Here is a 115,343-nt window from a genome sequence, read left to right as displayed (position 1 = left end):
GAAAACCGGCTGGTCCTGCACCTCTGGCATGGAAGTTGCGATACAGCTCATGACCAATCTTGATCATCGTACACGCCCGTGTGCGTTTAACCATTCACATTGTGTAAGAGAAATAATAATGAAAAAACTGACAAACCTGCTGTTGTTGATGGCCCTCGCAGCCCCTGTTGCCTTTGCGGCCAGCCATGACCATGCTGGAAAAGCCGAAGCGCCGGCCGCTCATGCTTACAAGTACAAAACCCCAAAACTGAGTCGTGCGCAGATAGACGCCCTGCTGTCGAAGCCGGATCAGCTGTTGATCATAGACGTGCGCCGTCCAGACGAGATAAGCAAAATAGGCAGTTTTCCAGTGTATCTAAATATTCAAGCCAAAGAACTGGAAAGTGCGCTGCCTTTTATTCCAAAGGATAGAAACATTGTTACCGTCTCCAATCATGCCGGCCGCGCCGGCGCTTCAGCCGATCTTTTGGCTGAGAAAGGCTTCACGGTCGTCGGTGCGATAGGCTCGCAAAACTATGAAGAGGAAGGGGGCAAGATAACCAAAATCACGCCGCCGGCTCCGAAAAAATAACTGGCGCGAGTAAGTCGGAGACAGAAGAAAAACGTTAATCCTGGTAAGGCCACAGTTTTGTGGCCGTTTAGGGCAATAGGACCCGCAAGGTTTTAAGTCCTTTTATTTTTGGAGTAGGTCAATGAAAAAGAAAATATATCCTGCCGTTTTATGGAGTCTTGCGGTAGCGATGGCGGGCAATGCCCTGGCGGCGGACGAGAAGCCCGCGGGCGCCAAGGCTGACGCGCCGCAAGCTACGCAGTCCAAATCAAAACTGTGGTCTTACCAGCCGGTGAAAGCGCCGGTTATTCCCACCGTCAAGCAGCAAGACTGGGTGCGGACGCCGATCGACGCGTTCATCCTGCAGAAACTGGAAGAAAAAGACATCAAGCCGTCTGAGGATGCGAACCGCGAGGCCTTTATCCGGCGCGCCACGCTGGATGTCTGGGGCGTCATTCCCACGCCGGAAGAGGTCGATGCCTTCGTCAACGACTCATCCGACAACGCTTACGAGAAACTGGTCGACCGCCTGCTGGCATCGCCCAAATACGGCGAGCGCCAGGGCCGCAAATGGCTGGATTTGGCCAGATACGCCGACAGCACGGGCTTTCAGAACGACAACGACCGGCTGAACATGTGGCGTTACCGCGATTACGTCATTCATGCGTTCAACCAGGACAAGCCTTACAGCCGCTTCATCCAGGAACAGCTGGCCGGCGACGAGCTGTGGCCGGGCGACGAGCAGGCGCTGATCGCCACGGGCTTCATGGCGCAGTTCCCGGACAACAGCAACTCGCGCGACCTGGTCCAGCGCAAGTACCAGATCACCACCGACATCACCGATACGGTAGGCAAGGTCGTCCTGGGACAATCGCTGGAGTGCGCGAGATGCCACAACCACAAGTTCGACAAGATCAGCCAGAAGGACTATTACTCGCTGCAATCGTTCTTTGCCAACATCAACGCCGTCGACAATATTCCGGCCAAAAAAGGCGAGATCGAACGCAACTACGAGCAGCAATGGGCGAAATGGGAAGCCGCCACCAAAGACATCCGCGCCAAACGGAAAGCGATCATCGACACACACAGGGATGAGGCGCTCAAGTATCACAAGGAACGTTATCTGACCGACAGCCGGGAAGCCATTTTCAAGCCTAAAGACCAATGGACGCCGCTGGATCGCTGGGTTAATCACCGCCTTGCGAATGTCACGGACGAGCAAAGCCTGACGGCTTATTTCAGGGAGAAAGGCGAAAGCACGGACTCTGCCACGTACAGCAAGGAACTTGCAGACAAATGGGCCGAGCTGGACAAGCTGAACAAGCAGCTCAGGAAATTCAATGACCTCAAGCCCGCTACCACTTCCAATACGATCTCTGCCATGACCGAGCTGGGCTATTCCGACGCGCCGCCCACCTACGTGCTGGCCGGCGGCGATCACGAGAAGCCTCTGGAAGAAGTGCAGCCGGCGTTCCCTGCCGCCATTACCGACGAGAAGCCCGACATCAAGCCGTTGTCTTTCTCATCGGGACGCCGCAGCGCCCTGGTCAAATGGCTGACTAGCCCGACCAATCCATTGACGGCGCGGGTCTATGTCAACCGGGTCTGGGATCAGTATTTCGGGCACGGTATCGTGACGACGGTCAGCGATTTCGGCAAGGCCGGACAAAAACCGACGCATCCCGAATTGCTGGATTATCTGGCCGACAAATTCGTCAAGGACGGCTGGAGCGTGAAAAAGCTGCATCGCGAAATCTTGTTGTCGAGCGTCTACCGGCAGTCGTCGGATCACCGCGAAGAGGCGCATAAAGCCGATCCGGACAACAAATTGCTGGCCGTTTTCCCGCGCCAGCGTCTGGAAGCCGAACAAGTGCGGGATTCGTTGCTGGCCGCGTCCGGAAAACTGGAAGAGAAGGTGGGCGGGCCAAGCGTTTATCCGCCGCTGCCTAAAGTGATCAAGACGGGCGAGGCCAACTTCAATGGCGATCCGGCCTGGAAAACATCCAAGGATGAACACGACCATAACCGCCGCAGCCTGTATGTCTTTACCCGGCGCAGCCTGCCTTACCCGATCCTGGATTCGTTCAACATGGCTTCTCCGCAGGATGCGCACAGCAAACGTGAAGTGACGACCACACCGTTGCAGGCACTGACGCTGTTCAATAGTGAAGTGGTGTTCGACTGGTCCAAATCGCTGGCGGGCCGAGTCATCAATGAGGCGGGCGACGATGAGTCGGATCAGCTGGACAGGCTTTATGAAATCTTGTTCGCCCGTGAGCCTGAAAGCAGCGAAAAGGACGCTCTGCAAGCCTTTCTGGACGATCAGGAAAAGGTCATCCGGGAAAAAGCATCGAAGGGCAAGTTTGAGGTCAACGTGCCAATCGGCGTGCAAGACAAACAACTGACGGATCCTGTCAGAACGGCAGCATTTGTTGACCTGGTGCATTCGGTCGTGAATTCGAACGAGTTCATCTACCGGTTTTAAAGACAACACATTATCTACGAGAGGTTTGCATTATGAAGAACAAGTCACGTCGAGACTTTCTATATAAAACCGGTTACGGCCTGGGCGGATTGGCGCTGAGCGGCTTGATGCCCGGCGGCGGAGTCATCTCCAGCGCGTTCGCGGAAGAAGCTGTAAGCGCATTGGCAGGCGGTAGCCCTCTGGCACCCAAAGGGCCGCACTTCCCGGCCAAGGCCAAAACGGTCATCTGGCTGCACATGGCCGGCGCACCCAGCACGCTGGATCTTTATGACTACAAGCCGGAGCTGATAAAACTGGCCGGCCAGGGCGTGCCCGCTTCATTCCTGAAAGGCATCAAGACCAGTACCCAAGGCGGTATTACCAAATTGATCGCTACAAACCGCACCTGGAAACAGCACGGTGAAAGCGGCGCCTGGTTTTCCGATTTATTGCCCAACCTGGCTCAGCACGCCGATGATATCGCGTTTATCAAATCCAGCGTCACGATCGGCGCGACGCACGATATTTCAATATTGAAGCTGAATTCGGGCGGCCTGAATCCGGGACGGCCTACCTTGGGCGCATGGGTGCAATATGCGCTGGGCTCCGCCAACCCGAACCTGCCGGCTTATGTGGTGCTTTACAACGACAAGCGCGAGCCCAGAGGCGGCGTAACCAACTGGAGTTCGGGCTTTCTGCCGGCGGTCTATCAAGGCACGCCGTTCCGCCCCGGCAACTCGCCGATTCTGCATCTGAACAATCCCGAATATCTGGCGGTAGCCGAAAAACGTCATTCTCTGGATTTGCTGAAGAAACTGAATGAGCAACACGGCTCCCGTTATCCTGAAGATTCAGAGCTTCAGGCGCGCACCGAATCCTATGAACTGGCCTATCGCATGCAGGAAACCGCGCCGGAAGCGGTCGACTACAGCAAGGAATCCGATGCGGTCAAGGAACTGTACGGGCTTAATGATGAAGTCACGAAACCTTACGGCGAACTGTTGCTGCGTGCCCGGCGCCTGACCGAGCGCGGCGTGCGCTTCATCCAGGTCGTATCCGGGCCGACGGATATCAAGGGCGACAGCCGGGACTGGGACGCCCATTCCAACATCGAGGAAAATCACAGCACGCATGCCCGCATCGTCGACAAACCGATCGCCGGCCTGCTCAAGGATCTGAAAGCCAATGGCCTGTTGGATTCCACACTGGTGGTCTGGACCTCGGAGTTTGGCAGAACCTCATGGAGCGAGTCCGGCGACGGGCGCGACCACAATCCCTGGGGCTACACGCAATGGATGGCGGGCGGCGGCGTCAAGGCCGGCACGACTTACGGCTCGACCGATGAAATCGGCCTGCAGGCTGAAAAAGGCAAGGAAGTCGATACCTATGATTTGCATGCGACGGTCCTGAACCAGCTGGGCCTGGATCACCTGAAAGTCATCTACAAAAATCTGGGCCGGTCCGAGCGTCCGACCGTGGTTTACGGAAAAGTCATCAAGGAACTTATCGCCTAGGAAGGCTCGCCCGGTCCCGGAAGATTAGGTTTTCGGGACCGGAGCGATTCAAGCAGTTATTACAAAGAGTACACGATGGGGCGACCGCTGCCGTCGGCAAGGATCAAATATGCACAAAATGATTAACCTTTTCGGAATCGTTCTCGTGTTGGCCAGCAGTATAGCCACTGCCGAAAGCGAATTCGATTTCGAAGAATTGATGGAAGCAGTAGACAACAATACCCATAACCTGCAGGACAGCATTACCAACAAGGACCGTGACTCGGCCATTGCTCTGGCCAAAGAGCTTCAGAATGCGTTCAAACTGGTCGAAGGCTTCTTCGATAAGCGCGGCAATGCCGCCGATGCCGTGGCTGACTCCAAGATCTATCAGGACAATGCGGCCGCCATCGTGAAATTCGTCGAAGCCAACGATTACGACTCGGCATCCAACAAGGCCATTGAGATTTCCAAGTCCTGCGATCAGGCCTGCCACGATACCTACAAACCCCTTTGAATGAGCACTTACATGAAACGTTTTCTATTAGCCTGTCTATTGTCGAACGCCATCACGCTGCCGGCCGTTGCCGCCCTGAAAGAAGGTGATACGGCGCCGGATTTTGAAGCGCAGGCTTCACTGGCCGGCAAACCTTTTGCCTTTTCCCTGAAAGAATCACTGAAAAAAGGCCCTGTCGTGGTCTATTTCTATCCGTCAGCCTATACGGGCGGCTGCAATCTGCAAGCGCACACGTTCGCCGTCAACCATGACAAATTCACGGCCGCCGGCGCGACGGTTATCGGCGTGTCGCTGGACAGCATCGAGCGGCTCAACGTCTTTTCGGCCGATCCTGAGTACTGCGCGGGCAAAGTGGCCGTCGCCTCCGATGCCGACGGCAAAATCAGCAAAGCCTTCGACCTGGCCGTGAGAGAGGCGGCGCCGGGCAAGAAGGATACGCGCGGCGAGGAAATCAAGCACGGCTTTGCCGAACGCACGACCTTTATTGTCACGCCCGACGGCAGGATAGCCGCAACGCTGGACGGGCTTAAACCGGTTCAGAATGTTGAAAAGGCGCTAGCAGTCGTGCAGCAGCTGGCGGTCAGCCAGGCAGCGAAATAGCGTGCGGTTTCTGGCTTTCGGCATGCTCGCGCTTTTAGTATCGGGTAAATCCGTGGCGGTTGATGAGGACGCCAGCACAATCCCGCAGCGTATCGGCAGCGGCGATCCGGTGGCGGGCAGGGAAACGTCGGAATCCGAGCGCTGCCAGGAGTGCCACGGCCAGGACGGCAACAGCGATGATGGCAGGATTCCCAGCCATGCCGGCCAATATGCCGGCTATCTGATCAAGCAGCTCCGCGATTTCCAGAGCGGTGCGCGCAAGCATCCGGTCATGAGCGTGATCGCCGAGGACTTGAGCGAAGCCGACATGGCCGATATCGCCGCCTACTTCGCCAGCCAGAAACGCAGGCAGGACAATTCGGCAGGCGGGAATGCCGCCGGGGGAAACCTGTTCAGCAACGGCGACCAGGCCCGAGCCATCGAGGCTTGCGCCAATTGTCACGGCGAAGGCGGCAAGGGAAGGATCGCCGATAACGTGACCTATCCGGCCATCGGCGGCCAGCACAAGGCTTACCTGAGCGGACAGCTTGTCAACTGGAAGCTGGGCGAACGTTCCAACAGCCCGGGCGGCGTCATGAACAAGATTGCCAAAGCGCTGGCCGATGATGAGATCGAAGCGCTGTCGACTTACCTTTCCGGACTGTAGTGGCGAATTCACTTGTGCCCCAGAGAGGGTATTCGCCCTATTTTTACTTGCTTATCGTTGAGAATAAAACAAATGAAAACCTTGAAACGTCTGTTATTTGAAGTCCATCGCTGGCTAGGCATCGTCCTGGCCTTGTTCATGTTTTTCTGGTTCGTGACAGGGCTGGTCATTATGTATACCACGCCGGCCGCGCAAAGCCGTAGTCAGCGGCTGGCCCATGCTGAGACGCTGGCGCCTGAAGCCGGCTGGCTGAGTCTTGGCGAGGCCTGGGACCGTAGCACTGAACAGCGCAAGGCGGTCGCGGCTCGCCGAGCCAAGATCGCAGACAATGCCGGCGCTCAAAAGCCGCCGGCAGGCGAGGTCGGCATTGCCGATGCCAGGCTCGTGCGCAGCGGCGGCGAACCGCTGTGGCTGATCGAGGACGATCGCGGCCGCTATTTCGCACTATCCGCGATCGATGGCTCGCTGCATGACATTTCCGTGGAACAGGCCCTGAAAATCGCGCAAAACTGGTCGGGCGGCGATAATCAGGTCATGCATCTGGAAACGGTCGACAAGACGATCAAGGTACGCAACCAGGATGCCTTGAGCCCGTTCCATCACATTGCCATCGACAACGACGCGGGTGAAGAACTGTTCATTTCCGCACGCACCGGCGAGGTGCTGCATGCGTCCACACGCGTGGACCGCGCTTTTTACTGGGCCGGCAACTGGCTGCATCTGTTCAAGCCGCTGGACGCCGTCGGCCTGGGCCACATCCGCGAAGACGTGCAATTCTGGCTGGGCCTGTCGGCGACGATCGCCACATTGACGGGACTGATCATAGGCTGGCTGCGCTGGCGGCCCGGCTTCGGCGGCAAGCCGACCTATTCCCAAGGACGAACCCAGCCCTACCGCGAATTCTGGTTCAAATGGCACTTCTGGAGCGGCCTGATCGGCGGCACGGTGGCGCTGTCCTGGGCCATCAGCGGCTTTATCGATACCAATCCCTGGAAACTGTTCTCGCCGGCAAACCCCAGCCGCGAGGAACTGGTGCGCTACTCGGGCGGCAAGCTGCCCGCCGTGATGCGCGACTGGCAGCCGGCTCCGCTTGAGAGCGGTTCCGATATCGTCGAGCTGGGCTGGCGCAGCCTGGGCGATGAAGCCGTGCTGCTGGCCTATACCCGCGACGGACAGCGGCAGCCGCAATCGGTGACCAATACCGTGCCGCAATTCAGCCGGAATTCGCTGGCGGCCGGTGCGCAACGCCTGGCCGGCGATACCAAGATAGAAACGCAGACGCTGTTGACTGAGTACGACAACTACTACTACCCCAGACACCATCAGGGACTGGTGGAAAAACCGCTGCCGGTGCTGCGGGTGACGCTGGCCGACGAAGCCGGCACGCGGCTTTATCTGGACCCGCAGGACGGCCGCTTGCTGGCCAGGCTGGACCGGAGCCGGCAGGTGTTCCGCTGGCTGTACTCAGGCCTGCACCACTGGGATTTCGGCTGGCTGTACTATCGTCCGGTCTGGGATGTCTGGATGCTGATGTGGGTGGCATTCGGGCTGGTCCTCGGCGCCAGCGCGCTGGTGGTCGGCTGGCGGCGCCTGCGCCAGACTTTCCGCATCAAAAAGAGCGTCGGCCGCAAGGCGCAGCTAGCTCCGGAGCCGGCGGGCTGATACGACGGCATCGGCCCGATCTGTTGAATTGGAAACACTTTCTGCTGCCGGGTTGTTTCATGAGCAGCAGAACCTCAACTGTTGGCATGGATGGCGGAACAGCCACGGGTTGGGCAACGGGTATGCGAAAAAAGATTAGCGGCTTTGTAATCAATTGACTAAGTCAATCAAGTGCCGCGTGCGCGCTGTACATAAATGTTGGCACTATTCCTGCTCATAGAAGTAGGGTACGCATTGCGTACCATTTTTCAAAGTTCGCAAATCTTGAAAATGGTACGCAATGCGTACCTTACGAAATTTTTAACGGCGGTAGGCTGGGTTGATAAACCCAGCATTTTGGAGTTGCCTAAGCTGGGTTTCCGCTAAAGCTCCAACCCAGCCTACAACTGCCTCGGGTCGAATGAATTCGACCCTATACACAAGAAAAACCTGATCATAGTATGAAGAACAATCCAGTTATTTTATTGGCGCCATTTTTGAACGCACCGCTGGCGCTCGCAGCGGATTTAACCCGCCCTTCAGGCCCGGCTCCGGCCGCCTTGACGGCTGTTTTACAGCTTTGCGATCAACTAGCGGTCACGCGTTGGCAATAACGATAGAGCGGCATCCCAGGCAGTTCAAATCAAATCATGTTCCGCGCCTGCGTTCGGCCGGACGAGGCCCCGCAGTAGATCGGCATGTTCGTCGATGCGCCAGTTTCCCTATTGTTTGCACAATTGCTACGAATTGCTTGCGCATTTCATCGCTACAATTCAAAGCCCGCAAGCCCTGAATGCCTGGACTTCGGCCTTTTCAACCCGCTCAGCGCCGGCAGGTTACCAATCAAAAAAACATGAACCCGGACTACTTATGAAGTTGGAAGAAAACAAAGCATCGCGCCCGATAAAACCGAAGCGGAGATTTCATTGGCTGGCATGGCCGGCGCTGATCTTGTTGATATCGGCGGCGGTTTATTTCATCAAGCCGTTTATCGGCAATCCCGCGCAGGCGGCGCCCGAGAAGAAGCGGAGCGGCCAGTACGGCGGCACGATGGTCGCGGCGGTCGTGGCCGAGCCGGTCAAGGAGGGTGATGTGCCCGTTTACCTGAACGGCCTGGGCACGGTTACGGGCCTGAGCACCGTGACCGTGAAATCGCGCGTTGACGGCGAGCTGATTCATGTCGCTTTCAAGGAAGGCGGGCTGGTGCGTGAAGGCGACCCGCTCGCCGAAATCGACCCCCGGCCTTTTCAGGTTCAGCTCATGCAGGTGGAGGGGCAGCTTCTGCGCGATGAAGCGCTGCTGAAGAACGCGCAGTTGGATCTGGAACGCTACAAGACTCTGCAGGAGCAGGACTCCATCGCCGCCCAGCAGGTCGCCACGCAGGAAGCCACAGTCAAGCAATACCAGGGCATCGTGGCAGCGGACCAGGCCCAGGTCGCGAATGCCAAACTCCAGCTGAATTATGCCAAGATCACCGCGCCCATCACCGGGCGGCTGGGCCTGCGCATGGTCGATCAGGGCAACATTGTCAAAGCGTCCGATACCGGCGGCATCGCCGTGATCACGCAGACGCAGCCGATAGCCGTGGTCTTCACCGTGCCTGAAGATCAGGTGTCGGCGGTCTTAAAGCAGCTCCATGCGGGCAAAGCCCTGCCGGTTGAAGCCTACGACCGCAGCGGCAAGAACAAGCTGGCGCAAGGCAGGTTGCTGGCAGTCGACAACCGGATTGATCCGAGCACCGGCACCGTCAAGTTGAAAAGCGAGTTCGACAATGAAGACGAGTCCCTGTTCGCGAACCAGTTCGTCAATATCCGCATGAAGATCGACACCCTGCGCGGCGTGGTCATCGCGCCCAGCGCCGCGATCCAGAACGGCAATGCGGGCAGCTTCGTGTACGTGGTCAAAGACGGCCAGACCGTCAGCACGCGGCCCGTCAAGCTGGGGCCCGTGGACGGCGAGCAGGTGGCCGTGCTGGAAGGCCTGCAAGCCGATGAACAGGTCGTGGTCGATGGCGCCGACAAGCTGCGCGAAGGAGCAAGGGTCAAAGTGATCGACCGCAGCGGAGCCGTTGCCGGCGGCGCCTTGCTGTCCGCTAATGACGGCCATCAGGATCAGCCCAAGCAGAGCAATGCCAAGTAATTTTTTCCCGCCACACGGACAGTACGCCTGACCTATGAATCCCTCCCGCCTGTTTATTTTACGCCCGGTCGCCACCTCGTTGATGATGCTGGCCTTGCTGCTGATCGGCATCGTCGCCTACCGGGAACTGCCGGTTTCGGCCCTGCCGCAAGTTGAATACCCGACCATCCAGGTCGTCACGCTGTATCCGGGCGCCAGCCAGGATGTTATGTCGTCGCTGATCACGGCGCCGCTGGAGCGCCAGCTAGGGCAATTGCCGGGCCTGAGCCAGATGTCGTCATCCAGCTCGTCCGGCGCCTCGGTCATCGTCCTGCAATTCAACCTGAATCTGAACATCGACGTGGCCGAACAGCAGGTGCAGGCCGCGATCAACGCCGCCGCCAACTTCCTGCCCAATGACCTGCCCATGCCGCCGATCTACAGCAAGGTCAATCCCGCGGATGCGCCGATCATGACGCTGGCGGTCAGTTCCGATACGCTGCCGTTGACGCGCGTGGAAGATCTGGTCGACACGCGCCTGGCTCAGAAACTGTCGCAGTTGTCCGGCGTCGGCCTGGTCAGCATCAGCGGCGGTCAGCGGCCGGCGATGCGCATTCAGGTCAATCCGGCCGCCTTGTCGGCTTACGGCCTGAGCCTGGAGGATGTGCGCCAGGCCATCGCCAGCGCCAATGTCAACCAGCCCAAAGGCCTATTCGACGGCCTGACGCGCTCGACCACGATCGACGTCAACGACCAGCTGAAATCGGTTGCCGAGTATGAAGCGCTGGTCATCGCTTTCCGCGACGGCAATCCGGTGCTGCTGGCCGACGTCGCCGAGATCAGGGAGCAGGCCGAAAATGTGCGCCTGGCAGCCTGGGCCAACAAGACGGCGGCCGTGATCGTCAATATCCAGCGCCAGCCGGGCAGCAACGTCATCGAAGTCGTCGACCGCATCAAGGCCCTGCTGCCGCAGTTGCAGGAATCGCTGCCCAGCGGCCTTGACGTGGCCGTGCTGACCGACCGCACGACCACGATACGCGCGTCGGTGGAGGATGTAGAAGCAGAGCTGATGCTGGCGCTGGGGCTGGTGATCCTGGTGATCTTCCTGTTCCTGCGCAATCTGTCCGCGACGGCCATTCCCGGCGTGGTCGTGCCGCTGTCGCTGGTCGGCACGTTCGCTTTCATGTACCTGGCCGGCTTCAGCATCAACAACCTGACGCTGATGGCGCTGACCATCGCGGCCGGTTTCGTGGTCGATGACGCGATCGTGGTCATCGAGAACATCGCGCGCTACCTCGAAGAAGGCGAGAGCCCCCTGCAGGCGGCGCTGAAAGGCTCCGAGCAGATCGGCTTCACGATCATCTCGCTGACGATCTCGCTGGTGGCCGTGCTGATCCCGCTCCTGTTCATGGGCGATATCGTCGGCCGGCTGTTCCAGGAGTTCGCCGTCACGCTGGCCGTGGCGATTCTGATTTCGGCCGTGATCTCGCTGACCCTGACGCCGATGATGTGCGCGAAAATGCTGCGCCATGTCGACGAGGCGCACGCGGGCTGGTTCTACCGGGGCAGCGGCCGGTTTCTCGACAGCCTGAACGACGGCTACGGCCGGCTGTTGCGTGTTGTCCTGCGGCATCAGGGCATGACGCTGCTGGTCGCCGTCGCGACGCTGGCCCTGACCGTGCTGTTGTACATCGTTATCCCCAAGGGCTTTTTCCCGATCCAGGATACCGGCGTCATTCAGGGCATTTCCGAAGCGCCGCAGAGCATCTCGTTCCAGGCCATGGCCGAGCGGCAACAGACCCTGGCCGACGTGGTGCTGCAGGATCCGGACGTCGACAGCGTGGCTTCGCTGATCGGCGTCGACGGCAGCAATCCGACGCTCAACACCGGCCGCCTGCTGATCAACCTGAAGCCGCTGGATGAGCGAAAGACCAACGCGGTCGAAGTGATCCGGAGGCTGCAACCGAGACTCGACCAAGTGCAGGGCATCAAGCTGTACCTGCAGCCGGTGCAGGACCTGACCATCGAGAACCGCATCAGCCGCACGCAGTACCAGTTCACGCTGGATGCGGTGGACCAGGCCGAACTGAGCCGCTGGACCGGCCTGCTCGTGGACCGGCTCGCGCAGTCGCCCGTGTTCGCCGACGTCTCCAGCGACCTGCAGGACCAGGGGCTGCAGGCCTTCGTGTCGGTGGACCGCAGCAGCGCCAGCCGCTTAGGCGTTTCCATCGCGGCGATCGACAACGCGCTGTACAACGCCTTCGGCCAGCGCCAGATCTCGACGCTGTTCACGCAGTCGAACCAGTACCGCGTCGTGCTGGAAGTGAAGCCTGAGTTCCGCAGCAGCATCGCGGCGCTTAAAGATGTCAGGGTCCAGTCCTCGAGCGGCACGCAGGTGCCATTGTCGACGATCGCCACGGTGTCGGAGCGGTTCGCGCCGCTGGTCGTCAATCACCTGGAGCAGTTCCCGGCGACGACGATTTCCTTCAATCTGGCGCCGGGCGCGTTTCTCAGCGATGCCATTGACGCGATAGAGCAGGCCAAGCAGGACATCGAGCTGCCGTTGAGCGTGCGTGCCAGTTACCAGGGCGCCACGCAGGCGTTCAGCGCCTCGCTGACCGACACCGTGTGGCTGATCATCGCCGCGCTCGTGACCGTCTATATCGTGCTGGGCGTGCTCTATGAGAGCTACATCCATCCGGTCACGATTCTGTCGACACTGCCTTCGGCCGGCGTCGGCGCCCTGCTGGCCCTGATGCTGTCGGACACCGATCTGGGCATCATCGGCATTATCGGCATCATTTTATTGATCGGCATCGTCAAGAAGAACGCGATCATGATGATCGACTTTGCTTTGGAGGCCGAACGCAAGGAAGGCAAGCCGGCGCACGAGGCCATCTATCAGGCCTGCCTGCTGCGCTTTCGGCCGATCATGATGACGACGATGGCGGCACTGCTCAGCGCCTTGCCGATGATGCTGGGGTCCGGCGTCGGTTCCGAACTGCGCCATCCGCTCGGCATCACCATGGTCGGCGGGCTGATTTTCAGCCAGATGCTGACGCTGTTCACGACGCCGGTCATCTATCTGGCCTTCGATCGTCTGGGCCGGCGTCTCAGGAGCAATCCGGAACCTTTGGCATTGCCGGTCGGCAAGGAGTAGCCATGTCTCTGTCCGCCCATTTCATCGCCCGCCCGGTCGCGACCTCGCTGCTGACGATCGGCATCGCGCTGGCCGGTGCGCTGGCTTATTTCCAGTTGCCGGTGGCGGCGCTGCCGCAGGTGGATTTTCCGTCCATCTCGGTTCAGGCTTCCCTGCCCGGAGCCAGTCCCGAGACGATGGCCGCGAATGTGGCGACGCCGCTGGAGCGTGCGCTGGGCCATATCGCCGGCATCACGGAGATGACTTCGTCCAGCGGTCGCGGCTCCACCGGCATCAACATGCAATTCGACCTCGACCGCGATTTCGACGGCGCATCGCGCGACGTGCAGGCCGCGATCAATGCCGCCAGCAGCCTGCTGCCGGCCAACATGCCGTCGCGCCCCAGCTACCGCCGCAACAATCCCAGCGACACTCCGCTCATGATGCTGGCGCTGACTTCGGATGTCATGACGCGCTCGCAGTTGTTCGATGTGGCCTCGACCATCATCGCCCAGAAGGTCTCGCAGGTCGAGGGCATGGGCAATGTCTCCATCCGGGGCAGTTCGCTGCCGGCCGTGCGCGTGGAGCTGAACCCAGCCGCGCTGGCCAAGTACGGCGTCAGTTTCGCCGACGTGCGCGCGGCCATCACGGCCACGAACGTGAACCGGCCGAAGGGCGCCATCGAGGACGACAGCCGCCACTGGCAGATTTTCGTCAACGACCAGGCCAAAACCGCCAGCGATTATCTGCCGCTCATCATCGCCTATCGCAACGGCGCGCCCGTGGCTCTTTCCGACCTCGGCACCGTCGTCGATTCGGCGGAAAGCCTGGGCAGCACGGGCTACCTGAACGACAAGACCGCCGTGATGCTGGCCCTGTACAAGCAGGACAACGCCAACGTGATCGCGACGGTGGACAAGGTCAAGGCCTTGCTGCCGCAGTTGCAGGCGTCCATTCCCAGCACCGTCAAGCTGACCATCGCGATGGACCGCTCCACCTTCATCCGCGCGTCCCTGAAAGAGGTGCAGCTCAGCCTGATCATCGCCGTGGCGCTGGTCATCCTGGTCGTGTTCCTGTTCCTGCGCAATCTGCGCTCGGCGATGATTCCGGTTGTTACCGTGCCCGTATCGCTGATCGGCACCTTCGGCGTCATGTATTTATTCGATTTCAGCCTGGACATCCTGTCGCTGATGGCGCTGACCGTCGCGACCGGTTTCGTGGTCGATGACGCCATTGTCGTGCTGGAGAACACGACCCGGCATTTGGAGCAGGGCGCATCGCCCGGACAGGCCGCGCTGCTGGGTGCGAAAGAAGTCGGTTTTACCCTGCTGACCATGAGCCTGTCGCTGATCGCCGTGTTCATTCCGATCCTGCTGATGGGCGGCATCGTCGGCCGCCTGTTCCGCGAGTTCGGCCTGACCTTGTCGGCTGCGGTCGTCGTCTCGCTGCTGCTGTCCTTTACCACGACGCCGATGCTGTGTTCGCTGTGGCTGAAACGCGGCGCCAGCGACCGGCACGGCCGCTTCTATAATACTAGTGAACGCTGGTTCAACCATCTGGCAGCAGGTTACGACAAAACGCTGTCCTGGACGCTGAACCATGGCAAATTCGTGCTTCTGCTGCTGGCGATCATCGTAGGGCTGAACGGTTACCTGTATTCGATCGTACCCAAAGGCTTTTTTCCGGCCCAGGATACCGGCAGACTGTTGGGCGGTCTGATGGGCGATCAGACCATTTCATCGAGCGCCATGCAGGAGAAGCTGGCGGCATTCATCAACATCATCCGGCAGGACCCGGACGTCGAGGCGGTGCTGGGCAACACGGAAGGCGACCGCACCAACAACGGACGCTTGTATTTGATGCTCAAGCCGCTGGAAGAGCGTCATCTGCGCGCCGACCAGCTCATGAACAAATTCCGCCGTCAGTTCGCCGACGTGCCCGGCGCGAGCCTGTTCCTGTTTCCGGCGCAGGAACTGCGCATCGGCAGCCGGCCGTCGTCGGGCACGTTTGAATATGCGCTGGAAGCGGATCAGCTCTCGGATCTTCGCACTTGGACGCCGCAGATCGTCAGGGCCTTGCAGCAGTTGCCGGAGCTGACCGATGTCAATACCGACCAGCAGGACAAGGGCCAGCAGATCTCGCTGCAAATCGACCGGAGCGCCGCATCGCGGTTGGGCGTCACGCAGGCGCTGATCGATTCGACCCTGAACGATGCCTTCGGCCAGCGCCAGGTTTCAGTCATTTATGCGCCGTTGAACCAGTATCATGTGGTCATGGAGGTGGCGCCCGAATACGCGCAGAACGCCGAGGCCCTGAAAAGCATTTATGTCAGCGTGCCGCCCAGCGTCCAGTATCCGGACGGGGCCCAGGTGCCGCTGTCGGCGTTCGCCAGCTACGAGTACACCAACACGGCGTTGTCGGTCAATCACCAGGGTCTGTTCCCGACCGCGACCGTTTCGTTCAATCTGGCCTCGGGCGTACCGCTGTCCGCGGCCCGCCAAGCCATCAATGAAGCCTTGAACACTCTGGGCGTGCCGGCCTCGATTCACGGCAGCTTCCAGGGCTCGGCCAAGGAGTTCGAAAAATCGCTGGCAAACCAGCCCTGGTTGATTTTGTCGGCGCTGATCGCAATCTACATCGTGCTGGGCATGCTGTACGAAAGCTACATCCATCCGCTGACCATCCTGTCGACGCTGCCGTCGGCAGGCGTCGGCGCGATTGTCGCCCTGATGGCGTTCAAAACGGAGTTCAGCATCATCGCCCTGATCGGCGTGATTCTGCTGATCGGCATCGTCAAGAAGAACGCGATCATGATGGTCGATTTCGCCATCGACGCCGAACGCAACGGCGGATTGAGCAGCGAGGACGCGATTCGCAAGGCCTGCCGCATGCGCTTTCGGCCCATTCTGATGACCACCTTCGGGGCCTTGCTGGCCGCCGTGCCGCTGGCTTTCGGCACGGGTTACGGGTCGGAGCTGCTCCGGCCTTTGGGCATCGCCATCATCGGCGGGCTGCTGTTCAGTCAGGTCCTGACCTTGTACACTACCCCCGTCATTTACCTTTATCTGGACCGCTTTGAAGCCAAAGTCCGCCGCGTTTTTCGCCGCAAGGCCAAGCATTCGGTATCCGCGCCTGTGGATACCTTGGGAGACTATCAATCATGAGGAACAGGCTGGAATTACAGCTGTTGACTGTTACCGTTTTCTTATCGCTCGCAGCCTGTGCGGTCGGGCCTGACTATAAACGGCCTGCCATGCCGGTGCCGGCCGAGTTCAAGGAAATGCAGGGCTGGAAGCTGGCGCAGCCGCGCGACCATGAGCTTGCCGGCAACTGGTGGGAGATCTTCGACGATCCGTATCTGAATGCCCTGGAACAGCAAGTCGACATTTCCAACCAGTCCATCGCCCAAGCCGAAGCCCAATATCGACAGGCGCAAGCGCTGGTCCAGGGCTCCAGGTCCGCCTATTTCCCGATCGTGACAGGCAGCGTATCAGCCAGCCGCTTTCGCGCGGCCAGCGGCCAGAGCGTGGCCGTGTCCGGGGTCAGGACGCTGTTCAACGGTGTGTTCAGCGTCGCCTGGGAGCCCGATATCTGGGGCAAGGTGCGCCGGCAGGTGGAATCCGATCAAGCCAGCGCCCAGGCCAGCGCCGCCAGTTTGCAGGCCGTGCGGCTGCTGACTCAGGCTACGCTCGCGCAGAACTATTTTCAGCTGCGCGCATTCGATGCGCAGATCAAGCTGCTGAATGACACCGTCGAGGCCTTTGCCAAAACGTTGAAGATTACTCAGAACCGCTATGCCGTCGGCGTCGCCGGCAAGTCGGATGTGGTGCAGGCCGAAACCCAGCTGGAATCGGCCCGAGCGCAGGCCATCGACTTCGGCGTGCAGCGGGTGCAGCTGGAGCATGCGATTGCAATGTTGATGGGCAAAACCCCGGCGGAGCTGACTATCCCGGTGGCGGCTTTCAATGCCAAAATCCCGCCCATCCCGGTCAGCCTGCCATCGCAGCTGCTGGAGCGTCGGCCCGATATCGCCGAGGCCGAGCGGCTGGCCGCGGCCGCCAATGCCCAGATCGGCGTGGCCAAGGCGGCTTATTACCCCAGCCTCAACCTGTCCGGCACCAACGGCTACCAAGCCAGCACGTTTTCGAACCTGCTCACCAACGCGGCCCGCTATTGGGCGCTGGGTCCTGCGGCGCTGGCCTTGCCGCTGTTCGACGGCGGCGCCCGCGGCGCGAGTCTGAGCGAGACCATCCACAGCTATGACGCGAGCGTGGCCGCCTATCGCCAGACCGTGCTGGTCGGCTTTCAGGAAGTCGAGGACCATCTGGCCGCGTTGCGCATCCTGGAACAGGAAATCCAGGTGCAGAACAAAGCCGTCGCGGCCGCGCGCAAGGCCGTCGAGCTGACGACCAACCAGTACCGGGCCGGCACGCTCAGCTACCTGAACGTCAATACCGCCCAGGCCGACGCCCTCAACAACGAAATCACGGCCGTCGATCTTCTGAGCCAGCGCCTGGTTGTCGCCGTGCTGCTGGTCAAGGCCTTGGGTGGCGGCTGGAGTACCGCGCAATTGCCGACTTCGGATGAAGCCGGCGGCGAGACGGAATGGTCGCAGTTCTTGCCGGTGCCGGTGAAGTGATCGGTGCTGGAAACGGGATAAGTCCGTAGGGTACGCATCGCGTACCTTTTGAGGTCTGGTTCATCGGAAAACTTTGTAAATGGTACGCGATGCGTACCCTACAAGGCTTTTTGGTGCTCAAGTGTCGAATTAAATAGCTGATTAAGTGAATCTGCCCCCTTTTGATTTAACCTGTAATCTGAAAAGTCAGCGAGCTACTTTCCTATTCTATCTTTTGATGCATCTGGGGAGGAACTTAAGTGCCCATATCCACTCAGAAACTACTCCAGGGGGGTATTCTACGTTGTGTAACGCATGTACGGAGGAACTGAAAGATGAAAAAGATCTATATGAAAGTCTTTTTGATAGTCGTTTTGTTCTTGCCACTCCTTGATACTCTGGCGACAGAGCAGCCCAATCAGAATAGCTTCAATACGACCTTAAGCGGGTTTCAAGAGGTTCCTGCCATTTCCACTACCGGAACAGGCGAGTTTCGTGCGCAACTCGATGAAGCCGGAACGGCGCTGACATATGAGCTCGAGTATTCGGGGCTTGAAGGCACAGCTACAGTTGCCCACGTTCATTTCGGCCAGAGGGGTGTGAATGGTGGAATAAGCTTCTTCCTGTGCGGTGGAGGTAATAAACCGCCGTGCCCTGCTCAGGGTACAGTGACCGGCACCGTGACCGCTGCTGATGTCGTCGGACCAGCAGAGCAAGGTATCAGTCCCGGCGACGGTGCCGAGATTATTGCCGCCATGAGGAATGGCGTCACCTATGCTAATGTCCACACAGATGAACACCCTAATGGTGAAATCCGTGGTCAAATCAGTGGCCCAAGCACAAGCAGCGAATGAGGCATGGTATCTTTATGTTAAGTGAACTGCACATGTGATGCAGGCTGAGGCGTTTTTCGGTCTAGCCGAAAAATGGTCTGACGCAACTAAATAACCCATTGCATAAGGCCGACAGCCAGTCGCTTTGCGGTTGCCTTGCCCCGTCCAAAACGTTTAGCGGTAGAGCTATAATACGCTGAACGTAGTGAAGCGCATCAATCGCGAACGATGCGCCTCGTGCCTCGGCACATCCTACTCCTACGGAACTGCCGGCTCTTAGAACAGCCAGTGTTTGCGCCGGAACCGGCTTGCCAGGCTCCGGCGCGGCAAGGGTTTTTAACGCGTCCTGGTTGTCAGGATCAAATGTGCGACTCGCGCGGGCTCATCCATCTGCACGTAGTGGCGGGCAGTCGGCAGCAGGAACAGGTCTGATGCGGGAAAGATGTTATGGAAGTCTTTCGCGAGTCCGGCATTCAGGTAGGGATCGCTCGCCCCGAAGATGATACGCACAGGGCCATCGAATAGAAGAAGCTCAGGGATTCTTTTCGTGTTGGCCTGTATCGAATTTCCCAGGTCACGGTTGAGCGCGACAAACGCTGGAATGGCGCTCGGTTTTTGGGCGAACTGCGCATAGAGCTGGGGTAGAAATTCTTCACGAGGCCCATCGTCGCGAAAAAAAGAGCCTACCTGCCAGAAATATAATCCTCGAAACAGTTGCGGATCACTGGCTATCGCCTGGCTCAGGCGCTTGAAACTCCAGGGGTTGGTTGGCGGCACGACGGATGCCGTCCGCAATTCGAGCAGATCGGCGAATATCGCGATCGCTTCAGGTGCCGAGAGGGAAGGCGTCAGGTGGTAGAAAGTATTGAGCAGAACCAGCCCGCCGGTCTCCTGGCTGTGGTCGAGCGCCCAGTTGATTGCGGCCGGCCCAGAGGCATCGTGGCTCACCAGGAGCGGTTGTTGCAACCCAAGCTGCTGAATAACGGCATCGAGCTGCGCTTTTTGATCGTCGAACGTATAACTGTAACCTTCCGGTTTGTCCGACTGCCCCCAGCCAAGAAAGTCAAACAGGACGACATGTCTGCCGCACAGATAGGGCACTGTGCGATCGTAGAGATGAAGGTTGTCGGGGAAACCGTGCATCAGCACAACCGGCGGCTCAGTGCCAGCGTACTCGCGGACATACAAGCCGTTTGCTCCATGCTGAATCCGATGTTCAGTGAAATCCTGGTAACAGGTATTAGGTGGGTCCTGCCTCGGTGCTCCAGCCGGCACAGTTTCGGCATGAGCGATGGATTTTATGGCTAGCAAACACAGAAAAACCAGGATCGTAGCAAGGCCCCGAATGCGCATGAGCGTATCTCCTGTTGAGGTAACTTTGGACTTTATCGTGCCATATATCTTCCATATTCAATCCTTTAATAGCCATAAAACGGTGATTAAAAATCAATTTATTAATGGTATTTCATACGGGCCGGCACGTTTTGCCGCTCCGAGAATCATGACCATGCGGACTAATGCCCTAACGCCTGAAAGCTCTACAATGAGCACCAAAAAAGGCTGGTATGAGCAAAAAAAGGGGCAGGCAGAGCATTAGTCTGCTCCACAGATACTGCAATTGATTAGCCTGACCGGATTCATGTCGTCGTGCTCCTTCTGCTTTTTCATAATCTTTTCCTCTAACTGTTCTGCTTCCGCTTGGAGGTGGGAATGGATTATTTTTTCCAGTGACGCTTTGGCTTTATTTATGGCTTCATTTTCGTCCGCGCCCTCGTCACACGCTTCGGTCTGAAAACGGGCCGGGTTCCAAGTCCGGTTTTTTTCTGCAATGAATTGGTTGGTGATTTTCTCGTGTTCTTCTTCATGGTTCAGCGCAGCCTTGGTCCAGGCGATATTTTCCTGTAAGCAGGCCGGCGAAACTTGAGCTTCCGGATCCCATCGAAGAATGTCCTTCGTGGTTGATGAGTAGAAGCTGGCCTTGAGGTCGACGGGTTTGACACAAACCCTATAACCGCTGCCGGCTGGCTCGGGTTTGGCGGTTTGATATTTCCACTCCGATTTATAGTTGACATAAAAGGTCGCATAGCCGGCCCAACCGGCCCATTCAGCATGGTATACCCCTTGGGAGTCAGCAGGCCCATTCTGCAGAATATGCGCATAGAACCCCACGCAGGGCCCGCTGAATGTGTTTTTGGGATGATTGACGGTTCCAGCTTGTGCCTGTCCTGGACAAGCGGCGACGGCCGAAAGACATAGGGCCGAAAAAATACTGGCGTGACGGATTCCCATATTGCCTGTAATCATATATGTTTACCTCATCCTGAATAGCAAAGGCATATGTCCGGATAACAACTGAAGACGGACACTCAACGTTAAACCCGCTGAGTTATTTGATGGCGATCAGGCAGGCAAAGTTAAGCCAGCGGAAATAAGTGTCGATGCGCTTAAAGCCGGCCCGCTCCAGTAAAAGGTAATTTTCTTCAAGCCGGTAAGGAATCAGCACATTTTCCAGCGCTTCACGCTTGCGCTGGTTTTCCTCGTTGGTATAGCCGCTTTGCGACTTTTTAAATTCCAGATAATGATCAATATAAAGACGATTCAAGGCGGCATCGCCGCTTAAAATCTTTTCCGACAAAAACAGCACGCCGCCCGGTTTAAGCGCGGTATAGATATTTTTAAGCAGGTGCTCCCGGCCAATCGGTCTCACGAACTGCAAAGTCCAGTTGAGAATCACCACATCACAAGCGGGCAATGCCGGCAAATCGCTTAAATCGGCAGCCTGCAGAGATACGCTTTGTTCTGCAACGGCAGTCGACAATTTGGCGCGCGCCTTATCCAGCATGGGCTCGGAATTGTCAAAGCCGACAAATCGGGCTGTTTTGGGGCATTTGGGGTGATTGATGATGTGCTCGATGGTCGTTCCCGTTGAACAGCCTAGATCACAAACTACGCCGTCGTCCTGCGTCGATAAAAATTCCACGATCAGATCTGACTGCAGGCGCTGAATTTCGCTGTAAAAAGGCACGCTCCTGGAGACCATGTTGTCAAACACGGTCGCAACGCGTTCATCAAAGGTAAAATCTTCCACACGATTGATTTGTTGAAAGATCCGGTCTTCCTGTGTCATTGATTTGCTCTTTGTCATGATATGTTGTTAATTGATCTGCTTATCTCATTGATCTGAGACGTTCGGTTTTCTTCAGAAAACGCACAATGGCATATGCCGAAACGATCAGTATGGCCGCTGTCATGATGGGCATTCTGTTTTGAGCCAGACTGTCGGCAAGCTTAAGTTTCCAGCTGACTAATCCCAGCGAAATCATCAGCGACGTAAACAGGGTGCCGTATTCTTTAACGGCAACCGCAGGCCAGTCAAATTCATAATGGCTGATTGTTTCGCGCAAGCCTTTAAACCGGGGCAGCCAGCGCGGCACGTCGGTGCAAAAGTCGAGATAGGCCTGGCCGAACTTTTCCGTTAAAAACCGTTCTTCACTGAAGACGATAAGCCGGTAAATCGCCATAAAGCCTAACGAGCCGAGAATGATGCCCGCCGTGTTGCCGGAGATGAACATAAAACCGATGACAATCAAAATATTGCCCACATAAAGCGGGTTTCTACAATGCGCAAAGACGCCATCCGTCACGAGATTTTCAGCATAAATCCGCCTGTTCCTGCCGCCGCGGACAATATAGGCCAGACCGATAGTCAATATCCGCAAAGCCTGGCCAGCCGTTACCAGCAACAGGCCAAACGCCAGAAAATAATCGCCGGGCGCCGTGCCAATCGCCACAGGCGGAAAAAAGAACAGCAGCGTGGCGATAAGAACAGGAAACAGCACATTTCGGGTGTGAAAGAGGGCGTTTCCCCATTGATTGAATAAGTCCTTCATTGTTTATTATCCGCAGTGATATCGGTGATTATATTGATTAAGAAACAGATATTCAGGAATGCCGGTGCTCCATCCGGAGCCTGCGGGATTATAAACTTTATCCATGAAAAATGTATTAACTTGAATCCAAATGACAGTATTTTAAAAAACGGAAAAAATCTGATCAGGTTTTTGAACTGATGAAAGTCATCAACTAAGTCTTAGTCATTCCATGCTTTTATGTCCGGCGCCAATTTTTTCCGGGCAAAAAAAAAGGCGGGTTGAAAAACCCGCCCGAGAGCATCCATGAAATGAGAGTCAATATACGCAGTCCTTTAGAAGAAACCATTTGTAGCTGTTCTGCTGTTGGAAACTATCTTAGTGAAATCTTTATGTTGAATAAAACGATATTATTAGATGATCCTATCTTATATTCTGATAAATAAGATTGAGTTTGCAGGGCATGGCAATGGACTCAGCCAAATGCCATGTTCGGCAATGCACTCGCTTTGCGGTTTTTTATGGTATTTCTTTGTAAATTGCCTAACAGCAATCAATGCCGGACATAGCTAAAAATGGATAATCTACGCTGCGCTACGAAGCGTTTGGATTACAGCCGCTTCGAGAGCATGATCTGACAATATCGAACAACAAACAAGAGAGGGCACACTATGCACTGGTTAGACGATGTCCATAACGCGGTGGCTTGGGCGAACAGCCTTAAAACTCACTTGTCCAAATTCTGGCATCTGAGTTATCTGGTGTTGCTGGCGGTCATGGTTACTTTGATGGGCGGATTAATGCTGTTTCTGGTCGATCCGAATGTCAAATCGCTTCAGGACGGAGTCTGGTCGGCTTAGGTGACGCTGACCCATGTCGGGTTCGGCGATGTGGTCCCGGTTTCCTTTTTAGGCCGCCTGTTGATGGCCGGTTTGATTTTTTTGGGCGTGGTGTTTTTTTCGCTGTTTATGGCTCTGTTTCGATAGCTTTGATCGGCAGAAACATGGATGCCTTGGACCAGAAGACAGTAGTCAGTCACGATGAAAAAGACCGGATTCTTGACGAATTGGCGCGGCTGCATCAACGGATGGACGCGCTGGAGAAATTGTTGTCTTCGGGGGACGAGGGAAAATAGATAGGTTAAGGATTTTTTGCCGAAGACAAAGCCTAAAGTATTGCTTCATGAAATTATTCAGCTAAACCATACCATCATGATGTCTTTTTTAAAGTTCAATACGAATGCCCAGTTCGATGACCAGCTCGACGGGAATTTTAAAGAATTCTATCGCGCTGGATGCGTTATGGAATAAAAAGCTGAACAGAGGCCGGCGCCATCGGGGCATCGGGCTTTTACGCCGGAAAGAAACCCGCTCGCGGCCGATGAAAAACGAAACCTTTTCGGGATCAATATCTAAACCTTGCTGCCTGCATAATTCCAGAGCACGGCGCACATCAGGGGTTTGCTGAAAACCGAAATAAAGCTTTATGCGATGGTAATTCTGATTCTGCCCAAAAGTCCGGATCTTGACGCGATGCGCTTCGTCCACATAAGGCTCTTCCTTGGTCACGACCGTCAGCACCATGACTTGCCCGTGCAGGACATGATTGTGCTCAAGGTTGTGCACCATTACCTGCGGCACGCCATGCAGATTTTTGGCTAAATAGATGGCCGAGCCTGGCGCCGTCACCAGGGACTGATCCAGTACTTTTTCTTCCAGTTCTTCGAACAATACCCGTTTTTCATCCAGATAGGCCGCCAACAGTTCGCGGCCTTTGATCCAGGTGGTGATCATCAGAAACAGTGCGGCACCAACGACTAGCGGCAACCAGCCACCGGTCGGAATTTTCAGGCTGTTAGACGAGAGGAACAAAAAATCGATGGTGAGGAAAACCGACAAAAAAGCAATGCTGGTGCTTCTTTTCCATTGCCACAATTCCGAAATCACGATGAATGCCAGGATCGTTGTCGTAATCATGGTGCCCGTAACGGCAATACCGTAGGCCGAAGCCAGAGCCGACGAGGACTGAAAGCTCAGCACCAGCACAAATACTGAAACCATCAGCAGCCAGTTGACGACAGAGATATAGACCTGCCCCATCTCCTCGCCAGAAGTGTGCTGAATCTGCATACGCGGACAGTAACCCAATTGAATGGCCTGCCGTGTTATCGAAAAGGCGCCGGAAATGACCGCTTGCGAGGCGATGACGGTGGCCAGTGTGGCGAGCAGCAACAGTGGATACAACGCCCAATTCGGTGCAAGCAAATAAAATGGATTTTCTATGGCCTCGGGATGCCCAAGCAACAGTGCGCCCTGGCCAAAATAATTGAGCAGCAGGGCCGGAAATACAAAGCTGAACCAGGCATAGCGTATCGGTTTCAGGCCGAAGTGCCCCATATCGGCATACAGTGCTTCAGCGCCAGTAATGGCTAATACCACTGATCCCATGACTAAAAAGCCTTTCCAGCCCAATTCACCCAGCAGATTGACTGCATAATAGGGATTAACAGCCATTAATACCTCCGGCTGTTGGAAAATATTGATTATTCCCATGACCCCCAGCACAACAAACCAGATACACATGACCGGTGCGAACAGTTTGCCGACTTCACCGGTGCCTCTGGCCTGTATAACGAACAATCCACCCAGCACGGCAACGGTAATCGGCACCACATACTGCGCTAGCGGCGGAGCAACAACGCTCAGGCCTTCGACCGCGCTGAGCACGGAAATGGCCGGCGTAATCATGCCGTCACCATAAAACAGAACCGCTCCAATCAAACCGATGGCGACAATGAAGCGCATTTTGCCCGGCTTATCCCGGGAACCGTGCAAGGCCAACGCCATCAGCGCCATGATGCCGCCTTCGCCCTTGTTGTCGGCGCGCATGATGAAAATCGCATATTTGGTCGTGACCACCAGCGACAACGACCAGAAAATCAGCGAGAGAGCGCCAAGGACATGACTAGTATCTGTAGTTAATCCGGCATGAAAAACTTCCTTAACAGCATATAAGGGGCTCGTGCCAATATCGCCGAACACGACGCCTATTGCCCCCAAAGTCAATCCGGTTAATTGTTGGTTTTTGTTATCAGCTGCCATTACAAATACGTTTGAGAAATCAGGACAAGACCAATCCGACGCTTTCCAATTTGGATTGATGTCATAGTTTGCGGATAGGGTTGGAGCAAACCCAAGTCGAAAAGGCATGAGGGCGGGACTATACGCAACTTCGTATAAAAATATTGTAAAAATTTGCCCTTCCAACAGAACAGTTTTTCACTTAAGTGATCGATACTATGCGCTCTCTTAAACTGTAACCGGCCCTGACTTTCCAGAGTTCAAATTCAAGATAGCAACGGTAGTTGAGCACCTACTCAGAAGTCAATAAGAGCCAATTGAATTTAAACAAACCTTGGAAATTCTTCAGGAGATAGTTTTATGGCATTTAACAGACTCTTCTTGATCTTCTTTGGCATTCTGGCCTATACAAATCCGGCAGCCGAACTGCTGGCGGGCGGTACACCATCAAGCAACTATAAGCTTCCCAGCGACAAAGAGATGCTTGAGTCGTGCAGGCAGGCAGCTCTCAAAGCTGTTCCCGGAAAGGTCTCATCATTCCAGATTCACAATACTCCCGAAGGGTTTCATTATCGGTTCGAGATTGAAGCTCAAGACCAGATTATCTGGGACGTGGTGTGCGATGTGGCTAGTCAGAAAATTATCCGGACTCAACGACAACGGGAGTTGAGATAGCGATTACCTTGTTTGCGTCACTTTCAGTTCAATAGTGTATTTCTGCTGATTTTTATAGGCTCTTTATATCCTTGTCGAATTTCTTTACGACTTTTTTACTGGTAGTTCCTGTACATTGCCTAACAGACGATCAAGGTCGGGCGCAGCGTGGTAACGGACGCCTTAATCATATAAACCAAGAGGTGTTACAGATGGACATAGGCTATTTGATATTGACGGCAGTTTTCTTTGCGGGGACTGGACTTCTGATTGTTGGCTGCGAGTCGTTAAGGAGGCAATCATGAGCTGGATTTATTGGTTGAGCGGCGGTTTGGCGCTCGCCGTGTTTGTTTATTTGATCGTGGCTTTGTTTTATCCGGAGAAATTCTGATGACGACACAAAGTCTTCTGCAAGTTGTCATCTATATTGCCGTACTGCTGGCCCTGGTTAAGCCGCTAGGCGCTTATATGGCGCGTATTTATCAGGATCGGCCGGCAGGACTGAATCGCTGGCTGGCCGGGCTTGAAAGCCGGCTTTACCGGCTTTGTGGCATCGATGCCCAGCAGGATATGCGTTGGACGCAGTACGCCATTGCCTTGCTGGTGTTTAACCTGCTCGGTTTGCTGGCGGTTTATGCCTTGCAACGTTGGCAGGACGTGTTGCCTTTAAACCCTCAAGCCTTGCCGGCGGTCAGTCCTGATTCGGCATTCAATACTGCCGTCAGTTTCACTTCCAACACCAACTGGCAAGGCTATGGCGGCGAAACCACGATGAGCTATCTGACGCAGATGCTGGGCATGACGGTGCAAAACTTTTTATCGGTGGCCAGCGGCATGGCGGTGCTGGTAGCGTTGATTCGCGGCTTTAGCCGCCGCAATAGTGAGAGCATCGGCAATTTCTGGGTCGATATGACCCGCAGCGTCCTGTATATCCTGCTACCGTTGTCTCTGCTATTGGCCGTGGCGCTGGCTGGTCAGGGCGTGGTGCAGACGCTTAAACCATACCAGGCGGTTTTCTTGACGGAAGCGATGAGTTATCAAGCATCCAAGCTGGATGCAGACGGCAAAGCCGTGATCGATGCGGCTGGCAAGCCAGTTACCGAAACCGACAAGAGTCAACAGCAAACCCTGGCTCTAGGCCCTGCGGCTTCGCAAATTGCCATCAAGGAGTTGGGCACCAACGGCGGCGGCTTCTTCAACGTCAATTCCGCCCATCCTTTCGAAAATCCGACGCCGCTGTCCAACTTTTTAGAAATGCTGGCGATCCTGCTGATACCGGCGGCGTTGTGCTACACGTTTGGTGTTATGGTGGGCGATACCCGTCAGGGCTGGGCGATCCTCACGGCTATGACCCTGGTGTTCATAGCAATGATCTTTGTCACCGTGCCGGCCGAGCAAACCGGCAACCCGGCACTGACTTCATTAGGGGTCGATCAAACCGCGTCAAGTCAACAAGCCGGCGGCAATATGGAAGGCAAGGAAACCCGCTTCGGCATCGTCAACTCGGCCTTGTGGGCGGTGGCGACTACGGCGGCTTCGAACGGCTCGGTCAACTCCATGCACGATTCCTATACCCCGATTGGCGGCATGGTGCCGATGTGGCTGATGCAGCTCGGCGAGGTGATTTTCGGTGGTGTCGGCTCCGGCCTGTACGGCATGATCGTGTTCGCCATCGTCGCAGTGTTCATCGCTGGCCTGATGATAGGCCGTACGCCGGAATACCTGGGCAAGAAAATCGAGGCGTTCGAGATGAAAATGGCTGCAGTGATTATCCTGATTCCACCTTTAATGGTGCTGGGCGGCACAGCAATTTCAGTGATGCTGGATGCCGGTAAAGCTTCGATCTTCAACCTCGGTGCGCATGGCTTCAGCGAGGTGCTGTATGCCTTTTCGTCGGCCGGCAATAACAACGGCAGCGCCTTTGCCGGCTTGTCGACCAACGTGCCGTTCTACAATCTTATGTTGGGGCTGGCGATGCTGTTTGCTCGCTATTGGCTAATAATTCCGGTGCTGGCGATTGCAGGTTCCCTGGCTGCCAAAAAGACTGTGCCGGTAGGGCCGGGCACTTTGCCGACCCATACGCCGCTATTTGCCTTGTTATTAATTGTCACCGTATTAATGGTGGGCGCGCTGACTTTCGTACCGGCGTTGGCGTTAGGGCCTATTGTTGAACAGTTACAAATGATCGGCCACTCATAATTTCGAGGCAGATAATATTATGACCAAGAAATCCGTCTCTACTTCCTTAATGGAACCGCAAATCCTGCGGCAAGCGCTGATTGATGCTTTTGCCAAACTCACCCCGCAGCAGCAATGGAAAAACCCAGTGATGTTCGTGGTCTACCTCGGTAGTCTGTTGACCACGGTACTGTGGCTGCAAGCGCTGAGCGGCGAAAGCCAGGAGCCGGCCGGTTTTATCCTGGCCATCACGCTGTGGCTGTGGTTCACCGTACTGTTCGCCAACTTCGCCGAAGCGGTGGCGGAAGGCCGCAGCAAGGCGCAGGCGGCGTTTCTGCGTAGCGCCAAGCGCGACATCGCCGCCAAAAAGCTCGATGAGCCACGCTACGGCAGTAACTATTCCAAAGTCGCCGGCTCGACGCTGCGCAAGGGCGATGTGGTGCTGATCGAAGCCGGCGACTTCGTGCCCGGCGATGGCGATGTGATCGAAGGCGTGGCCTCGGTCGATGAAAGCGCCATTACCGGCGAAAGCGCGCCGGTGATCCGCGAATCCGGCGGCGATTTCAGTTCGGTGACCGGCGGCACTCGGGTGCTGTCCGACTGGCTGGTCGTGCGCATTTCGGTCAATCCCGGCGAGACCTTTCTGGATCGGATGATTTCAATGGTGGAAGGCGCCAAACGCCAGAAAACGCCCAACGAAATTGCGCTGACCATTCTGCTGGTGGCCTTGACCTTGGTGTTTCTGATGGCGACCGTGACGCTGCTGCCATTCTCGCTGTACAGCGTCGAAACGGCCGGCACCGGCCAGCCGATCAGTATTACCGTGCTGGTGGCGCTGCTGGTATGCCTGATTCCCACCACGATCGGCGGTCTGCTGTCGGCTATCGGTGTGGCCGGCATCGGTCGCATGATGCAGAAAAACGTCGTCGCCACGTCCGGCCGGGCCGTGGAGGCGGCCGGCGACGTCGATGTGCTGCTGCTGGACAAAACCGGCACCATCACGTTGGGTAACCGGCAGGCATCGGCGTTCATACCGGTCAACGGCGTCAGCGAAAGACAGGTCGCCGACGCCGCACAACTGGCATCGCTGGCTGATGAAACACCGGAAGGCCGCAGTATCGTCGTGCTGGCCAAACAGAAATTCGGTATCCGCGAGCGCGATGTGCATTCCCTGGGCGCCACCTTCGTGCATTTCAGCGCCCAGACCCGGATGAGCGGCGTCAATCTGGAAGGACGGCAGATCCGCAAGGGTGCCGAGGACGCGATTCGCGGCTATGTCATCGAACAGGACGGCCAATTTCCGGAAGAAATTCAGAGAATGGTGGTCGATGTCGCCCGCCGCGGCAGCACACCGCTGTTAGTGGCGGAAGGGCCGCTGGTATTGGGCGTGATCGAACTGAAAGACATCATCAAAGGCGGCATCAAGGAGCGCTTTATCGAACTGCGGCAGATGGGCATCAAAACCGTCATGATTACCGGCGACAACCGCCTGACCGCCGCCGCGATTGCCGCTGAGGCCGGCGTCGATGATTTTCTGGCCGAAGCCACGCCGGAAGCCAAGCTGAGTCTTATCCGCCAGCATCAGGCCGACGGCCGCCTGGTGGCCATGACCGGTGACGGCACCAATGATGCGCCGGCACTGGCGCAGGCTGATGTGGCGGTAGCGATGAACAGCGGCACCCAGGCCGCCAAGGAAGCCGGCAACATGGTGGATCTGGATTCCAACCCCACCAAGCTGATCGAGATCGTCGAGACCGGCAAGCAGATGCTGATGACGCGCGGTGCGCTGACCACCTTCAGCATTGCCAACGATGTCGCCAAGTATTTCGCCATCATTCCGGCCGCTTTCGCCACGACCTATCCGGCCTTGAACGTGCTGAACGTCATGGGGCTGGCCACGCCGGACAGCGCGATTCTGTCGGCGGTGATTTTTAACGCCCTGATCATCATCGCCCTGATTCCTTTGGCCTTGAAGGGCATCCGTTACCGGCCGGTCGGCGCTGAGAAGCTGTTGCAGAACAATTTGCTGGTTTACGGGGTTGGCGGACTGATCGTGCCGTTTATCGGCATCAAGGCGATCGATTGGCTGCTGGTTTCGCTGAAGCTGGTGTAAAGAAGATTGAATATGATGAATTACTTAAAACCTGCCGTAATGTTGCTGTTGTTGCTGACCTTGGTCACCGGTGTGATTTATCCCGCTCTGGTTATGGAACTGGCTCAGTTGTTCTTTACCGAGCAGGCTAATGGCAGTCTGATCAAGGATGAACAAGGGCAGCCTATAGGCTCGGCCTTGATCGGCCAATCGTTCAGCGATCCCAAGTATTTCTGGGGACGGCCATCGGCGACTGCACCGTATGCCTATAATGCGTCCGCGTCGTCCGGTTCCAATCTGGGGCCGACCAATCCGGCGCTGGCCGATGCGGTTGCCGCCAGAATTCAAGCCTTGAGAAATGTTGATCCTGGTAATAAAGCGCCAGTGCCGGTGGATCTGGTGACGGCGTCCGGTAGCGGGCTCGATCCGCATATCAGCTTGGCTGCTGCGGACTATCAGATCAAACGCATCGCCAAGGTTCGAAAAATGGACGAAGCCAGACTGCGCGAGCTGGTCAATGCCCATCTGGAACGCCGGCAGTGGTCCGTGTTCGGCGAGCCCAGAGTGAACGTATTAAAGCTGAATCTGGCATTGGATCAAGCCGGCCTCTAGCTGATGAAGGGCACTCACGATACGCGAGATCATCACTATGAATAGTGGACGTCCAGACCCCGACCAACTCCTGGCCCGCGTCGAGCGCGAAAAGGCCCGGGCCCAGCGCGGACGCCTGAAGGTCTTTTTTGGCGCGGCGGCCGGGGTCGGCAAAACCTACGCGATGTTATTGGCGGCCCGGGAGCGGCGCGCCGAAAATCTCGATGTGGTGGTCGGCCTGGTCGAAACCCACGGCCGCCTAGAAACCCAGGCTTTGCTGGAAGGACTGGAAGTGCTGCCTGCCCGGCAAATTAGTTATAAAGGCACTACGCTTCGTGAGTTCGACATCGATGCCGCGCTGAAGCGAAGGCCGGCCATCATTCTGGTCGACGAACTGGCACACACCAACGCCCCTGGTTCCCGGCATCCCAAATGCTGGCAAGATGTGCGCGAACTGCTGGAAGCCGGCATCGACGTCTATACCACATTAAATGTCCAGCATGTGGAAAGCCTCAACGATGAAGTCGGCCAAATTTCCGGGATACGGGTCTGGGAAACCGTGCCGGACACCGTGTTTGAAAGTGCCGACGAAGTCGAACTGGTGGATTTGCCGCCTGATGAGCTGTTGATTCGTCTCAGGGAAGGCAAGGTTTACCTGCCGCAACAGGCCCAGCAGGCTATCCAGAATTTTTTCCGCAAAGGCAACCTGATTGCCTTGCGGGAGCTGGCCCTGCGGCAAACCGCCAGCCGCGTCGATGCACAGATGCTGGATTACCGCGAGGACCATGCCATTCGCGATATCTGGCAGGTCAGTGACCGCATTCTGGTCTGCATTGGTCCCAATGCCCTGGCCGAGCGCTTGGTGCGGGCTGGCAAGCGGCTAGCGGCCAGTTTGCGCGCCGAATGGATCGTCGCTTATGTGGAAACGCCCCAGCTGCAACGGTTGCCGGCCGAAAAGCGCGATGCGGTGCTGCGCGTATTGCGCTCAGCGGAACAACTTGGCGCCGAGACGGTGACCCTCAGTGCGCCCGACATGAGCGAAGCGATCATCGATTTCTCCCGGGAGCGGAATGTCACCAAGATTGTGATGGGCAAACCGACCCGCAGGAACTGGAGGCGTTGGCTGTTGGGATCGGTGGTCGACAGGGTTATCAGCGAGGCCCATAACATCAATGTCTATCTGTTGGGGAGCCCTCGTGGCGAGGAAAAAGAGCGGGAAGTGTCACAATTCAACCGGGCGCCGCTGCCTGGCCTCATAAACCGATGGGGGAAAAAACGCAAAGACCGTTATCGGGGTTATATTTGGGCAACAGGGGTCATCGCATGTTGCACGTTGCTGGCCAAGTTCATGTTCGGCCGGTTTGAACTGGCCAATCTGGTGATGGTTTACCTCCTGGGCGTCATCTTTGTGGCAACCCACTTCGGAAGAGGGCCTTCGATCATGGCCTCTGTTCTTGGAGTTGCGGCGCTGGACTTTTTCTTCGTCACGCCCTATTTCACCTTTTCGGTGTCCGATGCCCAATATCTCATTACCCTAGGGGCAATGCTGGCGGTGGCGATGGTGACCAGCAATCTCATGGCGAATGTTCGCTCCCAGGCGAAAGTCGCCGCGCATCGCGAACGGCGGGCGTCGGTGCTGTACGCGATGAGCAAGGAATTGGCCACCAGCCAGACCGAAGAAGAAATCGTCCGCACGGCCGTGCGGCATCTGCATGCGGAATTCGGCAGCCGCAATGTCATCCTGTTTCCGGATCATAATGGCCGCATGATTTATCCCAAGCAAAAGGCCATTGCCGCATCATTGCGTGGCGTCGATTTGAGCGTCGCGCAATGGGTTTTCGAGCATAACGAAATGGCGGGGCAAGGTACCAATACTTTGCCGGGGGCTGAAGCTATTTATTTTCCTATCCATGACGGAGAGAAAGTCCTCGGGGTATTGGCTCTGCTGCCGGTCAACCTGCGGCGTGTGTTTCTGCCGGAACAACAGAAATTGCTGGAGACCTTTCTGCGCCAGATCGGCCAGGCAGTAGCACGCCTCCGATTCACTGAACAGGCCAGAACCACGCATTTGCAGATCGAGGCGGAACGTCTGCGCAATTCGTTGCTCAGCGCCATCTCCCACGATTTGCGCACGCCGCTGGCTACTATCATCGGCTCGGCCAGTACCTTGGTCGAGGGCGAACATCATTTGCAGCCACAGGACAAAGCCGAGCTGAGTCGTGCCATTATCGATGAAGCCGAACGCATGTCGAATCTGGTCAACAACATTCTGGACATGGCCCGGCTCGATGCTGGCGCGGTCGAGTTGAACAAACAGTGGCATCCTGTCGAAGAAATTATCGGTACGGTATTGACGCGTTTGCAAAAACATCTGTCAGGCAGGCCAGTCAAGGTCAAAATGCCGCCGGGCATGCCGATGATCTTTGCCGACGCAGTGCTGATTGAGCAGGTATTGATTAATCTGCTGGAAAATGCAGTACGCTATACGCCGGCGGGCAGCGATCTGGAGATCAGTGTCGAAACCAGACCTGATGCGGTGGAAATTGCCGTTGCCGACCGCGGGCCAGGTATCCCAAAAGGCCGGGAAGATCGCCTGTTCGAGAAGTTTTACCAAACCCGCCACGAAGCCGCGCAAAGCGGAGTCGGATTAGGATTGGCAATTTGCCGGGCTATTGTCGAAGCTCACGGCGGCTGCATTCGCGCTCAAAACAGGCCGGGCGGCGGTGCGGTGTTTACGTTTGTGTTGCCAATCGATCAGCCGCCGCCGGTCGCGGAGCCGGAAGAATAATGCAAACTTATAGTACAGCGAGTTATGGCTAAAACCGATCCCGTGATTATCGTTATCGAAGACGATCCGTCCATCCGTCGCTTTCTGCGCACAGGGTTGAACACGCAAAGTTTTTCGGTATTTGAAGCCGATACCGGCAAGCAGGGCATTGTCGAAGCCGGCATTCGCAAACCGGACTTGGTCATACTGGATCTGGGGCTGCCCGATATGGACGGCGTTGAGGTGATCAAGGCCATTCGCGCCTGGTCAACCCTGCCGATTATCATTCTCTCGGCGCGCAGCAACGAGCAGCATAAGATTGATGCGCTGGATGCCGGCGCTGACGACTATTTGACCAAGCCGTTCGGTTTCGGCGAGCTGCTGGCGCGGATACGGGTGGCTCTGCGGCATGCGTTCAGGTCACAGGAACAGTCGCAAGACGGCGTGTTTGCCAGCGCCAACCTGAAAGTGGATTTAAACAATCGGGTAGTCAGCGTCGACGGCCGGGAAATCCATCTGACCCCGATTCAATACCGACTGCTGGCGGTACTGGTCAAACATGCCGGCATGGTTCTGACGCATCAACAGATCCTCAAGGAAGTCTGGGGGCCGTCTTATCAGGAAAACGCCCATTATCTGCGCATCTATATGAGCCAGCTGCGCCAGAAACTGGAAGCCGATCCTACCCAGCCGAAATTTTTGTTGACCGAGTCGGGTGTGGGTTATCGGTTAAAAGTTTGAGGCTAGCGCCAAGAATCAAAAAAATGGAATTAGCCATTGCCGCTGGAAATGGCGGGTTTTGATTAAGCTCCAGTTTCAGCAATACACTCGCCATAATGAAACAGCCGGTAATGGCGCGGGGACAGCGCGTGCCATTGTTCGTCGCTGGTCAAAGGCAATGTCGCGATTACGCTTACGATGTCATGTGGCGTGGTTTCCTGGTGAAAGTCGATCACGACATCTTCGTCGATGAGCTTCGCTTTGCCGAATGGCGCACGCCGCGTGATCCAGTGTAGGCTTGTGCTGCAATAGGCCAGAAGATAACGCCCATCCGACAGCAGCATGTTGAAGATGCCGAAATCGTTTAATCGCCCGCAGAGCTCGCCGGCATACAGAAACAGGGTTTTCATGTCGGCCGGCTTGCGCGGGTATTTGCGATCCAGTTCATTGAGCAGCCAGCAGAAGGCGGTTTCGCTGTCCGTATCGCCGACCGGCCGGTGCTTGCCCGGTTTCAGCAGTTTTTCATAGCCCGACAACTGGCCGTTGTGGGCGAAAGTCCAGAACCGTCCCCATTGCTCGCGCGTGAACGGATGCGTGTTCTCGAGGGCCACATGGCCGCGGTTGGCCTGCCGGATATGCCCGATAACGGCGCGGCTTTTGATCGGGTAGTCCTGCACCAGCCTGGCGATCGGCGATTCGTAGCAAGGCATGGGGTCTTTAAAGGTGCGGAAACCCTTGTCTTCATAAAACGTGATGCCCCAACCGTCGCGATGCAGGCCGGTGCGCCCGCCGCGATGCATGAGGCCTCTGAAACTGAAGCAAATGTCGGTCGGGACATTCGCGCTCATTCCCAATAATTCGCACATGTCAACTTCTTAAACTGTTATGACTCCTGATGTTATTAGACGGCGGCTTATGAGGATAAATTCAATAAAGACCGCCATATGTCAGAGTCCTTTGGGTTGGGCTCGTGATGGACAGTTGCCCGTTCTGAGCCACCTCGTAAAAATCGCCCTGGACCAGATCGAATCCGGCCTGAGCGGCCAGCGCAGCCTGTTCCTTCCGCTCGATTTGCTGCAGAATGGCTTGTCCTGCGACCGAGTCGGCCAACGCTTTCAGGTTTTTCAGGGCCTGGAGTACGGCGATGCCGTCTGCGGCGTCCTGGTCCGGTTTGGGCGCGTTGATGCGCAGGTAATCCGGCGCCAGTTTGGTGATCAGATCGCGCACATTGTGGGCGGCATAGAGCGAGACGAGGTTGAGCGCTATGCGGTAACCGCGATTGCGATAATTATTCAGGCCTTCAAGCAACCGGGCAGGGTGCAGTGAGTAGAAGTTGTTGACGGTCATTGAAATCACGACATTGTGCGTGGCCAGCCCGCACTTGACGATGACTTCTTCGAAATACGCGCCATGATCGCGTTTGACGCCGAAGATATGCCGGGGGTCGACTTCCAGCACCAGCACGCCGTCGAAATGCGTGAGAGGCAGATAGTTCAGCATGTGCACCGTGCGGCATAGGCGGTCGAGATTGATGATGGATTCGAAGTCGACGGGCTGTTTTACCGCGTCGGTCAGCAGATTTTCAATCTCAAACGTTTGTTGTTGGTGGCTTTCATAGGTCGAAACGGAAATCTGCGCCGCATGGCCGGCAATTTCTTCAGGACGGTCTGCATGATGTATCGGCAGGAAAATGCTGCCGATACGGATCGGCCCGAACAGGCCGTTGATCTTGCCGTCGTCCAGAATAAAAGTCCGGACACGAGAGTGATGCTCATGTTCGAACCTGTCATTGAAGTATTCCACTAACTGTTGTAAAGGCATAAACTGGTCTCTTCGCTAAATCGGTCCAATCTAAAAAAAAGGCGGGCTAAAGCCCGCCCGGAAACATCCATGGCAAGAGGAGGAGCGACCCGTACGTTCCTGTGTATCGAATCTTAAGCACTGTTGAATGACACTGGCAGGCATCAAATGGATAAGCGAACCATTTTGTCTGCTGTTGGAACCTATCTTAATTCGCCATTTATTTTTAATAAAACGATATGATTAGATGTATTTATCTAAAAATTTGATAAAATAGCTATTCAACATCGTTCTCACGAATCAAAAAAGCAATGAATTTAAGTCAGATTGAATTGCTGCAAATCCTGCAGGAAACCAATTTAAACCTGTCCAAAGCGGCCGAGAAAATGCATGTTGTGCAATCGGCCGTCAGCCGGCAGCTGCAACTTTTTGAAAGCGAGCTGGGCTCGCCCTTGTTTGAACGCCGGGGCAAAAAGCTGATCGGTTTGACCCCGCTCGGCCGCCGGGTCATGGAGGAAGTCACGACGATCCACCAGTCAAAGCAGAATATCCGCGCGCTCGCGGCCGATTTTCTGGATAGCAACAGCGGTACGCTGCATATAGCGACCACGCATACGCAGGCAAAATACTTTCTGCCCAATCCGATCCGGCGCTTCCGGGAAAAATATCCCGGCGTCAGGATCTACATGATCCAGGCCTCGCCCGAACAGCTGATCGACCAACTGCATGCGCACAAAGCCGATATCGCCATCTGCACCGAAAAAGTCGATGAAGACGCCGGACTGGTGCTCAATAAATGCTACGAGTGGCATCATGCCGTCGTCCTGCCGCAGAATCATCCGCTGAGTACGGGCGAGATCACGCTGGAGCGGCTGGCGTCCTTCCCGATCCTGACTTATAGCTTCGGCTTTACGGGGCGCTCGAACATTGAGCAGGCCTTCAGAAGCGAAGGGCTGGAGCTTGACATCATCCTGGCCGCGGCCGACACGGATGTGATCAAGACCTATGTGCGTCAGGGTCTGGGGATCGGCATTATTGCAGGCATGGCCTATGACAGGTCGATGGACAAGGATTTGGTGGCGCGCGATCTGTCGCATCTGATTCCGAAGTCGACGACCAAGATCGCTTATCTGAAGCAGAATTACCTGCCGATCTATACGCAACATTTTATTGCCGAGTTGTTGCAGGCGGCGAGGGAAATAAAGCGTTAATGATGTAAGGTCGAATTCATTCGACCCGGGACAGCAAGAAACATCAGGGTTAATACATAGTGCGAATAAATTCGCACCTACCGTGCCAGTTATCTGAGCGGATATAACTCCAACGGAATATTATGGGCCAGCATGTGTTCCTGTCTAAAGGAACTGCGCTCGTCGCACAGGGCAGCGATCAGCGCCGCCAGTTCGGCAGATAGGCCGGTTTTATCGGTGCTCAAGAGATATGCCATGGCTTCCCCTTGTACATCAAAGCCGTTGCGGCTGGCATATTTGCTTTTTAAACATGACGTCCACATCGTCCTGTCAGGCCCCAGCCAGTGTGAGGCAGCAGGCATCGTCAATGCAATTTCAAGCCCTTTAGGGTCCATATCGCTGAATACGATGACTGTTTTGCCGGCCGCACGGCGGCGCAATAAATCATGACAGGCATCGACTCGGGCGCCGGTTACCGAATCGCCCCGGTAGATCCATAGCGCCTCATGCAACGGGGCCGGCATGATGAATTCGGCGCAGCGCGACATGATTTCCAGGTTCTCGACCACGACAAGGCTCGCATGGCCTATCTCCGTGATGCCTGATGCGAGCGCCGTCAGTCCGGCCGAGGCTATGAACGGTGCCTGTAAATCGAAATGTCGGCCGTTCAGCTGTAGCTTGCCGGCAGGACAGTTGAGCAGCACATGGTCATGGCTGGCCGGTTTTCGGGCCAGTTTTTCGTTGGGGTGGAGCCGGGCGGTATCGGTGCGGCGATCGGGCAAATCATTGACGTAGAAAGGATCTATACCCAGCTCGGCTTTTACGAGACTGCGCAGGGCGGCTTTGTCCTGGGCGGTAAAGACCAGCTTGCCGTTCCGGCTATGCCCGCATCGGTATTTTTCCAGCGCTTTGCGGCCGAGGATGCTGTCGGATCGTATCGTCGTTTCAGCGGGATTATCGTACACCAGATCGCGTATCCAGCGGTATAGGGACCGGTTCATATCAACGCACCCGCCGCAGCCGGATTTCCGAGATCAGCTGATTGCCAGTAAAGCCTGGCAGCGCATCGCCCTGCATCTCCAAGGCAATGGCCGCGCGTATGCGCTGGGGCAGGCTGCAGTAGTGCGCGAACACGATGTTCAGCCACAAGTCCGGCGCGATAGCCAGGTCGTGCTGCTGCCAGTAATGCAAGGCCGATACCTGACGCCCCTGCTCCTGCAAGGCCGACGCAAACAGTGTTTCGGTGTGCTCTTCATAGAGATCGCGCTCGTAATCTTTATGCCCAGTCTCAGCTTGGCTGACCGGCGCCGAGGCGCGGTTCATGTCGACCAGCAGCGTGGGTCTGGTCTGCCGTTTCAATTCGTGGATGATGTCGACGAATTCGGCCTGCAGGGCGGCGCGGGTCGTATCGAGGCCGGCTTTCAATCCCAAATCGGGGCTGCGGTTCAGTATGGCCGGCACGGCTGGTTCATCGGCCCAGTCCAGCGGGCTCCATTCGGGGTGCTGCTTCAGGAAGCGCGCCATGGCGCGGGTCCGGTTCGCGGTCTGCTCCTGCTGCCTTAAGGTGAACAGCAGCGTTTTCATGCGGCCGACAATGCTGGCCAGGCGCTCGACGATGCTTTTGTACTGGTCGACGAAACGGATGATTTTGCGCGACAGCTCGCTTGGGGCTGCCCAGTTCAGCCATTCGTAGCAGGCTTCCAGATTGATATGGCTGAGCTCCTCGACCAACTGCTGCGCATAGGTCAGCGCCCGCTCGTTTTCGCGGATCTTGCTGGTTAGCGAACTGACGAAGCCGAACTGGCTGGTGATGGCCGAGAACATGACGCTGATGCTGTTTTCGAGCAGTTCCAGCGATTCGTAGAGCGTGTCGTCGATCTGTTCCAGATGATATCGGGCCTCGTCTTGCTCGTTGTTGTCCAGCGCAGCGCGGTAGGCGGCGATGTCCTCCTCAATGCTGCGGATCATGCGCGCGATGTCGGTGTTCTGCCGGTAGCGCGCATTGCGCAGCAGCAGCCGGTCGATCAGGCGCTTGACGTCGGTCGTGAGCCGGTATTCGTCGGCCTGCTCGGACAGGCGCAGGATGCCGGATTTTTTCAGGCTTTCGATGGCGCCGGCGTTCTCGTCATCGATGAACACGGCACCCTGGATATAAGCCTCGGCCAGCAGCTCATCGGCGCTGCCGAGCTTTCTGATCAGCGCCGCGACCTGTTCATGATCGAAACTCATTCAAACAGCTCCGCCTGTTCGCCGCTGTCCTCATCGGCCTGATCCAGTTCCAGTTCTTCGGCATCGTTCAGAAACGCGATGACCTGATGCAGATAATCCATCTTGCCGGTAACGAGATAGGTCGAGCTTTGCGGATTGGGCTTGACCAGATAGCCGCTTTGCTCCAGCTTTTGCAGCACCCACAGCAGCTGTTCGGCGACGTTGGTTTTGGCTGTACGGAAGAGCGGCATCTGGGTCAGACGCGCCATTTGCTCGCACAGCGACGGCTCGGGCTCGATAGCCCTGAGCATCTGATGCAGGCGGATCTCGTCGCGGGCGCGGACCGGCCGGTCAGAACCCTGGGCCGTCATGACCAGGTCCATCCATTCGACGACCGGCCGCAGCTGCGAGCGGATTTCCGAGAAGGCTTCGCGGATCTGGCTGCGATTGGTTTCGTCGATGACGGCGTAGCCGGCATAGAACGCTTCGCCGCCGTCCAGCGTGCACAACGCCCGGTCCAGCGGCGCGAGATAATCCGACACTTTCTGAAAATTTTCCTGATGGCGCAGGTAGCCGTATTCGTCGGCATACGCGGTCGGGCAGATAAATTCGCCGCGCAACAGCGCTTCAACGACGCGTTTAAACATGGCTGGTCTCCCGGTGGGTCATGGGCGCCAGCAGCGCATCGAGCTTGCTGGCCGGTATCGCGACTTCGTGCAGTTTCTGCCTGTCGATCAGGTAGCGCCGGTCGAACAGGCTCAGCACGTTGCGGTCAGATGTCGGGCTGGCCGAGATGATGCGGATGTTCTGGTGGCTCAGCATGGTCATCATGGCCTCGATATTCTCGGGCGCCAGGTCGCCCAGCTCGTCGATCGGCCAGCAAACCACGGTCTGGCTCTGCTTGCGCAGCATGGCCGTCACGCCGGTGAAGAACGTGATCAGCGCCAGATAGGACAAGCCCGTGGAGCTGACGTCCTTGAGTTCCTTGGCGTTGCGGGCCTGCTTGGTATGGCCGTTTTCAGAAATGGTGAATTCGATGTCGAACAGCGACAAATGCCGGATTTTGATGCCGTCGGCCGGCAGCAGTGCCGTCAGCGCCGTCATGGCCTCGATCAGGGAAACCGGGATGTCGCTGTCGCCGGTCAGGTCGGCATGCTCGCGGTAGCGGCCGTAATTGTCGCCGAACTGTTTCAGGGCCTGCCAGTAGTCCAGATCGCTCATTTTCGAGCGCACGGTGACGGTGATTTCGCCCAGCGCCGCAAAGTGCTTTTCCTGGCTGACGTGTTTCGACAGCAGGGCGCCGGTCGATTTGATGATGCGTTCGAAGTTGCGCAGATGCTGGTAGAACGCGTTCACGTCCGTGGCATGCAGCTCGATCTGCTGGCTGGTCGCCTGCTTGACGTTGGCGACCATTTTCAGCACGTCTTTCAGCGGCTGCTCGATCTCCAGGCCGTTGTGCGCAGAGTCCGCCGCGGCTTCCAGCGCCCGGTTCCAGGCTTCGGCCAGCTGGCTGCGCTGATGCGTGTTGAACAGCTGGACAATGGTCTGCCGGCCGTTCAGCAGCGTTTTTTCCAGGCTCCGGCGTTGCTGGCCGAAGCTCTGGGCCAGCTTCTGCAGCGTGTCGGGCGCGTAATCGCGCAATGCCTCGTTGATGACCGGCGGGTGGTTTTCCAGCTGACTGATTGCGTTGTCGAGTTGCGCCAGTAGGCTTTGGGCTTTCTGCAGCGCCTGCTCCTGCTGGTAGATCAGGCTGTTGAGCCTTTCTTTGTTAGCCTTGAAGTCGCGCTCCATTTGCGCGATTTCATCTTTCAGCAGCGCCTGTTGCTGCTGGCACTCGCTGCGTTGCCGGCACAGTCTGGCGTGCTGTTGCCATTGTTCATCCAGCCAGCGCTGGTACTGCTCGGCCTGTTCCTGAAATTTTCTGGCCTGTTCCTCTTTGGCTTTCAGTTCTTCCACTTGGCGGCTCAGCTCAATGATCGTGTCATCGGCGCCGCTCTCTTTTAAGTCGGCTTGCAGGCGGGCTTTGATGCGCTGCTGCTCGGCCTGATAGCCGTCTTTTTCCTGCTGGATCAGGCCCTGTATGGCCTGAAGCCTGTTCTGGGCATCGGATTCGATGATGGCCCTGCGGGCCAGATGCTCCTGATGCAGTTGGGTTTGACCGGCGCGGCTTTCTTCGGCGACGGTTTGCAGATCCCTGTCGCAGCGCTTGATTTCGGCTTGCAGGACGTCGATGGTGTGCTGGATATGGGCGCGCGCTTTTTCGATTTCGGCCTTGGCCTGATGAGTCAGGCTTTGCTCCTGCTCGCTTAGCGTTTCTTCCTGCTGGCGCGCGCGTTGCGTGCGGTGCTCGGCCTTTTGCCGGTCCTGGCGGCTTTGCTCCAGCGTAGCGGATGCGGCGCCGAGGCTGGCTTCCGTGCGCGTGATGTCGGCCTGGGTTTCCTCGATCTTTTTGAACAGGGCCTGTTCTTCGGCCTGCAGGGCCGCCTTGGTGGCTTCCAGCTCGCGGCCGGCCAGCGCTTCGAGATCCAGGCTGAGCCCGTAGAAACTGGGTTCGACGCCGGGCATGACGGTTGGGTTCAGGTTTTTGTGTTCCAGCAGGTCGGGGGCGATGACGCGGCCGATCGTCTGCTGCCAGCCGTCGACTTCCTGCTCCAGAAAGTGTTGCAGCGTGCCTTCGGCCGGCTGCAGCCGCTTCAGGCAGGTTTCATGCTGCTGCTGGTACTGCCGCAGCTGCGCCTTCTTGTTCTTTAACCGGGTTTCGATGTCGTGGAAGGCTTCGCGCGCGGCGTAATAGGCTTTGTCGGCGGCCTGCTGCCCGTCCACGGCCTGCCTGATGGCCTGGCGTATCTCGGCCAGTTCCTGCCGGGTCTTGTCGAGCTGTTGCGCCAGCGCTTCGGGCATGGGCACATGCTGGCGCTCGCTCTGTTTGACGGCGCATTCGGTCGTCAAGTGCGCCTTTTGCTCTTTGAGCGGCTGTGTGCGGGCCTCGCTGTCCTTGACTGACTGTTCCCTGCGCTGCTGGTACTGGGTTTCGGCTTCCGCCAGTTTTTTCTCTCTATCCAGTTCTTCCGTGGCGCGTTGAGTGTCAAATGCCTGCAACTGATGAGTGTGCCGGTGCTTCAGTTCTGTCAGCTGATGTTCGTAAAGCGCCTTGATGTCTTTGGTTTTGCTTTCCAGCGCCTCGATTTCCTGTGTTTTGAGCGCTTGTTGTTCGCGGTATTGCTCGAGCAGGGCGCCCTTGATCGCGAAAGTTTCGGCATCCTGCTGTTCATAGTCCTGTTTTTTGTCTTCCAGCGCATGGATCTGGAAATCCAGGTCATTGATCTGTTTGTTGAGCTGCCGCGAGGTCTCGTTTTTGGGTTCGAGCTGCCGGGCAAAATCCAGGCCCAGTTGCTGCAGCTGCTTTTTAGTCTCGCTGATCAGCTCACTGCCTTTTTCCAGCTCGGCCTGGGCGGTTTTGTGGCTGTTGCGCGCCAGAAAATGGATGTGGGACAGCTCGCTGTGGGTGTCTTTCAGCTTTTCTGCAGCCTGCAGCAGTTCGTCGAAATAATCGCGCCTGGCTTCCAGCGACCGCGCGGCGCTGATGTCGGCCAGCCAGCCGTCGATGTGGCTTTTGCTGAGCTGGAACGGGTTGCGGCGCTGCTCCTGATCGAGCAGGCTTTGGCTGAGCCGGTCGCGCGAGATGTCGACCAGCATTTGTTTGATGACTTCGAAATCGCCGATTTTCTCGACTACGGCGCCGATGACTTTTTCCATGTGTGTGACCGGCGAGGAGGCCATCGAAAAACGCCGTTGCAGCGTGCGAATCCATTTCTTGCCCGAGTTATGGTGATGCTGGATGACGCTGCAGTAGTCGTCAACGCCCATGATGCGCGAAGTCTCGACAGGCTTGTTAAGCTTGTACTGGCGTTCGACGGCGGCGCTGTCGCGCGGCAGGCTGTTCTCGTCGATATAACAGTCGCGGTCGTAAGGCGCGTCGATGAATTTGTAGCGCGCGGTGCGCCCGTCGCTTTGCACCATGACATGGCAGACCTGGCCGAAAGGGCGCTGGTATTCGTAAATCAGGTAACTGCTGGCGCGCGGCAGGTAATGGTCGATGAAGCTTTTTTTGCTGCCCGTGCTGCCGACGATATTGCTGGGCCTCTCGCCCCAGAACAGCTGCATCAGGCGCAGAAAAGTCGTCTTGCCGGCGCCGTTCGTGCCGCTCAGGCTGGTGTGCCCGTCCACGTTCAACAGCACGGTCTGCCCGGCCCAAAAGCTGTCGATCAGGACAATGCTTGTTAATTGATAGGTTGTCGACATCGGTGTCCTTGAGTTTTTGAAACGTAACTGGCTGATGACAGGCGGGAAATAAACAATGCGGGTCTGAGAAGATGCAATCGTCTGACTTCGGTCAATAGCGGGTGTTGTTTGAAAGTTGGCGTTATTTTACCATTTCCGTTGCTTGCATGAACCCCGGATTTAAGCGCGGCGGCTGGCAAGCTTGTAGTAGAAATTTTAATCAATATGATTGATGGCCACGAATTACACGAAGAAAATCAGAAAAGAACTTCGTGTTTTTCATGGCCTTTGTGAGTTGATAAATTCAAATTGACGTGTTGCGGGCCGAATTGCAGCCGGTGGAACTGCGGAACCGGGCGCGAGTCTTTGGCATACCGGCCATTAAAAAAACAGGCGGGTTCTTTTGCCTGCGAGTCGATCATATTTGTGATGCTTTATTGAAGGAGTTCATCATGAGTGAAAACATAATATCCTGTGATCTGTTTGATTATATTGAAGTAGCCTGCCTGTACGGCTATGAAGTCAAGCTGAAGCTAAAGGATGACCAGGTCCTGATCGGCAAGGCGATCAATGTGACGACATCGGGAGACAGACGCGAATTTCTGATTATCGATAACGGGCAGAAGCAGCAGGTGGACTTGGCGCAACTGGCGTACATGCATGTGTTGACGCCCGATGCCAAATTTCACGATGTATCGTTTGTGGATATGCCGGTAAACGGCCAGGTCAGGGCTCATTAAGCCGTCTTTGAGCGTCAGCGGCCATTGCCGGGCGCGAAGCGTGCTGCTTCCCGCCGTTCAAAAGGCGATATTCTCAATCGTATCCATGTCGGTTTCGTCGAGCTCGAAGTCATAGACTTCCAGATCCTCTTCCATGCGGCGCTGGCTGGTGGTCCCGGTCAGCGGGATCATGCCCAGCTGCAGCGCGAACCGGAACACGACCTGCGGCACAGAGCAGTTCAGCCTTTCCGCAATCTGGTGCACCTTGGGGCCGCTCAGTTCAGTCACGTTGGCTGTCAGCAGTGAGAAACCCTGATAGCGTATATCATGGGCATGGCAGAGTTCGCGAATCCTGACGTCCCATTTGGTGCGCGCAAAGCACCGGTTCTGCACGAAGGCCGGCATGATCTCGGCCTTGTCGATAAGCAGCTTCAATTGGTCGAAGCCGACATTGGAAACGCCGATCAGCTTCACTGCGCCGGATTTTTGCAAAGTCTGCATGGTCCGCCACACTTCCCAATCGGCCGCGCTCAGGCCCTGGTTAACGGACGGGCCGTGCAGCAGGTAGGCGTCCAGATAAGTCGTGTTCAGATGCGCCAGCGAGCTTTCGAACGATTGTAATACCTGCGTGCTGTAGTCCGCTTTCGGATCATAGGGCAGGCGGTGGTCCTGGCTGTTCACGTAGGTGAATTTCGACTGCAGGAACAGGTCGCCGCGCTCCAGGTTCATTTCGGTTAAGGCCTGCTGGACGCCTTCGCCGACGCCGGCTTCGTAATAGTGCATGCGCTGGTTGGCCGTATCGATGCCCCGAAAGCCCGCAGTGATGGCCTGTTTCGTCAAGGTTTCGGTCTGAGCCTCTTTCCAGGCCGTTCCGTACAGAAGCGTCGGAACCCTGACGCCTCTATGCGTGACATAACGGTTGATCTTATGGGACGTATCTGACATGCCGGCCTCCTGATGCGCTGCGCACTGATTCATGGAATCGATAGTAACAAAGAGCGCAGGCCGTGCCAGGAGTTCCTGGCCTGCGTCTTAAAACTTACAGCGTGTGGTGCGACCTCAGCCGCCTAGTGTAGGCATATGAGGCGACTGAAGTCGCCCCCACAGGTTCATGTAATTCCAGGTTCAGCTTTCAAACGACAGCTTGCTGCCGAATACCGCCTGCCAGTCCTGCGTAAACTGGTCTACGGCCGGCTGAACCGCCGGATGGGCAAGCATTTGCGCTGCGACATCAACCGGCAGCGTAATCGCGGCAACGCCCACCTTTAATACGTCCACGACCTGTTGGGTGTTCTTGAAACTGGCCGGCAGGAGCTTGCTGTCCAGGCAGTGCCGGTCGAGCAGCAGCTGCAGATCAGCCACGGCGCCGGCGCCATCGGCACCCATTGCATCGATGCGGTTGACATAGGGAGCGAGGTAATCGGCCCCGCACAAGGCCGCCAGAAAGCCTTGCTGCGCGCTGTAGATGGCCGTCGCCAGCACGGGGATGTTGTCGGCTTTCATTTTCCTGATCGCGGCCAGTCCTGTTTCCGTGGCCGGCACTTTGACGACCACATCATAGGGCAGCGCATGAATTTGTGCGGCTTCCGCGACCATGCCGTCAACCGTCTGGCTGACCACCTGGACATGAAACCGGGCATAAGGACCGATGACCGCCGACACGGCGGGCAGCAACTGATTCAGGCCTACGCCGGCTTTAGCCAGGATGGACGGGTTCGTGGTAATGCCTTTCACGGGCAGGCAGGCATTAAAGCGCGCTACCTGCTCGACATCGGCCGTATCAAGATATAACTCAATCATTTTTCATACCCTCAATTAAATAGACCGAAATTCTAACGGACGTTCGCCCGAATAAAAAATAATCGACACGCAAACTCTTGTTTTATCCGGAAAATCCGGAACATATTGCCGGAAAATTGCTGTCCGGCAGGCAGTTTTTGCGGTCAGCATGACCTGCAATTTCAACAATCGGGAAAAATCCCCGCGACAGTCCCAGGTGACCTCATGACTGATGACAACTGGCTTTGCGGCATTCATTGCCGGGAAGGAAGCATATAAAAATCAAATATTAAGCTTGCCTTAAAACAATCTTTAAGGTTAATTTAAGGTTCGTGAAGTTAGAATCGAATTGTCTAAATAAAAAAAACACTACTTTATGAATAAAATCATACGAGTTGTTTCTATTTTTGTTCTATGCAGTTATTTTTCTCAGCCATTATCAACCGCTGAGGCCTCCGAACGCCACATGATTACTGCCGCTTCCAAACACAGAACGGCAAAAGCTCATAAGACGAGGCACACTTTAGGACCCTCAAGAACAGCCAAGCGCAGCATGGTTTCGTGGTATGGCGCCGATTTCCACGGTAAAAAAACCGCCAGCGGTCAACGATTTGACATGTATGCCATGACCGCCGCGCACAAGACGCTGCCTCTTCTTTCTTACGCCAAAGTCACCAATCCCAGAAATAATCGTACTGTCATCGTGCGCATCAATGACCGAGGCTCTTTCCCCGGCAAGCGAGAAATGGATCTTTCTTATGCAGCCGCCAAAAAACTTGGCATTCAAGGTCAAGGCATAGGGTCCGTGGTCGTTACGCCGATCAGCCGCGATCAAGCCTTGGCAGAAATGGGGCATGACGGTAAAACAGGCAAACGCAGTTAATATTGGCGGGGCTTTCGCCCCTGTTGCCTTTTTCTGAAGGATTTTTCAATATCTCTGGCTGATCCTGACGGCAGCCCGGTTGTTTTGTGTCGTATAGGCGCGAATTCACTGGCACTTAACCATTTGCAGTGTTTAGGGTCGAATACCCACCAGGGGCACACATATCCAAAGGGTATAAATGAATTCGACCTTACCATTGCGTAACATCAGTTATTACTCCTAAATTTCTGTGCGGCTTATTTCAAGCCACAGCTTTCGTTCACTGAAGGCCAGCGCATTTGCCGCATGCCATTATTGAGCATTCCGATTAGAATAGTCCTTCCTGCCCATTCCATGAGGTTATTGCCATGTCTGAAGCGTTAACGGTTTTGTCCCCTGTCAAACTCGGTCCCTATCAATTGCCCAACCGTCTGGCGATGGCGCCCTTGACGCGCTGCCGCGCCAGCACAGACGGCATTCCCAATGAGTTGATGGCGGAATATTACCGTCAGCGCGCCAGCGCGGGCCTGATCATCAGCGAAGCCACGCCGGTTTCGCATCAAGGCAAAGGCTATCCGTTCACGCCCAGCATCTATAATGACGCCCAGATTCAGGGCTGGCAGGCCATTACCTCGGCCGTGCATGAGAAAGGCGGGCGCATTTTCCTGCAGCTGTGGCATGTCGGCCGTATTTCTCATCCTTCATTGCAGCCGGAAGGCGCGTTGCCGGTAGCGCCATCGGCGCTGAAACCGGCCGGACAGGCCTCGACCGAGCAAGGGCCGCAGGATTTCGTTACGCCGCGCGCGCTTGAGCTGGCTGAAATCCCGGGCATTGTCGAGCAGTTCCGGCACGGTGCCGATTGCGCCTTGAAGGCCGGGTTCGACGGCGTGGAAATTCACGGTGCCAACGGCTATCTGCTCGACCAGTTTCTGCGCGACGGCACAAACCGGCGCACCGATGCCTATGGCGGCTCCATCGCCAATCGGGCGCGCCTGCTGTTTGAAGTGATTGAAGCCGTCACATCGGTTTGGGGCAGCGACAAGGTCGGCTTGCGTCTGTCGCCGCTGCAGCCGTTCAACGACATCCACGACAGCGACCCGAGAGCCACGTTCGGCTATGTGGTCGAGCAGCTCAATCGCTTCAACCTGGCTTACCTGCATATCACGGAAATGGGCAAGGAAGCGCCCGGTGCGGCGGGTCCTGCGTTCGATCTTGAGGAGTTAAGGAAGCTGTACCACGGCACTTACATGCTCAACGCCGGCTACACGGCCGAGACGGCGGCGGCCGCCATTGCCGAAGGCCGCGCCGACCTGATCGCGTTCGGCAAGCTGTTCATCGCCAATCCGGATCTGCCCGAACGCTTCGCTAAAAATGCATCGCTGAATGAGCCCGATTTCGATACGTTTTATCAGGGCGGGGCGCATGGTTATATCGACTATCCGGCTCTGGCCGACTAAAGATAGTGGCGCGCTGTTGTCTCGGTAGGGGAGGAGCAGGACGCTGATTGATAGATCAGTATTTATCCCTGGATTTGAATGGAGATCAGGCTGCGTCGCGGCATTAACGGTTGCCAGAGGCGGCAAAGGGTCAGGCTCAGCTTGAGGTCGTTTTTCATTGACAATGTGGAACACGCTGGATATTATCCGGGAAAGTCTAACAGCCCACTGATAATTTTAGTTGAAGGCCACAAAATTGAATGCTAGGAAGATTAATTGTGCTTCTGTTGGCGTCGCACCGAGTCGCTTTATCGCTTTGGGTTCCGGGCTCGCTCTTAACGCATCAGGCATCGTCAATACACGGCTGGCATTCCCTGTTCGCAAGGGGCTTCAGGCGCCGGCCCTTACTCGCTTGATTTTCCTCATCCATTTTTTCCTCTCGAGCGTTTGTTTGCGCAATAAGTCTGGGGCTTACGCTGGGTTTCCGTGCCATTCCGGCGCGAAGTGAAATTGTCGTCATGCTGTTTCTCCTTTTCTTTATGCCGGTTACATTGACATTATTCCTGATGGCTTTTTTGTCGTTTCAATGCCTTGATAGCCTTAAGCGCCGGCCCATCGGCTGTTATTGGGATCAAGGATTGGAAAAATGGATTGGGTAACGTGATTGTCGATCCTCCGACTACCTCCATGCCGCATTTCGTCTAATATTGTATTTAACATCTTTCCCTACTGGCCTTAATTATTTGTCACTATGCGTTATTTTTATATTTCCATTTTTTTCACCATCGTTTGCCTGATCGCTGCCTTTATTTTTGGCGGTCTCGAAGGCGCCGTCCTGGCGCTGATACTGGGAGTGCTGGAAGTCAGCTTGTCTTTTGACAATGCCGTCGTCAACGCCTCGGTTCTGAAACGCATGTCGCCTGCTTGGCAGCAGCGTTTTCTAACCTGGGGGATTATCGTCGCCGTGTTCGGTATGCGATTGCTGTTCCCGATTCTGATCGTCGCATTCGCGACCGGCCTGGACTTGTCGTCGGTCACCAACATGGCGCTTCATGCGCCCGAACAGTACGCAAAGCATTTACAGGAGGCGCATACCTTTATCGCCGCTTTCGGAGGCACTTTTCTGCTGTTGGTGGCTTTCTCTTTTCTGTTTGATGAAGCACGCGATACTTACTGGCTAGGCAGGCTCGAGCAAAAAGTGCAGGCGCTTGGAAAAATCGATGCGGTCGCCAGTACGCTTTCATTGATGCTGTTGCTGATTACGTATACGTTCGTTGAAGAATCGCATCAGCATGATGTCTTGTTCGGCGGCGTCTGGGGTATTTTCCTGTACGGGCTGGTCAGCAGTCTGGACCGGTTTTTCCAGGTCGAGTCGGAAGACGAAGATGCGGAGGTCATGGATACCATCAAGCAGGGCGGCGTCATGGCGTTTCTGTACCTCGAGCTCCTGGATGCCTCTTTTTCCTTTGACGGCGTGATCGGCGCCTTCGCAATTACCCGCGATATCGTGATCATCATGCTGGGCCTGGGCATCGGCGCCATGTTCGTGCGGTCGCTGACCGTGTTTTTGGTCAACAAGGGCACGCTTGATGAATATGTGTTTCTGGAGCATGGCGCCCATTACGCGATAGGGGCTTTGGCGCTGATCATGCTGATTAGCACCCATACGCCGATTCCGGAAGTATTTACCGGGTTGATCGGCGCGGCATTCATTGCCTTGTCCGTTTTGTCTTCAATTCGTTTCAAGAAAAAAGAAGCGGCGAATTCTTCTTCATAATGCACTACAGGAGATTATGCGATGGCTATTTCACTGAGCAAAGGCGGCAACATCAGCTTAAGCAAAACCGATCCGCAATTGAAAAATATGCTGGTCGGCTTAAGTTGGGATATCAGATCAACCGATGGTTCTGATTTCGATCTCGACGCCAGTGTCTTCATGGTTAAGGACGATAACAAGGTCCGGGGCGATCACGACTTTATTTTCTACAATCAGCTCAAATCGACCTGCGGTTCTGTCGAGCATACCGGCGATAACCGTACCGGTGCGGGCGATGGCGATGACGAGGTGATCAAAGTCATTCTGGATAAAGTGCCGCAGGACATTGCCAAAATCGTCGTGGCCGTTACCATCCATGACGCCGATTCAAGGCGCCAAAATTTTGGTCAAGTGCATAATGCCGCGATCCGTCTGGTCAATCAGGATACCAATAATGAAGTGACTCGTTTCGATTTGAGCGAGGATGCCTCCATCGAGACCGCCATGATCTTCGGCGAAATTTACCGGCACAACAACGAATGGAAGTTCAGAGCCGTCGGCCAGGGTTATGCCGGCGGTTTAAAAGCGCTGGCTATCCAGCACGGCATTCAGCTTTAAATCTATTTCAGAGTGTTCCAAAGAGCATATAACTCAACTACATTAAAAAAGGAGACTATCATGGCTGTATCATTATCCAAAGGCGGCAACGTCAATCTGAGCAAAGAAGCGCCCGGACTCAATAAAATACAAGTCGGTCTGGGCTGGGACGCGCGCGTTACCGACGGCGCGGCATTCGATCTCGACGCCAGCTGCTTTCTGGTAAAGGCGGACGGAAAAGTCAGGAACGATGGCGACTTCTGTTTCTACAACAACAAAAATGTAGCCGATGGCTCCGTGGTTCATCTGGGCGACAACCAGACCGGTGACGCTACAGGCGATGATGAAACCGTCAAGGTCGAGCTTTCAAAAGTGCCGGCGGACATCGACAAGGTGGTTTTTTCCGTCACGATTCACGAAGCCGACACGCGCAATCAAAACTTCGGCCAGGTTTCCAAAGCGTACATTCGAATCGTTAATGAAGAAAACGGCACCGAAATCGCCCGCTTCGATTTGAGCGAGGATGCCTCCATCGAAACGGCCATGATTTTCGGGGAAATCTATCGCAGCGGCGCGGATTGGAAATTCAAGGCCGTAGGCCAGGGCTTCGCGGGCGGCTTAGGACCATTGGCTTCATCTTTCGGCGTTAACGTTTGATTTTGCCGGGGGAAATTCATGCAGCTTCGTAAAGGCCAAAGGCTGCCCTTGGAACAGTTATTGTCCGAAGACTCGCGAAATGGATCATTTCAGATTCAAGTCGGCATGACGGGTTTGACCGCCGAAGTCGATTTTTCATGCTTCGGCATCGATAGCGATCAGAAATTATCCGACGATCGCTACATGACCTTTTTCAATCAGCCGAAAACGCCTTGCGGATCTGTCTCAATTTCCCTCATGGACAACCGGATAAACGGTTTTTATTTTATATTGCAATCCTTGCCGGCTTCGATAGACCGGCTCGTGATTACTGCCGCCATCGACGGCCCGGAGACCATGGGTCTCGTGCAATCGGGATTTCTTAGACTGGTTGCGGCAAACAGCCCAGTCGCGGAATTCGCTTTCGAGGGCAAGGATTTCCATAATGAAAAAGCCCTGATTCTGGGAGAGCTTTACCGGAAGGACGGCGGTTGGCGTTTTTGCGCTACCGGCCAGGGATTTAACGGCGGTTTGCCGGCTCTGGTGCGGCATTTCGGCGGAGAAGTCAACGATGAGCCTAACGAGTCCGATGCCGTTCCCGCCAAGTTATCGCTGGAAAAGAAAGTGGCGCAGGCCGCGCCTAAACTGGTCGATCTCGCCAAGAAAGCCTCGATTTCCCTTGAGAAAAAACGCTTATCGAACGTCGTCGCCCGGGTCGGGCTGGTTCTCGACACGTCCGGATCGATGACCGGCCAGTACAAGCGAGGCCGCGTTCAGGATGTCGTCAACCGGATATTGCCGCTGGCTGTCCATTTCGATGACGATGGAGAACTCGATGTCTGGGCCTTTTCCGCAAAGTCACTGGCCTTGCCGGCCGCCACCCTGAGCAACCATGCCGATTACATCGACACCGTAAACGGCGGCTGGCGTAAATGGGGCATGCTTTCCTACAACAATGAGCCCGAAGTGATCAGGGATGTTCTGGCCCACTATAAAAATACGCAGATTCCGGTTTTTGTCGTTTTTATCAGCGACGGCGGCGTTGACCAGAATGCAAAAATAAAAAAACTGTTGACCGAGGCTTCAGCGCAGCCCATTTTTTGGCAGTTTGTCGGTATAGGCGGGCGCAATTACGGCATTCTTGAAAAACTCGATACGATGCCTGGCCGGGCGGTCGATAATTGCGGATTTTTCGCCCTGGATGATCTCGACAGCGTATCGGAACAAGAACTCTATGATCGTCTTCTTCGTGAACTTCCGGCATGGTTCGCCGAAGCGAAAAGCAAAGGCATCATCAATTAATTATTAATTCACACAGGACTTACCTATGGCAATTTCGTTACAAAAAGGTCAAAAAATATCCCTGGACAAGGAATCCGGGCAGGCGCTCACTAAGGTGATCATGGGACTGGGCTGGGATGCCGTGAAAAAAGGCGGCTTGTTCGGCGGTTTTTCAGGCGGCGGCTCAGTCGATCTTGATGCTTCCTGCATCCTGTTCGGCGAAGACAACAAGGTCGCCGATACCGTCTGGTTCAGGCAGTTGAAAAGCCGCGACGGCAGCATCGTGCATACCGGCGACAACAGAACCGGCGAGGGCGACGGCGATGACGAGCAGCTTATCGTCGATCTGTCGAAAGTGCCGGCCTCTATCAAGTCCCTGGTCTTCACCGTCAACTCCTTTACCGGCCAATCTTTTGACTCGGTTGCAAATGCCTACTGCCGCCTGGTCAATGCCGCCAATCAAAATGAAATCGCCCGTTATACATTAACGGCCCAGGGCGCGCACACGGCGCAAATCATGGCTAAAGTCTACCGGCACAATAATGAGTGGAAAATGCACGCCATCGGAGAATCTTCCAGCGGCCGCACTTTTGAGCAATTGGTTCCGGCCATTATTCCCTATTTATAATCGGCCCGTTCATGCGCATCTGGTTTAATAAAACCTTTTCCTCCATTCACTCCGTTTTAAGAAACCTTCGCCAGACCGATACGGAAGGCGCTATCACGCTGGTTTTCTCGCACGAACACCGTTATGCGCCCGGCATGGCGGTGGCTGATGAAATATTTATCGAGCCTGCCGGGTTAAGCGGTACGGAATACCTTGACTGGGCCGTTGATTTCTGCCGGCAGCAGCGCATCGATTTATTCTGGCCGGGCAAGGAAGCGGCATTGATCGCTGAACACCTGGCGCGGTTTATGTCTCAGGGGACGCGTGTCGTTTCGGTAGCCGATCACGCGGTTCTGACGTTATTGAATGACAAGGCGGCGTTTTATGCCGATCTCGATCATAGAGTCGCGCTGCCGCCCGATTCGGTGCCGGTGAACACGTTTGACGAATTCGACAGGGCGGTCGACATGCTGCGCCGCAAACATGACAGGCTTTGCGTCAAACCCGCCATATCCGTGTACGGGCTGGGTTTTCGTGTGCTTGACGATGCGCGGCCCAGTATTGCCCATTTGCTTAAAGGCGTGAGCTATCAGATACCCTCGAGCGAACTGCGTTTTGGTATGGCGCAGTCACCGCGGTTCGATACGTTGCTGGTCATGGAATATTTGCCCGGGCATGAATGGAGCGTCGATTGTGCGGCTTCTCATGGCAGGCTCTGGTGCGCCGTGCAGCGGAAAAAACCGTTGACCGCCGGCCATGCCCAAATCATCGACAGCCAGCCGGAAATCGCCGGCATGGTTGAGCGTCTGACGGCGCATTACGGCCTGAACGGGTTGTTCAATATCCAGTTTAAGGAAGGCGTCGATGGACCGCGTCTTCTAGAGATCAATGCCAGACCGTCCGGCGGTGTTGGCATGGCCTGCCTGTCCGGCGCCAACCTGGCAAAAATAGCGTTGCAGGCCGTCAACAATGAAAATCCGCCCCGGGAGCTTGCGTCCACGGCCATCGCTTACGGCATGCGCGTGCGGGAAATCAACACGCCGGTCGTTGTGGAAGAGGCGGCGCTGTGATGGGAAAATCCCGGCATCAGGTCGTCGATCTCAGAACCGGCCGTCTCCATGTCATGACCGAGCCAGGCCGCGTGCCTTTGCATCGGCTTTTGGGGTTCGCATCGCGCATTAACAGCAAGCGCGGATTCCTGTTGGTCAGCAAAGTTTTGGGCAAGCATTATCCGGTTTTACCGAGAACCATGGCCTGGTCCTATCGCGCGCTGGCCAGAAAGCTTCTTGATCAAACAGATTTTTCGGCGCCCTCGCTTTGGGTGGGCATGGCTGAAACGGCGACCGGCCTGGGCTATGGCGTTTTCGAGTCGGCTTACAATCTGGGCGTGCGCAGCGCGCTGTTCATGCAAACCACGCGCTATCACCTGGCCGGCGGCGACCGGCTCGCATTTATTGAAGAGCACAGTCACGCCACCGATTTTTTCCTTTATTATCCTGAGCATGAAAAAGACTGCGCCACATTTTTAAACGCCAGGCAATTGGTCTTGATCGATGACGAAATCAGCACCGGCGCGACTTTTGCCCGGTTGATAGCGGCGTACCGTGCCGTTAATCCGCGGCTGGAAAAAGTCTTCATCGTCAGCCTGGTCAATTTCGCCTCGCCCGAGCACCGGCACCGCCTTGAAGCTTCGGCCGGCATCCCTGTACAGTGGGTCAGCCTGCTGGCCGGGCAATTGCGTTTCGATCCGGTTGATACGGATCAGGAACAATTTCGCGATAACACCATCAATGTCGCCGGCAACGGCTTGTGCAAGCGCGACATCTTGGCCTGGCCAGGTCGCCTGGGCATGGACCGGCCGGTGCGCTTCTCCGATTTGAACGTCGCGGGTTTGTTGGTCTTTTTGCCGGCGCGGCCGGACAATCGGCCGATCCTCGTACTCGGCACCGGTGAATGCAATCCGCCGGCCTTTCTGTTGGGACGCTCGCTCGAGCGTCTCGGTTATCGCGTGATTGTCCAGGCCACGACGCGCTCGCCCATTTTTCCGGAAGGCGCGATTGCGTCAAGAATTCAATTCACCGACAACTATCAGGACGATATCGACAATTTCCTTTACAACGTCGATGCAGACGATTTCAGCCTGATCGTGGCCTGCCACGAAACCCCGCGGGTACCGGGCAATACTAGCCGCGGCACCGATTTCATTGGGCTGTTAAAACAACTGAACGCGGTCGGCGCGCAATTTTCCTATCGGGACAACAATGCAGAGCTTCATTTTTATCGACCTTGACGATACGCTGTTTCAGACGCTGCGCAAGTGCGGACCGCTGGCGGATCGAGACGGGCTGCAGCCGCGCGCCTATCTCAAGGACGGCTCGCCGCTATCATACGCCACGCCCAAACAGGCATGGCTGTGGCAGTGGCTTTCAGGCGCCGGCCGCATGATTCCGGTCACGGCGAGGGATTCTGACGCGTTTTCCAGAGTCGATCTGCCTTTTACCGAGGAAGCGGTTCTGAATCACGGGGCCGTCATCCTGGATAAAAACCGCCGGATCGATCCGGAATGGCAAGGCTATATGGCCGATGTTTTGCCGGGCTATCACCGCGATCTTTTTGATCTTTGGGAGCAGGTTCATTGCCATGCGCGCCGTGATCCGGCGCTGAATCCGCGATTAATCAAGGATTTCGGCGTCACCTGGTATGGCGTCATCAAGCACGCGGCGGCGGACGAGGCGGCACTGGACAGGCTTCTGAATGCGGTGATCAGGCCGCACGAATCCGTGTTGTCAGGCCGGCTTTACTATCATCTCAACGGCAATAATTTGGCCGTCCTTCCCGATGTGGTAGGAAAAGCTCGGGCGGTCGGCTTTTTAAAGGCCCGCTATGCAGACCTGCACGGGCCGATAGTCACCATCGGCATGGGCGACAGCAAAACCGACCTGCCCTTCATGTCGCTCTGCGATTACGCCATGATTCCCAACGGTACGCAGTTAGGGAGGCTCTTCCATGACGCCTGATTATTTCTCGGGCAGTTATCCCGCGGAGGATGTGCGCTTTTTGCTGAAGCCCATTCGCATCGAAAACACGCCGGTAAAGGTGAAGGAAGCCCTGATTCAGGCCGGTAAAAAGCATTATTCGCAGATGCTCACCCATGAAAAACTGCCTTCCCAGGATTATCTGGACCTTTTCAGCCGCGCGCTGGCCGACAACCGGGCATTGGTGGCCAGACACACGCTGATCCTGGCTAAACGGATCAGCGAGACGCGCCCGAACGGCATTACCCTGGTTTCCCTGATGCGTGCGGGCACGCCTGTCGGCGTTTTATTGAAGCGCGTGCTCGGGCGGTATTTTGATGTCGATGCCGACCATTATTCGATTTCGATCATCCGCGACATAGGCATTGATGAAAATGCGCTTCATCATATTCTTGCGCACCATGCGCCGGATTCCATCGCGTTTGTCGACGGCTGGACCGGCAAGGGCGTTATTTCCAGGCAGCTGGAGATCAGCCTGAAACGCTTCGCGGAAAAGCATCGGATTACTGTTCCTCCCGAGCTTTACGTGCTGTCCGATCTTGCCGGCACTGCTTTCGTGTCGGCATCGGCGGAAGACTATCTGATTCCGTCCAGTATTCTTAACGCGACCGTGTCGGGCCTGGTCAGCCGGTCCGTGATCGACAAAAGGCAATTGCTTGAGACGGACTATCACGGATGTCATTTCTACCGGGATTATGCCGATGCCGATCTTTCCAGGGATTTTGTCGACTCGATCATGAGCGTTGCCGATGAAATCATGACGCAGCCGGCGTCGCCCCGTTTCGATCCCGAGCTGCGCCTGTCCGGCGAGGCGGTGCCCAAGCAGGTCCTGAAGGAACAATCCCGCCGGTTTCTTGCCTGGATTCGCGACAGCTACGGCGTTGCCGACCAGAATCTGATTAAACCCGGCATCGGCGAATCGACCCGGGTTTTTCTAAGGCGGGAAGCGGATCTGTTGCTGGTGAGGGCGCGTGAAGATTCCGCCGTCAAACATCTGATTTATCTTGCCGAGACAAAGAACATACCGATAAAGTCCTGCCCGGATCTGCCTTATCGAGCTGTCGCTTTAATTAAGGAACTGACATGACAATAACAAGAAGGTCCTTTCACCCGCATTTGACGGAAAAGCTTTCGGGCTGGGCGCTGGGGGCGCCTTTATACGTGCCGGCGATGCATCCTGACCTGCTGAAAATCGCCAACGCGGAGAAGATTTCGTTTATCCGGACCATGATAATCTGTACCGAGGATGCCGTTGCCGACAGAGATGTCGAGTTGTCGATCCGGAATCTGCGCAATTTTTTGCCGCTTATCAGCTCAATCGCCGACAAACGCCGGTTTATCCGGCCCAGAAATCCGGACGTACTGAAGCGCATTCTGGACTTGCCGGGCATCCATAAGATCGACGGCTTTGTGTTGCCCAAGTTTGACCGGACCAACCGCGACCAGTACCTGGACGCGTTGCGGGGTTCCCGGTTCCTGATCATGCCGACCCTGGAAACGGCTGACGTTTTCGACCCCGGCGCCATGCGCGAGCTTGCCGTGTCGCTGGCCGAAGACACCATGAAACCCCAGATCCTCCTGATCCGGATCGGCGGCAATGATCTGTTGAATTTATTGGGACTGCGCCGCCCCCGGGGCATCACCCTATACGAAACACCGTTGTCCGGTGTTATCAGCCAGCTCGTCACGACTTACAAGCCGCTCGGCTTTTCGCTCTCGGCGCCCGTGTATGAATACCTGAGCGATAAAGAGACGCTGGACCGGGAGGTTCGCCTGGACATGGCGCACGGGTTGGTAGGCAAAACCGCGATTCATCCGGAGCAAATACCGATGATAGAAAAGCATTATTCGGTTTCCTGCCAGGATCATGAGATGGCCTTGTCCATCCTGAACCGCGATATGCCGGCCGTGTTCAGGATGCATGACGCCATGTGCGAGGTCTCCACCCATTCGAACTGGGCGCGGCAAATTCTGCAGCGCTATCATTGTTATGGCCTGGATCAGGCGGCCATGGACATCGGTTATCTGTCGCCCACTTCTTCCTATGCCTGATTTCTAAAAACACGTATGGATTAGCCATGAACGCGCGCAAAGACCTCGTCTCCGGACAAAATATCACCCTGGCGCATCATGACCTGCATGTCATGATCATTCCCGCTCAAATGCCGCCTGACCTGGCATTGGACACCAGCGCCTTTCTGTTGAATGAAACGGAAAAGGTGGGCTCGGACAAGGATTTCGTGTTTTTCAACCAGCCATCCAGGCTGGATCAGGGCATCGAGCTGGACTGCAACAGTCATAAGCTGACGCTGCATCTGGACCGCGTGGGAGCTCAGATCAATAAAATCGTCTTCACCTCGACTATTTTTCAGGGCAACCTTAAAGGGCTGGCTTTCAGGGATGTGAAAAAAATCACCGTGCTGGTCAAGGATTTTCTGTCGGGGATCGAACTGGTTTCGTTTGCGCTGGATACCTCGTCATTTTCAGAAACGGCGCTGATCTTCGCGGAACTGTACCGGCATCAGGGAAATTGGAAATTCCGGGCCATCGGCGCGGGCTTTGTGGGCGGACTGGAGCCCTTGGCCAAACATTACGGCGTCGATGTCGGGGAAGGGGAGAGCGCCGCTCAACCGCCGATTCAGCCCGTATCTCCGCCAAAGCCGATCAATCTGAGCAAGGTGACGCTGGAGAAAAAAGGGCAGTCCATTTCCCTCGACAAAAAGCCCCAAGGCCAGCTGGGAAAAATCCATGTCAATCTAAACTGGAATAACACACCGACCAAATCCCCCGGCTTTTTCTCCCGGTCCAAAGGCGGCATCGACCTTGACCTGGGCTGCCTGTTCGAGTTTCAGGACGGCTCGATCGGCGGCATTCAGGCCTTGGGAAACTGCTTCGGAAATTTTCACCAGTTTCCCTATATCGAGCTGGATCAGGATGACCGCAGCGGCACGTCGGTAACCGGCGAAAACCTGGCGGTCAATGGCGATTACTGGCATTTATTCCGGCGTGTTCTGATTTTCGCCTTCATTTACGAAGGCATTCCGAACTGGTCGCATGCCGATGCCGTGATTACGATAAAAAACAGTGGGCAGGCGGATATCGAAGTCAGGCTGGACAGCCACCGGAATGACCAGATGATGTGCGCCATCGCCATGCTGGAGAATATCGAAAACAGGGTGGTGATCACCAAGCTGGTTGACTATTTCAACGGCCACCGGTCTTTGGATGCCGCTTACGGCTGGGGATTGAATTACGCAGCCGGATCCAAGTAATTAATTTTTTAACAGAAGGAAAAAATAGTATGAGCTTTGAAAATTTTTTAACCTCACTCAAAAACAAGGCTTCGGAACTGAAAACCGAGGCGCTTAAATTCAAGAACAAGGACTTCCTGAACGCCACCATGGCCGGCTCCGCGTTGGTGGCCATGGCCGACGGCGTGATCACCCCGGAAGAAAAACAAAAAATGATCAAATTCATCGAAGCGCATGATGCGCTTTCCATATTCACCACGATAGATGTCGTCAATGCCTTTCAGACGTATGTCAGCCAGTTGCAGTTTGACAGGGATATCGGGGAAGCCAAGGCCTTCGAAGCCCTCAAGAAGATGGAAAGCAACGCGGCGGCGGCAAGACTGATTCTGCGAATGGTGATCAGCATAGCCGGATCGGACGGCGAGTTTGATGACTATGAGAAAAAAATGGCGGTCAGGATAGCGAAAGAACTGTCGCTGGACCCGGCCGAATTTGAATTGGAGTAGCCTTTTTAGGCCGCGAGGCCAACCCGGTGGGTAGCTGTTGAAAGGCATGATGACTTAAAAAATCAGCCCAGCTACCTGCGGTCGGCCGCAATGACGAAGAAAGCAGCGAATCTTCCTGAAATCCAATTTTTATCGTTGCGCGTCAGCTGATAGCCGCACGCTTGTTTTATTTTATACCCATCTTCTTGGTTGCGATCCGCTCCGGCATCATGAAATTGATGGAGTCTTCCCCGGTCAAGCCGCGCATGGCTGCCAGCGTACAGACCAGAGCATGGCCCATGCACAGATGAGCGGTTTGCACTCGGGTACTGGAAGGCCCTTCCGGTTTGGCGCTGCTCTTGATGATAACGTCGGAATGTTCTCCAAGCGGCGTATGCCTGTTTTCGGTGATGGCTATTGTTTTCGCGCCCTTTTTGCGGGCAAGGCGCATGGCTTCATAGACAAAACCGGTCCCGCCTGACGCAGAAATGCCGATCAGCACGTCTCCGGGGTTCATGAAGCTGACGACATAGCGCGAAAGCCCGCCTTCCTCTTCGGCGGTGCCCTTGGCAAACGAAACCGGATTCGCCTGGCTCAGGTTATTGGTCACCGGCAGACAGGTAACGCCTGTCTCATAAAACTGGCCTGCGATTTCTTCGGCCACCAGCGCGGATGCGCCGGCGCCTGTCACTACTATTTTGCCGCCATTGTCGATGCAGTCGGCAAGCAGTTCGAGTGCACCAAGAAAACCGGCTTTTGCGGAGCGGATAGACGAAAGAATGCCTTCAGCTTCGAGGCGCAGTGCATGCTCAAACATTTGATCCGGCTGATCCAGATCGGTGAAATCGTAACCGACCATGAATGGCCGGTTGACATCAATAAGCTGGCCGATCGAGTCTATAAGAACCCGGTTTTCCCATTCATACTCCTCAAACTCCAATGTCGTTCCGGGCATATTGGAGATTTTAAGCTGTCTGCCGGTCAAATGTGCAATCAGGCTAGTTTTTCCGGTGTTGAAGATACCAAGGACCGATATTCTTGAGTTTTCCGGAAAGAGGTTTTTGATTAGCTCTTTTAAACCTTGCGTATTCTCATTCGTCAGCAGTGACATCGGCAATACGCTGCAAGTCAGCTCCTTTTCCAGTTCGGCCAGTTCTTCGGCATTGACCAGGTCGATTTTGTTGCCTATGACGACATGAGGCAGACCGTTCTGATGAATGGCCTCAAGAAAAATTTTAGTGGTGGGGATTTGCGGATCGAAAGCATTGATCATGAGGATAGCCCCTGAGGCATTGAGGCTTTCGAACGAAGTTATCATTTTCTTGGATACGCGTGTGCTCATATGAATTATCCACCTGAATAATTAGGATTAAAATTCGGGTTTAATCTCTGTCATGATGATTGACGACGTGCCAAATTTGATTATTGCCAATACTTGAAGCGGCGAGAAGCGCTACGGCCTTCGATACCCATAAACGCTGTCAATTACGAAATGGGATTGAAGGTGATGCGATTCTCACCGGAAAAATAGCTTGTGATCAATTTGACAGCGTTTTTGAAAAAAGTTTTCTACTTCTTCTCACTACGGCAATGATTCTTCTCGTCTTTCAATGGAACCGGATTGAGATAAGCCTTTAGAAAAATTCTTCGCTGCATACGGAAGGATGCGGATGGGAAATAGAGCGAGTTATGGCGGCGATTGAAGGAAAATAAAGCTTTCATGTTGTTTTCTAAAAGTACTAGAGCATTTATCTGTTACCTAAGATCAAGCCGTATTGCTAAAATGGGGCTTCATTGAATGAGAATGACCGAAGATGCCCAAACCTTACTCAGAAGACTTGCGCTTGCGTGTCGCGAAGGCTGTTGACAGCGGCAAAACGACACGCGAAGTCAGCGCGCACTATCAAGTCAGCCCCTCCTTTGTCTCCAGAGTGCATCAACTCTGGAAAAACACCGGCGGCGTTCAGAGCAAGCCGATCGGTGGTTACAGACGGGCCCTGTTGGAACCCTATGCAGCCGCCATCAAGGAACAGTTGGCGAACAGCCCATCGATGACCTTGAAGGAACTGCAGGATTGGCTGGAAACTGAACAAGCCCTGAGTGTATCGATTTCGGCCATTGATAAGTTTATCCGGCACAAACTGGGCTATCGCTATAAAAAAAACGGTCGTTGCCAGTGAACAGCAGCGCGAGGATGTCGCCAGGGCTCGCGAGCAATGGCAAGCCTGGCAGCAAACCTGCGATCTGTCGAAGTTGGTGTTTCTGGACGAAACAGGGCTATCTACCAACATGATCCGTCGTTATGGACGGGCCTTGGGTGGTGCTCGCTGCCGGGATGCTGCCCCAGCTGGTCACTGGCAAACGCTGACTTTTATTGCCGGCTTGCGTGCCGACAAACTCACGGCACCCTGGTGTGTGGATCAAGCCATGACGGGCGAAGCCTTCAAGGAATACCTGCGTTCGCAGCTGGCGCCAACTTTGAAACCCGGTGATATTGTTATTTGTGACAACCTGCCTGCGCATAAGGTGGCGGAAGTCCGGGATATTGTTGAAGCACACGGGGCGACGATCAAATACCTGCCGCCTTACAGCCCTGATCTGAATCCGATCGAGCAGGTTTTCGCCAAGCTGAAGGCGCTTTTGCGCAAGGCAGCGGCACGAACTTATGACAATCTCTGGCGCACTGTCGGCCAATTAATGGAGCGGTTTCATCCCGACGAATGCCTGAACTTCTTCAGGCATTCAGGCTATGTTTCTGACTAAAAAATAAATGCTCTAAGTCAATAAATGCTGATGGATATTGTTAACTTTTAACAATATCCGTGCCAACTTTAAAATTATGAAAAGCCCCGTTATATCAGAGGCTTGGATGAATTTACTCATGAAGTGATTCGAGAAACGCTTGTGCGCGTGAGACAGATCAGTGTCTCGCGTCTGTCTCATGAGACGGTCTTGAGACAGTATGTAGGCATTACGGGATTATGCGCTGAACATGACTGTTTTATATGGCATGAGATGAAGTGCGGCTAATTCTGTCTTATTGACAGCGTCACGTTTTTCTCAATGGTTTAACGGAACCTGTGGACTGTCTCATTAGCTCTTGACCCGTATGTTAATGATTGTTTCTTTGCGGAAAGAAAGTTCAGATCGATCAAAACCGATCAGGCGATTTCTGCAGCATGCACCGGCAAAAATCATGTTCGTTAGGCATTGGTGAGGTCGATTATGTACAAGCAGACAAACAGTTTTAAGTTATTCGGCACTGATGGCATTCGTGGCGTGGCCAATCAATATCCAATGCAGCCTCATTTAATCGTGGAAGTCGGCAAGGCGATGGGGTCGATATTGAGTCAGCATGCACCGCCTCATTCCTCTCCTAAAGTGGTTATCGGCCGGGATACCCGCTTATCTGGCCCTATGATTGAGATGGCCCTGACCTCGGGGCTGCTCGCCACCGGGGCTGATGTGCTATCAGCCGGAATAATGCCGACGCCGGGGATCAGTTTTGTCACCCGTAATATGCGCGCGTCCGCCGGCATCGTGATCTCGGCCAGTCATAATCCTTTTCACGATAACGGTATAAAAATCTTTGGCCCCGACGGTTATAAGATTGCTGACGAGATAGAGGCCGAAATAGAACGGATGGTCAAGGAAGAGAATTTGCAGCCCCATCTTGTGCAACGGGAGCGTATCGGCCAAAGCAGGCGCATCGACGATACCAACGGGCGCTATATAGTCTATGTGAAAAGGAGTTTTCCTCAGGAGCATAAGCTCGACGGCCTGCGTATCGTGCTCGACACGGCCAACGGCGCCGCCTACAAAGTCGCTCCTGCCATATTTTCCGAGCTCGGGGCGGAAGTTTTCCATATCGGTGATGCTCCTAACGGAACCAACATTAATGCGGAGTGCGGCGCTTTGTTTCCGGATGTTATTTCCGAAGCTGTGCGGACTTATCGCGCGGATGTGGGCATAAGCCTGGACGGCGATGCCGACCGGCTCCTCATGGTTGACGAACAAGGCAACGTGATGAATGGCGATCATCTCCTGGGCATATGCGCCTTTCATATGAAGAAGAAAGGCCGATTGCGCAATAATACGCTGGTCGTCACGCACATGAGCAATTACGGCCTTGAAAAGAAAATGCTGGAAAACGGTATCAATGTCGTCAGGGTGGACGTCGGCGACAGGGTCGTGGTCGAAGAAATGCGCCGGCTGAACGCCAACCTGGGCGGCGAGCAGTCCGGCCATATCATTCATCTGGACCATACGACCACTGGCGATGGCTGTATCGCCGCCCTTTGTACGCTGGGGCTCATGATAGAGACCGGCCAGAAGATGAGCGAGCTCAATCAGTTGGTTGAGGACGTTCCCCAGAAACAGATCAATGTCAGAGTCAGAAATAGAACCAGCTTCGATCAAATCAAGGGCTACCCGGAGCTGATCCAGCGAATTGAAAGCGAGCTGAGCGGGCAGGGACGCGCTCTGGTCCGGTATTCCGGGACCGAGCCGCTGGCCCGTGTCCTGGTTGAAGGCAATGATCAGCATCAAATTGATCAGTTTGCCGAAGAAATAGCCGACCTGCTGCAGAAAGAGCTGTGCTGATTTCGCCTGTTACGGTCACCGGCGGTCGGCAGGCCGCTTTAAATTGCGCTGGGCATGAAAGTAGCCGAAAAGATGCCGGGCATCGTCTCCCGCATCGGGCGTCATATAGTCGGGAATGCTGAACGCCCAGAGTTCAGGCGAATACAGCGCAGCGATTTTCATCTGTTTCAAAATTCGGTCCGGCGGGGCCGGAACCGCCTTAAAGGGCTGGTTATTAATTGGCGCGCCGGCAATCTGCTGAAACACTTCGACAATCACATCGAATTTTTTATGGGCGAACTCCGCGGCCCAGTGAACCGCATCCACGTAGACCGGCAGTTGAGCCAGGGTCAATTTATGGACGCCTACGCCATCCTGAAAAAGCACGATATCGACGGGTGTTCGGGATAGTATCTCATACCAGAATGCCATCATCTGCTCAGGCGAAAGGGCCGCATTGGAAAAGCCCGACAAGACGACCTTTTTGTCCGGCGTCAATTGGTGTAACTGGCCGGACAGCGATTGCAGATAATTGACCAGAAGCTCCCGTTTTTCTTTGGTATTCCAGTTAACGTCGTCAATTTCGTCAGTTAAGTACCAGCCGGAAAAAGAGTGATGACTTTGTAGAAAAGGAGCTGATATTCTAGCAAGTTGTACATTCTTTTCATTTAGATTTTGCAGGTAGGTTTTAACCGAATGCGCATCCAGGCCGATTCTTTTCCAGTATCCGGCATCGTAATTCAGTCCCACATAAAGCTTTATTTTGTATTGATCGGCCAACTCGAGAATTGTTTTCAGTTCAGGCCGAATGGCGGGCAAACCCGGCCCATACGGAAAAGTGGAATTTTGATCATTAAAGGCGGACCACTGAATGATCAGTTTTCTAACGCCCAGTGTTCTGAAATAGCAAAACAGCCTTGCCCATTGGGTCAGCGTCCATTGAGAACGGGATTCCACAAGCTGCAGGAAAGTGCCTGAAAAATGCAAGGGTTTGGTAGGGGGCGGGTCCGGGCGGCTTTGCCGTTCGTCCGCCCAATCGCATGCACTCGCGAGAAAAAGCAGTATGAAAATTGCGGTGATTCTGTAAAACCTGCGCACCATACGTATCCTCAGTTATTAGTATCTTAAGACGCCGGTTAAGATAAACCCTCCATCGATGTTGGAAAGTCCCGCCTTATACTGGGCCAGCAATTCAATGCTTGAGCGGGCCGACGTATAACGCGACTCGTTGAAGAAATAACGGAAAGAAAATCCGCCGCCGCCTTCAAGATAAGAAATATTGGATTCATCATGATCCTGAGTTCTTCCGTCCAGCACCAGATGCGGCGTGACCAGGAACGCATCGTAAAAATTAAAGCTATAACCCTGGCGCATTTCGCCGTAAAAAGCCACGATGCCGGGATCGTTAATGAAATAACCGAGATCGGCATAGACCGTTGAATAATTCCATGACGACTGCCCCGGCTTCATCTCATCGCCATCGTTCCATCCGTAGGAAGCGCGCAGCAGCCAGTCATTGATTGCATCGCCTCCCACTTTGAACAGGTGCTCGGCGGAGACATAAAAGTCCAGCTTGCGGAACGGCTTGTAGCGCAGGCCGACGCCGCCCTGAATCGAGTCGGAATCCACATTCAAGCCTCCGGGCGGCGCATTCCACAAAAAGCGGGTGAACACCTGGAAAATCCGTTCATTCCTCAAACCAATGACCGGCGGCTGAAAGGCCAGTTCCACGCCGCCCTGCGAAGGAACGACGCCGCCCAGAATGCCGCCCTGCGTCGTGTTGCGGAAATCGCCTTTACTGTCCGGGATACGCAGCGACTGATAGGCTGAAATATCAAAATAATGGGTCAGCTTTTCCACTTCGCGGCGCAGGCGGTAATTTTCTATATTCTGTTCGGCAGGGGTTTTATTCGGGTCGGGATATTGTTCCGCCGTGTCGATAGCCTGCCTGAACCATTGCGCGGCCCTTTCATTGTCGGGTATGCGTGAATTGAAGTAGCCCAGATTCTTAAGCAAATCGACCCGCTTGGGTTCCCTGGCGGCGACCTGTTCAAGCATCCGGCTCGCCTCGGCCGGCTTGTCGGCATTGGCATACGCGTAAGCCAGCGTTTCCTTAAAGGCCGGATTCGACGATTCCAGCGCTGCGGCTTGCCGGAGTTCTGCCAGTGCCGCATCCGGCTGATTGGCTTTCTGGTAAAAAAGTCCCAGCTGATAATGACGGCCCGGCGTTTTTTCAAAGCCCAAGGCGCGCTTTTGCGCCCCGATGGCGTCATTAACGGTTTGGTCCGCTTCATACAGCAAGGCCAGGTCGTCCCAGCGCTGTGCTTTGACCGCGTCATCGGGCAACGATTTTTCATCGATGCCCTGCAGCACGGCTTTGGCTTCCGCATTGCGGTTCAGCAGCCTGAGCCCGTGCGCATAGCTGACTGAAATCAAAAGGTCCGGGGTCACCGACAGCGACTCCCGCCAGATTCTGACCGCCTTATCGTAATCGTTCCGGTCGGCGTAGAGATAACCCAGTTCATCCAGCAGCGCTTTTCTGTCTTTCGCATCGAGCTGCTGCCTGAAAAGCCGGGCTTCCTCAAGATGCGCTATCGCTTCCTTGGGCCTGTCCAGCTTGCGGTAAATCTGGCCCATGATCAGCAGTGTAGCAGGGTCCCGGTTGTGTTCCAGCGCTTCGGAAAACTGTTCGAGCGCTTCCTGCCAGCGCTGCTGCCTGAATAATATATAACCCAGATTCACATGCGCGTCTTCATAGTCCCTGCCGGCCGCAATGGCTTTATCCAGATAGTCGGCCGCAGCGTCGTTCTGACCTAACTGAGTGTAAACAAAGGACAGGCTCTCATAAATTTTAGCCTTTTCGCGCGCAGCGAGTTTATGGCCGGCGAGCAGCTGCCGGTAGTTATTTTCCGCCGCCTGCCAGCGGCCGAGCTTTACATTCAGGTTTGCCAGGGTTTTCAAGCCGCGCACCGTGGGGCTGATCGCGACGGCCTTCTGAAAGTAGTCCAACGCTTTTTCGGGCTCGCCGGTCTTGAGGGCCGTTTCGCCTAACGTATTCAACAAGGCCGGATCATTCGGCGTGAGCGCGGCGGCACGCTCCAGGGCAGAACGGGCTTCAGGGTATTGGCCCTGCTCATAATGGATCATGCCCATCTGCGCCAGCACCGACGCTTTTTGCGGTTCATCCAGTCCGAGCTTTAAAGCGTTCTCATAGTGAGCCAGCGCCTGTTGGTTGTCATGGCTGGCCCGATAAAGATTAGCGAGTTTGAGATGAACTTGCGCCGTCGGGCTGATTTTCAGCAAGCGCCGGTAAGTTTCAAGCACGGCGGCCATGTCCTTTTCCGCTTCCTGCAGCGCCGCCAGCGCCTCGAGGCTGCGTCGGTCTTCGCCGATGGCGGCAGCCTGCCGGAAAGCGTCCGCAGCTTCTTTTTGGCGGTTCAACTGCTGATAACAGTAACCCAGCGACATCAGCGTTCGGCGCCGGTCATCGGGTTCCTTGAAGGTTTCGGACAGCCTGGCATATTCGGCGCAGGCTTCGTCAAATTGGCGGGTTTCGTTCAGTAGGTTGGCCAGAAATTCCCTATCCCGGCTGTTGTCCTCTCTGGCCAGCGCATTTTTAATCCAGTTGATGGCGTTGTTCCGGTCTTTTAGATTGTAAGCCGCATAAGCCAGACTGCGCATCGCCTTCAGGTCATCCGGGGCCAGTTGCAGAATCCGTTCACTGGTGCGTTTGGCTTCCGTCCAGTTGTTCAGCTTGGCGTATGCTTCGGCCAGCGCACGAAGTCCTCTGAGCCGGTCGGCATCGAGGCGTGCCAGCTTCACGGAGGATTGATAGGCTGAGACGGCATCGGCCGTGCGGGAAAGTTCCTCAAGCACCACGCCTTTCCGGTAATAGGCGGCAAAGCTGGGGGACACCTCGGCCAGCTTTTCCAGTAGCTCATGCGCCTGTTGATATTGCTTATGTTGGATGCTGATATCGATTCTGGAATTGAGCGCGAAGCGCCAGTCGCTGGCCTGGGCATCGGGATTGGACAGTACGGCGTTGAAATCCCTGTTGGCGCCCTGGTAATCGCCCAGCGCCTGTTTGGCAAGGCCCCGGTATGACCAGGCCGGGATCAGCTCCGGGTGGCTCTTGAGAATGATGTCCATCTGTTCGATGACTTGCGGAAATTTTCGGTTTTTGTACAAGAACATGCCATAGGCCATGCGCGCCTTGACATCGAGGGGGTCGATGCTGAGATAGCGTTCGAATTCGGCAACGGCTTCTTCGGTTTTGCCGGCCGCGGCCAGCCTTTCCGCTTTATCCAGATGCGGAAACCCGCTGAATTCCCGCATTTCCCTCTGGATAAAATTCTCATTCCGCTCTATCCGGATTTTGTCGAGATAACGGTTGACATCGGCTTCGGGAGGCGGTTTTGCGGCAAAGGTCATGCCGGAAAAAAGGCAATATCCCAAGCCTAAAAGCCCTCGCCGGTACAGATGAAATAAACTGCTCGAATCCTTGTCTGCCATGGTCGGTTTATCTCTTCTTATTGTTATAAAAATGCACGGGACATGCTGCCTTCTGATGAAGCGCTTTGCCGGTTAGCTCCTTCGCGAAACGCGGCAAAAGACTCTACAACAAATCATCAGCCGCCAATTGTTGTGCGCCTTGCTTCTGAGGTTTTTTGACTATCAGGTCTTACGGGTTGACCAATGAGTTAGCGTTATAGTGCGAAGCTAGTACGGTAATGCTATCCCCCTTTTTTTGCAAGTTTGCAAAATAGGGTGTTCCGAATTTCCCGGCGGGTGCCGGTTTCGACCCTACAACGGCGTAACATCAGTTAAATTAGTGAGAAATGTCATCAATTTCAGGATAAACGTGCGCCGTTTTATCCCAGGCTATGGTTTTGCCGGTACGCAAATACTTCAGATATTGAAAAATCGCCCGCATGGTGGCGAGAAAATTAATGAAATTCCCCCAGATCATGCGAGGGAAGGACAGCATCGCCTGACCGAATCCATAAAGTCGACCCGTAAAGTAAGTCCGTACCACGATCCGTATCACAAACAGAACGGCATTGACCAGCAGCACATACCACACCCAGGAGCCGGGAACGACCAGCGGCGGATAACGATAGGCTTCCGGATTGATCAGGCTGTTGATCCAGATAGGTACGACTACCAGCACAATCACATAGCCAAGCATATTGACCAGATTGGTCAGCAGGGCTTTTCGATCCCGGTAGAGCATGTACTTGGTCGCCAGGTCGCCTTCCCAGCCGAGGTTCTTCCAGCCCTGCAGGCAGATGCCTAGCACCCAGCGGGATTTTTGCCGGACGGAAGCCCAGAAACGGTCGGGGAAATATTCGCGGATGCAGACCAGCTCCGGCACCTGGATTTCCTTGAGGCGGCGAGTCCAGAAACTGCGCCGCATCTCCGTGCGCGTCGTGAAAAATTTGACGAATATTTGCTTCAGCCCGTATTTTCTCAGCCGCAGCCCGAAGTCGTAATCTTCCGTTAATGAATTGACGCTGAAAATTTCATTATTATTGTATCGGGCAACCGTTTCCAGCGCCCGATGACTGAACGCGCAGCCCACGCCCGCGGCAGGCAGCGAATGGCTGATCGACTCGCGGACGACAAGATCCTTTTGATGCAGCTGCGCAAACTCATCCAGATAGTGGCCGCCGGTAAACTGCCACGGTTTTCTCGGCAGCGAAAGCACGGGCAGCTGGACCATGTCGAATTGGGGAAACATGTAATTGACCAGCTTGTAGCAGAGCGGGTGAATGACATCCTCTGAATCCTGCATGATGAACGCCACAAACTGAATACCCTCTTTTTTTTCAAGCCGGCGGATTTCCTGGCATATCCAGTTCAGGCAGTCGGCCTTGTTGGTAGGGCCGTCGTTGCCGCAGGCCGCAATGTGCACGTTGGCGTATTGTTCCATGACGCGCTCGACTTCCCGGCGCGTCGCGGGATCATTGGGGTAAACGCCGACGAAGATATGGTAGTTTTGGTAATTCAGCGTCCGCAAGGTGTTCATCAGCATCGGCCTGATTACCGCCGATTCGTCCCAGGCCGGCAACATGATCGCGAGTGGCTGCTCGGGGATCGACAGCAACTGCTCCGTGGTCAACGGATTATACGAGGGTATGAAAAAACGGCGATACAGGCCCCTGATCACGTACCAGAGATCGATGAACAGATCGTCCAGGCCGCTGATTAAAAAAACGGTACTGGCAAAAGCCAGCAAGCCCTTCATCAGCACCAGCAGGTACGCAACCCATTCGTTCAGGTCCAGCGGGGTCATATTCGGCTTTCTCCCTGTTTTCAGATCAAAGGTCTGCCTGCATGTAATCTCTTGGGTATATAGCGGGGCTTGAATTGCGTGTCCTCGGAGAGCAGCGCCGGTTTTTTCCGGGCCCAGTTCACGACCGCTTTCGCAATGCGCTCGGAAGCATGGCCGTCGCCGTATGGATTGGCGCCGGTGCTCATAGCCTGATAGGCCTCTTTATCCGTCAGCAGCCGGCTGACTTCGGAAACAATGTTTTCCCGGGCGTTGCCGATGACCCTGGACAGCCCCGCTTCGAAGGCTTCGGGGCGCTCGGTGACGCGGCGGATCACCAGCAGCGGTTTATGGAGACTGGGCGCTTCTTCCTGAACGCCGCCGGAGTCGGTCAAGATGACATAGGACCGCTGCATCAGGTTGATGAAATTCAGATAATCCAGCGGGTCCAGCAGATGCACGCGCGGCACGTTCGCCAGCAGCTTGTAGACCGTGCCGCGCACGTTCGGATTCAGATGCACCGGGTAAACCACCAGCAGATCGGGAAAACGGTTGACCAGATCCTTGATCGCCTCGCAGGTATGGACCAGGTCCTCGCCCAGCGACTCGCGCCGGTGCGAAGTAACCAGCAGCACGCGGTGGCCTTCGAAGGGGATGTCTTTCAGCGGCGAGTTGGCCAATGAGTAAGGGTGGTTGAGCAGCGAGTAGAGCGCGTCGATGACGGTATTGCCGGTGACGACGATCTGTTCCGGGCGCACGCCTTCCTGCAGAAGATTGTTGCGCGCCAGCAGCGTCGGCGGAAAGTACAAGTCGGTCACTAGGCTGGTCAGCCGCCTGTTCAGTTCCTCGGGAAAGGGATTGTAGAGATCATGGCTGCGCAGGCCGGCTTCCACATGGCCGACGCGGATCCTGAAGTAAAAGGCCGCCAACGCCGCCGCGAACACCGTGGTCGTATCACCCTGCACCAGCAGGAGCTCTGGCTTTATCTCGGCAAACACCTTGCGGCTGTCGACCAGAACGCGGGCGGTCAGTTCGGCCAGCGTCTGGTCGGGCTGCATGATATGCATGTCCACGTCAGGCGTAATATGAAAAACCGACAGGACCTGATCCAGCATTTGCCGGTGTTGTCCCGTGGAAATCACCAGGGTTTCCAGTGCGCCGGAGCGCTTCTTCAAGGCATGGACGACCGGCGACATTTTGATGGCTTCGGGTCGGGTGCCCATGATGACGGCTATGCGTTTTTTATGAGGAATCATGCCATCCCCCTTCATTATTTCAACGAAAGCTCGAATTTTCTGTATTCCAATTCGAGCAACGCCGTCGGCAAAAGTTGCAACTCAGCCTCGGGTTCAATAGCGCCTGTTCATTGGATTAGGTCAGGTGGCGCTTGTTATTTTAAGCAACGCCATCACTGAAATAACGGTTGCGAAGCTGCAGGCATGCCGTGATGTAGGTACCGAAGGCGCTGAAACAGACGTTTGATGTTAGGGTGGATGAATATCATTGACGCCTTTCTGAAATCCATGCCGGGGCGGTCCGGCGTTTAATCCGCGTTATCGATCTCGAAGAATATCCATTTCACGCGCGGATGCGCCTCCTTGATCCGCCTCTCCATGGCATTGATTTCATCGACTGCATCGATGACCGCCATGTCGGGCGTCAGCTCGGCCTTGATTGTGACCATGACGCTGTTGCCGTGGTTGATCGCCCACAGGTTCAGGACTTGCCGCACGCAGGGTTGGCTTTCCAGATATTGTTTGACGTTGTCGCGGATGCCTTCGGCGCTCTCGCCCAGGATCAGCGAGTGCACTTCCCGGCCGACGATTGCCGCGACGGCGATCAATAGCAGGCCGATCAGCATGGAGCCTATGGCATCGAACGCGGTATTGCCGGTCATCATGGTCAGGCCCAGCATGACCATTGCAATGACGAGCCCAGCCAGGGCGGCGATATCTTCGCCGGTCACGACCATCAGTTCACTGGAGGATGTCTCCTGAAACCATTGCCACAGCGTGCGCTCGCCTTTTTCTTCCTCCAGGGCCGCCAGCGCGCCTTTCAGCGAGAACGATTCTAGGGCAACCGCAATCAGCAAAATAAGAAACGCAACGCCGGCATTTTCGACTTCATGCGGGTCCGTGTAGCGCAACCAGCCTTCATAAACGGAAAATACGCCGCCGACCGAGAATAAGGTAATCGCGACCATCATAGACCAGATATAGGCCTCGCGCTCGTATCCCATGGGGTGAAGTTGGGTAGCCTGTTTTTTCGAGCGCCGCATGCCGATCAATAGCAATATCTGATTGCCGGAGTCGGCCAGGGAATGGATCGCCTCGGCCAGCAGCGAGCCCGAGCCTGTCCAGAATGCGGCTGCCGCCTTGGCGACCGTGATACCGAGATTAGCGGCCAATGCATATAAAATGGCGGTGATTGAGCTGGAGTGTGACATGACTGTTGCCGGACGGGTTGGATTAAAAATACAGGCTCATAAAGCAGCCGATGATATTTAGGCGCTTAAAGGATTATTAAGTAAGTATAGGATGGATCGTAGCAAATAAAACTGAAATCCGGCAAATCGTTAAATCACTTCTATTGGCTCTAGCCTGGATGTTCAGGACATGCCTACAGACTGTTTAACCGATAGCGTGGATCAGCCAGGCAAGCAGCTTGATCGTCAGCCAGGCGACGAGCCCGACTGCGACAATAATGGAAGCGGCTATGAGCGCGATTGAAACGGTATCTCGCTGGACAGCGGCCTGCGGGGACTGATAGTAATTGCTCAGCAACTGGATGTTTTTCCGGTTGGCTTTAAATGCGATATCGAAGATGTCGCCGAAAAACGGTATCGCTCCCAGCAGCGCGTCCAATATGACATTGACGCCCATGCGCAGAAGCACAACGCGGGGGACTCCCATCCTGGCAGCCTGCCAGATGATATAAGTGGATAAAATTCCGCCCGTGGTATCGCCTATGCCAGGAATCAGGCCGATCAGGCTGTCGAGCCCCATCTGAAAGGAGGTGCCCGGAATGCGGAATGAATTGTCCAGCAGTCTGGCCAATTGCTCCAATTGCTTCACTTTGTCCATTTATTGTATCTCCTGAACTGTGGCTAATTGTTTTTAGGGCGCAATATAGCTTGCCGATAAAAATAAACGCAGTCTGTACGATTGCGTACATAAACAGCCGCTCTACAGAGCAGAATTGGGGACATCGGAAGGCTCCGGAACAATTGCGGCGTACCGGCATCAAAATCAAGCAGAGAGTCCTGCTCTACCCGATAATCAACGCTGTTGCGCAACGGCTTTTCAAGGCGACGCTATGACTTTATCGAAACTGACGACAACCTTGGTTCTGTGGCTGATTATGGTGGTGTTGCTGCTTATCATCGAACACTTCAGCGCGCCGCCATTCCTATGGGACAAAATTGTTCTTACCCATATCTCTAAACTCCGCAACCTCTGGCTGGACCGGCTGTTTCTGTTCTTTACTAATTTCGGATCGCTTTATTTGTTGCTGCCGGCAGCGGTTCTGATTCTGTGGTTTCTGGTCAGGGACGGTCATTGGGGCGAGGCATGGTTTCTGATTTTAAGCCTGGGCGGCGCCAGCCTTATTGCGCATTTGGCCAAATACCTGTTCCAGCGCGTCCGGCCGGATATATTTCCGTTTATCGGCACGATGCCTTTAAATGCCTCGTTTCCGAGCGCCCATACCGCACAGGTCATGGCTTTCGTGATCGCACTTTACCTGATCCTAAGGCGGCTCGATATGCAAAGGGCATTCTGGTTTCTCGTCATTGCGGCGCCGGTCGCTGTCATGGTCGCATTGTCGCGCCTTTATCTGCAGGTGCACTACCCTTCGGATGTCTTGGCAGGCCTGGTGCTGGCGTTGCTGTGGATCCTGGGCGTCGCACATCTTCTGAATACGATCGGCATCAGGGTCACTTGAGCCATGCGCCACAAATTCCTGGGCACGGGGCAGAGCGGTTATCATCCCCTGCAAAAATTCAAGATCATCCTTTCAGGGCTGCGCTACGCCATCCTGTATGATTTCAGCGTCGCTTACAAAGTCCTGCTGTCGATCGCTGTTCTGGCCGTATGCTTCTATTTTCGCCAGTGGATCGATTTCCTGTCGGTATTTTCGGCGACCGGCCTCATGCTGATCGCCGAAATGTTCAACACGACCATCGAGACCCTGTGCGATTTCGTCGAAAACCGGGAGAACCAGAAAATCAAAGTCATCAAAGACATTGCGGCGGCCGCGGCCGGCATCAGCATTCTGATCTGGGTCGTGGTGATCGTATCGGAGCTGGGCCGGCTATGGTTCGTGATCAGGCCGGGCTAATCAGCGCTGCGGCTGAGGAAATCGGTCGATACGGCGCAACGATGGAAACAGGCCGATCCACAACAGCGTGATGAGCAGCGTGGCGCCGCCGCCTATGACCACGGCCGGCACCAGCCCGAACCAGGCGGCGGTAATGCCGGATTCGAATTCGCCCAGCTCGTTGGAGGCGCCGATAAACACGGAATTGACGGCGCTGACGCGGCCCCGGATCGCATCCGGCGTTTCCAGTTGCACGAGCAGGTGGCGGATGTAGACGCTGACCATGTCGCCGGCACCCATCAGAAACAGCATCAGCAGCGACAGGTAAAAGTCTCTGGACAGGCCGAACACCACCGTCGCCGCGCCGAACAGCACGACGCCGCCGAACATCCAGCGTCCGACCCGGCGCGTGATCGGCAGCCAGGCCAGCAGCACGGCCGTCGCTGCCGCGCCGACGGCCGGCGCCGTGCGCAGCAGGCCCAGGCCGTGCGGGCCGATATGCAGGATGTCGCGGGCATAGACCGGCAGCAATGCGACCGCGCCGCCGAACAGCACGGCAAACAGATCCAGGGAAATCGCGCCCAGTATGATCGGCTTGGCGCGCACGAAACGCAGGCCTTCCAACAGCGTATGCCAGGAAACCGGCTGCCGGCTTGCAGCCGCATTCCTGTCAGTGCGGATAAACAGCATCAGCAGCGCCGACAACGCCAGAAGGCTGGCAACGACAGCGTAGACCGTTTCGGGCCCGGCCAGATACAGCAATCCGCCCAATGAGGGGCCCACGATCACGGCGACATGATACAGTGAGGAGTTCAGCGCCACGGCGTTGCCGAAACGCTCGGGCGGCACCAGATTGATCACGATGGCCTGACTGGCCGGCATCATGAACGCGCGCGCCGAACCGTACAGCGCCATGACCGCAAACACCGGCCAGACTTCTTTCAGCCCTGCCAGGGAAAAGCCCAGCAATAGCAGGCCGCAGAGCATTTCCACAACAAAGCACAGCGTGATGATCCGGTGCCGGTTCCATTGGTCCGCGGCCTGTCCCGCAATCAGGATCAGCACGGCGAAAGGCGCAAATTGCGACAGACCGACCAGGCCCAGATCCATGACATCGCCGCTGAGCGCATAAATCTGCCAGCCCACGGCGACGAGCTGCATTTGCACGGCGATTGTGGCGAGCAGTTTTGCGCTCAGATACAGAGCGAAGTTACGATGACGCAGCGCGCCGAATCCGTTCAGGGATTTTGACATGAGGGTGACCTTAATAAAACTGTATTCAAAAGCACGTGCCGCAAGCGCAGGCACAAGAACGCGTAAGTTTACCATCATGCGGCAAGTTGACCTTCAACTCGTACATCGCAAGGCTGGTTTGGCCTTTATTGAACATGCTTTGTAAAGACTTACAGGATTAAGCCAGAAAAACCCCTATCTGATTCAAAGCCAACTTGTGAAAAATCGCGACTGTCTCACATTTTTCAGATTTAACTGTAGCTGACCCTCTTCTGTAACAAAATCGTCATATAGCGCTGATAGAGTTTCGGCTCCCATGGAGCGGGGTTGTTCAGGACTAACCATGCTGGGGCAAGACAAATAATGACAAAAAACTTGAAAGTGGGGTTGCGGGGGTTTTCTGAAAAAAATGCCGAAAAAATCGAGAAAATTTTTCAAGCGACAGGAAACCGGGAGCGCACTTACACTATTGCAGAATTGACTGATCGAGCCGATCTGTTGATTGTCGATATCGATAATAAGACATTATCCGACAGTAAAGCCCCTATAGATGCCGTGCATACTGAAACCCCGGTTGTGACCGTCGGTCAGTCCGACAAACCCGAAGGCTCCGATTATCATATTAAAGGACTATTGCTGGCGACCCGGGTTATTCGTGTGCTCGACCAAGTCAAAATTCCTGCCGGAAACAGACAGGCCTTCGTCAACAGCGAACAGCCCTCTGAAGCCAGTAACTGTGTGGTCGATGTTAGAGCCACGCAGCACAAGACCTATGCTTATGCCGTTCTTGTCGTGGACGACAGCGAACTGATGCAGAAAACCATCGCGCTGGAACTGGGGAAAGCTTCTTTGCCGTTGAGCGTCGATTTCGCCGAGAGCGGCGAACGAGCCCTCGCCAAGGTGGCGGCAAGAACCTATGATTTCATTTTTCTCGATGTCATGATGCCGGGCATGGACGGTTACGAAACCTGCGGCCGGATCAGGAAAATCGCCGAGATGAAGAAAACACCGATCATCATGCTGTCGGCCAGGACTTCGCCGCTGGATGAAGTCAAAGGCGTCATGGCCGGCTGCACGAATTACATCACCAAGCCTATCAAGTCCGATGAATTCCAGAATATGCTGGACCGCATCATGAATTGGCTGAGCAATTACAAAAAACAATAAAAAGGGAGTCGCGATGGCGATTAGAAAAATTTTATGCGTCGACGACATGGTTGTCGAACTGAGCAATCTGAAAAACATCCTGACCGAGGCCGGATACGAAGTCATGACGGCGCACTCAGGCAAAGCCGCAATAGAGGCCATTGCCGCCAATGGCAAGCCCGACCTGATTTTTATGGATATCGTCATGCCGGAAGTCGATGGCTTCACGGCCTGCCGCAAACTGGCCAATGATGAGGCCACCAAGGATATTCCGGTGATCTTTCTGTCCAGCAAGGGCGAGCAGGCCGATAAAGTATGGGCCCAATTGCAGGGAGGCAAGGCCTATATCACCAAACCCTATCTGAAAAATGAGATTCTGGACCAGATAAAGGTGTTCGAGCGGTGAGCGCGTTGCTCGAAGAAACCGAGGCCGGGCTGCCGGATTTATACACCGGCCCTGTTGTTTCAGCCAATGCGGTTCAGGGCGCGCAGCGCTATGGCTTCAGGATAGGCCCTTTAGGCTTTCTGTTTCCCGAACAGTGCCCCGGCGAGATCGTCATGAACCCGGAAATCCGGCCAATTCCGCATACCCGGAGCTGGATGCCGGGCGTCATGGCGTTGCGCAGCAATCTGATTCCGGTTTTCGATCTGCATGCGCTGTTGCTCCAGGCGCCGGCCGATCTCAACAAACCGATGGTGCTGGTTCTGGATCAAGGCAAGCAGGCGCTGGGTTTCGTATTGAAAGCCTCGCCGCAGTGGCTGACGGGACTCATGGAAACATCGGCAGCGGATGTGCCGATACCCGATCCGATTGCCGCTCAGGTCCGCAAGGCTTATCGGCAACAAGAGGCAGTTTGGTTGGCCTTCAACAAAACGGATTTTTTCACGTTTCTCGCTGAAAACGCGAAGTCCTGTTGACAATATCTGATTGAACAATAATCAAAAAACATGAAAAATCTAAGTATACGACTCAAGCTTCACGGCGCCTTTCTGCTGATGTTGGTGGTCCTGGCCGTGCTAGGTTATTACGCCTTCGAACGCATGGATTCCTATTCCGAAGAAATGGCCAGAAGCAACGAGCAGGCCAATAAGATTGCGAATCTGTCTCTGGAGGCTACAGTCCTGTTCAAGAAACAGGTGCAGGAATGGAAAAACATGCTGATCCGAGGCCATGTGCAAAAGGACTATGACAAATACAGCGCCCAGTTCGAGGACATGCGTCTGCAAACCCAAAGCACCGTCAAGCAACTGCGCAGGCTCGCCGAGCGACATCCCGATATCATCAAGGCCGCCGACCAGTTTCTGGTCGAGCATGATCGTCTGACTGAACAGTACCATGCGGCGATTCCATTATTATTCATGAACAAAGACGGCCTCGGTTATCGTGATGTCGATGACAAGGTGCGCGGCATCGACCGCGCCCCGACGGATGCGATTCAGCATATTGCCGAACAGGCCCAGCGCTTGAAAATCCAGACCGCCAAAACGACGGAAGAATCGATAGCACAGTTTAAACAGGAAACAGCCACTATCGGCCTGGCCCTGGTTTTTCTGCTGATCAGTCTGTATGTGGCGGTCGTCGAGTTCAGCGTCCTGAAACCGGTCAGGTTCCTGACTGCATTGGTGAACAAGATTTCCCAGGGCGACTACGAGGCGCGCGCCAAAGTCGACGCCAAAGACGAAATCGGCATTCTGGCCCGCAGCTTCGACGCGCTGCTGGACGAGCGGGCCGAGAAACTAGCCGCTTCAGAAAGGGCCAGAGCCGAGCTGAACAACTCGGTCATCGCCTTGCTGCAGTCAGTCGCCCGTTTGAGTCAGAGGGATCTGACCGTCCATATTCCGGTTTCCGAAGACATCACCGGCACACTGTCGGATGCGATCAATCTGCTGGCTCAGGAGACGGCATCGACGCTGAAGGACGTGAACCATGTGTCGGAGCGCGTCAACCTGTCATCCAGCAAGGTGAAAAGCCAGTCCGATGCCGTCATGGTTTTTGCCGAGCAGGAAAGGATGGAGACGGAGAAAATGCTTGAGGAGCTGAATTCGGCGGTTATGATGATGCTGAATGTCGCTCGCATTTCACAGACCACGAACAACTCGTCCAAGGAGGCCATGCAGGCCACCGATACGGCGCTGCAGGCCGTGACCGATACCGTGCAGAGCATCAACAAGATCCGCGAGATCATCCGCGAGATCGAAAAGCGCATCAAGCGGCTTGGCGAGCGCTCGCAGGAAATCACCGGCGCCGTCAACATCATCAACGAAATCGCCGAGCGCACGCACGTGCTGGCCCTGAATGCCGGCATGCAGGCCGCGCAGGCCGGTGAAGCGGGACGGGGCTTCATGGTTGTCGCGAGCGAGGTGCAGCGGCTGGCGGAAAGCTCGCGCGAAGCGACCGGCCAGATCTCGCTGCTGGTGAAAAACATTCAGGTCGACACGGCCGACGCCGTCAACACGATGAACGACGTGATCACTCAGGTCGTTGAAGGTACGAGACTGGCCGAAGAGGCGGGCGACCGGATGAAAGACACGCGTAACGTGACTGTGAAGCTGGTCGAGTATGTACACGACATCGCCGATAAAGCCATGAAGCAGGTCAAACTGGGGCAGATCCTAAAAGAACGCGCCACAGTGATTCAGCAAAGCACGAAGAAAACCCATATTCAGCTACAGGCGCAGTCACAACTTTCAGAAGGACTTGTCAATGACGCCGAGACACTGCTGAAAAAAGTCCGCGTGTTCAGACTGCCTGCCTGATAGCGAGCCTACTGTATGTCGCAAGATTCAATGAGCGTGTTGGAACCATTCAGATCAACGCTGGATCAGCTCGATCTTCAACTGGAGGAACTGCTGGCGGCCAACAGCGATGAATGCTGCCAGGAACTGGCCGAGCAGCTCAGCGAAGGCTGGCAAATCCTGGCTGAGCAACTTGGCGAAGCCGGTGCGCCGGCCCTGATGGACCTGATCGCTTTATACGCCGAAAACCTGGATCTCTTGCTCGCAAGCCGTGAAAACGGATTGCCCGCGTCGGAGCAGTCCTTGCTACAGCGTTGGCATGAAGCCTGTCGTCACTATCTGCAGGCGCCGGCTGATGAAAAAGTTATTGTCGCCTGGGTTTCGTTGCTTCAAGACCCTATATGGCAAGAGCCTTTGAATGAGGACGATGCGATCGAGCTGATCAATGGCCTGATCGAATTCGCGGGCTCTACGGCAGAAGCCCCGGCTGTGCCGTTATCAGAAGAAATCGAGCTCCAGGCTGATGACGAGCCGTTCATAGAGCCGCTGGCCGACAGGCCGGTCGAGCCGGTAGACCTGGCGCTGGTGCATATGATCAGCGAGGTATTCGGCAAAGTCGCCGATGACCTGACCCATACGCTGGCCAAATTTAATTGCGCATCGCTGACCGAATATCAGCAGTCCTTGAGCGCCAACGATTTTTTGCTGGAAAATATCAACAAAGCCTGCGAAACGGTGGGTCTGTTCGGTCTGAGCTATGTATTCAGAAGACTCTGGCTGAATGTCGTCGCCAAGGCCGCTGACGACCATGACTACGACGCGGAATGCAATCTTTTCGGCATAGCGCTGATACTGATTCAGGAGTATCTGACCGACATCGGTAACGATACCCACTGCAGCGCACTGGTCCGGCATCTGCATGAGCCGGGCTGGCGCCGGCCACTGCCGGATGCGATGCAGGGCCGGTTATTCGAGGCGCTTAACGTGTCCGTGACCGATTCCGCTACGCAGCGCACTAGTCTCGAAAGAACCATCGCCGAACCGGATGACGTATCACTGGCAATACCCAGCGATGTCGACGGCGAACTGGTGCAAGCCTTGCTGCACGAATTGCCGATTTTGACGGAAAACTTCTCGGCGGCTATTCAGGCCATTATCGGCGCCGATGCCTCACAGGCGCGTCTATTGGAGGCGCAGCGCATTGCCCATACCCTGAAAGGGGCCTGCAACACGATCGGCGTTCACGGCATCGCCAATCTGACGCACAGCCTTGAAGCGATTCTGGAAGCGCTTAACACGGAACAGGCGCTGCCCGGCAGGGAGCTCGGGGCCGTGCTGCTCGATGCGGCCGATTGTGTGGCCGCCATGTCCGAATGTCTGCAAGGCGAGGGCGCGGCGCCGGAACAGGCGCTGGTCATTTTGCAACAGGTTCTGGACTGGGATTATCGGATCAAAAAAGAAGGCTTGACCGGCCTGGATGTTTCGGATGAAGCCCCCAAAGCGGATGTGCCGGCGGAAACGGAAAATACCGGCCATGATGACGATCAGGCCAAGGCCAAGACGAACATTCCGTCAGCCATGCTCGACCAGATCATCGAAGCGGCCGCCGAAGCGGGCAGTATCGGCGAGCGGGTTCATGACAAAATTGGCGGCTTGCTGAACGGCAGCGACGAAGTCCGCGAACTGACCTGGCGGCTCAGCGAGCTGGTCGCCGAGATGGACCGACTAGTCAACATCCAGAGCGTGACGGCCAGGGACAGCCGTGGCAGCCAGGTCTTCGATGCGCTGGAACTGGAGCAGTACAGCGAAGTGCATACCTGTCTCAGTCGTCTGGCCGAAGCCGCAGCCGACGTGCGCGAGCAGAACGCGCAGATGCACCGGCAATTGCTCGACGGAAAGAATCTCCTGATCGAACAGCGCAGCGTGCAGAAAGAGCATCTCGAGCGCGTCCAGAACCTGCGATTGGTGCCCGTGCAGCGGATCGTCCCGCGCTGCCAGCGCATCGTCAGGCAGACCGCCAGAATGACCGGCAAGGAAGTCGAGCTGCAAATTAGCGGCGAAAATACCCTGATCGACAGCGAAATCCTGAATGGCCTGACCGACGCCCTGATGCATCTGCTGCGCAATGCCGTCGATCATGGCATCGAAGCGCCGGCAGACCGCGTGCAAGCCGGCAAGCCCCGACAAGGCACCATACGGCTGAATTTTACCAACGACCGTAACGCGCTCAACATCAGCTGCGAGGATGACGGCAGCGGCCTTGATACGGCCAGAATATGGGCGACAGCGCTGGCCAGAGGCTGGGTCACGGATCAGCAGGCGCTATCGGATGAGCAGATACAACGGCTGATTTTTCGCCCCGGCTTCTCGACCAAGGAACTGGTCAGCCATGTGTCCGGACGCGGCATCGGCATGGATGCCATCCAGGCGCAGGTTGCGAGCATGAACGGCGTCATGGATCTGGCCTCGAAGCCTGGTTACGGGCTGTCCGTAACCATAAACGTGCCCTCCAACCGCTATGACGCGCCGATGATTTTGGTCAAAACAGGTGGGCAGACCTTCGCGGTGTCCGAACACGGCATCGAGCACATTTTCTGCGCACTGGACGGCAGGCTGTCGGTCGAGGCGGATGGCTCTCTTCACTACCAGGTCGAGGAATACCGCTACTCGGCCGATACGCTGGATGATCTGCTCGGATTGGGAGGCAAAAACCGGATGCCCGACAAGGCAGCCGGCCTGCTTTTCAAGGCCCGCAACGGTTCCGAACAGGTTGTGCTGGTCGATCAGGTCATCGGTTACAAAAACTTGATGATCCGTCCTTTCGGCGATTACCTGAAAGGCGTTTACGGCGTCCTGGGCGGCGTAATGCTGGGCAGCGGCCAGATCGCGCCGGTCGTTGATCTGTTCGAGCTTATTTCCGATGCCGAAAGGCGCGCGAATGCCGATCAGTTCACAGCGCTGACGCCCGCCAGACCGCGTGCGGCAAAAACGCTGGCGCTGGTTGTCGACGATTCACTGTCCGCCAGAAAGGCTACTGTGCAATTACTGAAGGATGCCGGGTTCGAGGTACAGACTGCCATAGACGGGCTCGATGCGATTGAAAAAATCGAGGCCCGAAAACCCGATATCATTCTGTCGGACCTGGAAATGCCGAGAATGAGCGGCATCGAACTGACCCGCTATTTAAGAACGATGCCGGACCTGAAGGCTATCCCGCTGATCATGATTACTTCCCGTTCCAGCGAAAAACATCGCGATCAGGCCGATAACGCCGGCGTGACGCTGTACTTGACCAAGCCGTTCAGCGAGGACGATCTGATCGTCAAGCTAAACGGCCTGCTGGTGCGAAAATTGATTCAGGCGGCATGATAAGGGAAAAATGCTGCGCTTCTCTTGCTACACGGATAATGTGTTTATTCCCAGCCAACCGGTTCGTACCCGCGCTCCTGAAGACATCTGTTTACGAAGTTTACATAAGCAGGATTGCTATGCGGCTTGCCGAATATCCAGTTCAGCAGTCCGGCGGTCGCGCCAGTGGCCGCTCCGATCGCCGCCCCAGAGCCCGCTGAGCCTACCACAGCGCCTCCCACGGCGCCTGCTGCAGCGCCGATGGCAGTGCCCCCGGCAGCCCTGGCAGCCGCATCTCCAGTGCCGCTGCTGGAATCGGCTCCGGCCGCCTCTGCCAGATGCATGCAGTTCGCGATATCACCGTTCGCGACCGTTGGGCCGACGGAGTTGTAATATTCATTGGGATAAAGAACCGGGCGAGTCGATGCGCAGCCTTCCACTGTCAGGGCAGCGACAAGGATCAAAAAAATCTTGAACATGAGAATCTCCTATTTCAGAGGATAATTGGGGAAACGATCTTGTGCCGAACGCCGGAACTGCAGCTCGGCCTTTTATCCGTCCGGCTCGATTCCGGTATAGCGCCAGGACAGTGCCAATGCTACACCATCACCTGCGGTAACACCTATTGCTTTGCTATGAGTTGCGAAACCTTCAGGCCAAGCAAAAAATACCTCCCTGGCTTTCTGGTGCGCGTCGATGCCTCCTGGATGCGTTGCCGCAGGCGCCAAGCACCAGTATCTCAAGGATATGACAGGCGGAAACCACAGAAAATCCTTAGGTTCTGATGTTATGCGCGAATCGACCTAAGTTCTGTTTTATCGGATCTGTAATGTAGGGTCGAATTCATTTATGCCCTTCGGGTACTTGTGCCTTTCAGGGTATTCGATCCGGAACGACCGAGATATGCAGACTGCGCGAATACCCGCAAGGGACGCCAGTGAATTCGACCCTACAACTACGTAACATCAGTTACACATCTTAAGTGTTAGAACGATTGTATTGAAACGCCATTCCAAGATCGGAATGGTCGGTTTTATAGACATTCATATAAATCAATTCACCGGCTTATTTGTTCGACCTGGATGATATAAACTGTAAAATTACGCAGGGAACAGCCCACTCAAGGAACAATCAATGCGAAGGACAAAAATACTGGCCATCAGCGGCAGCCTGCGCAAGGCGTCGTTGAATACCGCGCTGCTGCGCGCCGTTTCGAAACTGGCGCCGGCGGATGTCCGGATTGAGCTCTACAACGGCATGGATAAGCTGCCTTTGTTTAACCCGGACATCGAAGCCATCGATCCGCCAGCGGTAGCGGATTTGCGCAATCGCCTGCTCGGCGCAGACGGGGTGCTGATAGCGAGCCCGGAGTACGCGCATGGCGTCACCGGCGTCATGAAAAATGCCCTGGACTGGATGGTGGGCTGCGAGGCCTTCGTAAACAAGCCCGTCGCATTGCTCAATGCTTCGCCGCGGGCAACTCACGCACAGGCCGCCCTGAAGGAGACAATCACCGTGATGTCCGCCAGAATCATCGATGAGGCATCTATTACCGTGCCGATTCTCGGTTCGAAACTTGATGAGCTAGAGATTGTCTCAGATCCCGAAATTTCCGCCGCGCTGCATGAAGCTGTTCTGGCTTTCCGGCGCGCAATAGCGTTTCAGCGGGCTGAAGACTGCAAAGGCTAAGGACGTTTGCCCGCTTGCAGGTTTTGTAAAAACACGCCTGCTGAAGCGGAAATCAGGATTTTCATTGGATAACCATCAATAGGAGAGTTATGAACAACATTACGATTCGTCAGGCTGTTGCGTCGGATATTGACGCGCTTGCGCCTTTGTTTGACAGCTATCGGCAATTCTATGGCCGCGAGAGCGATATTCGTGCCGCGCGCGAGTTTCTATTGGCCCGTTTCAATCATGGCGAGTCGGCCGTGTTTATCGCCCATGATGCGAACGTTCCTATTGGGTTCGCTCAGCTTTATCCGAGCTTTTCGTCTGTCTCGCTTGCCGGAACCTTTGTGCTCAATGATCTTTTTGTGCGCGAGAGCAGTCGCCGTAAAGGCGTTGCTTCCTTACTGCTGGCAGCGGCGGTGGAATTCGGCAAATCATCGGCTGCGGCGCGCCTTTCGCTGTCAACGGCGATAAGCAACGAGACGGCGCAAGCGCTATATCAATCGGCCGGTTGGCGGCGTGATGAACAGTTTTTTGTCTATCACTATGCCATTCCGGCTCAATAATACTGGAGGCTACCGCTACCGGTAGCAAGGAATGAAAATGAAGGGTAGTTGTTTATGCGGGACCATTAAATACGAAATCGAAAGCATTGACATGCCTGTCGGCCACTGTCATTGCCAGACTTGCAGAAAGGCGCACGCAGCGCCGTTTGTCTCCACCGCTGGCGTAAAGCGCAAGCACTTCCGTTGGCTGCAGGGTGAGAACAGGCTTTCATCCTTCATGTCGTCTCCGGGCAAGCTGCGCCATTTTTGTTCCGTGTGCGGTTCCCATCTGGTCGCCGAACGTTTAGGCCAGCCTCATGTGATCGTTCGCATTGCGACGCTTGATGAGGACCCGGGCATCAAATCTTCGATGCACATCTGGACATCGCATGATGTACCATGGCTTGAATACGAAGATATGCCGGCTTATGCGGAATGGCAGCCGGGACGGTGAGGCGCTGACCAGGAAGTAGCTGCTCCAAACGACCTCGAGAAGCGCGCCAATCGCGAAGCGACGCGCCGGCAGCCTCTTGCCTGTTAGTGCGCCTTTACCGCCTCCATAGTTGCTTGCTCGAGAGCATGCCGTCGGTGCATTGGGAGCACTAAAAGGCTTGAGCACTCGCTGGAAGTCTGTCGATTCGGCGACATGCCCCGTTATCGAGCTTACCGCGTTTCCAGATGAAGTCTGAGTCGACTTGGGCGGTATGGCGCTGCTTATAGTCGGGCACCTGCACGCATCGGCACGTGGCATCCTCCAGCTTGGTATTAATCAGCAAGTACTCTGGCACTACTGAGTCGGCCAAGATGGAACCTGTCGTCATGGGAGGTGTTACTCCATTGGCAGAACTGTCCCGGACAGCGAAGCCTAGACCGGTGAATGCCGGAAATATGCCGTAGTCCGTGCGCAGGGAGTCGGCGCTTTCCGGGGTGTCATACAAATGGGACGCAAGCTCCGCCATCTCTCTCACACCATTTATATAGACGTCTTGTGGCACATCTTCATACTGTCTTGCCACGTTGCAGATCTGTTGCTCGCCAGGACTGAGGTTCGGGGAAGTGCAGTTGCCGGCCGGGCCGCCAAGGTCATCGGCAATGGCAGGCAGTACGTTGGGCCATGTGGCGAGCAGCGGGTTGACGACCTGTCTTTGTTCAGGCGTCGGCCGGCAGCGCATTACCACTAGATCCTGGCCATCTCTGTAGAAGTTGCCTATGAAGTCCAGGAAACTGTCCACTGTCGCGGGCGGCTTGAAAAACGTAGCGGCAGTGAAAAAGGCACGTTTACCCAGCGTGATCGATGTCACAGCTGTTCCAGGCGGCACCCAAACCAGGCGAAGAAAATCATTGTAACCATCGGCACGCGAATCCTTCGTAATGTCAGCGGCGTTGGCATGATCGCGGCGCCTTTTGACAGCGCCGGCCGGCATCAGATCTCCCGCGCTAAGGATGATATCTTGATTTGGCAAATCACCGATTTCTTGCATCTCATATGCTGCAAGTGAGTGATTCATTATTACCATGATCAGCGTTGAGATTAACAGGAAAACGGACTTCAATAACGGATGGGTTGGCATGATTCGCTCCTCTGACATTTAGCGCTCGAAATAATTGACATTAAAATCAGTTAATTGAAGAGTCAGGGCTATATACCTGTTTTGCAGGGCGAATGGCTATTCGTACGACCGCTTATTCCGTTTGCTGAAGCTCCATTGAATCAATCATTTCCTGTCAGGGAATGGGTTGAACATAGTGAAGCGCACTGACCGTGAGGGGCATATTTTTCACCGGCAACATCCTACATGACACAACAACGGGCCGGATTTGGCCAGTCAATCAAACAGGCAAAAATCGACCTTTGTCAGTCGTTCTATCGATATTTCCGGATGTCAGCATATATTTCAAAGCAGGCATAAAAAGTTAGCGTTCATCAAAGCTCAAAATCCAATGGACTCTTAGCCTGCTTAATTGTGACGCTTTGCACAGCATGAGTATAGATCATCATGGTTTTTAGAGCTGAATCAGGAGGAATTGCCAACATCGTCATGATTTCTGGAACTGGATATCATGAAATTTTAGGTGATATACAGTTAGCTAACTTGACTGACATCATAAATTAGTTAACTCACATCATAAATTGGTTGATTACAGAAAAAAAGCAGCGTAGATATGCGGAAACCATATAATTTTTTTCGGCGGCGAAGGGCACGAGGGCGGCCATGAAGATCGTGGCGCGCCGTCGAGGTAGAGCCCATCAACGCCGTATACCTTCACATTATCAGCGTCAATCCGCTGTTCACGAACTGCAAGAGGAGGAGCCCATGACTACAACGAATCCTATCCTCGAGCCCGAGGCTCAGAAGTTCGCCGACCTCACCGCCAAGCCGCCGTTCCTCTACGAGCTCGGCCCGGAAGGTGCGCGCAAGGTGCTCGACGACATCCAGGCCGCGCCGATCGAAAAACCTGATGTCGCAGAGGAGTGGATCACCGTCCCGGCCGAGGTCGGTGACGTGCGGGTGCGCATCGTGAAGCCGGTCCACGCGCCGGCCGTCGTGCCCGTGGTCCTTTACGTGCACGGAGGAGGCTGGATACTGGGCAATGCCGGCACTCACGATCGGCTCGTTCGCGAGCTTGCCGTGGGCGCCGAGACCGCTGTCGCTTTCGTCGAGTATGATCGCTCGCCTGAAGCCCACCATCCCGTCGCGATCGAGCAGGCGTATGCGACGGCGCGCTGGATCGTGGCGCAGGGCGCGCGAAGGGGCCTTGATGCGAGCCGCTTCGCCGTCGCCGGCGATTCGGTCGGCGGCAACATGGCCGCGGTGCTGGCGATCCTCGCGAAGCAGCGTGGCGACGTGCACTTCGTGCACCAGTCACTCTACTATCCCGTGACCGATGCGGCGCAAGACAGTGCCAGCTACCGGAAATTCGTGGACGGTCCCTTCCTTACCGCGAAGGCGATGGCCTGGTTCTGGGACGCGTACCTTCCGCAGCGCGACCAGCGAGGCGACATCACGGCATCGCCGCTGCGCGCGTCGCGCGAGCAGCTCGCCGGATTGCCGCCGGCGCTGGTCATCGTCGACGAGAACGACGTGCTCCGTGACGAGGGCGAGGCGTATGCACGGCAGCTCATCCAGGCCGGCGTGCCGACGACGAGCGTTCGCTACAACGCCATCATACACGACTTCATGATGCTGAATCCCGTCCGAGCCACGCAGGCTGCGACAGCAGCCATCGAACAGGCGATCCACGCCCTGCGCAAGGCGCTCCTGACCTGACCGAACCCTCGGTGCCGACGCCGATGCCTACCGTCGCCGGCGAGCCGAGCGGGTCTGGGGCGTTGGGCATGAGTTCCACTGGAGTGGAAGGGAGGTACGCCAGCAACAGCAGTCATTGGCACAATACCGTTTGAAATTCCTATACTCATCGACAAGGGAGGCAGACCATGAAGATCGTCGTCATCGGCGGCACAGGCCTGATCGGCTCGAAGACCGTTGCCATTCTGCGCCAGGGCGGCCATGAGGTCGTCGCCGCCTCGCCCAAAAGCGGCGTCAACACCATAACCGGCGAGGGCCTCAAAGAGGCCGTGACCGGCACGCAGGTGGTGATTGACCTCGCCAATTCGCCCTCATTTGAAGACAAGGCGGTGCTGGAATTCTTCGAGACCTCTGGCCGCAACCTTCTCGCGGCGGAAGCCGCAGCCGGCGTTCGGCACCATGTCGCGCTATCCATCGTCGGAACCGACCGGACGCCCGACAATGGCTATTTCCGCGCCAAGGTCGTCCAAGAGAAACTGATCGAGACCTCCGGCATCCCCTACACCATCATTCGCTCTACCCAGTTCATGGAATTCCTCGGCGGCATCGCCGCTTCAAGTACGGATGGAAATGTCGTCAGGCTTTCGCCCGGCCTGTTTCAGCCCATCGCGGCGGACGACGTTGCTGCCATCGTCGCCGAAGTGGCACTCGCGGCGCCGCGAAACAGCATCGTCGAGATCGCCGGCCCGGAGCGAGCCCCGTTCAACGAAATCGTCGCCCGCTATCTGAAGGCGGTCGGCGACCCGCGTGAGGTTGTGAGTGACCCCGAGGCACGCTATTTCGGCGGCCGGGTTGAGGAGCGCTCGCTCGTGCCGTTGGGCGAAGCACGCCTCGGCCGCATCGGTTTCGATGAATGGCTCCGCCGCTCAGAGGCAAGAGCCTGATCCTGCATCCACCAACCGAAGGAGAGTACTCCATGAAACGCATCCTCTATTCGCTGCTCTTCGCCGCCCTGCCGTTCGGCAGCGTCCTCGCCGAGGCGCCGAAGTCGAAGAACGCCAAGGTGACCCTGGTCTACCAGCACGAGCTGCCAAACGTTCCCGGCAAGAGTATCAAGGGCGTGCTCGTCGAATACGGCCCGGGCGGCTACTCGCCTGGTCATACGCATGCCAAATCCGCTTTCATCTACGCGACCGTGCTTGAGGGAGCGATCCGCAGTCAGGTCAACGACGGACCGGTGATAACCTACGAGGCCGGACAGAGCTTCTCCGAGCTGCCCGGCGACCGCCACGGTGTCAGCGCCAATGCCAGCGAGACGCAGCCGGCCAAGCTCCTCGCGGTATTCGTGGTGGACACGAACGAGACGGAACTAACGATCCCATTTGGGAACTGAGGTCTTACCTGGAAAATTCGTAAGTGTTCGCCCCTCCCCGGTTTTCAACAGTCATTCGGCGCATTACGCTGACGCTAATGCGCCCTATACGCTGTTTTGACAATTGGCACAGCGGTCAAAGAGACGCGCGCCCCTTACCTTAAGGTTGAACGACAGCTTTCTGTATTGCAGCCGCCATTTGGCTGAAATTCTTGAATGTCTCTGATTGGCACATAGCAGCTATTCACTTTTTTATCTTTGGATAATACTGGTATGAAGGTACATGAACAGCAAGGTAATAAAACGTAACACCCCTATACGGGCGTTTCTACACTGAAGCTTTAACTATTGATCCTTTCCATGAGTGAGTTAGGGCTCGATTCATAATCATGACTCACAAAAGCTCTGTTATTCCATAAGATGTTTATGCACTTTGACAGGGCCTGATCTGGAAGCGATTAGTCAATCTTTCAATACATAATTCGAATAATCAAGCCAGTACCTGCTAAGTCAGACAGTAATGGCACGAATAGAAAATTCAATCAAAAGGATGAACAATAAAAACAATGGAAAACTGATTTGGCTCAGCATCAGCAGTTGCCATTAGGCATAGCGATGTGGGAATCAGGGTGCCGAACTGGCTAGCAGTAATTTCCATTATTTTGTTAATGCTTTATCAACGGTTTGTTTTCGGCTTGATAAAAATTGGCAGACGAAAGTGGAAAAGAGGGACGTTCATTTACAAGCCTAGCCCCTTCAGGACGATGGCGAGTTTTTCCTTACTTTTAGGATAGAAACCATTATTAAGGCCAAAGCAATGGAGTCAAGGCGCAGGAAAAAAAGCCGAAATGGAAAGCGATCCGTTTATTGCGTTGTTCAGTGCAGATTAATGAACAACGCTTTCTCTGTGGAGTTTGTCATGGCAACGATATGTTTTTTAAAGCACTGTGCTCTAACGGTGCCGCTGGTTCTGGTGTTGGCTACTGCCAACGCTGCGCCCTACACTGTTGTTTTTGGCCCCCAAAAGTTCACGCGATCCACAGGCGCACCGGAGACAATTACAAAAAATTTCGCGCGCTGCGGCAATTCGCCATGCCAAATCGTTGTGGCTAACGGAGCGGCTAACGGCAGTAATCGCGTGAGCAGCGCTTCGGTATTTCTCAATGGCTCGCCGATCATCGGTCCGTCCGATTTTAACCGGCAGAGCAATAGCATCGTTCGCCCCGTGACACTCCGCAGCCGGAATGTTCTTGCGGTACGGCTTGCATCAAGTCCAGGCAGCTTTTTGAACATCACTTTGCAATGCGCGGCATCGTCTTTGGAACTGTCAGCAAGAGCGCCAGGCGTAAGCTTGGAATCCCCGGGTTCGCTTTTGTCGGCTGTCAATATCGTTAATGAAGGGAAGGTCGATGCAAAGGATGTGAAAGTCACCTCGATCTCTCTGAATGGCGGCAACTTAACTTCACCTGCTTTACCCCGCAACTTGGGCACGATACCGGCAAATCGCTCTGCGGTTCTTAACGCTAATTTCTCAGGTGCCGGTATGCCATTTGCCCCCGGCCGAAGCTACACGCTCACTGTGGACGGAACCTATACCGCAGGGCCTTCTGCCGCTTCTACCAGAGGGTCTTCGATCTACTGTTTTACCGCGAATGAAGACTTGACTATCCCGCCTGCCGCGCCAGGCAGTGCCGATTTGAAAACGGTCTCGGTGAAGAGCGCCTCTGTAACCGGCGGCAGGTTCCCAAGCCGCCCGCCCAAATTTGGCACTAATGTCAATCGACAAGGCTGGACAGTGCCGACAGGCCCATTTATACCGCTCGATGGGCCAGTGCCCAGCGGTACCAATGTTCAAAAAGCGCCTGGATCAATGTCCAGCGTTGTAAATGATCAAATAGGGCTCGTCGGCGGGCCGCCGGCCATTGATTTTGTCTTCAACAGCGGCTTAGGCCTTACTTCGGCCGGTGTTGGCTGCAGCGGAGACTCCCTGGCCGCCTGTGCGGAACCGAGTGGTGCTGTGACCGGCGGAGGCGTAGTCTTTGCTACGGCGAACTGGAGCGCGGCCTATTCGACGGATGGAATCAACTTTAAAACGCTGGACCCAACGAAAATTTTCCCTGATGACGCAATAGGGTTCTGTTGCGACCAAATCGTCCAATATGTGCCGAGCATCGATCGCTTTGTCTGGCTGCTACAAGGGACTGGCTATCGCTTGGCAATAGCCAGTCCAAGCGCCATCATCAATAGCAACGGCACTGCCTGGACTTACTGGAATCTCACGCCAGCTCTTTTTGGAGCGGCAGGTGTCGGATTGGATTATCCGGACTTATCCGTCGGCAACAATTTTCTTTATCTGAGCTGGAATGGTAAAGATGGATTGCAGGTCGCACGGGTGCCGCTCAGCGGAACGAATTCCCTGCAGGGCGCTGGCACGATCACCATCGGCTACACCGATCCCGCCAAAGCGTCAATGGCGTGGGGCAGTCATTTGACGCAAAATACAGGCGATGAGATTTTCTGGGCCGGACACAACAAGAACAGCAATATGCGGATTTTTTCGCTAAAGGAAAACGCAAATACTTACTTCTGGCGCGACCGCGGCATTTCCAGCTGGGCCAATAATGCGCCGACCTCATTGACGCCGGATGGGCGCGATTGGTTGGCTAAGAACTTTAACGGGCAGGGAGGTAATTCATTTCCAAAAAATGGCGTAATCGGCTCTACGCGAGTAGGCAATCAACTCTGGTTCGCCTGGAGCGCTGGGACGGACAGCAGGTTCAAGCAGGCACACGTGGAGATGGTCACATTCGACCGAAACAATGACTTCAAAAAGGTCAGGCAAGTGCAGATCTGGAATAATGATTATGCGTTCGCTTATCCGGCATTGGCGACCAATGCTTGCACAGGCGAAGTGGGTCTTTCGTTCGAATATGGGGGTAATAGCAAATACTACGAAAACCATGTGGTCGGATTTTGGGGTGATTTCATCGCCTATAGCACGACAGGCAGCAATGCCGGCACGACCCGTTACGGAGATTATGTGACAATTCGGCAGGCAACGCCGTCCAGGTCGGATCCAGGTAACTTGTTCGCAGCTTTCGGCTGGGCGGTCAACAAGGCCACAGCGCCCAGCACCGGTCTGACTACCGATGTTCATTACGTGCTGTTTGGCCGGCCGCCTTCTTCATGCGCCATTATTCTTAGATAAGTGATGACGTCGTATTTATGAATTTTATGGAGCTCAATCGGGGCTTATTGATGAGTTGAGGCTTGGTTTTGGTAATAATTTTCTTGTAGATGATATTGCTTTAAATGAGGTATCGAATGTTCTTGTACCAGCCGCAGTTTGGTTATTCGGCTCTGGATTAGTGGGACTGATGGGTTTTAATCGCAAACACGCTCAATCTGCGGCATAAATACCACCCGTTATTGCCAACAATATAACCGCCTTCCGGGCAATCCGAAGGCGGTTTTTTATTGTCTTCCATGTCCGAAGTATAAACTGGCGCGAATCAACAACCCTTCAATTTTGCGCGACCCACTCTCGTAATTGAGACACCACCCAGGCTCCATCATCCAGCGGCAGGTCATGGCCGGCCCAGGGATGGCTGCAATAATGCCAGCGCCATTTTCGATAGATGTCGACTGAGCATTCCGGCGAAACCAGACGGTCGCCCCAGGCATTCAGCAATAAAACGGATTGCTCGGGCCGCAGGCCGCAGGGCCGATAGCTGGCGGCAGCCCGGATTTGGCGCCAGCTGTTTTTCAGACTGACCGGCCGCTCCTGCTGTATGTTCTCCCAGGCCGTCACCGTCCGTTCATCCCGGGCCCGGTTGCTGACCAAAGCCAGAATCGCCGACTCACGCTCGCGCAGATTGCGCTTCAGAAGCAGCGCAGCCAGCCTGACCAGGCTCTGCCAGCGCAACCGGTGATAGAAAGGACTTAAACCAGCGAAACTGGTATTGATCAGCGCCGCGCCGCAGATATCGCCCGGGTACGTCAGCATCCACTCGAAGGCGACCATCGCCCCCAATGACAACCCCAGCACCGTTGCCGGTTCTTGCAGCAGGCCTGCCTGCTGCGCCTGTGCGCGCACCTTGTGCGTGATCTGGCTGATCGTGTCCGGGCTGACTTCCCGGTAGTAACGTCCGGTGCCGGGCAGATCCAGCGCCGTTATTCTGGCATCAGGGAAAGTCGCTTGCAGCAGGGGCACAAAGTCGCCCCAATGCGCCGATTCGCGGCTCAGCCCGCGCAACAGTATCCAGTTTCGCCCCAGATGCTCATTCATACCAGAGATTTACCGCTTTTTTTCGAAAGAGAGCTTTTTCCTGTTCATCCAAATGCGTCCAGTGCTTCGGATAAAGCAGGCAGCGGTGCAGAAAGTCGAACAGCATGAAATGCCGGCGGAAAATACGCTGCTGCCGATGCGGCAATACCGGATGAAACCAGCCCAGCCGCGAGAATAAATTAAGAGGACTCTTACGCAGCCAGAGCCATGAGCCCATCTCCAGCGTCAACGGCATGAAGAGGCGCTGATCACCATACTTTCGCCGGAAACCGTCGAACAGATAATCCCATAAATCCCCGTTGATCACGTATTCCAGGCACATGGGCTCGATTTTGTATACATGATGCCGATAGCAGCGATCGAACAGTTCCTTTAAAGCCAGGGCTTCGGCGATGAAGGCAAACGGTGTTCTGCAGCCGGCATAGGGAAACCACAACCGATCCTGAATGCCGAAGCCCGAGTGCAAATCCAGCGCGATGGACAGAGGCGCGCTGAACAACTGCTGGTCCACGATACGGCAGACCGCCCGGGTTTCCTTCTCCATGTTCAATACATCGCCGCGATACCAGGGCAGCCTGGGCGTCAACCGGTGGCCGCTATAAATGCGTGTGGCGCCTTTGCCGTCCACAGGCGAATTGCGCATCAGATCGACGCCGTTGCCGTTACAGCGCGTGCCGAAGCAGACACCGACAGGATTCACGACAGGCACGAATATTAGCCGTGATCTTTCAAGGCGCGCCTGAAACCCTTCGTCCCAGTCCATGAGCTGGCTGATGCTCTGCAGATAGGACAGGATGATCTCGGAGCCGATTTTTTCCAGGCCATGCACACCGCCGAACAAAGCCAGCGCGGGCGCGTCGGGACGGGTTGAGCCGAGCGTGATGCAGTGTATCGGGAACTCGTAATCCCGGTATTGAATCCGCTCCACCACCTCGACATTCGCCCGGTCTCCTAATTGCTCGATGATGCGGTTGATCTGTTCGAGCTCTGGAAAATTAACAGTACCCATCAGGCGGCAATTTGCGGCTTTTCATCAATGGTCAACGGCTCAAGCGGATGCTTAACGCCAAGCTTCCGCGCTATGCGGTCTCTGGCCTCGATGCCGACGACATGGCGCGTGTTGTCGACACCTTCAATAACAGACAGAAAACTGAGCCGGACTTCGATTTTATCCAGCGCCAGCATCCTGATCAAATGCGGCACGAACGCATCATCGCCAATAAAAGGCGCCTGCAGCCTGGCTTCGCCATGATATTGCAGCGCCACGGGCTGAATTGCCGACTGCATCGCCAGGGCCGGCTCAAACAGCGACGAATGAAAATGCAGGACCTCATCGCCGCAAGTGGTAGTGCCTTCGGGAAAGGCGATGATGTTGCGGCCGTCTTTCAGCAGCTCGGCCATGGCTTTGGCCGTTGCCTGGATACGGCGCTTATCGCCGCGCCGGATAAAGATCGTACCGGCTTGTCTGGCTAGATAGCCGACGACGGGCCAGCCGGAAATGTCGCTTTTGGCGACGAAATAAGCCGGCAGATAGCGGCCGATCACGATGATATCGAGCCAGGAGATATGATTGCTGGCCAGCAAAGTGCCGCGCCTGGGCAAGTCGCCTTCAACGATTATATCCAGGCATAGAATATGGCTGAACAGCCTGAGCCAGTGCATCTTCAGCTTGTCGCGCCTGTTTCCGGCATCCTCTACCGGGCACAGCCAGTTGACGACCGGAAAAATGCCCGTGGCAATGATCAGGCCATAACCGAATAGCAGAATGATCAGGAAAAGCCTATAGCACAGCCGCACAACGATCGCCATGAGTCTCTTGATAATCTCTCATATAATGTTTGCTGTAGCGCTCCTGCAGCTGATCCAGTGGCAGCAGCACGAATAAATCCATGCAATTGAAATCCTCGTCCCAACAAGGCTCACCGCAGACCAGCGCACCAAAGCGCAAGTAGGCTTTCAGCAACGGCGGAATACCCGATTCATCGCGCTTGCAACGCAAGTGCGCCGGGACCGGCACGCTAGGCATGACCTGCATTGAAGCCGGCGCCTTGTTTCTGGCATCGATACTGCGATAAACTGCATCGACGGCAAAACCGCTGGGGCCGGGTGTGATGCTGGCGCAGCCCAGCAGATAGTTAAAGCCGCCTTCCAGCGCATATTGCACCAGTCCCGTCCACAACGTGGTCAATACCGCACTGCCGCGATAATCCGGATCGACGCAGGTTCGCCCGATTTCAAGGAAACGGCCAGGCAATGTCAGGACCTGATCCAGATCGAATTCGCTTTCTGAATAAAACCGGCCCAGCCGCTGGGCCTGATATTGATTCAGCAGGCGCGTGTAGCCGACGATTTTGTGAGTGACGTTATCGAATACCACCAAATGCTCACAGTAGTCATCCACTTCATCATGATCGATCCCTTCCGAAGCGGACTTGAGTCTGGCGCCCATTTCCCCGGCAAACACCCGGTAGCGCAAAACCTGGGCTTGCCTTATCAACTCCTCTGAACGGGTAACGAAACATTCCAATCGCCTGGCCGGCTTAATTTGTACTGCTGCATCTATATTTTTCATGTGTCATCAACGGGTGAAATAAAAGACAGCGTTACAATAAGCGGTCAACATGTCAGTTATGTGTCCGGCCCGTGAACATTGCATGACAGGAAAATGACATTTTTGTGAAAGTATTGACGGAGTGAAATTGCCGATTGTCGGCATTCGATTCAGAGCAGATGTCAGGCTTTAGGCGGATAGTGGGAGTAGGGCGAATTCATTCGACTCGATCTGAAACGCTGCCTGGCATCCGCATCGTACTTCCGTAGCTGAGCCTGAATACCCTCTGGGGCATAAGTGAATTTGTACCTGCGCGAGCACAAATCTGATGGACTTAACCTGGAAGCCGGCCATTTTGCGCAGCCATGTCCTTCGGAAGGAGCTACTGCCGGTTTGCACGGAAAGGCAGCAGTGCTCCTGGAGAAGATAAGCGCCGGCAATGAATTCTAGCCTCTGTGCGCAGGCTGTATTCAGAATTTATTGCCGATCGATTTCAGAGGCGACAAGCGACGCAACGAGCGGGTATTGCGCCACAGTTTTTCTGTCCGAGGGTGAAGTTTAAACAGCCGAATGATTAATCGTTTCACATCATTGGAGGCTTTGAGCATGATAGAAAGACCGACTATCATGATCGGCAAGCCGAACGGAACCGGCAGCGGGAACAGGATCATTCCTACCACAAAGACGACACTGCCGGTCGTCATCAAGAGAGATTTTCTGAGCACGGATCAAGCCGCCCGCGCATAAACCGGCGTAAGTGTTCCTTCCCGCTCAAGCAGCGTCTGACCTGCTTCCTGCCAGCAGATCAGCGCCAGTTGGCCGCTGTCATGCTCGACCAGGGCTGTGCAGCTCTCCACCCAATCGCCGCAATTGCAGTAGGTTTTGCCGAACTCCATTTGCCTAATATCGGCATGGTGGATGTGACCGCAAATGACGCCATCAACGTGCCGTTTCTGCGCTTCCAGACTCAGGACGTGCTGATAGTTGTCCAGAATGCTGATGATGTTTTTGACTTTATTTTTCAAAAACGCCGACAGTGACCAATGATCGTAGCCCAGAATCGAGCGAATGTTGTTGAACCAGCGATTGACGACGAGCAGTACCTCATACGCCTCACCGCCTATATAAGCCAGCCATTTATTATGGCAGACGATGCTATCGAATTCATCGCCGTGCAAAACCAGAAACTGACGCCCGTCCCGCGTTTCATGCACGGCATTGAGCCGGATATCGATGCCGTTGAAATGCATGCCGGCATGCTTGCGGAACTGCTCGTCATGGTTGCCGGGAATGTAAATAACGCGCGTGCCCTGCTGGGCCTTGCTCAGGATCTGCTGCACAATTTCGCTGTGCAGAGTCGGCCAGTAAAAACCGTTCCTGAATTTCCATAAATCGATGATATCGCCGACCAGGTATAACGTTTCGCAGTCGACATGATCGAGAAAATCCCGCAATTGCTCGGCTTTACAGCCTTTAGTCCCCAAGTGCGTATCCGAAATCCAGACTGATCGGTAGTGTATTGACATAATAACGACCATAACAAAGTTGTGATGGCGCTACCATACGCTTTCATTATTACAGGAAGTTAACGGTTTGATGACGGGTTGGTTACGGGGTGGAGATTATGAATTGGGAAGTGGGTCCGTTGATCTCGGGGTGGCGTTTCTAGTGTGCAAATATTTTAACGAAATAAGATATCACTAATTCATAGGATACAGGCCACATATAAAGAATACGCATCGACCGCGATTAATGAACTTTTCTTATCTGTAAGAGCCAGTTCCGGGTAAAACAAGCAACTGAATTTAATCAGTTAAATATAGCTTAAAACCTTCCTCGAAGAGGAATCTGGAAATTGGAAAGTAGAGCTTGTGTTATCCTACTGATTCCGTCGTTCGATTTTGAACTTATATTCATACTCTTTATCGTCCAATTTAATTACATATTTATATTGGCCGAATTCAGGAATATCAAATGGAACAAACTTCGAAATGAAATTGATACTGCCTTTTTTCCTTTTCTTATCTGAGTTAATACCTCCATCAATCTTGTTATGTTCAAAAAGAGCAGTGCCATTAGGCTGATAAAGACTAACCTCTGTTTCAAAGGGCCCTTCACAATCAATGAATGAGGCAAGAATTGCAATGCCCTGTTGCAGCCTGATTGGGGCATCTTTTGATGGATTCATTTGGCTTTTGGGCATTTCTATGCCTACAGTATCATCAGAAAACAAACCGATAATCATCGGCTTAGTGCCTTCTGAGCGAATATCATCGGCAATAAAAAATTTTACGCTTTCTGGCAATTTTTTTGATTTCATTTCTGATATACACCTAACTGATGTTTGTCTGATATATTACTACCAAGGTCGAATAGCTTTTCAGTCAGTCGACCTTCAATTGTTGTTGAACTACTGTAATAATGATTCCCTTCAGCTTGAACAGCCACCACATAGGTTAATGAGCCATTATTGTAAAGAGATACAATTCCGCTATTTGCCATTACTTTTCGCATATCAGCAAGAATAATTTCTGACATTTCTCTAAAAGCACGTTGGCTTCCTAGATATTGAGATATCGCTGTAACAAGTAATTGATTAATGCTAGTTTCCTCTAGTTCGGCTAACTCGGCTACTTGTTTATGTAATCCGCGAGGAATGCGAAGCGCAATTTTTCCGCTGCATCCATCAAAAGAGACAGGATCGCGAATCTCATACCCATTTGACAATGCAACCTCAACCCATGAGGCAGCCGCCTTATCTAAATTTTTAATTGCATCCTCAGCGGTATCACCTTCCGCAACACATCCGGGGAACTCTTGAATTGATGCGACATATCCACCAGTCTCGTCAGGAGTGAGACGACGAGCGTAAGCTTTACTAAGAATTTCTACTGTTTCCTTAGATATTTTATCAGTCTTCGTCATCATCAATTTTCTCCAATAAGTAAATTTCCCAATCATCAACATCACTTAACAAAGTACTAATAATACTTCGCGCAGTCCCTGGCTTCATGTCTCCCGGATGGTTAGGAATACTCAACGGCGGACTTAACACAGGGTCATGTTCTCTTATATAGGTTGGTTCTTTACCCCGATTTGCTAAAGTTCTGCCTAGCTGCTTCGCAATCGAGATAAAAGCCTCTGGCTTGCGGTTATATGGGGATTTATACATCTCCTGCAACTGACGTTTGATTTTTTTTAGTGTTTTAGCTTCCATAATATTACAGATGATATCACTCAATCGTCAATATCCCCATTTATATAACAACACGGGGGCTACAAATACATATTCAATCTTTACTATTATATGTTGCTTGACTGTAAAAGTGTGAATTGGCGAAATCAACAAAAAAGCGAGGTAGGATGCGGTGAGGCACGAACCGCATCGTTCGAGTCATTCACCTGACGATCCGACAAGTCGATGCCATTACCCCAATTTTCGGCATAAATTCCAGATGAGATGTCACAAACGATGAAAGCTCGAATGCGGCCAATCTTTAACGCATCGCACCCAACCATGCTTGACTGGATTCTAATGAATGTAATCTATGGGTTGCCGATAATTTGTGTCGTTATGAATCAGGTGTTCCCAAAATCGCCGTTGCCATAAACCGCGATCTCCCCACTTTTCGTGGCTTTTGGAAATCCTCTCGCCTTTTGCAATCTGTCGGAAAAAATGCGCCTTGATGAGTCTTTAGCGAGTGAAAAAATCTGGGTCGTCTCCAACGCGATAAGGTGTGCTAGTTCGTAGGATGCTGCCGACGTAAGGCCTGTCCTGAGCGCGGTCGAAGGGGGGCGCATCAACCCCAGCTGATGCGCTTCATCATGCTCAGCACGGTATAATGAACCAGGCAAACAGCGAACGGTTTGCCGCAGCTTTAGAATTGTTAACCCTGAAGAACCTCATCGGTCCGTAAAACATCGCTCTGACTATATTCGGCGATCAAATCCGACACAGCCGTTTCACAAGAACCGCAGCCTGCGCACGCGCCGGTCAGCTTCGATATGCTGTCCAGATCGTCGATGCCTTTATCGATTAGCTCCTTGATTTTCTCTTTGGTTGTGCCGCTGCAGTAGCAAATAAAGTCTTTATCGTCTAATTTAATATCATTCATATCGTGTATTAATTGCATAGGATGGGGCAGGCCCATCAGTGGCGATGTTGTAAACCCAAGCTATTCTACCATGCGGCATGGCACGTGTGGTTCACGAGCCACAGACTTCAACCGATCAAGGCGTTGTAATGGAGCGTTTATAGTTGGTAAGGTCCCGCTCTCGGCCGAAAAGAATGGGCCATCGATATCAATAGACACTTAAATTGCGTTCTCAGGCTTATCCTTTTCAATAAAATAGAGCAGATAAAAACTCCATACGATCAGGTTTCCTGCACAATTGAAGAGCCTCCCGGCACCAATAAACCGGAGGGCTCACAGGTCGTGCTTCACCCTAGAGAAGAGGTCTGCCATGTATACGAAAAGAGTAAGCTTGTACTTTGCAATCATTATGATGCTTAATCCGTTTTCAGGTTTCGCATGGGCCACTGAGCCGAGCTGGAAGGACGATCATGCTTCAGCATTCTCCTTTCTGTTCGGTAACCATATTGACAGCCACCAGCAGAGCCAATTGCTGGATAACGGCGAAATTCTTGGCTTTCTGTATATTGTCTTCACCGGCGAGGTCACGTCCGAAGGCTATCCTGTGGCGCATCATTGCAATGAGGATACGCCCTCCCGCGACTGCGTGATCGGCTGGTTCCTGCATGGCAAACCCGGACAGGCCAAATTTCTCTACCATAACGCTGACCACCCCGTCTGGCTGGTAAACAGCCGCAACGATATCCCCCAGCCCGGCAGCTATGCGCATTTCCACTGGATCACGGGCCAGAGCACCGATTCGCGCCCTGTTACTGATCCTCGCTGCAATGCGATGATGCCCGAGGAACTTGAGCCGGGAGCCAGCTGCCTAGGCTATTTTCTGGAACTCAAGGCCTTGAAAAGATTTGCCTTTCAGCATGGCGGCGAACGGATTCTGGTTGATCCGGGCGTCGATATTGCCACCCATATGAATGTCGTTGCCAGCGTGCCGGAGAACGGCGGCCGCGAGCATTAAGCCTAGTTGCCGTCAGAGTGACGACCTGGATCGCTTCATCGAATTTTGCCATCTGAACCGGCGTCGCAAGAATTGATCAAACACTTTAACCTCAACACAAGGGAGAGCACCATGAAACTACTCAAGAGCGCAGCCTTAATTCTTTTTGGATTCAGCGTCAATGCCGTTGCGGCAGAGGATCTGGTTAAGAAAGCAAGCGACGCGGGCCTTAAGCCTATCCCGCAAAACCATGCCGAACTCTTCAAGCTGATCGACAACCCCGACAATCCGATCAACAAGGATAAGCTTGATCTGGGCAAAAAGCTCTATTTTGATCCCAGACTCTCCAAGAGCAGCCTGATCAGCTGCAACACCTGTCACAACCTGGCCATGGGCGGTGTTGACGGCATTCCTGCGGCCATCGGACATAAATGGCAGCATAATCCCCATCACCTCAACTCGCCGACCGTCTATAACTCGGTCTTCAATGTCAAGCAGTTCTGGGATGGGCGAAGCCCGAGCCTGGAAGAACAGGCCACAGGCCCTATTGAAGCGGGTCCGGAAATGGCCATGCCGGCAGGACTGGCCGTGGAGCGCATTTCCTCTATTCCTGATTATGTGAATAGCTTCCGGAGGGTCTTTCCCGGTCAGCAAAATCCGGTGACGCTGGAAAATATCGGTAAAACGATCGGCGCGTTTGAACGCACGCTGGTCACCCCCTCCCGGTTTGACGCCTTTATGCACGGCGACGACGACGCCTTGAACGCCAAAGAGAAAGAAGGCCTTAAAGTCTTCATCGATAAAGGCTGCACATCCTGCCATAACGGCGTGGGTATAGGCGGCGGCTCCCTGCAAAAATTCCCTGCCGTCAAACCCTATAAATACGCCAGTTTGGGCGATTTCGTAGGGGATGCCAGCGGGATGGTCAAAGTGCCGTTGCTCAGGAACGTCGCCGAAACTGGCCCCTATTTTCATAACGGCGCGGTATGGGATCTGAACGAGGCGGTCAAAATCATGGGAGAAACCCAGCTGGGCGTTACCTTGACTGACCAGGAGGCAAACAGCATCGTCGCCTTCCTGGACAGTCTCACCGGCAAGAAGCCTGACGTGCATTACCCGGTGCTTCCCGCTTCTACCGCCAAAACCCCGAAACCCCAGGCTGACTGATACCGGGGGAGCGGCATTCATTATGCCCGTATCACTTGGCTTGATGACCAGGCTGTCTTGATTGAATGGCCTGGTCCAGTGTCAGAAAGCGCATCGACGGCAATTGATGCGCTTATCCTGTTGGCGGCAAGATTATCTGCATCAAGCGGCCTATAACTACATGCGCCGCTTGATCGATATGGCGCCGCGTATCTCGCCGGCCTTGTAACCGGTCGCCTTGTCTTCCGGATATTCCTTCGCCAGTACCGCCTTCACGCCTTCCGGGATGTCGTTCGGCGTCCCGTGGCATTGCAGGCACATCGGCTGGGTCGGTATCGCTTTCATATACCGGAACCAGCGCCCCTCAGGCGCCTGAACGATGGCGATTTTTTCTATCTCGGCGGCAGGCTTGCCATCGTGAAATTCTCTGTCGAAATCTTCCAGGACTTGTCGCTCCCATTCATCCGGCAATCCTACTAACGGATTGCGGTTCTTCAGGGAGACGCGCTTGACCACCCGGCCGTCTTTCGAATAGCCGGCAGCGATCTCCGGCGCGATACGCTTGCAGATGCCGATCGCACTTTCCGCGTTGCCGGCTTCCAACTGTTTTTTCAAAGTGCCGCCCAATGTCTGCATGAATTCCTTTGCGATATTGCGGCTTTCCTCCAGATACGGCATTTGATCCGTTTCGCTATCCGCCGGCCCGGCAAACGAAGTCGCCGAAACGATGAAAATCAAAACACTTTTTGCAATGAATTTGGGCATTTTTCTTCTCCTGGTATTGAATATTCGTTATAACCCTACGTAATCCGGCAGCCAGAACGCGCTGAATCAATCGGCTCATTCAACAAGCCGTTTAGACAGCTCAGCCGGTATTTCATCACTTTTTTTATCTGTATTCGATTCGATGTTGAATACGTTATCGTTACGGCCTAGGAGAACATACAGAAAGAGCGCCCGAGCGTTCGGTCGATATCTATCGGAAATGGCATTGGCAGTATTGCAGCCACTCTTGGGCCGGCCATGACCTGCCGCTGGATGACGGGCCATGGGTGGCGCCAAATTGAAGGGCTGTGGATGGGTGCCAGCTTCAGCGGACAGGAAAGACCATAAAAAACCGCCTGCGGCTTACCCGGCAGGCAGGTATATGGTGCGGCAATAGCGTTATGCTGCAGCTTGAGCGCGTTTGCGATTAAAACCCAGCAATCCGGCCAGGCCCGAACCAAACAGCCAGACAGCCGCAGGAATCGGAACTTGAGACACTGAGGCATCAACAACGATGTTATCCAATTGCAGGAATGGCCCGGGTGTAGTTAGAGGCGTCCAGGAAATCTGTGAAAGGCCGAATTGATTAAATGTGAAAGTTTGCAAACCTACCAGATTATCCAGGGTAACAGTGGTTTGAAGAGTTGAAGAATCACCAAACAGGAAATTAAACTGAACATCTTCTGCTATCCCGTTGTTGTAGATATCCGCTAGATCAATGGAATTAAAATCAAACAGACCTCCGCCGATTTTTGTGAGGGTCATCGTTGAGCCGCCATAATTGTGGCTAAGGGTATTGCCTCCCGGGTCAGCATTATGTTGAGACCACCAGTTACCTATATTGTTACCCCAGAACACGAGGCCATCATGGTTATTTTTACTGTTGGATATCTGGAAGCCATCCTCTTGGTAAGGATTGCCATTTCCAAAATGGGAACTTGGGTCGACATCGAAATCAATAACGGCAGCCTGCGTGGCATTCATCCCGAATAGAGTCGAAAAGAGTACAGCAGAACAAAATATCTTCTTCATTAATAATGCCCTAAATAAACAACAACTTTAACCCCCACTATTTGTTTTTGGTCTTAGTAGGCTGAATAGGAGAATATCAGCTTAGTCAATACTCGTCTATTATTTTTGTGACGAGCTTCACATTAATTTATTTGCCTAATTGATTTCATAATTCAATTAGTTTGTACAACCACCTCAGTAAGCAATATCTAACACAAGAAATCAGTAAATATTGAAAATGGGGTAATTATTATTCAGTGGAACAGACGATAAGAGATATTAGGGTAAGAGCAGCCATGCATCACAGCGAGCATCTTTTCAGCAGTCCTGTAAATCTGTCATAAAACTGTCACCTGTTTGTCACGGAATTTACTCGTAAAGTGATTATTCTGTCTGGATTTACAGTGAGCGAGGATAGCCAGATGAATAAGTTACAAAAAGATATTTTTACCGGTCTATTTGTCATTGCCGCCGCTTTCGGTTTAATTTACGGTCAATTGATAGCCTTTATGAGCATCGCTCAGCAGTTTATGGCTCACAATTAGGCTGATGCTTTTTTGAAACCCATCAAAATCTTATTAAGACTGCTAACTATCTATATGGACGTAATGGATATGACCGCATGGAGCAATTGGCAATGATACGGGAGTTTCTTCATGCTATTTGCAGCAAAAATGCCTTATCCACTGTCTAGCTCAATTAACGCACAAGCACCACAAAGTATCACATGCTGAAAGTCTGGATTTATTGCTTATTAACCCTTGTCCTGTCAGGCTGCACTCCGGCGGAAAACATCAGGCCGGAGAGGGCGGCGGTCAAAAACGTGATCCTGATTATCGGCGACGGCATGGGCCCGCAGCAGGTCGGCTTGCTGTTGTCGTATGCGCGGCAGGCGCCTCACAGTGTGATAGGCGACCGGATTACGGCGTTAGACCGCATGATGGAGCATGGTCGGCTGGGCATCTCCATGACCTATACGGCCAATGCCCTGGTGGCCGATTCGGCTGCATCGGGCACGCAGCTGGCGACAGGGCGGCCGGCCGGTCCGGAAATGCTGGGGCTGGACCAGGACGGCAACCGCCAGGAAAACATCATCGAAAAAGCTCGGCGCATGGGCAAGTCTACCGGACTGGTTTCGGACACGCGCATGACGCATGCGACGCCTGCCGCATTTGCCGCGCATCAGGCTCACCGCAGCCAGGAAAATGATATCGCCGAAGATCTGCTGGCCGCGCAGGCCGATGTCATGCTGTCGGGCGGCCTGGATTACTGGATTCCGCATCAGGGAGCGACTCCGCCGCTGCAACTGATCGGCAATGGACTTGCCGTCAAATCAAAACGCAAGGACAACAAAGACCTGTTGAAACAGGCCGAGCAGCAAGGTTATGCGCTGGCTTTCAATAAAGCTCAGCTGCAACAAGCCAAAGGCAAAACGCTGGGTTTATTTGCCGGCTCCGCCATGCCGGACGGCATTACTGAAACGCGGCTTAGAAAGGATGCGAGCCATGCGCAGCCCACTCTGCGCGAAATGTCGGCCAAGGCGCTGGATATCCTGGACGACAATGAACGCGGCTTCTTTCTCATGATTGAAGCCGGGCAGATCGACTGGGCCTCCCATCGCAACGATACGGGCCTGCTGCTGCATGAAATGCTGCGCTTCAATGACATGCTGAATTACGTACTGGACTGGGCGGCAAACCGGCAGGACACGCTGATCATCGTTACGGCCGATCATGAAACAGGCGGCTTCGGTTTCAGCTATTCGGCCGAGAACATTCCGCAACCGCGCAAATTGCCCGGCGCCGTCTTCGCAAACAGTCAGTTCCAGCCCGGCTTTAATTTCGGCAGCCCCGAGGTGCTCGATAAACTGTACGCGCAACAGCTCAGTTATCACGATATTTTTAAACAGTTCGACACCTTGCCTTTGCCGCAGCAGACGCCGTCAAAACTGGCCGAGCTGGTCAATCGCTACACCGAATTCAAGATTACCGAGGCACAAGCCGTGGACATTCTGGCGACCGAGGACAATCCGTTCTTTCATGCCGGCCATGGCGTTCTGGGCGCTAGGCGCGTGCCCAGGATAAATAGCAACGGAGCGTTTTTCGTCTATCAGCAGGACAATCGCGAAAACCTGCTGGCGCGCGCTGTCGCGGCCAGTCAGCAAGTGGTCTGGGCAAGCGGCACGCATACCAGTACCCCGGTCTATGTGTTTGCGCAGGGACCGGAAGCCGGCATGAAACCTTTTGCAGGAATTCTACATCATACGCAGGTAGGCCGACTGATCAGCGATGCGTTGTATTGAGCCAAACCGACGCTACAGGAGATACCATTGACAGCATATTCTTATCGCTTTTTTGCAGCTGCAGTGACTGTCCTGAGCCTGGCGGCGATAAGTTATAGCGCTGTTTATTGGGGTGATTCAGACAAGCTTGAATCCTTTAAGCTGGTTGGCATCTTCCCATCCGAGCCCCGTACCGCAGTGGCTTTTAACGAGAGAATCCTCGCATCGCCTTTACTGGATATGTCTCAAGGCAGGCCTTTGCTGATTGTCGCGGCATCGAACGGCATTGTTGCGATTCAGGATGCCGACACAGGCGCGCTGGCGTGGCAGATTGCAGTGCCTGTTCCCGATGGCCAGCAGGTGGAGATCGCTTCGACGCCGGCGTTGATCGGCGACAAGCTGGTCGTGCTTTATCAATGTCTTGAACAAGGCCGGCGCACGAGCCACCGTATCGCCGTTATTGATCTGTCCCGGCGACAGGTACACAAAAATTTTCCGGTGCTGATTTTATCGGCAGAACTGCCGGCAGCTGACGGCGCCGCCTCCGTAAAATTCAATCCGCCTACGGCTTATTCGCACGCGGCGGTCAAACATGCGGTTAAACTTGGGGGCGAGCTGGGCTATGTCTATGCATCTTTCGGTAATGCAGGCGATGCCCAGCCCTTTCACGGCTGGATTTTCGAAATCGACATGGATGCCTGGCAGCAACAAGGCGCGAAGCCGGCAGTCAGCAGTGTGCTGGTGACGACGCCGGAGGCCGAATGCCCGATCACGACGGTTTATGGAGGAACAACCGAGATGATCTGCGGCGGCGGCATCTGGACGCCGGCCGGCCCGCAGATTTATCAGACCGGCGATGGCTTCGAACTGCTTGCGCCGACGGGCAACGGGCAGGTGGATCTGGCCCGGCGCGACTACGCCAATGCCGTGATGCGCTTGAAGCCGGGACTGCAGTTCGACCCCGGCTGCGATACCCGGTTGTGCGCCAATTTCAATCCGGGCAATCCGTCCGCGGACTGCATCGCATCCTGCAAGAATCTGTTCATACCGCGCCTGCCGGATCATAGCGCTCCATTGCGGCCGCACGGCGGCGAGTGCGACGATAAAACCTTTTGGGAGTGCCTGGCGCGCATGGATTATGATCTGGGTTCAAGTGCGCCGATAAAGGCGGAGCTGCAAAACGGCGCTTCGGTGCTGGTGCAGCCGGCCAAGGACGGCGGCGTCTACCTGATTGACGCAGACCATCTGGGCATGCAGTACGACCGTTTGCAGATCGTCGATCTGTGCGGCACATTGGACGATGGCTGTACAGCGCCTTGGCGAGGCATGATAGTCACGCAGCCGGTCATGGCTTATATCGACCGGACGCCGGTTGTCGTTATCGCCACGTTTGTCTCCGACAAAACGCATCCGGCAGGCTTGGTCGCCCTGAAAATCGTGCTCGAAAATGGCCGGCCGCAATTCAGGCGGCTCTGGCAGTTTCCTGATCCGAAAACGCCGGAAGCCGTGCAGGCTTTCAGGAGTCATCCCAGTTTGCCGGTCATCGCTTCGTCAGGTAAAAAGGGCGAGCCCTATGTCTGGGTGGTCGATATTGAACGGCATGGCGTCATCTACGGCGTGCGCCTGAAAGACGGCGCGCTGGTGGCCAAAGGCATCATGCAAGGCACAGGCCGTCCCTTGTCCATGCCCATTATCCACGATAATAAGCTTTATATTGCTTCCGATGAGCCGGGCACGAACAAATTCATGATGGAAGCCTATCGGATCGAGCCGGCCGACTAGGCGTCATTCAAGCCGCACGAAGCAGCTTCAGCAGCGCTTCCGCGGCAGGTTCCGACGAGGCCGGGTTCTGGCCGGTCACGAGTTTGCCGTCCACCTCGATATAAGGCGCCCAGTCAGCAGCCCTGCCGTAAACGGCGCCCCGCTCCTTCAGCCGGTCTTCCAGCAGGCAAGGCACGACGGATGTCAAACCTACTGCCTCTTCTTCAGTGTTCGTAAACCCGGTCACGCGCCTGCCTTTGACGAGGTATTCGCCGTTCTTCCCATGCACATTCACCAGCGCAATCGGCGCATGGCAGACTGCCGCGACGGGCTTGCCGGCTTTCACGAAATGCTCGATCAGCGCGATGGCGTCGGCGTTGTCGCACAGATCCCACATCGGGCCGTGGCCGCCGGGGAAGAAGGCGGCGTCGAAACCGCCCGCCGACACGTCGGCCAGCTTTTGCGTGCGGGCAAGTTCGGCCTGTGCGGCGGCATCTGCATGAAACCGTCTGGTGGCTTCGGTCTGGTTCTCGGGCAGATCGCTTTTCGGGTCAACCGGCGGCTGGCCGCCTTGGGGTGATGCCAGCGTGATCGTCGCTCCGGCATCCTTCAGCACGTAATAGGGCGCGGCGAACTCTTCCAGCCAGAATCCCGTCTTTTCGCCCGTATCGCCGAGCCGGTCATGGGACGTGAGTACAATCAGAATCTTCATAGCAAACCTCCTGCTGTTTGGTTGCCCAGATTGTTAAAACCATTAGACCGGTTCGATAAGCAACATTTCATTGCCGCCCCGTTGAAATTCATAAGGAACGCGCCTGAGCTCTGCGCCAAAGCCTTGGCTTTCAAGGCATTGCATTATGAATTCCAGATGGGGTGAGCGGGTTCCGGCCAGCGTCAGCAATGGAAATACTCGCACTTGGCGGGCTACGCGCAGCATTTCCTTTAAAGCCTGAAGGTGAAATTCGGGCGATAAATGGTCGCTGTACAGGAACAGGAAATGCGATGACAGCGCGATATCGAAGCTGCCGTTTGCAAACGGCAGAGACGGTAATTCCGCGGCAATATAGTGGCCGTCACTTTTGCCGCTTTCGTAATCCGACAGGAACGCGTCCATGGCGGACATGCGGACGCGTCCGAGCTCTTCAACTGAAGCGATGGCCTTCCAGATGTAGTCGGCCTGGTTCTTGCGCATTTGCGCCATTATCATTTCATAAGTCGCCAGGATGCGGCTTTTAATTTGCGCCGCGTCAAATGCATAGATCGGGTCGACTGAAACGATGCGGCCGCCGCGCCGGGTCAGTTCCGCATTGAAGCCGGCCGGGCCGTCGCCGCAGCCGAGAATGGCAAGTTTTAATTCGGTGTCCGTAAGATCAAACATGGCGACATATTCCTCGTAGGAACGCCCCCACGGTACGATTTTTTCCAGTATTAAGCCCATTGTCGTCATTTATTTAATTAAATAACTGATGCTACGCAGTTAGTTGAGGTTTAATAAAGTGTCGCTAGCGCGACGGTTTTATTTGATCGGGTTTATCGCGCCCGAAGGCGAGCTGCTTGCTTTTAACAGTCTGTGTAGGCTGGGTTGGAGCTTTAGCGGAAACCCGGCATGGGCGGCCAAAATGCTGGGTTTATCAACCCCGCCTACCGCCGCTAAAAGCTGCGGTGCTCGGCGCGGCAAACGGAAAAAGGTGCCCGTCGTAACATCAGTTAAATAATGAGAAATTTTTGACTGCCTTGCAGTTGCGGCAAAAAGCCTGATAACGAGGGTTTAGCGCTTTTTGCCGCGCGAGAAAGGACTCGGGTGTTGCTGCTACCTAGTCACTACCGGGCAAGGGGCGAATTGGCAAGAAGGCGGCTGACGGCTTACATAAGAACCATCGGGGCAGATTTTTACGTCCATCGTGCAGAAAGTGGAATCGCTGCCGCCGCCGACATTGCCGTTGTCAGCTGTCCCGCAGCTTGGAGCGAGTTCTACATTATAGAAGGTTCCTGCTTTGGGGCTGATTGAATGCAATTGATCGATAAAAGCGTCAAACTCTGCATCATCTGTATTGAAGCCCGCTTCGGCGCACAGGGACAAATTGCCTTCGACGGGAATAGGCAGGCCGGCTCCCGGACTATTCACAATGAATTTATCGACAGTCTTACTGGCGACCGCATGGCCGATGACCTGACGGACTGTCTGCACAGCGGCTTCATCGAGAGCGCCGCCAATGCTGCCGATGGAGACATTAACCGCACGATTTTCAGCAAAGGCGGATGCGCTGATCGACAGCGCCGATCCGAGCAAAAGCAGGCAAGCATAGTTCTTCATTTTTATTTTTCCTTTAGAGATTGAAAAACAACAAGTTGAATAGGTCCTAGTTTGAAAAGCCGGCAACGACAAGGCCAACTCATGGCGAATGTTAGCAAACAAGGAAGCGATGTCAAAAAAGATTCGATTATTTGCGGATAGCATCTCAGCCATTAAATGCTCTGATCTTCGCTCTTTGCCTTATGCCTGCTCATCATGTTGGGTTATATCAGGCAACGGCGAAATATGAACTGTCAGAGAGAAAGGTAAAGGACAGTATGGATCGAATTTTTCGAAACAATCATTCTTTTTTTCTTGTCTATAACGGCTGAGATGACGCAACCACGAAGACGCAGGCCGTGGTCCATTCAATAGTACTTGGGCTCGGAGTAGCCCCGTCAGTACTTAAACCTTAATTAAAACAAAGAAGCCAATGAAAAAGTATTTGTATTTAGGGTTGCTCGTTGCGTGTCAAATGGCCTCTGCCGAAGAGCTTATGTCGATCAGCGAACAAGTAAGCAAGGCGTGCACTGGGATTAAAGATGAACAATCAGGCAAGGCGTGCATTGAGGCTGTGACTGAACAAGTAAGCAAGGTGCGCAGCGAAATTATAGAAGGCTCTTACATTGTAACCCTGAATCCGGACGAACCGGAAATAATGGATCTATTCGCCGAGGTTCAGAAAAAATTAGAAGATGCGGCACAGCTTGCCAAAATTAAGGAAGACTTTGCGGTTAATCTGGGTATTGACGGGATTGTAGAAAATATCTTTTCGTCCACTCATGCCGTCCACATCAAGATGAATTCTTTTGAGGCTCAGCTGTTGAATAAGGATAAGCGCATACTCAGAATTGAGCCGGATCTGAAGCTGCGCGTCCAGAATGAACAAGTCGAGCCCGGGTGGGCGTTGGACAGAATCGATGGCGACACCGCAGCGCTTGATAATATCTATCGTTGGAACGCCAACGGCGCCGGCCGGACCATTTATGTCCTCGATACCGGCGTTAATACCAGTCTGCCCGAGTTCGGGGGGCGTGCCGTTACCGTTTGGGATGTCAATGATCCCGACCACAAAACAGCAACATGGGGCCAGGATTGCAACGGACATGGGACAGCGGTGGCCGATGCGGCCGGAGGAAATCTCTTCGGAGTAGCAAAAGGCGTATCGATTATCTCGGCCAAAATAACCCAGGGCTGTTCAGATACATCCAGTTTGTCTACCCATCTGTTCGCTTTCGATTGGTTGGCCAAAAATGCGCCTGCCGGCACCATTGTGAACTGGAGTAACGGGGCGAATACCCGCGACTGCAACGTTCCGGTCATCTCAACCGCACTGGAAGACGCTATGCGGGCGGCCTATGCGCATGGCGTAATCATTGTGGTTTCGGCGGGGAATGATGGCTGTGATACGGCTAACTATTCACCGACCCGGATAGATGAGGTGTTTGTAGTCGGCGCCACCGGCAGTGCTTTATTGTCGTCCGGCAAGGATATTAAATGGCCCAAATCGCGCACAGGCCGGCAGATCGATTTATTTGCGCCGGGACAAGACGTTCCTTTGTATGGACATGACGGCGCGCTCTATGCCTGGAGCGGCACATCTGTCTCCGCGCCCTTTGTGAGCGGATTGTTTGCTATCGGCTGCCAGCTATACCCCAGCTATTGCGCTCAACCGAAACGGGCTTTTGACGGACTGAAGAGCGCCATGACGCCCAACACGGTCACCAACCCGGACGGTACGCCTTTGACGGGCGCAACGTCTTTAATGATTAAACAGTCATGGTGAACTTTTTGTTGAACTAATTGTCCGGGGCCTGATTTTGTGGAAAATATACGGAGCAGTGATCGGCTTCTTTCAATTATCCTGAAGAAGCAACCGCAACCATCCTAACGCGAGGTATGATCTTCTAGCGCGTGATATAATCTTTTTTTCCTTTTCATTCTTGATAAAAACTGGATGTCTTGAATTGTCAAATCAAGCGATTTTATGCTTTTCGATTAACAATTCGACGGCATGTTAGTTCAACCTGCAGCTGGGTAAAAGGAATACTGGAGCTGAGATGGGGCAACCCCAAGATGCGATCGTAGCTTGTTTAAGGTCGCTGTGGCTTGGATCTGGCCCTGTCGGTACTATAAATATAAAAAAAGAACAAAGAGACAAATGAAAAAATATCTATTTTTAGGCATGCTTGCAGTGTGTCAGGCAGCTGCTGCCGAAGACGGTCAGCCTGTCGGTGAACAAGCAAGCAGTGGGATTATAGAAGGATCTTATATTGTCACGCTGAATCCGGACGATCCGGAAGTGACAAGTTTATTCATTGCGGCTCAGGAAGAATCACAAAACATGGAGCAATCTGCCAAGATTAAGGAAGATCTTGCGGATAAGTTGGGTATTGATGGTGTTGTGGAACGTATCTACCCGTCCATTTATGCCATGCACATCAAAACGAGTTCCTTTGACGCGGACCTATTGAGCAACGATAAACGGGTGCTCAGGATTGAGTCGGATATGATGCTGCAAACGATGAGTGTAGCGCCCGGGAGCAGCACTTCTGCGGAGAATTTGCCGATGGGCAATTACCCGATGTATCAGGATGGCATCCTGACGATTCCGCGCGTCGATACGCCTGAGCGGCCCGGCAATTACCTGGATGCGACGTTCAAGCAAATCGGCCAGAACCTCTGGGAGTTGCAGGGCTATAAAACAGCCAATGAATATCCGTTGGCAAAAGCGCCGATCGGACAGGTCAAGCTTGTGGTCACTGATTCCTTTCCTGTCCAGGTGTTTTTGAACATTCAAGGCACGTTTACCAGCGGTTGCGGTGATTTAGGACAAATCAATCAGCGCCTGGTCGGCAACCGCTTTGAAGTGACGGTTCATGCTGAATATCCTGACTTGCCGCCCGGCTCTTTTGCTTGTACGGCAAACATGAGGTATTTTGAGAAAAACATTCCTCTGGCCGTTTATGACTTGAATGCGGGCAACTACGAATACAGCATTAACGGCGGTGACTACACTGGCACATTCACATTGGCCAAGGATAACCGGTATCCGTTAACCAATCCCAACCTGTTGCCGGTTGAGCTCGCTCAATAATAACCTGTTACGTTAAACCGGGATAATAATCCTAAACATTGGCAGGCCTGCCGTAACTGCGATAGCCCTGCCAACTTTTCATCTTGTCGAATTTCCCTTCA

Annotated in this window: 101 protein-coding genes; 61 read left to right on the top strand and 40 right to left on the bottom strand. The window is 54.7% G+C overall.

The window, feature by feature from the left end:
* Positions 1-118 precede the first annotated feature (118 nt).
* From ACTNE6_RS19460 to ACTNE6_RS19405, 12 genes are all read left to right on the top strand, one after another.
* Positions 119-571, top strand: coding sequence for a rhodanese-like domain-containing protein (locus ACTNE6_RS19460; RefSeq protein ID WP_442497967.1), 453 nt, complete (start codon positions 119-121; stop codon positions 569-571).
* A 121-nt stretch (positions 572-692) separates the two neighbouring features.
* Positions 693-3,035 (top strand): DUF1549 and DUF1553 domain-containing protein, encoded by a 2,343-nt coding sequence (locus tag ACTNE6_RS19455; protein WP_442497966.1) that lies wholly within the window; start codon positions 693-695, stop codon positions 3,033-3,035.
* Between the two features lie 32 nt (positions 3,036-3,067).
* Positions 3,068-4,528, top strand: a complete 1,461-nt coding sequence (locus ACTNE6_RS19450; protein ID WP_194971015.1) for a DUF1501 domain-containing protein — start codon at positions 3,068-3,070, stop codon at positions 4,526-4,528.
* Positions 4,529-4,637: 109 nt separating this feature from the next.
* Entirely contained in the window at positions 4,638-5,024 is a 387-nt protein-coding gene (locus ACTNE6_RS19445) for a hypothetical protein (protein ID WP_194971016.1), read from the top strand.
* 12 nt (positions 5,025-5,036) lie between these two features.
* On the top strand, positions 5,037-5,624 hold the full coding sequence (locus ACTNE6_RS19440; protein ID WP_442497965.1) for a peroxiredoxin: 588 nt from the start codon (positions 5,037-5,039) through the stop codon (positions 5,622-5,624).
* Between the two features lie 22 nt (positions 5,625-5,646).
* Entirely contained in the window at positions 5,647-6,270 is a 624-nt protein-coding gene (locus ACTNE6_RS19435) for a c-type cytochrome (protein WP_442497964.1), read from the top strand.
* Between the two features lie 72 nt (positions 6,271-6,342).
* Positions 6,343-7,932 (top strand): PepSY domain-containing protein, encoded by a 1,590-nt coding sequence (locus ACTNE6_RS19430; RefSeq protein ID WP_442497963.1) that lies wholly within the window; start codon positions 6,343-6,345, stop codon positions 7,930-7,932.
* Between the two features lie 687 nt (positions 7,933-8,619).
* Complete coding sequence (locus tag ACTNE6_RS19425; protein ID WP_442497962.1) at positions 8,620-10,050, top strand: MdtA/MuxA family multidrug efflux RND transporter periplasmic adaptor subunit; 1,431 nt, start codon at positions 8,620-8,622, stop codon at positions 10,048-10,050.
* A 34-nt stretch (positions 10,051-10,084) separates the two neighbouring features.
* A complete protein-coding gene (locus ACTNE6_RS19420) occupies positions 10,085-13,189 on the top strand; it encodes an MdtB/MuxB family multidrug efflux RND transporter permease subunit (protein WP_442497961.1) in 3,105 nt (1,034 codons plus the stop codon).
* 2 nt (positions 13,190-13,191) lie between these two features.
* Positions 13,192-16,332 carry an efflux RND transporter permease subunit gene (locus ACTNE6_RS19415; protein WP_442497960.1) on the top strand — a complete coding sequence of 1,047 codons (3,141 nt, stop codon included), beginning with the start codon at positions 13,192-13,194 and terminating at the stop codon, positions 16,330-16,332.
* Positions 16,329-17,807, top strand: a complete 1,479-nt coding sequence (locus tag ACTNE6_RS19410) for an efflux transporter outer membrane subunit (protein WP_442497959.1) — start codon at positions 16,329-16,331, stop codon at positions 17,805-17,807. The genes ACTNE6_RS19415 and ACTNE6_RS19410 overlap by 4 nt, the downstream gene beginning before the upstream one ends.
* 314 nt (positions 17,808-18,121) lie before the next feature.
* A complete protein-coding gene (locus ACTNE6_RS19405; RefSeq protein ID WP_442497958.1) occupies positions 18,122-18,640 on the top strand; it encodes a CHRD domain-containing protein in 519 nt (172 codons plus the stop codon).
* 315 nt (positions 18,641-18,955) lie between these two features.
* On the opposite strand, the gene ACTNE6_RS19400 is transcribed toward ACTNE6_RS19405, so the two are convergent.
* Positions 18,956-19,972 carry an alpha/beta fold hydrolase gene (locus ACTNE6_RS19400; protein WP_442497957.1) on the bottom strand — a complete coding sequence of 339 codons (1,017 nt, stop codon included), beginning with the start codon at positions 19,970-19,972 and terminating at the stop codon, positions 18,956-18,958.
* Between ACTNE6_RS19400 and ACTNE6_RS19395 the strand changes: the two genes are divergently transcribed.
* Entirely contained in the window at positions 19,965-20,216 is a 252-nt protein-coding gene (locus ACTNE6_RS19395; RefSeq protein WP_442497956.1) for a hypothetical protein, read from the top strand. The genes ACTNE6_RS19400 and ACTNE6_RS19395 overlap by 8 nt on opposite strands.
* Here ACTNE6_RS19395 and ACTNE6_RS19390 read toward each other — a convergent pair.
* The 3 genes from ACTNE6_RS19390 to ACTNE6_RS19380 form a co-directional block, all read right to left on the bottom strand.
* Positions 20,213-20,923 carry a hypothetical protein gene (locus ACTNE6_RS19390; protein ID WP_442497955.1) on the bottom strand — a complete coding sequence of 237 codons (711 nt, stop codon included), beginning with the start codon at positions 20,921-20,923 and terminating at the stop codon, positions 20,213-20,215. The genes ACTNE6_RS19395 and ACTNE6_RS19390 overlap by 4 nt on opposite strands.
* A gap of 82 nt (positions 20,924-21,005) precedes the next feature.
* Entirely contained in the window at positions 21,006-21,746 is a 741-nt protein-coding gene (cmoA, locus tag ACTNE6_RS19385) for a carboxy-S-adenosyl-L-methionine synthase CmoA (RefSeq protein WP_442497954.1), read from the bottom strand.
* 40 nt (positions 21,747-21,786) lie between these two features.
* Positions 21,787-22,509 carry a methyltransferase family protein gene (locus ACTNE6_RS19380; protein ID WP_442497953.1) on the bottom strand — a complete coding sequence of 241 codons (723 nt, stop codon included), beginning with the start codon at positions 22,507-22,509 and terminating at the stop codon, positions 21,787-21,789.
* 650 nt (positions 22,510-23,159) lie between these two features.
* On the opposite strand from ACTNE6_RS19380, the gene ACTNE6_RS19375 reads away from it, so the two are divergent.
* Positions 23,160-23,348, top strand: coding sequence for a hypothetical protein (locus ACTNE6_RS19375; RefSeq protein WP_442497952.1), 189 nt, complete (start codon positions 23,160-23,162; stop codon positions 23,346-23,348).
* Here the strand turns inward: ACTNE6_RS19375 and ACTNE6_RS19370 are convergent.
* Entirely contained in the window at positions 23,345-23,569 is a 225-nt protein-coding gene (locus tag ACTNE6_RS19370) for a hypothetical protein (RefSeq protein ID WP_442497951.1), read from the bottom strand. The two genes, ACTNE6_RS19375 and ACTNE6_RS19370, sit on opposite strands and share 4 nt — an antisense overlap.
* 142 nt (positions 23,570-23,711) lie before the next feature.
* Positions 23,712-25,589: a potassium transporter Kup gene (locus tag ACTNE6_RS19365; RefSeq protein ID WP_442497950.1), complete on the bottom strand. Its 1,878-nt coding sequence runs from the start codon at positions 25,587-25,589 to the stop codon at positions 23,712-23,714.
* A gap of 339 nt (positions 25,590-25,928) precedes the next feature.
* On the opposite strand from ACTNE6_RS19365, the gene ACTNE6_RS19360 reads away from it, so the two are divergent.
* The 7 genes from ACTNE6_RS19360 (at position 25,929) to ACTNE6_RS19330 (ending at position 34,591) form a co-directional block, all read left to right on the top strand.
* Positions 25,929-26,243 carry a PepSY domain-containing protein gene (locus ACTNE6_RS19360; RefSeq protein WP_442497949.1) on the top strand — a complete coding sequence of 105 codons (315 nt, stop codon included), beginning with the start codon at positions 25,929-25,931 and terminating at the stop codon, positions 26,241-26,243.
* Positions 26,244-26,523: 280 nt separating this feature from the next.
* Positions 26,524-26,613: a K(+)-transporting ATPase subunit F gene (gene kdpF, locus ACTNE6_RS19355; RefSeq protein ID WP_442497948.1), complete on the top strand. Its 90-nt coding sequence runs from the start codon at positions 26,524-26,526 to the stop codon at positions 26,611-26,613.
* Entirely contained in the window at positions 26,613-28,421 is a 1,809-nt protein-coding gene (gene kdpA / locus ACTNE6_RS19350; protein WP_442497947.1) for a potassium-transporting ATPase subunit KdpA, read from the top strand. Before kdpF ends, kdpA begins: the two co-directional genes overlap by 1 nt.
* Before the next feature lie 19 nt (positions 28,422-28,440).
* Entirely contained in the window at positions 28,441-30,513 is a 2,073-nt protein-coding gene (kdpB, locus tag ACTNE6_RS19345) for a potassium-transporting ATPase subunit KdpB (protein ID WP_442497946.1), read from the top strand.
* 12 nt (positions 30,514-30,525) lie between these two features.
* Positions 30,526-31,104, top strand: a complete 579-nt coding sequence (gene kdpC, locus ACTNE6_RS19340) for a potassium-transporting ATPase subunit KdpC (RefSeq protein WP_442497945.1) — start codon at positions 30,526-30,528, stop codon at positions 31,102-31,104.
* A 37-nt stretch (positions 31,105-31,141) separates the two neighbouring features.
* Positions 31,142-33,871 carry an ATP-binding protein gene (locus ACTNE6_RS19335; RefSeq protein WP_442497944.1) on the top strand — a complete coding sequence of 910 codons (2,730 nt, stop codon included), beginning with the start codon at positions 31,142-31,144 and terminating at the stop codon, positions 33,869-33,871.
* 24 nt (positions 33,872-33,895) lie between these two features.
* Positions 33,896-34,591 (top strand): response regulator, encoded by a 696-nt coding sequence (locus ACTNE6_RS19330; RefSeq protein ID WP_442497943.1) that lies wholly within the window; start codon positions 33,896-33,898, stop codon positions 34,589-34,591.
* A gap of 62 nt (positions 34,592-34,653) precedes the next feature.
* On the opposite strand, the gene ACTNE6_RS19325 is transcribed toward ACTNE6_RS19330, so the two are convergent.
* Together ACTNE6_RS19325 and ACTNE6_RS19320 are read right to left on the bottom strand one after the other, a co-directional pair.
* Positions 34,654-35,436 (bottom strand): class II glutamine amidotransferase, encoded by a 783-nt coding sequence (locus ACTNE6_RS19325; protein WP_442497942.1) that lies wholly within the window; start codon positions 35,434-35,436, stop codon positions 34,654-34,656.
* A 61-nt stretch (positions 35,437-35,497) separates the two neighbouring features.
* Entirely contained in the window at positions 35,498-36,391 is an 894-nt protein-coding gene (locus ACTNE6_RS19320) for a hypothetical protein (RefSeq protein WP_442497941.1), read from the bottom strand.
* Positions 36,392-36,681: 290 nt separating this feature from the next.
* Here ACTNE6_RS19320 and ACTNE6_RS19315 point away from each other — a divergent pair, with 290 nt between their 5' ends.
* Positions 36,682-37,581, top strand: a complete 900-nt coding sequence (locus tag ACTNE6_RS19315) for a LysR substrate-binding domain-containing protein (RefSeq protein ID WP_442497940.1) — start codon at positions 36,682-36,684, stop codon at positions 37,579-37,581.
* An 89-nt stretch (positions 37,582-37,670) separates the two neighbouring features.
* On the opposite strand, the gene ACTNE6_RS19310 is transcribed toward ACTNE6_RS19315, so the two are convergent.
* From ACTNE6_RS19310 to ACTNE6_RS19295, 4 genes are read right to left on the bottom strand one after another with little or no spacing between them, the layout of a single operon-like run.
* Complete coding sequence (locus tag ACTNE6_RS19310) at positions 37,671-38,561, bottom strand: DUF7281 domain-containing protein (protein ID WP_442497939.1); 891 nt, start codon at positions 38,559-38,561, stop codon at positions 37,671-37,673.
* A gap of 1 nt (position 38,562) precedes the next feature.
* Entirely contained in the window at positions 38,563-39,789 is a 1,227-nt protein-coding gene (locus tag ACTNE6_RS19305) for a hypothetical protein (protein WP_442497938.1), read from the bottom strand.
* On the bottom strand, positions 39,786-40,415 hold the full coding sequence (locus tag ACTNE6_RS19300; RefSeq protein ID WP_442497937.1) for a condensin complex protein MksE: 630 nt from the start codon (positions 40,413-40,415) through the stop codon (positions 39,786-39,788). The genes ACTNE6_RS19305 and ACTNE6_RS19300 overlap by 4 nt, the downstream gene beginning before the upstream one ends.
* Positions 40,408-44,070 carry an ATP-binding protein gene (locus ACTNE6_RS19295; RefSeq protein WP_442497936.1) on the bottom strand — a complete coding sequence of 1,221 codons (3,663 nt, stop codon included), beginning with the start codon at positions 44,068-44,070 and terminating at the stop codon, positions 40,408-40,410. The genes ACTNE6_RS19300 and ACTNE6_RS19295 overlap by 8 nt, the downstream gene beginning before the upstream one ends.
* Positions 44,071-44,501: 431 nt before the next feature.
* Between ACTNE6_RS19295 and ACTNE6_RS19290 the strand changes: the two genes are divergently transcribed.
* On the top strand, positions 44,502-44,789 hold the full coding sequence (locus ACTNE6_RS19290) for a Rho-binding antiterminator (RefSeq protein ID WP_194971129.1): 288 nt from the start codon (positions 44,502-44,504) through the stop codon (positions 44,787-44,789).
* A gap of 57 nt (positions 44,790-44,846) precedes the next feature.
* Here ACTNE6_RS19290 and ACTNE6_RS19285 read toward each other — a convergent pair whose 3' ends face one another.
* Entirely contained in the window at positions 44,847-45,713 is an 867-nt protein-coding gene (locus ACTNE6_RS19285; RefSeq protein ID WP_442497935.1) for an aldo/keto reductase family protein, read from the bottom strand.
* A gap of 180 nt (positions 45,714-45,893) precedes the next feature.
* Positions 45,894-46,568, bottom strand: a complete 675-nt coding sequence (locus ACTNE6_RS19280; protein WP_442497934.1) for a fructose-6-phosphate aldolase — start codon at positions 46,566-46,568, stop codon at positions 45,894-45,896.
* A 532-nt stretch (positions 46,569-47,100) separates the two neighbouring features.
* Between ACTNE6_RS19280 and ACTNE6_RS19275 the strand changes: the two genes are divergently transcribed.
* The 14 genes from ACTNE6_RS19275 (at position 47,101) to ACTNE6_RS19210 (ending at position 60,514) form a co-directional block, all read left to right on the top strand.
* Positions 47,101-47,430 carry a septal ring lytic transglycosylase RlpA family protein gene (locus ACTNE6_RS19275; RefSeq protein WP_305076260.1) on the top strand — a complete coding sequence of 110 codons (330 nt, stop codon included), beginning with the start codon at positions 47,101-47,103 and terminating at the stop codon, positions 47,428-47,430.
* 347 nt (positions 47,431-47,777) lie between these two features.
* Positions 47,778-48,866, top strand: coding sequence for an alkene reductase (locus ACTNE6_RS19270; protein ID WP_442497933.1), 1,089 nt, complete (start codon positions 47,778-47,780; stop codon positions 48,864-48,866).
* 730 nt (positions 48,867-49,596) lie between these two features.
* Positions 49,597-50,622 (top strand): DUF475 domain-containing protein, encoded by a 1,026-nt coding sequence (locus ACTNE6_RS19265; RefSeq protein ID WP_194971134.1) that lies wholly within the window; start codon positions 49,597-49,599, stop codon positions 50,620-50,622.
* Positions 50,623-50,643: 21 nt separating this feature from the next.
* On the top strand, positions 50,644-51,219 hold the full coding sequence (locus tag ACTNE6_RS19260) for a TerD family protein (RefSeq protein WP_194971135.1): 576 nt from the start codon (positions 50,644-50,646) through the stop codon (positions 51,217-51,219).
* 60 nt (positions 51,220-51,279) lie between these two features.
* Positions 51,280-51,855 carry a TerD family protein gene (locus ACTNE6_RS19255; protein WP_442497932.1) on the top strand — a complete coding sequence of 192 codons (576 nt, stop codon included), beginning with the start codon at positions 51,280-51,282 and terminating at the stop codon, positions 51,853-51,855.
* 18 nt (positions 51,856-51,873) lie between these two features.
* Positions 51,874-53,136 (top strand): vWA domain-containing protein, encoded by a 1,263-nt coding sequence (locus tag ACTNE6_RS19250; protein WP_442497931.1) that lies wholly within the window; start codon positions 51,874-51,876, stop codon positions 53,134-53,136.
* Positions 53,137-53,161: 25 nt separating this feature from the next.
* Positions 53,162-53,743 (top strand): TerD family protein, encoded by a 582-nt coding sequence (locus ACTNE6_RS19245; protein ID WP_442497930.1) that lies wholly within the window; start codon positions 53,162-53,164, stop codon positions 53,741-53,743.
* A gap of 11 nt (positions 53,744-53,754) precedes the next feature.
* Positions 53,755-54,792: an ATP-grasp domain-containing protein gene (locus ACTNE6_RS19240; protein ID WP_442497929.1), complete on the top strand. Its 1,038-nt coding sequence runs from the start codon at positions 53,755-53,757 to the stop codon at positions 54,790-54,792.
* Positions 54,792-56,012 carry a phosphoribosyltransferase domain-containing protein gene (locus ACTNE6_RS19235; RefSeq protein WP_442499721.1) on the top strand — a complete coding sequence of 407 codons (1,221 nt, stop codon included), beginning with the start codon at positions 54,792-54,794 and terminating at the stop codon, positions 56,010-56,012. Before ACTNE6_RS19240 ends, ACTNE6_RS19235 begins: the two co-directional genes overlap by 1 nt.
* The gene (locus ACTNE6_RS19230) at positions 55,984-56,739 is read left to right on the top strand and encodes a hydrolase (RefSeq protein ID WP_442497928.1); all 756 of its coding nucleotides are present in this window, start codon (positions 55,984-55,986) and stop codon (positions 56,737-56,739) included. Before ACTNE6_RS19235 ends, ACTNE6_RS19230 begins: the two co-directional genes overlap by 29 nt.
* Positions 56,729-57,844 (top strand): cysteine protease StiP family protein, encoded by a 1,116-nt coding sequence (locus tag ACTNE6_RS19225; RefSeq protein ID WP_442497927.1) that lies wholly within the window; start codon positions 56,729-56,731, stop codon positions 57,842-57,844. Before ACTNE6_RS19230 ends, ACTNE6_RS19225 begins: the two co-directional genes overlap by 11 nt.
* Entirely contained in the window at positions 57,841-58,809 is a 969-nt protein-coding gene (locus ACTNE6_RS19220) for an HpcH/HpaI aldolase/citrate lyase family protein (protein WP_442497926.1), read from the top strand. The genes ACTNE6_RS19225 and ACTNE6_RS19220 overlap by 4 nt, the downstream gene beginning before the upstream one ends.
* Before the next feature lie 26 nt (positions 58,810-58,835).
* Positions 58,836-60,029: a TerD family protein gene (locus ACTNE6_RS19215; protein ID WP_442497925.1), complete on the top strand. Its 1,194-nt coding sequence runs from the start codon at positions 58,836-58,838 to the stop codon at positions 60,027-60,029.
* Between the two features lie 29 nt (positions 60,030-60,058).
* Complete coding sequence (locus tag ACTNE6_RS19210) at positions 60,059-60,514, top strand: tellurite resistance TerB family protein (protein ID WP_442497924.1); 456 nt, start codon at positions 60,059-60,061, stop codon at positions 60,512-60,514.
* A gap of 166 nt (positions 60,515-60,680) precedes the next feature.
* On the opposite strand, the gene ACTNE6_RS19205 is transcribed toward ACTNE6_RS19210, so the two are convergent.
* On the bottom strand, positions 60,681-61,835 hold the full coding sequence (locus ACTNE6_RS19205; RefSeq protein ID WP_442497923.1) for an SIS domain-containing protein: 1,155 nt from the start codon (positions 61,833-61,835) through the stop codon (positions 60,681-60,683).
* A gap of 472 nt (positions 61,836-62,307) precedes the next feature.
* On the opposite strand from ACTNE6_RS19205, the gene ACTNE6_RS19200 reads away from it, so the two are divergent.
* The 3 genes from ACTNE6_RS19200 to glmM all read left to right on the top strand — a co-directional run bounded on the left by ACTNE6_RS19200 (position 62,308) and on the right by glmM (position 65,095).
* Positions 62,308-62,673: a helix-turn-helix domain-containing protein gene (locus tag ACTNE6_RS19200; RefSeq protein WP_442496983.1), complete on the top strand. Its 366-nt coding sequence runs from the start codon at positions 62,308-62,310 to the stop codon at positions 62,671-62,673.
* Positions 62,612-63,256 carry an IS630 family transposase gene (locus ACTNE6_RS19195; protein ID WP_442496982.1) on the top strand — a complete coding sequence of 215 codons (645 nt, stop codon included), beginning with the start codon at positions 62,612-62,614 and terminating at the stop codon, positions 63,254-63,256. Before ACTNE6_RS19200 ends, ACTNE6_RS19195 begins: the two co-directional genes overlap by 62 nt.
* A 462-nt stretch (positions 63,257-63,718) precedes the next feature.
* Entirely contained in the window at positions 63,719-65,095 is a 1,377-nt protein-coding gene (glmM, locus tag ACTNE6_RS19190) for a phosphoglucosamine mutase (protein ID WP_442497922.1), read from the top strand.
* Between the two features lie 15 nt (positions 65,096-65,110).
* Here glmM and ACTNE6_RS19185 read toward each other — a convergent pair whose 3' ends face one another.
* The 6 genes from ACTNE6_RS19185 to ACTNE6_RS19160 form a co-directional block, all read right to left on the bottom strand.
* Positions 65,111-66,175 carry a DUF4434 domain-containing protein gene (locus ACTNE6_RS19185; protein WP_442497921.1) on the bottom strand — a complete coding sequence of 355 codons (1,065 nt, stop codon included), beginning with the start codon at positions 66,173-66,175 and terminating at the stop codon, positions 65,111-65,113.
* A 15-nt stretch (positions 66,176-66,190) separates the two neighbouring features.
* Positions 66,191-69,586 carry a tetratricopeptide repeat protein gene (locus ACTNE6_RS19180; RefSeq protein WP_442497920.1) on the bottom strand — a complete coding sequence of 1,132 codons (3,396 nt, stop codon included), beginning with the start codon at positions 69,584-69,586 and terminating at the stop codon, positions 66,191-66,193.
* A gap of 316 nt (positions 69,587-69,902) precedes the next feature.
* Positions 69,903-71,369 carry a glycosyl transferase family protein gene (locus ACTNE6_RS19175; RefSeq protein ID WP_442497919.1) on the bottom strand — a complete coding sequence of 489 codons (1,467 nt, stop codon included), beginning with the start codon at positions 71,367-71,369 and terminating at the stop codon, positions 69,903-69,905.
* A gap of 20 nt (positions 71,370-71,389) precedes the next feature.
* A complete protein-coding gene (wecB, locus tag ACTNE6_RS19170) occupies positions 71,390-72,601 on the bottom strand; it encodes a non-hydrolyzing UDP-N-acetylglucosamine 2-epimerase (RefSeq protein ID WP_442497918.1) in 1,212 nt (403 codons plus the stop codon).
* Between the two features lie 287 nt (positions 72,602-72,888).
* A complete protein-coding gene (locus tag ACTNE6_RS19165; RefSeq protein ID WP_442497917.1) occupies positions 72,889-73,791 on the bottom strand; it encodes a cation diffusion facilitator family transporter in 903 nt (300 codons plus the stop codon).
* A gap of 184 nt (positions 73,792-73,975) precedes the next feature.
* The gene (locus ACTNE6_RS19160) at positions 73,976-74,428 is read right to left on the bottom strand and encodes a DUF4112 domain-containing protein (protein WP_442497916.1); all 453 of its coding nucleotides are present in this window, start codon (positions 74,426-74,428) and stop codon (positions 73,976-73,978) included.
* A 232-nt stretch (positions 74,429-74,660) separates the two neighbouring features.
* On the opposite strand from ACTNE6_RS19160, the gene ACTNE6_RS19155 reads away from it, so the two are divergent.
* Both ACTNE6_RS19155 and ACTNE6_RS19150 read left to right on the top strand, forming a co-directional pair.
* Positions 74,661-75,287 carry a phosphatase PAP2 family protein gene (locus ACTNE6_RS19155; RefSeq protein ID WP_194971824.1) on the top strand — a complete coding sequence of 209 codons (627 nt, stop codon included), beginning with the start codon at positions 74,661-74,663 and terminating at the stop codon, positions 75,285-75,287.
* 3 nt (positions 75,288-75,290) lie between these two features.
* Positions 75,291-75,683: a diacylglycerol kinase gene (locus ACTNE6_RS19150; protein ID WP_331815546.1), complete on the top strand. Its 393-nt coding sequence runs from the start codon at positions 75,291-75,293 to the stop codon at positions 75,681-75,683.
* On the opposite strand, the gene ACTNE6_RS19145 is transcribed toward ACTNE6_RS19150, so the two are convergent.
* Positions 75,684-76,916, bottom strand: a complete 1,233-nt coding sequence (locus tag ACTNE6_RS19145) for an MFS transporter (RefSeq protein ID WP_442497915.1) — start codon at positions 76,914-76,916, stop codon at positions 75,684-75,686. It abuts the gene before it with no gap.
* Between the two features lie 342 nt (positions 76,917-77,258).
* Here ACTNE6_RS19145 and ACTNE6_RS19140 point away from each other — a divergent pair, with 342 nt between their 5' ends.
* From ACTNE6_RS19140 to ACTNE6_RS19120, 5 genes are read left to right on the top strand one after another with little or no spacing between them, the layout of a single operon-like run.
* Complete coding sequence (locus ACTNE6_RS19140; RefSeq protein WP_442497914.1) at positions 77,259-78,062, top strand: response regulator; 804 nt, start codon at positions 77,259-77,261, stop codon at positions 78,060-78,062.
* 13 nt (positions 78,063-78,075) lie between these two features.
* Positions 78,076-78,447 carry a response regulator gene (locus tag ACTNE6_RS19135; protein ID WP_442497913.1) on the top strand — a complete coding sequence of 124 codons (372 nt, stop codon included), beginning with the start codon at positions 78,076-78,078 and terminating at the stop codon, positions 78,445-78,447.
* On the top strand, positions 78,444-78,959 hold the full coding sequence (locus tag ACTNE6_RS19130; RefSeq protein WP_442497912.1) for a chemotaxis protein CheW: 516 nt from the start codon (positions 78,444-78,446) through the stop codon (positions 78,957-78,959). The genes ACTNE6_RS19135 and ACTNE6_RS19130 overlap by 4 nt, the downstream gene beginning before the upstream one ends.
* Before the next feature lie 30 nt (positions 78,960-78,989).
* A complete protein-coding gene (locus ACTNE6_RS19125) occupies positions 78,990-80,798 on the top strand; it encodes a methyl-accepting chemotaxis protein (RefSeq protein ID WP_442497911.1) in 1,809 nt (602 codons plus the stop codon).
* A 15-nt stretch (positions 80,799-80,813) separates the two neighbouring features.
* The gene (locus tag ACTNE6_RS19120; RefSeq protein WP_442497910.1) at positions 80,814-84,146 is read left to right on the top strand and encodes a hybrid sensor histidine kinase/response regulator; all 3,333 of its coding nucleotides are present in this window, start codon (positions 80,814-80,816) and stop codon (positions 84,144-84,146) included.
* Positions 84,147-84,190: 44 nt separating this feature from the next.
* On the opposite strand, the gene ACTNE6_RS19115 is transcribed toward ACTNE6_RS19120, so the two are convergent.
* Positions 84,191-84,604 carry a glycine zipper family protein gene (locus tag ACTNE6_RS19115; protein WP_442497909.1) on the bottom strand — a complete coding sequence of 138 codons (414 nt, stop codon included), beginning with the start codon at positions 84,602-84,604 and terminating at the stop codon, positions 84,191-84,193.
* Positions 84,605-85,259: 655 nt separating this feature from the next.
* Here ACTNE6_RS19115 and ACTNE6_RS19110 point away from each other — a divergent pair.
* The 3 genes from ACTNE6_RS19110 (at position 85,260) to ACTNE6_RS19100 (ending at position 86,795) form a co-directional block, all read left to right on the top strand.
* Entirely contained in the window at positions 85,260-85,814 is a 555-nt protein-coding gene (locus tag ACTNE6_RS19110; protein WP_442497908.1) for an NADPH-dependent FMN reductase, read from the top strand.
* Positions 85,815-85,903: 89 nt separating this feature from the next.
* Positions 85,904-86,362 carry a GNAT family N-acetyltransferase gene (locus ACTNE6_RS19105; RefSeq protein WP_442497907.1) on the top strand — a complete coding sequence of 153 codons (459 nt, stop codon included), beginning with the start codon at positions 85,904-85,906 and terminating at the stop codon, positions 86,360-86,362.
* Between the two features lie 37 nt (positions 86,363-86,399).
* Positions 86,400-86,795, top strand: coding sequence for a GFA family protein (locus tag ACTNE6_RS19100; protein WP_442497906.1), 396 nt, complete (start codon positions 86,400-86,402; stop codon positions 86,793-86,795).
* 148 nt (positions 86,796-86,943) lie between these two features.
* Here the strand turns inward: ACTNE6_RS19100 and ACTNE6_RS19095 are convergent, their stop codons facing one another.
* On the bottom strand, positions 86,944-87,912 hold the full coding sequence (locus ACTNE6_RS19095) for a hypothetical protein (RefSeq protein ID WP_442497905.1): 969 nt from the start codon (positions 87,910-87,912) through the stop codon (positions 86,944-86,946).
* A gap of 744 nt (positions 87,913-88,656) precedes the next feature.
* On the opposite strand from ACTNE6_RS19095, the gene ACTNE6_RS19090 reads away from it, so the two are divergent.
* The 3 genes from ACTNE6_RS19090 to ACTNE6_RS19080 all read left to right on the top strand — a co-directional run bounded on the left by ACTNE6_RS19090 (position 88,657) and on the right by ACTNE6_RS19080 (position 90,982).
* Positions 88,657-89,610, top strand: a complete 954-nt coding sequence (locus ACTNE6_RS19090; RefSeq protein ID WP_442497904.1) for an alpha/beta hydrolase — start codon at positions 88,657-88,659, stop codon at positions 89,608-89,610.
* Between the two features lie 167 nt (positions 89,611-89,777).
* Entirely contained in the window at positions 89,778-90,533 is a 756-nt protein-coding gene (locus ACTNE6_RS19085; RefSeq protein ID WP_442497903.1) for an SDR family oxidoreductase, read from the top strand.
* A gap of 32 nt (positions 90,534-90,565) precedes the next feature.
* Positions 90,566-90,982, top strand: a complete 417-nt coding sequence (locus ACTNE6_RS19080; protein ID WP_442497902.1) for a cupin domain-containing protein — start codon at positions 90,566-90,568, stop codon at positions 90,980-90,982.
* Between the two features lie 978 nt (positions 90,983-91,960).
* On the opposite strand, the gene ACTNE6_RS19075 is transcribed toward ACTNE6_RS19080, so the two are convergent.
* Positions 91,961-92,416: a hypothetical protein gene (locus ACTNE6_RS19075; RefSeq protein ID WP_442497901.1), complete on the bottom strand. Its 456-nt coding sequence runs from the start codon at positions 92,414-92,416 to the stop codon at positions 91,961-91,963.
* Positions 92,417-92,504: 88 nt separating this feature from the next.
* Here ACTNE6_RS19075 and ACTNE6_RS19070 point away from each other — a divergent pair, with 88 nt between their 5' ends.
* A complete protein-coding gene (locus ACTNE6_RS19070) occupies positions 92,505-94,169 on the top strand; it encodes a hypothetical protein (RefSeq protein ID WP_442497900.1) in 1,665 nt (554 codons plus the stop codon).
* Between the two features lie 315 nt (positions 94,170-94,484).
* On the opposite strand, the gene ACTNE6_RS19065 is transcribed toward ACTNE6_RS19070, so the two are convergent.
* The 10 genes from ACTNE6_RS19065 to ACTNE6_RS19020 all read right to left on the bottom strand — a co-directional run bounded on the left by ACTNE6_RS19065 (position 94,485) and on the right by ACTNE6_RS19020 (position 101,915).
* Positions 94,485-95,249, bottom strand: a complete 765-nt coding sequence (locus ACTNE6_RS19065; RefSeq protein ID WP_442497899.1) for an alpha/beta fold hydrolase — start codon at positions 95,247-95,249, stop codon at positions 94,485-94,487.
* Positions 95,242-96,258, bottom strand: a complete 1,017-nt coding sequence (locus tag ACTNE6_RS19060; protein WP_442497898.1) for a M14 family zinc carboxypeptidase — start codon at positions 96,256-96,258, stop codon at positions 95,242-95,244. Before ACTNE6_RS19060 ends, ACTNE6_RS19065 begins: the two co-directional genes overlap by 8 nt.
* Positions 96,258-97,058 carry a lysophospholipid acyltransferase family protein gene (locus ACTNE6_RS19055; RefSeq protein ID WP_442497897.1) on the bottom strand — a complete coding sequence of 267 codons (801 nt, stop codon included), beginning with the start codon at positions 97,056-97,058 and terminating at the stop codon, positions 96,258-96,260. The genes ACTNE6_RS19060 and ACTNE6_RS19055 overlap by 1 nt, the downstream gene beginning before the upstream one ends.
* On the bottom strand, positions 97,030-97,821 hold the full coding sequence (locus ACTNE6_RS19050) for a GNAT family N-acetyltransferase (protein ID WP_442497896.1): 792 nt from the start codon (positions 97,819-97,821) through the stop codon (positions 97,030-97,032). The genes ACTNE6_RS19055 and ACTNE6_RS19050 overlap by 29 nt, the downstream gene beginning before the upstream one ends.
* 449 nt (positions 97,822-98,270) lie before the next feature.
* Complete coding sequence (locus ACTNE6_RS19045) at positions 98,271-98,504, bottom strand: hypothetical protein (protein WP_442499720.1); 234 nt, start codon at positions 98,502-98,504, stop codon at positions 98,271-98,273.
* Positions 98,505-98,528: 24 nt separating this feature from the next.
* Positions 98,529-99,326: a UDP-2,3-diacylglucosamine diphosphatase gene (locus ACTNE6_RS19040; RefSeq protein WP_442497895.1), complete on the bottom strand. Its 798-nt coding sequence runs from the start codon at positions 99,324-99,326 to the stop codon at positions 98,529-98,531.
* A gap of 353 nt (positions 99,327-99,679) precedes the next feature.
* The gene (locus tag ACTNE6_RS19035) at positions 99,680-100,120 is read right to left on the bottom strand and encodes a DUF6941 family protein (RefSeq protein ID WP_442497894.1); all 441 of its coding nucleotides are present in this window, start codon (positions 100,118-100,120) and stop codon (positions 99,680-99,682) included.
* A complete protein-coding gene (locus tag ACTNE6_RS19030) occupies positions 100,117-100,728 on the bottom strand; it encodes a type II toxin-antitoxin system HicB family antitoxin (RefSeq protein ID WP_442497893.1) in 612 nt (203 codons plus the stop codon). The genes ACTNE6_RS19035 and ACTNE6_RS19030 overlap by 4 nt, the downstream gene beginning before the upstream one ends.
* Complete coding sequence (locus ACTNE6_RS19025) at positions 100,712-101,041, bottom strand: hypothetical protein (protein ID WP_442497892.1); 330 nt, start codon at positions 101,039-101,041, stop codon at positions 100,712-100,714. Before ACTNE6_RS19025 ends, ACTNE6_RS19030 begins: the two co-directional genes overlap by 17 nt.
* A 646-nt stretch (positions 101,042-101,687) precedes the next feature.
* Positions 101,688-101,915, bottom strand: coding sequence for a (2Fe-2S)-binding protein (locus tag ACTNE6_RS19020; protein WP_442497891.1), 228 nt, complete (start codon positions 101,913-101,915; stop codon positions 101,688-101,690).
* A 349-nt stretch (positions 101,916-102,264) separates the two neighbouring features.
* On the opposite strand from ACTNE6_RS19020, the gene ACTNE6_RS19015 reads away from it, so the two are divergent.
* Together ACTNE6_RS19015 and ACTNE6_RS19010 are read left to right on the top strand one after the other, a co-directional pair.
* Positions 102,265-102,909 (top strand): hypothetical protein, encoded by a 645-nt coding sequence (locus tag ACTNE6_RS19015; protein ID WP_442497890.1) that lies wholly within the window; start codon positions 102,265-102,267, stop codon positions 102,907-102,909.
* 111 nt (positions 102,910-103,020) lie between these two features.
* A complete protein-coding gene (locus ACTNE6_RS19010; protein ID WP_442497889.1) occupies positions 103,021-104,055 on the top strand; it encodes a cytochrome-c peroxidase in 1,035 nt (344 codons plus the stop codon).
* Positions 104,056-104,211: 156 nt separating this feature from the next.
* Here ACTNE6_RS19010 and ACTNE6_RS19005 read toward each other — a convergent pair whose 3' ends face one another.
* Both ACTNE6_RS19005 and ACTNE6_RS19000 read right to left on the bottom strand, forming a co-directional pair.
* Complete coding sequence (locus tag ACTNE6_RS19005; protein ID WP_442497888.1) at positions 104,212-104,799, bottom strand: Tll0287-like domain-containing protein; 588 nt, start codon at positions 104,797-104,799, stop codon at positions 104,212-104,214.
* Positions 104,800-105,198: 399 nt separating this feature from the next.
* Positions 105,199-105,831, bottom strand: coding sequence for a VPLPA-CTERM sorting domain-containing protein (locus ACTNE6_RS19000; protein WP_442497887.1), 633 nt, complete (start codon positions 105,829-105,831; stop codon positions 105,199-105,201).
* Positions 105,832-106,232: 401 nt separating this feature from the next.
* Here ACTNE6_RS19000 and ACTNE6_RS18995 point away from each other — a divergent pair, with 401 nt between their 5' ends.
* The 3 genes from ACTNE6_RS18995 (at position 106,233) to ACTNE6_RS18985 (ending at position 109,873) form a co-directional block, all read left to right on the top strand.
* Complete coding sequence (locus ACTNE6_RS18995) at positions 106,233-106,355, top strand: hypothetical protein (protein WP_255528734.1); 123 nt, start codon at positions 106,233-106,235, stop codon at positions 106,353-106,355.
* A gap of 182 nt (positions 106,356-106,537) precedes the next feature.
* Positions 106,538-108,112 (top strand): alkaline phosphatase, encoded by a 1,575-nt coding sequence (locus ACTNE6_RS18990; protein ID WP_442497886.1) that lies wholly within the window; start codon positions 106,538-106,540, stop codon positions 108,110-108,112.
* Positions 108,113-108,139: 27 nt separating this feature from the next.
* Complete coding sequence (locus tag ACTNE6_RS18985; RefSeq protein WP_442497885.1) at positions 108,140-109,873, top strand: hypothetical protein; 1,734 nt, start codon at positions 108,140-108,142, stop codon at positions 109,871-109,873.
* Between the two features lie 7 nt (positions 109,874-109,880).
* Here ACTNE6_RS18985 and ACTNE6_RS18980 read toward each other — a convergent pair whose 3' ends face one another.
* The 3 genes from ACTNE6_RS18980 to ACTNE6_RS18970 form a co-directional block, all read right to left on the bottom strand.
* Positions 109,881-110,564: a type 1 glutamine amidotransferase domain-containing protein gene (locus tag ACTNE6_RS18980; protein WP_442497884.1), complete on the bottom strand. Its 684-nt coding sequence runs from the start codon at positions 110,562-110,564 to the stop codon at positions 109,881-109,883.
* A 42-nt stretch (positions 110,565-110,606) separates the two neighbouring features.
* Positions 110,607-111,290 (bottom strand): SAM-dependent methyltransferase, encoded by a 684-nt coding sequence (locus tag ACTNE6_RS18975; protein WP_442497883.1) that lies wholly within the window; start codon positions 111,288-111,290, stop codon positions 110,607-110,609.
* A 372-nt stretch (positions 111,291-111,662) separates the two neighbouring features.
* Complete coding sequence (locus ACTNE6_RS18970) at positions 111,663-112,166, bottom strand: hypothetical protein (RefSeq protein ID WP_442497882.1); 504 nt, start codon at positions 112,164-112,166, stop codon at positions 111,663-111,665.
* A 553-nt stretch (positions 112,167-112,719) separates the two neighbouring features.
* Here ACTNE6_RS18970 and ACTNE6_RS18965 point away from each other — a divergent pair.
* On the top strand, positions 112,720-113,931 hold the full coding sequence (locus ACTNE6_RS18965; protein WP_442497881.1) for a S8 family serine peptidase: 1,212 nt from the start codon (positions 112,720-112,722) through the stop codon (positions 113,929-113,931).
* Positions 113,932-114,306: 375 nt separating this feature from the next.
* Positions 114,307-115,242 (top strand): hypothetical protein, encoded by a 936-nt coding sequence (locus ACTNE6_RS18960; RefSeq protein WP_442497880.1) that lies wholly within the window; start codon positions 114,307-114,309, stop codon positions 115,240-115,242.
* Positions 115,243-115,343 lie beyond the last annotated feature (101 nt).

Source organism: Methylobacter sp. sgz302048 (genome assembly GCF_052162025.1).
Classification (GTDB): Bacteria; Pseudomonadota; Gammaproteobacteria; order Methylococcales; family Methylomonadaceae; genus Methylobacter.
The sequence above is the reverse complement of the archived record's forward strand: the minus strand, read 5'-3'. Positions and strand labels throughout refer to the sequence as shown.

Excerpts from the sequence above, each read along its gene's own strand:
- ACTNE6_RS19050 (WP_442497896.1), bottom strand. The coding sequence starts at position 97,821 with ATGAAAAATATAGATGCAGCAGTACAAATTAAGCCGGCCAGGCGATTG.
- ACTNE6_RS19230 (WP_442497928.1), top strand. The coding sequence starts at position 55,984 with ATGCAGAGCTTCATTTTTATCGACCTTGACGATACGCTGTTTCAGACG.
- ACTNE6_RS19015 (WP_442497890.1), top strand. The coding sequence starts at position 102,265 with ATGTATACGAAAAGAGTAAGCTTGTACTTTGCAATCATTATGATGCTT.
- ACTNE6_RS19070 (WP_442497900.1), top strand. The coding sequence starts at position 92,505 with ATGCCATTTGCCCCCGGCCGAAGCTACACGCTCACTGTGGACGGAACC.
- ACTNE6_RS19140 (WP_442497914.1), top strand. The coding sequence starts at position 77,259 with ATGACAAAAAACTTGAAAGTGGGGTTGCGGGGGTTTTCTGAAAAAAAT.
- ACTNE6_RS19125 (WP_442497911.1), top strand. The coding sequence starts at position 78,990 with ATGAAAAATCTAAGTATACGACTCAAGCTTCACGGCGCCTTTCTGCTG.
- ACTNE6_RS19375 (WP_442497952.1), top strand. The coding sequence starts at position 23,160 with ATGCACTGGTTAGACGATGTCCATAACGCGGTGGCTTGGGCGAACAGC.
- ACTNE6_RS19425 (WP_442497962.1), top strand. The coding sequence starts at position 8,620 with ATGCGCCAGTTTCCCTATTGTTTGCACAATTGCTACGAATTGCTTGCG.
- ACTNE6_RS19255 (WP_442497932.1), top strand. The coding sequence starts at position 51,280 with ATGGCTGTATCATTATCCAAAGGCGGCAACGTCAATCTGAGCAAAGAA.
- ACTNE6_RS19005 (WP_442497888.1), bottom strand. The coding sequence starts at position 104,799 with ATGCCCAAATTCATTGCAAAAAGTGTTTTGATTTTCATCGTTTCGGCG.
- ACTNE6_RS19210 (WP_442497924.1), top strand. The coding sequence starts at position 60,059 with ATGAGCTTTGAAAATTTTTTAACCTCACTCAAAAACAAGGCTTCGGAA.
- ACTNE6_RS19450 (WP_194971015.1), top strand. The coding sequence starts at position 3,068 with ATGAAGAACAAGTCACGTCGAGACTTTCTATATAAAACCGGTTACGGC.
- ACTNE6_RS19360 (WP_442497949.1), top strand. The coding sequence starts at position 25,929 with ATGGCATTTAACAGACTCTTCTTGATCTTCTTTGGCATTCTGGCCTAT.
- ACTNE6_RS19145 (WP_442497915.1), bottom strand. The coding sequence starts at position 76,916 with ATGTCAAAATCCCTGAACGGATTCGGCGCGCTGCGTCATCGTAACTTC.
- ACTNE6_RS19065 (WP_442497899.1), bottom strand. The coding sequence starts at position 95,249 with ATGAATGAGCATCTGGGGCGAAACTGGATACTGTTGCGCGGGCTGAGC.
- ACTNE6_RS19395 (WP_442497956.1), top strand. The coding sequence starts at position 19,965 with ATGCGCATGAGCGTATCTCCTGTTGAGGTAACTTTGGACTTTATCGTG.
- ACTNE6_RS19315 (WP_442497940.1), top strand. The coding sequence starts at position 36,682 with ATGAATTTAAGTCAGATTGAATTGCTGCAAATCCTGCAGGAAACCAAT.
- ACTNE6_RS18980 (WP_442497884.1), bottom strand. The coding sequence starts at position 110,564 with ATGAAGATTCTGATTGTACTCACGTCCCATGACCGGCTCGGCGATACG.
- ACTNE6_RS19365 (WP_442497950.1), bottom strand. The coding sequence starts at position 25,589 with ATGGCAGCTGATAACAAAAACCAACAATTAACCGGATTGACTTTGGGG.
- ACTNE6_RS19225 (WP_442497927.1), top strand. The coding sequence starts at position 56,729 with ATGACGCCTGATTATTTCTCGGGCAGTTATCCCGCGGAGGATGTGCGC.
- ACTNE6_RS19205 (WP_442497923.1), bottom strand. The coding sequence starts at position 61,835 with ATGAGCACACGCGTATCCAAGAAAATGATAACTTCGTTCGAAAGCCTC.
- ACTNE6_RS19245 (WP_442497930.1), top strand. The coding sequence starts at position 53,162 with ATGGCAATTTCGTTACAAAAAGGTCAAAAAATATCCCTGGACAAGGAA.
- ACTNE6_RS19135 (WP_442497913.1), top strand. The coding sequence starts at position 78,076 with ATGGCGATTAGAAAAATTTTATGCGTCGACGACATGGTTGTCGAACTG.
- ACTNE6_RS18990 (WP_442497886.1), top strand. The coding sequence starts at position 106,538 with ATGCTGAAAGTCTGGATTTATTGCTTATTAACCCTTGTCCTGTCAGGC.
- ACTNE6_RS19020 (WP_442497891.1), bottom strand. The coding sequence starts at position 101,915 with ATGAATGATATTAAATTAGACGATAAAGACTTTATTTGCTACTGCAGC.
- ACTNE6_RS19160 (WP_442497916.1), bottom strand. The coding sequence starts at position 74,428 with ATGGACAAAGTGAAGCAATTGGAGCAATTGGCCAGACTGCTGGACAAT.
- ACTNE6_RS19180 (WP_442497920.1), bottom strand. The coding sequence starts at position 69,586 with ATGGCAGACAAGGATTCGAGCAGTTTATTTCATCTGTACCGGCGAGGG.
- ACTNE6_RS19120 (WP_442497910.1), top strand. The coding sequence starts at position 80,814 with ATGTCGCAAGATTCAATGAGCGTGTTGGAACCATTCAGATCAACGCTG.
- ACTNE6_RS19085 (WP_442497903.1), top strand. The coding sequence starts at position 89,778 with ATGAAGATCGTCGTCATCGGCGGCACAGGCCTGATCGGCTCGAAGACC.
- ACTNE6_RS19460 (WP_442497967.1), top strand. The coding sequence starts at position 119 with ATGAAAAAACTGACAAACCTGCTGTTGTTGATGGCCCTCGCAGCCCCT.
- ACTNE6_RS18975 (WP_442497883.1), bottom strand. The coding sequence starts at position 111,290 with ATGGGCTTAATACTGGAAAAAATCGTACCGTGGGGGCGTTCCTACGAG.
- ACTNE6_RS19220 (WP_442497926.1), top strand. The coding sequence starts at position 57,841 with ATGACAATAACAAGAAGGTCCTTTCACCCGCATTTGACGGAAAAGCTT.
- ACTNE6_RS19280 (WP_442497934.1), bottom strand. The coding sequence starts at position 46,568 with ATGATTGAGTTATATCTTGATACGGCCGATGTCGAGCAGGTAGCGCGC.
- ACTNE6_RS19320 (WP_442497941.1), bottom strand. The coding sequence starts at position 36,391 with ATGCCTTTACAACAGTTAGTGGAATACTTCAATGACAGGTTCGAACAT.
- ACTNE6_RS19045 (WP_442499720.1), bottom strand. The coding sequence starts at position 98,504 with ATGACGACCGGCAGTGTCGTCTTTGTGGTAGGAATGATCCTGTTCCCG.
- ACTNE6_RS19260 (WP_194971135.1), top strand. The coding sequence starts at position 50,644 with ATGGCTATTTCACTGAGCAAAGGCGGCAACATCAGCTTAAGCAAAACC.
- kdpB (WP_442497946.1), top strand. The coding sequence starts at position 28,441 with ATGACCAAGAAATCCGTCTCTACTTCCTTAATGGAACCGCAAATCCTG.
- ACTNE6_RS19265 (WP_194971134.1), top strand. The coding sequence starts at position 49,597 with ATGCGTTATTTTTATATTTCCATTTTTTTCACCATCGTTTGCCTGATC.
- ACTNE6_RS19275 (WP_305076260.1), top strand. The coding sequence starts at position 47,101 with ATGGTTTCGTGGTATGGCGCCGATTTCCACGGTAAAAAAACCGCCAGC.
- ACTNE6_RS19405 (WP_442497958.1), top strand. The coding sequence starts at position 18,122 with ATGAAAAAGATCTATATGAAAGTCTTTTTGATAGTCGTTTTGTTCTTG.
- ACTNE6_RS18960 (WP_442497880.1), top strand. The coding sequence starts at position 114,307 with ATGAAAAAATATCTATTTTTAGGCATGCTTGCAGTGTGTCAGGCAGCT.
- ACTNE6_RS19165 (WP_442497917.1), bottom strand. The coding sequence starts at position 73,791 with ATGTCACACTCCAGCTCAATCACCGCCATTTTATATGCATTGGCCGCT.
- ACTNE6_RS19095 (WP_442497905.1), bottom strand. The coding sequence starts at position 87,912 with ATGCCAACCCATCCGTTATTGAAGTCCGTTTTCCTGTTAATCTCAACG.
- ACTNE6_RS19445 (WP_194971016.1), top strand. The coding sequence starts at position 4,638 with ATGCACAAAATGATTAACCTTTTCGGAATCGTTCTCGTGTTGGCCAGC.
- ACTNE6_RS19415 (WP_442497960.1), top strand. The coding sequence starts at position 13,192 with ATGTCTCTGTCCGCCCATTTCATCGCCCGCCCGGTCGCGACCTCGCTG.
- cmoA (WP_442497954.1), bottom strand. The coding sequence starts at position 21,746 with ATGACACAGGAAGACCGGATCTTTCAACAAATCAATCGTGTGGAAGAT.
- ACTNE6_RS19455 (WP_442497966.1), top strand. The coding sequence starts at position 693 with ATGAAAAAGAAAATATATCCTGCCGTTTTATGGAGTCTTGCGGTAGCG.
- ACTNE6_RS19240 (WP_442497929.1), top strand. The coding sequence starts at position 53,755 with ATGCGCATCTGGTTTAATAAAACCTTTTCCTCCATTCACTCCGTTTTA.
- ACTNE6_RS19330 (WP_442497943.1), top strand. The coding sequence starts at position 33,896 with ATGGCTAAAACCGATCCCGTGATTATCGTTATCGAAGACGATCCGTCC.
- ACTNE6_RS19010 (WP_442497889.1), top strand. The coding sequence starts at position 103,021 with ATGAAACTACTCAAGAGCGCAGCCTTAATTCTTTTTGGATTCAGCGTC.
- ACTNE6_RS19305 (WP_442497938.1), bottom strand. The coding sequence starts at position 39,789 with ATGAGTTTCGATCATGAACAGGTCGCGGCGCTGATCAGAAAGCTCGGC.
- ACTNE6_RS19185 (WP_442497921.1), bottom strand. The coding sequence starts at position 66,175 with ATGGTGCGCAGGTTTTACAGAATCACCGCAATTTTCATACTGCTTTTT.
- ACTNE6_RS19290 (WP_194971129.1), top strand. The coding sequence starts at position 44,502 with ATGAGTGAAAACATAATATCCTGTGATCTGTTTGATTATATTGAAGTA.
- ACTNE6_RS19215 (WP_442497925.1), top strand. The coding sequence starts at position 58,836 with ATGAACGCGCGCAAAGACCTCGTCTCCGGACAAAATATCACCCTGGCG.
- kdpC (WP_442497945.1), top strand. The coding sequence starts at position 30,526 with ATGATGAATTACTTAAAACCTGCCGTAATGTTGCTGTTGTTGCTGACC.
- kdpA (WP_442497947.1), top strand. The coding sequence starts at position 26,613 with ATGACGACACAAAGTCTTCTGCAAGTTGTCATCTATATTGCCGTACTG.
- ACTNE6_RS19430 (WP_442497963.1), top strand. The coding sequence starts at position 6,343 with ATGAAAACCTTGAAACGTCTGTTATTTGAAGTCCATCGCTGGCTAGGC.
- ACTNE6_RS19110 (WP_442497908.1), top strand. The coding sequence starts at position 85,260 with ATGCGAAGGACAAAAATACTGGCCATCAGCGGCAGCCTGCGCAAGGCG.
- glmM (WP_442497922.1), top strand. The coding sequence starts at position 63,719 with ATGTACAAGCAGACAAACAGTTTTAAGTTATTCGGCACTGATGGCATT.
- ACTNE6_RS19300 (WP_442497937.1), bottom strand. The coding sequence starts at position 40,415 with ATGTTTAAACGCGTCGTTGAAGCGCTGTTGCGCGGCGAATTTATCTGC.
- ACTNE6_RS19335 (WP_442497944.1), top strand. The coding sequence starts at position 31,142 with ATGAATAGTGGACGTCCAGACCCCGACCAACTCCTGGCCCGCGTCGAG.
- ACTNE6_RS19380 (WP_442497953.1), bottom strand. The coding sequence starts at position 22,509 with ATGAAGGACTTATTCAATCAATGGGGAAACGCCCTCTTTCACACCCGA.
- ACTNE6_RS18970 (WP_442497882.1), bottom strand. The coding sequence starts at position 112,166 with ATGAAGAACTATGCTTGCCTGCTTTTGCTCGGATCGGCGCTGTCGATC.
- ACTNE6_RS19035 (WP_442497894.1), bottom strand. The coding sequence starts at position 100,120 with ATGAAATCAAAAAAATTGCCAGAAAGCGTAAAATTTTTTATTGCCGAT.
- ACTNE6_RS19150 (WP_331815546.1), top strand. The coding sequence starts at position 75,291 with ATGCGCCACAAATTCCTGGGCACGGGGCAGAGCGGTTATCATCCCCTG.
- ACTNE6_RS19285 (WP_442497935.1), bottom strand. The coding sequence starts at position 45,713 with ATGTCAGATACGTCCCATAAGATCAACCGTTATGTCACGCATAGAGGC.
- ACTNE6_RS18995 (WP_255528734.1), top strand. The coding sequence starts at position 106,233 with ATGAATAAGTTACAAAAAGATATTTTTACCGGTCTATTTGTCATTGCC.
- ACTNE6_RS19325 (WP_442497942.1), bottom strand. The coding sequence starts at position 35,436 with ATGTGCGAATTATTGGGAATGAGCGCGAATGTCCCGACCGACATTTGC.
- ACTNE6_RS19105 (WP_442497907.1), top strand. The coding sequence starts at position 85,904 with ATGAACAACATTACGATTCGTCAGGCTGTTGCGTCGGATATTGACGCG.
- ACTNE6_RS19440 (WP_442497965.1), top strand. The coding sequence starts at position 5,037 with ATGAAACGTTTTCTATTAGCCTGTCTATTGTCGAACGCCATCACGCTG.
- kdpF (WP_442497948.1), top strand. The coding sequence starts at position 26,524 with ATGAGCTGGATTTATTGGTTGAGCGGCGGTTTGGCGCTCGCCGTGTTT.
- ACTNE6_RS19420 (WP_442497961.1), top strand. The coding sequence starts at position 10,085 with ATGAATCCCTCCCGCCTGTTTATTTTACGCCCGGTCGCCACCTCGTTG.
- ACTNE6_RS19235 (WP_442499721.1), top strand. The coding sequence starts at position 54,792 with ATGGGAAAATCCCGGCATCAGGTCGTCGATCTCAGAACCGGCCGTCTC.
- ACTNE6_RS19060 (WP_442497898.1), bottom strand. The coding sequence starts at position 96,258 with ATGGGTACTGTTAATTTTCCAGAGCTCGAACAGATCAACCGCATCATC.
- ACTNE6_RS19090 (WP_442497904.1), top strand. The coding sequence starts at position 88,657 with ATGACTACAACGAATCCTATCCTCGAGCCCGAGGCTCAGAAGTTCGCC.
- ACTNE6_RS19040 (WP_442497895.1), bottom strand. The coding sequence starts at position 99,326 with ATGTCAATACACTACCGATCAGTCTGGATTTCGGATACGCACTTGGGG.
- ACTNE6_RS19200 (WP_442496983.1), top strand. The coding sequence starts at position 62,308 with ATGCCCAAACCTTACTCAGAAGACTTGCGCTTGCGTGTCGCGAAGGCT.
- wecB (WP_442497918.1), bottom strand. The coding sequence starts at position 72,601 with ATGATTCCTCATAAAAAACGCATAGCCGTCATCATGGGCACCCGACCC.
- ACTNE6_RS19410 (WP_442497959.1), top strand. The coding sequence starts at position 16,329 with ATGAGGAACAGGCTGGAATTACAGCTGTTGACTGTTACCGTTTTCTTA.
- ACTNE6_RS19100 (WP_442497906.1), top strand. The coding sequence starts at position 86,400 with ATGAAGGGTAGTTGTTTATGCGGGACCATTAAATACGAAATCGAAAGC.
- ACTNE6_RS19270 (WP_442497933.1), top strand. The coding sequence starts at position 47,778 with ATGTCTGAAGCGTTAACGGTTTTGTCCCCTGTCAAACTCGGTCCCTAT.
- ACTNE6_RS19000 (WP_442497887.1), bottom strand. The coding sequence starts at position 105,831 with ATGAAGAAGATATTTTGTTCTGCTGTACTCTTTTCGACTCTATTCGGG.
- ACTNE6_RS19155 (WP_194971824.1), top strand. The coding sequence starts at position 74,661 with ATGACTTTATCGAAACTGACGACAACCTTGGTTCTGTGGCTGATTATG.
- ACTNE6_RS19310 (WP_442497939.1), bottom strand. The coding sequence starts at position 38,561 with ATGAACCGGTCCCTATACCGCTGGATACGCGATCTGGTGTACGATAAT.
- ACTNE6_RS19390 (WP_442497955.1), bottom strand. The coding sequence starts at position 20,923 with ATGATTACAGGCAATATGGGAATCCGTCACGCCAGTATTTTTTCGGCC.
- ACTNE6_RS19055 (WP_442497897.1), bottom strand. The coding sequence starts at position 97,058 with ATGGCGATCGTTGTGCGGCTGTGCTATAGGCTTTTCCTGATCATTCTG.
- ACTNE6_RS19115 (WP_442497909.1), bottom strand. The coding sequence starts at position 84,604 with ATGTTCAAGATTTTTTTGATCCTTGTCGCTGCCCTGACAGTGGAAGGC.
- ACTNE6_RS19080 (WP_442497902.1), top strand. The coding sequence starts at position 90,566 with ATGAAACGCATCCTCTATTCGCTGCTCTTCGCCGCCCTGCCGTTCGGC.
- ACTNE6_RS19295 (WP_442497936.1), bottom strand. The coding sequence starts at position 44,070 with ATGTCGACAACCTATCAATTAACAAGCATTGTCCTGATCGACAGCTTT.
- ACTNE6_RS19400 (WP_442497957.1), bottom strand. The coding sequence starts at position 19,972 with ATGCGCATTCGGGGCCTTGCTACGATCCTGGTTTTTCTGTGTTTGCTA.
- ACTNE6_RS19250 (WP_442497931.1), top strand. The coding sequence starts at position 51,874 with ATGCAGCTTCGTAAAGGCCAAAGGCTGCCCTTGGAACAGTTATTGTCC.
- ACTNE6_RS19175 (WP_442497919.1), bottom strand. The coding sequence starts at position 71,369 with ATGACCCCGCTGGACCTGAACGAATGGGTTGCGTACCTGCTGGTGCTG.
- ACTNE6_RS19370 (WP_442497951.1), bottom strand. The coding sequence starts at position 23,569 with ATGCAGCCGCGCCAATTCGTCAAGAATCCGGTCTTTTTCATCGTGACT.
- ACTNE6_RS19435 (WP_442497964.1), top strand. The coding sequence starts at position 5,647 with ATGCTCGCGCTTTTAGTATCGGGTAAATCCGTGGCGGTTGATGAGGAC.
- ACTNE6_RS19030 (WP_442497893.1), bottom strand. The coding sequence starts at position 100,728 with ATGATGACGAAGACTGATAAAATATCTAAGGAAACAGTAGAAATTCTT.